Raw genomic sequence first — 115343 nt, 5'->3', positions numbered from 1 at the left:
CACTGGTGACCGTGACAGGACAACTCATCGTGTCCATCTCGGGGATCAGGACGGAAACGTTGCCGGCGGTCTCGGTCTTCACCGAGAGGCTCGCCGCGCGGGATGTACCGGTCTCGCTGCTGGTCGCCCCGCGCCTGGCGGACGGGTACCGGCTGGCCGATGACGCCGCGACCTGCGACTGGCTGCGCGGCCGGCGATCCGGCGATGATGCGATCGTGCTCCACGGCTACGACCAGGCGCCGGGTCGCCGGCGCCGTGCCGAGTTCGCGGTGCTCGGGGCGCATGAGGCCGACCTGCGGTTACTTGCCGCGGACCGGGTTCTCGAGCGAATGGGACTGCGCACGCGGATCTTTGCCGCACCTCGATGGAACTCATCGCCGGGCGCCCGCCAAGCCCTGCCCGGCCGCGGCTTTCGGACGGATCTGGGCCTGTCCTCGATGGACAATCTGGTCACCGGCCACCGCATTCGGGCTCGGGTACTCGGTATCGGTGACGGATTCGCGGCGGATGCCTGGTGGTGCCGGTTGCTCGTCGCCAACACCGCGAGGGTGGCCCGGCGCGGCGGGATCGTCAGGCTGTCCGTCGCGGCCGGGCATCTTCAGGCGTCGATGGCGGTGGGCGCTCTGATCAACTGTGTGGATCTCGCGCTGCTGCACGGAGCCCGGCCGACGACATATCGGAACCTGGAGCCGCCTGCCGCCCGGAACGCTGCCTGATCGGAGGTCCTCCGCCGGGAAGCCTGCGATCAGCCGGTAGAGTTACGTCCAGCAAACCGCAGCTGAAGAGGAGTTCCGAAGTGGCTCGAGTCGTAGTGGACGTCATGCCCAAAGCCGAGATCCTGGACCCGCAGGGGCAGGCCATCAGTGGCGCCCTGGGTCGACTCGGGTTCGCCGGGGTCGCCGATGTCCGACAGGGCAAGCGATTTGAGTTGGAGGTCGACGAAACGGTCGATGACGAGGCCCTTGACCGGATCGCCTCCGAACTCCTGGCGAACACCGTCATCGAGGACTACTCGGTGACCCGGGTACAGGGCGCATCGTCGTGACCGGAGCGCGGATCGGGGTCATCACGTTTCCCGGAACACTCGACGACATCGACGCCGCCCGGGCTGTCCGCATCGCCGGTGGCGAAGCGGTCGAGTTGTGGCACGGCGACGGCGACCTCAAGGGTGTCGACGCAGTGATCGTGCCCGGCGGATTCTCCTACGGTGACTACCTGCGGGCCGGCGCCATCGCCCGATTCGCGCCCGTGATGGGTTCGCTCGTCGAGGCAGCCGGTAAAGGTATGCCGGTTCTGGGTATCTGCAACGGTTTCCAGGTGCTGTGCGAGGCCGGGCTTCTGCCGGGTGCGCTCACCCGTAACCAGGGACTGCACTTCATGTGCCGTGACCAGTGGCTGCGCGTCGAGTCCAACACCTCGGCCTGGAGTTCCCGGTTCGAGCAGGGAGCCGAGATCCTGGTCCCGCTGAAGTCGGGCGAGGGACGTTATGTTGCCTCCGAGGCAGTACTCGACGAACTGGAGGGTGAAGGACGGGTGGTCTTCCGCTACGCCGGTGACAACCCCAACGGCTCGATGCGGTCCATCGCCGGTATCTCCAGCGCCGACGGCAAGGTTGTCGGTCTGATGCCTCACCCGGAACACGCAACCGAAGCCCTGACCGGTCCCAGCGACGACGGTCTGGGCCTGTTCTACTCGGCTCTCGACGCAGTTCTCGCCAACGCCTGAGGCACACATGGTGACAACGTCCGCCGATGCTGTCGGCCTCTGCAGTTTCATCGATGACTCCCCGTCGCCCTTCCATGTCTGTGAATCGGTGGCGAAAGTGCTGGAGGCCAACGGCTTCCGGCAACTGAAAGAGGAGCATCAGTGGCCGTCGCAGCCGGGTCGGCACTATGTGATCCGCGGCGGATCGATCGTCGCGTGGGACAGCACTGCCCGCGGTCGCAGCTTCCGGATCGTGGGTGGTCACACCGACAGCCCCAACCTGCGCGTCAAGCAGAACCCCGACCTGCGGTCTGCCGGACTGCGGATGGTCGGGTTGGAGAAGTACGGCGGCGCCTGGCTCAACAGCTGGCTCGATCGCGACCTCGGGATCTCGGGGCGGCTTGCCATCCGCGAGCCCGACGGTCTGCGTGAACATCTGATCCGTATCGACGAACCGGTCCTGCGGGTGCCGCAGTTGGCGATCCACCTCTCGGAGGACCGCGGCGGGGTGTCGCTGGATCCGCAGCGTCACGTCAACGCCGTCTGGGGTGTCGGCGCCGACGGTCCGGGATTCATGGAATGGATTGCCGCGCAAGCCGATGTGGCACTGGATCAGGTGCTCGGCTGGGAACTGATGACCCATGATCTGGCCCCCAGCCGGGTTGTCGGGGTCGATGGTGACCTCGTCAGCGCACCCCGTCTGGACAACCAGGGCACCTGTTACGCCGGTACCCGGGCGCTCATCGACGCGATCGCCGCCGAGTCGTCGGCGGCCATCCCGGTACTGGCACTGTTCGACCACGAAGAGGTCGGCAGCGGGTCGGACCGCGGTGCGTCGTCGGATCTGCTCGGTACCGTGCTCGAGCGAATTGTGCTGGCCGGTGGGGGATCTCGGGAAGACTATCTGCGGTCGATGGCGTTGAGCGCCTGCGCGTCCGGCGACATGGCCCATGCGACGCATCCGAACTATCCCGAGCGCCACGAACCGTCACATCAGATCGCCATCAACGGTGGTCCGGTGCTGAAGGTGAACCAGAATCTGCGGTATGCCAGCGATGCGGCCGGTGAAGCGTTGTTCGCGGTCGCGGCCGACAAGGCCGGGGTTCCGCTGCAGCGTTATGTCCATCGCGCCGATCTGCCGTGTGGTTCGACGATCGGTCCGCTGACCGCGACCCGCACCGGCCTCAACACCGTTGATGTCGGGGCGCCGCAGTTGGCGATGCACAGTGCCCGTGAGGTCATGGGCAGCGCCGATGTCGGTATGTACTCCGCGGCCCTCGCCGCATTCCTCGCTCCCTGACCCCCGCTCCCTGAACCCGATGATGTGCCCTTTTGGCGGCGCCCACCTGGGCTTTTGTTCGCCAAAAGGGCACATCATCGGAGTGCGGGGGAGCTCAGTACTGGCCGAGGTAGAAGCGCGCGCCCTGATCGTCGAGGCATTCGGCGGAGATGGCGTACGACTGCTGTGACGGACCATCCAGGACGGTGCCGCCGCCCTCACGCACCCGCGCGACCGCGACGTCGATGTCGTCGACGACCCACATCGGGACCGCCACCGAACGCTCCTGGCCGCCGGCGATACCGGTCATCGGGTGCATACCGTCGACCTCCCAGCCGTCATCGATGCGCCCGGGATTGAACGTCCAGCCCAGCACTCGGCCGTAGAAGTCCCGAAGCCGCTCACTGTCCGGCGTGTACAGGGTCATATACGTGAGTTCGCCGTGGCCGGTCGCGTTGAGGGGTGGACGCGGTTCCTGGCCTCTCGGCCGGTAGATCGAAAAGTCCACACCCTGGTCGTCGACGGCATCGAGTAGCTCGCCGAAGCCGAACCGCTGCACCTGATTCGGGGTGCCACCGGCCTCGATGATGGCGGACCGGGCGGCGTCGATGTCGTCGACGGCGTACACGCACTGCATGGTCGGATCGCCAGGAACCTCGTAGATCCCGAGGCGGTGGGAGAGATTGGTGACCTGGCTGGTGGCTGCGTTGAACTCCCAGCCCAGGACCGACCCGTAGAAGGTGGCGGCGCGGTCGACGTCGGTGGTCCACAGCGAGCAGTAACCGATGTCCCCACGGTGGATCTGTTCCACCTTCGCACCGGTCGTCGGCCCGGTGATCATCCATCGATGTCCGAACGGATCGACGATCACACCGGTTCGGGCACCGTGATCTTCGTAGGGTTCACGCTGGACCGTCGCGCCACCGTCGCGGGCGCGGGTGAACACCGCGTCGGTGTCGGAGACCGGCAGCATCAGTGATACCGAGACTGATTGTGGTGCAGGGGCTTTGAGGCCCAGGTCACCGAACTCGCCGGCCAGGTAGATCACGCCACCGCCGATCAGGAGTTCGGCGTGCCCGATGGTGCCGTCGTCCATCACGATCGGTTCGCCGCGCAGTCGGGCACCGAGGTTGGCGACGTACCAGTCGATGGCGGCGGCCGGATCGGCGACGGTGAGATAGGGCAGTGCCCCTGGACGTTCCACGGAGGTGAGGATCTGCGACGAAAGGTTCTCGGCCGACGGCGCAGAGCCGATGTCGGTGCTCATGGTGATTCCTTCGGGTAGTTCGAGTCCACGCTCGAGGCGGGTACGCAGGCGACGTGCGAAGTCGGCGTCGGGGGACACCGGCACGTCGGCTGTGGCCAGCACGGTGAACGGGTCGAATGAGTTCGGAGCGTTCATGACTGGCCTCCCTTCGCGATGGGCATCGTGTTGTCGGGGTAGGCCGCGCGGAAAGCCCGCTTGGCCCGGGTGAGTAGCGCTTCGGTGGCCATGACCGTGCGCCCGAGCAGTTCGGCACACTGCGGCACGGTGCAGTCGTCGACGTACCGCAGCGTCAGCACCGCGCGGTGGGTGGTCGAGAGCCGCGCGAGGGTGAACTCGGCCAGTATCCGGTCGAGGTGCACATCCCACTCGTCGCCGGCCGGCTGATCCGGAACCTCGTCCACCGGCGTCGGGGTGCGTTGCATCTTGCGCCAGTGGTCGGCCAGTTTGTGTCTGGCGATGCCGATGAGCCACGGGACCGACGGCTCGACCGAATCGTCGACTCGTGCCCGGTCCATGGCGGCCAGAAACGTGTCCGAGGTGATGTCCTCGGCGATGTTCTTGTCACCGGCCCGCCGGATCAGGTAGCCGTATACCGCGGGCAAGGCCTCGTCGTACAGAGCGAGCAGCGCAGTACCGGCCGGCGCCGGGCCGGACGGAGTGTGGGAGTTTCCACCCGCTGAGCTGCTCACATACTCATAGTCGTCGGCGGCGGGGGTTTTCCGACGCCCAACGGGGAACTTTTTACGACGGAGCGAGCAGGGAGAGGGTGGTGCCCTCCTCGAGCACGATGTATCCGTCGACCACGGCAGGCCGCCCGCCGACCACCGATCGCTGCCACGCGACGGTGCCCGTGGTGAAGTCGTAGGCGGTCAGCTGGGAGTTGGCACCGAACACGATGATGTTGCCGCCCTGCCCGATGCAGCCGAGGATGTCGATGTTGGCGGAGGGCTCCATCGGATCGCTGCGGGGGAGCTCACCCAGTTTGTCCGCCGAGACGATGTCGAGAACCGAACGCGTGCCGTCCTTGCGGGCAAAGGAGACCGTGGAACCGCAGGGCCGGGCGCCGACCTTCGACAACTCCGGGTCGGTGACCTGCCATAGCCGGGTCTTCTGTTGTGGGTCGAACGCGGCGTAGGTGCCCTGGGTCTGGAAGACCTGCTCGCTGCCGGCCCCCGTCGTGATGGGCAGGGTGGACCGGCCCGGTACCAATTGCTGCTTGTCGTTGTCCGATGTCCGGGTGCCGTCCGGTCGGAGGAACTCGACGCGCTGGGCTCCCCGCTCCGAGAACTGCGCCGCGATGCCGGTCGGGTAGACCACCAGATCGCAGGCGCATCCGAACAGGTCGTCGCCGGTGTCCGGGTCGATGAGATGCTGTGTGCCGTCGGACGCCCGGACGATGGCGACGGTGCCGTTCACCTCGACCGTGGCGGCGCCGGCGAAGGTGCGGGCCCAGATCTCGGTGCCGTTCGGCGAGTTGCGGCTCACCTGGTACCCGGAGCTGTTGACGCGTAGGAAGTCGGGCCCGTATCCGGTGACGGTCTCAGTGTTGTCGAGGGCGGAGAGAGAGCCGAGTTCTCCGGTGTCCAGGTCGGCGATATAGAAACCGTCCGGACGATCTGCCAGGCGCACCGCGCAGCCGACCTGACCCTTGCCGTTGATCGCGCAGGTGCCCAGCCCGGCGTCGATCGGCTGGGCCCAGAGTCGTCGGCCGTCGCGGCGATCGATGGCGAGATAGGTGGTGCCGTCTCCGGACGGATAGGAGATCAGCCAGGTGTCGTGATGGGTGCCCGCGACCAGGGGTGTGGCGCCGGAACCGTACGTGCGCATGTCGCTGAGGTCGAGGCTCCATCGCTCCGCGGGTTCGCTCCGATACGACCGGAGCGTGCCGCCGTCGTATTCGGACGTGTCTTCGGGCGGCGTATCCATCGCGAACACCGCTCCGACCGTGACCGCCATGACGATCGACAGCAGAAAGACGACGAATCCGATTCCGGGGGTGGACCGGCCGTTGAGCATGACGCCCATCCAATCACGCCGGTTCAGCTCGCCAGGGACCTGCGGTGGTCGCGGGGGCTGATGCCCCGAACCCGCTTGAAGGCGGCGCTCAACGCGTAGGCGCCGCTGTAGCCGACCTGCGCCGCAACGGCATCGAGCGTGAGGCCTCCGTCGGCCAGGAGGTCGGCTGCGAGCGACAGGCGCCATTCGGTGAGATACGCCATCGGCGGTTCGCCGACGAGTTCGGTGAACCGCTTGGCCAGCACGGCCCGCGACACCGAACACCGGGCGGCCAGGGCGGCCACGGTCCACGACTGCTCAGGATTGTTGTGGATCAGGCTCAGTGCTCGACCCACCGCCGGATCCGACTCGGCGGCAATCCAATTCGATCCCGCCGACTCGGTGGTGGAGAACCAGGTGCGCAACGAGTCGATCAGGACGAGGTCGAGAAGCCGGTCGAGCATCACCTCTTGTCCCGGGGCGTCCCGCAACATCTCGGCCGCGAGAAGCTCGATCAGCGGAGAGTTGTTGTCACGCAAAATGATCAGTCGGGGGAGCGCGTTCAGCAGCCTGGTCGACACCTCGCCGGCCACACCGTAGGCGCCGACCAGCGAGACCGATTCACCATTGACGCTGTTGCCCCAACTGCGGATGCCGAGGCGCATCTCGTCGGCCAGTTCGGCACCGTCGTCGCCGACGCAATGCTGGCCTTCTTCGATGATGGCGGTGGTCGCAGAGGTGCCGTCGCCATAGGTGTACGGGTCGGGTCCGCGGATGATCGCGACATCGCCGCGATGTACGTCCGCGTGCTCTCCGTCGTCGAAGTCGATGGCGGCGGTCCCGGACACGGTCACCACCACCGTCAGTGGGGCCTTGTCCTCGATTCGGACGGACCAGGGCGGCGACATCACCACCCGCAACAAGAACGCGTCTTTCGCGCGGGGTCCGTTGAGCACACTGCCAAGCGCATCCACAAGACGATTGAACATGAAAGCGAGCGGATAAACCATGGAAACGCTCGTATTCATCGCCTGTACTGGTTCACATGACAAATACAACGGAAACCCGAGAACAACGTCCCGTCCTGGTGGTCGGTGCCACCGGCAAAACCGGTGCGCGAGTGACAGATCGACTCGACCGCGCCGGAGTGCCGGTCCGGCGGGCCAGTCGTACCTCGGCCACGCATTTCGATTGGACCGACCGCGGTACCTGGAAACCCGCGCTCGAAGGTGCCGGCGCTGTGTACATCACCTATCAACCCGACCTGATCGTGCCGGACTCCGTCGATGACATCACCGCCTTTGTCGCTGCGGCCGACGACGCCGGTGTCGACCGGCTCGTCTTGTTGTCCGGGCGTGGCGAGCCCGAGGCGAAGGCGTGTGAAGAGGTGGTCCTCGGGGCCGGAACACCCGCAACCGTGTTGCGGTGCAGCTGGTTTGCCCAGAACTTCAGTGAGGCCTTCTTGGTCGACGATATTCGCGGCGGCGAGGTGGTGCTGCCGGTCGGACCGGTCGGTGAGCCGTTCCTCGACGCCGACGACATCGCCGACGCCGCGCTCGAAGCGCTGACCGGGACCGGCCACACCGGACGGGTCTACGAGCTGACCGGCCCGCGGTTGCTCACCTTTGCCGACGCCACCGCCGAGATCGCCGGCGCACTCGGCCGCGACATCGCGTTCGTGTCGGTCTCCGACGTCGATTATCGCAGCGCGCTGCTGGCCGCCGGAATCGGTCAGGAGTACACGGACATGGTGATGGCGCTGTTCGGAACGCTGTTCGACGGGCGCAACGAATCGGTGACCGACGGTGTCCGCGAGATCCTCGGACGCGCACCCGGCGACTTCTCCGATGTGGTGAAGAGGGCGGCATCACAGGGAGCCTGGTCATGACCGTGGTTCGCGAATCGCTACTCGTCCTCGGAGTGGTGGCGGTCGGTCTGATGGCCGGTCTCTATGCCGCCTTTGCCATCGCCGTGATGCCTGCGCTCAGACGCGTCGACGATGCGTCCTTCGTGTCGGTGATGCAGCGGATCAACGTGGCCATCGTCAATCCGCTGTTTCTGCTGGTGTTCTTCGGCGGTCTGGGCTTCACGGTGGTCGCCGCGGTCCTCTACCGCGACCACGCGATGCTGTGGTGGATCGTGGCCGGCGCGGTCCTCTACGGACTGACGCTGATCACCACGATCGCCTTCAACATCCCGCTCAACAATCAGATCGCCGCCGTCGGCGACCCGGAGCGGATCAGCGATCTGCGCGCGGTCCGAGAAGCGTTCGAGGGGCCGTGGGTGCGCTGGAACATCGTCCGGGCGGTGCTCGACACCGGCGCGCTGACGGTGCTCATCACCGGTCTGGTGTCTCGTTAGCCGGGTGGGGGCGGGGTCGGAGAACCCGGAGCCGTCCATCGTTCACTCGGCGCGCGGGCGCAGCGCTCTGCGACCGGATTCCTGCTGGTGTGGCACTCCAAACCATCCGCGATCGGATAAAACTCATCGCGATCGAAGGACGGGTGTCCCGTTCGCTGACGGCGTATCGAACATCGATACCCCGCGTAAGCTGCGGTGTTGATGGGTTGGTAGGTCTGAAAACGGGCCTTCGGGTCGAACAGGGTGAGACATCTGCGGTGCCGGTGACCTGCGGCCATTAGAGTGGAGCCAAGGCTGCTGAGGCCGACGCATCGACGTCGCTCTCGGTATATGCCCACCCTGGGGAGATCGACGCCGGTGGACCAGTCAGACTGGGACATGAAGCTTAGGCCGAGCTCGACCCATTGAAACGTAAGGGAGAACAATGTTCGAACGGTTCACCGACCGCGCTCGTCGGGTTGTAGTCCTGGCTCAAGAAGAAGCGCGGATGCTCAATCACAACTACATCGGTACCGAGCACATCCTGCTGGGTCTGATCCACGAGGGCGAAGGCGTTGCCGCCAAGTCGCTCGAGTCGCTGGGAATCTCGCTCGAAGGCGTACGCAGCCAGGTCGAGGAGATCATCGGCCAGGGTCAGCAGGCGCCGTCCGGGCACATTCCTTTCACTCCCCGCGCGAAGAAGGTCCTCGAACTCTCGCTGCGTGAGGCGTTGCAGCTCGGCCACAACTACATCGGCACCGAGCACATCCTGCTCGGCCTCATCCGCGAGGGCGAGGGCGTGGCAGCTCAGGTGCTGGTCAAGCTCGGCGCCGATCTCAATCGGGTGCGTCAGCAGGTCATCCAGCTCCTCTCGGGTTACCAGGGCAAGGAGCCCCAGGAAGCCGGCACCGGCGGTCGCAGCACCGAGGCGGGCACGCCGTCGACCTCGCTGGTCCTCGATCAGTTCGGTCGCAACCTGACCGCAGCTGCCGCCGAGGGCAAGCTCGACCCGGTCATCGGGCGCGAGAAGGAAATCGAACGCGTCATGCAGGTGCTGAGCCGCCGCACCAAGAACAACCCGGTGCTCATCGGTGAGCCCGGCGTCGGCAAGACCGCCGTCGTCGAGGGCCTGGCCCAGGCGATCGTGAACGGCAACGTTCCCGAGACGCTCAAGGACAAGCAGCTCTACACCCTCGACCTCGGGTCGCTGGTTGCCGGCAGCCGCTACCGCGGTGACTTCGAAGAGCGCCTCAAGAAGGTTCTCAAGGAGATCAACACCCGCGGCGACATCATCCTGTTCATCGACGAGCTCCACACGCTCGTCGGCGCAGGTGCTGCCGAAGGTGCCATCGACGCGGCCAGCATCCTCAAGCCGAAGCTGGCCCGCGGTGAGCTGCAGACCATCGGTGCGACCACCCTCGACGAGTACCGCAAGTACATCGAGAAGGACGCCGCTCTCGAGCGTCGGTTCCAGCCGGTGCAGGTCGGCGAGCCGAGTGTCGAGCACACCATCCAGATCCTCAAGGGTCTGCGGGACCGCTACGAGTCGCATCACCGCGTGTCCATCACCGACGGCGCGCTGGCTGCTGCCGCGACCCTGGCAGACCGGTACATCAACGACCGGTTCTTGCCGGACAAGGCAATCGACCTGATCGACGAGGCGGGCGCCCGGATGCGTATCCGCCGGATGACCGCACCGCCAGACCTGCGTGAGTTCGACGACCGGATCGCCGATGCTCGCAAAGAGAAGGAATCGGCGATCGACGCCCAGGACTTCGAGAAGGCCGCGAACCTGCGCGACAAGGAAAAGCAGCTCGTCACCGAACGCGGCGAGCGTGAAAAGCAGTGGCGCAGTGGCGACATGGACATCGTCGCCGAGGTCGATGACAACGAGATCGCCGAGGTCCTCGGTAACTGGACCGGTATCCCCGTCTTCAAGCTCACCGAGGAGGAGACCACCCGTCTGCTCCGGATGGAGGATGAGCTCCACAAGCGGATCATCGGTCAGACCGAAGCGGTCAAGGCTGTCTCCAAGGCGATCCGCCGTACCCGCGCCGGTCTGAAGGACCCCAAGCGCCCGTCCGGTTCGTTCATCTTCGCCGGCCCGTCCGGTGTCGGTAAGACCGAGCTGTCCAAGGCCTTGGCGAACTTCCTGTTCGGCGAAGACGACGCGCTCATCCAGATCGACATGGGCGAGTTCCACGACCGGTTCACCGCGTCGCGGCTCTTCGGTGCCCCTCCCGGGTACGTCGGCTACGAAGAGGGCGGCCAGCTCACCGAGAAGGTGCGCCGCAAGCCGTTCTCCGTGGTGCTCTTCGACGAGATCGAGAAGGCACATCAGGAGATCTACAACACCCTCCTGCAGGTGCTCGAGGACGGCCGTCTCACCGACGGTCAGGGTCGTACGGTCGACTTCAAGAACACCGTGCTGATCTTCACCTCGAACCTCGGTACGAGTGACATCTCCAAGGCCGTGGGTCTGGGCTTCTCGCAGTCCAATGCGGAGGGCTCGAATTACGAGCGGATGAAGCAGAAGGTCAACGACGAACTCAAGAAGCACTTCCGTCCCGAGTTCCTCAACCGTATCGACGACATCGTCGTGTTCCATCAGCTCACCAAGGACGAGATCATCAAGATGGTCGACCTGATGATCGCCCGCGTCGAGAAGCAGTTGAAGAACAAGGACATGGATATCGAACTGACGGAGAAGGCCAAGAGCCTGCTCGCCAAGCGTGGTTTCGATCCCGTCCTGGGTGCCCGGCCGCTGCGTCGCACCATCCAGCGCGAGATCGAGGATCAGCTGTCGGAGAAGATCCTGTTCAACGAGATCGGTGCCGGCGAGATCATCGTCGTCGATGTCGAGAACTGGGATGGCGAAGGCGACGGCGACGAAGCCAAGTTCACCTTCAAGGGTTCGAAGAGGCCGATCGAGCTTCCCGACACCCCGGTGGAACTGGCTAAGACAGGCGACTCCGAGAAGTAGTCGATACAAAGTAAGGGGCGCAGCCACGAAAGTGGTTGCGCCCCTTCTTTGTTGTCGACCGAAGTGGTATTGAGCCGAGTCTTGCGGGTTACTTGTTTGCGGCGTCGTGGTCGCGGCCGGCGAGCAGAAGCGTGATGGTGAGCTCCAGGCGGTTGGTGACGTCGGTGGCCGAGGCCCGGCGGGTCAGCCACTGCACCAGGTTCGACATCCAGACGTCGGACACGACGCGGGCGATCTTCAGATCGAGATCGGCGGGTTCGCCTTCGACCATGGCATTGGCGAGCAGTCGGTCGATGATGTTCGCGACCTTGTCGACCTCGGCGGAGGCCGATGCGTCGGCGAACATGAATGCGCGGGTCATCGCCTCGGTCAGCAGCGGATCACGCTGCATCGCAAGGGTGATCATGTCCAGGACGTGGCGCAGACGCTCGAGTGGCGTGTCGCCGCGGAGTCGGGTCTTGTCGGCGCGGGCCTCGACGGCCTCGAACTCGCGGGCCAGGGCGGTGACGAGCAGATGCACCTTGGACGGGAAGTACCGGTACAGGGTTCCCACGGCAACGTCGGCGCGGTCGGCGACAGCGCGCATCTGTACCGCGTCGTAGCCGCCTTTGGAGGCGAGGGCGAGCGTCGCGTCGAGGATGCGGCGGCGACGTTCACGCTGGGCGTTGGAGCCGAGGTCGACCTCGGTACCGACGGCAGCGTCGCCGACCGAACCGCTGGTGGGATTCGGGCTTGCCATCAGTGGACTGACCTCTTTCGTCTTTTGCGCCTCGGGGGCCCGGGTTTTCTGTCGGATGACCGTTATTGCAAGTGGCCAACTACACGTTAATCGCTGCTGCCGAAAATGCGATTTGGGTGCCGCGTGCCCCGGCCCCTTCCATTCTGCCGTCTCGAACGTGCAATATTAGAACAGGTTCTACTACGCACCGACAACTCCGAGTAGTCAGGATGTTCAGGCCCATGACGATCGCTACCACTCAAGAACATACCGCTGTGGCCGATGCAATTGGTCAATGGTCCAAAAAGGTGTCGGCGATCACCTCGGTCCGGGCGGCCGAGCCGGGATCCGACGTCCAGGCCGATGCCTGGCCTGCGCTGTTCCCCGAACTCGCCGGTCTCGGGGTGTTCGCGGCGGCCGTGCCGGAGAGCCAGGGCGGAATGGACGCGATGTTCATCGACCTCGCCGTCATGCTCGAACAAACGGGTTACGGCCTCGTTCCCGGTCCGGTGGCAGGAACGGCTGTCGGCGCACTGTTGGCCGCGGTGGCAGGTGTCCCGAACGAGAACGCGTTACTCGGACAGTTGCTGGCGGGGGAGGTCGGGGTCGCCATCGCAACGGGTGTGCTCACGGGCGGTGACATGGCGTTGTCGACCGAAGCCGAACGCGGAGTCCTGTCGGCCGACGGTGACCTCGGACTGGTGACCGGATACGCCGACGGAGTGGCCCTGCTGGCGCCGGTGGACATCGCGGGAAGTCGGCGGTGGGTGCTGCTGGAACCGAAGACCCCGGGTGTGGTCGGCGAGCGGGTTGAGGCCCTCGACTTCTCGATGGACCTCGCGCGGGTCCGGTTCGAACAGGTTCGGATCCCGGCCCACGAGGTCTTGCATGTCTCGGACTCGTTTGTGCGGGCCACGATCATCGCCGGGATCGCCGCTCAGGCGGCCGGAGTCGCCCGCTGGTGCCTCGACACCGCCGTCGAGTACGCGAAGGTGCGCGAACAGTTCGGGTCGCCGATCGGGAGCTTTCAGGCCGTCAAACACATGTGCGCGGAAATGCTCTGTCGCAGCGAACTGGTTGGTGCCGCGGCCTGGGACCTCGCCGAGGCCATCGACGAATTGACCGAGGCCGAGGGCGCCAATCGCGAGGCTGCGACCGTGCAGCTGGAGATCAGCGCCGCGGCGGCCGCGGCGGTGGTCGCCGAACTGGCCGTGGCCAACGCCAAGGACTGCATCCAGGTGCTCGGCGGAATCGGGTTCACCTTTGAGCATGACGCGCATCTCTACCTGCGCCGAGCGTTGGCCTGGCAGGCCCAGCTGGGCGGTCCCGGCCGGTGGCGCATGCGGGTCGCCGAGCTGAACCGGGCGGGGATCCGGCGGACGTTCACGATCGACCTGGGGGACGCCGAGCGTGACCGTCCGCAGGTGCGGGAGCAGGTGGAGTCGATTGCGGCCGCACCGGACCGGCGCCGGGCGCTCGCGGCAGGCGGATATCTGACGCCGCACTGGCCGGCGCCGTACGGCCTCGGTGCCGACGCGTCTCACCAGGTACTCATCGATTCCGAGCTCGAACGCGCAGGAGTTCGACGGCCGGATCTGGTGATCGCCGGCTGGGCGATCCCGACGATCGTCGCGCACGGTACCGATGCGCAGCGCGAGCGGTTCGTGAAGGCGACCCTCGATGGCGAATTGCTGTGGTGCCAGCTGTTCTCCGAGCCGGGCGCGGGTTCGGACCTCGCCTCACTGCGGACCCGGGCCACCAAGGTCGACGGTGGCTGGCGGTTGCAGGGGCAGAAGGTCTGGTCGTCGCACGCACACGAGGCCGATTGGGCCATCTGCCTGGCCCGGACGAACCCTGATGTCCCCAAGCACAAGGGCATCACCTACTTCCTGGTCGACATGAAGTCGGACGGGATCCAGACGCGGCCGCTCCGCGAGTTGACCGGTCGGTCCCTGTTCAACGAGGTCTTCCTCGACGACGTTTTCGTCCCCGACGACTGTGTGGTCGGGGAGGTCGACAACGGCTGGCGGCTGGCGCGCACCACGTTGGCCAATGAACGGGTGGCGATGGGTGGCTCGGCCCTGGGCAAAGAAATGGAAGCGCTACTCGAGCAGGTCGGTGACACGATCCTGACCGATGCTCAGGCCGAACAGCTAGGCGACCTCATCGTGCAGGCGCAACTGGGACAGGTACTGGATCTGCGGACGGTCCTCGGGTCGATCAACGGGACGGATCCGGGGGCGGTCGCCGGCGTCCGCAAGCTCATCGGGGTACGGCATCGGCAATCGGTACCCGAGTTCGCCCAGCAGCTCCGCGGTACCGAAGGTATGGCGTTGTCCCCGGCTGCCGACACATTCCTGCTGAACCGGTGCCTGTCGATCGCGGGCGGCACCACGCAGATCTTGCTCACGGCCACGGCCGAGCGCCTGCTGGGTCTGCCCCGGTAGCTCGTTCCGCGGCTTCGCCCAAGTCCGAAACGGACACCGTGTTCGTCTGATACAACTAGAACAAGTTCTAATTCTTCGGAGGGGTGTAGAACGTGGATTTCACGCTGGATTCCACCGCCCAAACTGTGAGCGATGTCATGGGCTCGGTGCTCGAACGGCACGAGACGGCCTGGGACGCAGATCTGACAGATCGCGGCGGGTTCGAGACCTCGTTGTGGTCGGCGCTCGGTGGCGGTGGCGTGCTCGCGCTGCCGTTGCCCGAGAGCCAGGGCGGTGATGATGTCGGTGTCGACGGGCTGATACCCGTCGCCACCTCCTTGGGTCGGTCCGCGGCCGTGACACCCGCCATCGGGACCCTGATCTCGGGCCTGGCGCCGTTGGCCACCCGGGCTCCCGATGCGGCGGCCGCGCTCGGTGCCGCGGTGCAGGCGGGCGGTTGGCTGGCCGCCGCGATCAACGAACCGGGCGCCGCCATGACGGCCACCCCGCACACCTCGGTGTCGGGCGGGAAGCTCACCGGAACCAAAACCGGTGTGCTGCATGCCGACGGCGCGAGCGCCTTGATCGTCGCCACCGACGCGGGTGTTGCCATCGTGTCCGCCGACGCCCCGGGAGTGACCGTTGTCCGGACGACCTCGTCGTCCGGATGGGGCGAGTACACAGTCCGATTCGACAATGTGCCCGTCGAGACCGTCGTCGAGGGCGATCCGGAGTGGTTGACAGCGCACCACGCGCTGGGCATCGCCGCCTACGCCGATGGACTGGTCGCCGGTGCGATGAACCTGACGGCCACCCACGTCACCGAGCGCATCCAGTTCGACAAACCACTCGGGACATTCCAGGCCGTGCAGCAGCAGCTCGCCGACATCTACGTGGTGGCCCGGTCGATGACATTGGCAACCACGGCCGCCGGCTGGCGGTTGTCCGAAGGTCTTGATGCGGGGACGGATCTGGCGGTGGCGACGTACTGGCTGGCGCAGGAGATCCCGGCGACGATGCGGACGATGGTCCACCTGCACGGTGGTATCGGCGTCGACCTCACGTACCCCCTGCACCGGTACTTCTCGATCGCCAAAGACCTGGCTCGTCTGGTCGGCGGACCCACCAGTCGTCTCGATGCACTGGCCGAGCAGGTAGAGGCAGGAGCGTAAACCTGATGTTCATCGATCTCACCCCGCAGCAGCGCGATCTGAAACAAGAGTTGCGCGAATACTTCTCGACGCTGATCTCCGACGAAGACGCGCAAGTCATGCTCACCGAGCGGCACGGTCCCACCTATCGCAAGGTGATCCGTCAGATGGGCAAGGACGGCTGGCTCGGCGTCGGATGGCCAAAAGAATACGGCGGCCGAGGTTTTGGCCAGATCGAACAGCAGATCTTCGTCAACGAGGCCGCGCGGGCGGACGTCCCGTTGCCGTCGGTGACATTGCAGACGGTCGGCCCGACGCTGCAGCTCTATGGGACCGACGAGCAGAAGCTACGGTTCCTGCCCGCGATCCTTGCCGGCGAGGTCCATTTCGCCATCGGCTACACCGAACCGGACGCCGGTACCGACCTCGCGTCACTCAAGACCACCGCGGTACGTCGCGGGGACGAGTTCATCGTCAACGGGCAGAAGATCTTCACCACCGGCGGGCATGATGCCGACTTCGTGTGGCTCGCCTGCCGCACCGACAAGGACGTGGCCAAGCACAAGGGCATCTCGATCCTGATCGTCGACACCACCGACCCCGGTTACAGCTGGACCCCGATCATCACCGCCGATCACGCCCATCACGTCAACGCCACCTACTACTCGGATGTGGTGGTGCCGGCGAACATGGTCGTCGGTGAGGTCAATGGCGGATGGCGCCTGATCACCACGCAGCTCAACCATGAGCGCGTCATGCTCGGACCCGCCGGACGACTCGACGGACTCCTCGCAAAAATCACGGAATGGGCGCAGCGGCCGGGGCCTGACGGCACCGTTCCGGCAAAGCATGCGGACGTGAAACGTGCTCTGGCAGAACTGCATGCCTATTACCGGATCAATGAACTGCTCAACTGGCAGGTGGCGGCGGGCGGTGACTCGATCTCGATGGCGGACGCCGCGGCAACCAAGGTCTTCGCCACCGAACGACTGCAGCACGTCCACCGGTTGATCGACGAGATCCTGGGCAGGCACGGGGATTTCTCCGACCCGCAGACCGCGGCCCTCGCCGACTGGTTCGACGTCCAGGCCAAACGAAATGTCGTGATCACCTTCGGCGGCGGTGTCAACGAGGTGATGCGGGAGATGATCGCGACCGCCGGGCTCGGCCTGCCCCGTGGAAAGCGCTGAGAGGAGTCCTTGCATGACAACTGTTGACGCGTCGGCGATCATCGCGGCCACCGACCGGGTCCGGGCCGCAGGAACCAGCGCTCCGGTCGCCGGACGTGACCCCATCAACACGGCCATGATCAACAACTGGACCGAGGCCATCGGGGATGCCAACCCGATCTATGTCGATGACGAGGCCGCGCGTGGGGCCGGTTACGACGGCATCGTGGCACCTCCGGCGATGGCTCAGGTCTGGACGATGCGGGGCTTGACCGGGTCGCGCGCCGACGACGACCCGCTCGGTCGGGTCACGCAGATTCTGGACGAGGCGGGGTACACGTCCGTCGTCGCGACCAATTGTGATTCGACCTATCACCGGTACACGAAGCCGGGTGAAGAGGTCACCATCGAGGCTGCGCTGACAGATGTGGTGGGGCCCAAACAGACCGGGCTCGGTGAGGGCTGGTTCTTCACCACCAGGAACACCTGGAAGGTCGGCGATGAAGTCGTCGCCGAGATGGACTTCCGGATCCTCAAGTTCCGGCCGCCTGCCAAAGACGCTGTGTCGGTCCGGGATCCTGGGCCCGCTGTCGCCGACAGTGCGGTGATCTCGTCGCTCAGTTCACCGACGTCCGGCTTTGATCCGGCAAAGATGATGCGCCCCACACCTTCTCTGGACACCCTGTTCTTCTGGGATGGTGTGCGCGAGCACGAGTTGCGCATCCAGAAACTCGAAGACGGGTCGCTGCGCCATCCGCCGGTGCCGGCGATCTGGAAGACCAAGGGTGAAGACACCGACTTCGTGGTCGCCGCCGGCCTGGGCTCCGTCTACAGCTATGTGGTGCACCATGCACCGAAGGTTCCGGGCCGGGAGTTGCCGTTTGTCGTCGCGTTGGTCGAACTCGAAGAAGGAGTACGGCTTCTGGGTGAGCTGCGCGGGGTCGATCCCGCGCAGGTCGAGATCGGACTTCCGGTACGTGTCGAGTTCCTCGACTTTCCGGCCGCTGATGGTGCAGATGCCTGGACGTTGTATGCGTGGCAGCCGGCTGGGACAGGAGTGAAGTCATGAGTGTTCCCGTCACCCCGCCCGCCGTTGCCGTCGGCCTGGAACTGCCCGGTCTCACGGTGAACGCGACGCCTACGTTCGTGGTCTCGACGGCCTTGGCCACCAGGGACTTTCAGGATGTCCATCACGATCGCGACCTGGCTCATCAGAAGGGTTCGAAGGACATCTTTGTCAACATCCTCACCGACACCGGACTGGTGCAGCGGTACATCACCGACTGGGCGGGGCAACGCGCACAGATCCGGTCGATCAAGCTGCGGCTGGGTGTTCCCTGGTACGCCTACGACACGTTGACGCTCGCCGGCACCGTGAGCGCGGTGGACGACGATCTGGTGACCGTCGACGTGGTGGGCAAAGACAGCCTGGGCAATCATGTGACGTCGGTGGTGACGCTGGTGATGGACCACACGAAAGTCCCTGCTCCGGCAGGGAAAAGCGAAGCGGAAGTGGGCCGATGAGCGGACTGTCCGGCAAGGCGGCGATCGTCGGTATCGGCGCCACCGACTTCTCCAAGAACTCGGGACGCAGCGAATTGCGACTCGCCGCCGAAGCGGTGACCGCCGCACTCGCCGACGCGGGCCTGACACCGGCGGACGTGGACGGGCTGGTGTCATTCACCATGGACACCAACACCGAGATCGCGGTCGCCCGCGCCTCGGGTATTGGTGAGCTGAAATACTTCTCCCGCATCCACTTCGGTGGGGGAGCGGCGTGTTCCACCGTGCAGCAGGCGGCGATGGCGGTGGCCACCGGGGTTGCGGATGTGGTGGTCGCCTACCGGGCCTTCAACGAACGGTCAGGGATGCGGTTCGGGCAGGTGAACACCTCGCTGGTCGCGCAGGACAACTCGTCGGGCACCGACAACGCCTTCAGCTACCCCCACGGACTGAGCACCCCGGCCGCGTTCGTGGCGATGGTTGCCCAGCGGTACATGTACGAATACGGCGCCACCAGTACGGACTTCGGGCAGATCGCGGTCGTCGATCGAAAGCATGCCGCCGTCAACCCGGAAGCCTTCTTCTACGGTAAGCCCATCACGCTCGACGACCATCAGAACTCGCGGTACATTGCCGAGCCCCTGCACCTTCTCGATTGCTGCCAGGAATCCGATGGTGGTGTGGCGATCGTGGTGGTGTCGGCCGAGCGGGCCAGGGATCTGCCGCACACCCCGGTTGTCGTTGCCGGTGCGGCGTCCGGCAGTGGTGAAAACCAATACATCATGACCAGCTACTACCGCGACGACATCGCCGGACTCCCCGAGATGGGCCTGGTGGGCAGGCAGTTGTGGGAGCAATCGGGTCTTCGCCCCGAAGACATGGACGTCGCGATCCTCTATGACCACTTCACCCCGTACACGCTGATGCAACTCGAGGAGCTCGGGTTCTGTGGTCGCGGTGAGGCGAAAGACCTTGTCCGCGAGCCCGGTGCGCTCGAGGTGGGTGGTCGGCTGCCGCTCAACACCCATGGTGGGCAGCTGGGGGAGGCGTACATCCACGGAATGAATGGCATCGCAGAAGCTGTCCGGCAGTTGCGGGGTCAATCGGTCAATCAGGTCGACGGGGCAGGTGCGGTGGTGGTCACAGCCGGAACCGGCGTCCCCACCAGCGGTCTCGTCCTCACCGCATAGTTCGTGCCCAGTTCTCGTCGCAAAGGAGATTTCTCAGATGGCTTTCAACCTCGCCGATGTATTCGAGACTGTCGCCGATTCGGTTCCCGACCGAATCGCGTTGACCTACGAGGGTGTCGACCACAGCTACCGCCTGCTCGAGCGTGAGTCGAATCAGGTCGCGCACATGCTGTCCGCCGCGGGAATCTGTGCCGGCGAGCATGTCTCGCTGTTCCTCAAGAACAGCCTGGAGCACGTCACCACGATCCTCGGTGTCATCAAGTTGCGCGCCGTCCCCATCAACATCAACTATCGATACACCCCGGCGGAGTTGCTCTACATCTTCGAGAATTCCGACTCGGTGGCGATCGTCGTCGAAGAGCTCGAACACCAGGAGAACCTGGCACAGATCGTCGGACAGATCCCGACGCTGCGTACGGTGCTGGTGATCGGTGAGGTGTCCCAGGCCTTGACCGATGCGGCGGCGCAGGCCGGAGTGACCATCGCTCCCTTTGCGCCGGAGGGATATTCGGATGAGCGCGACTTCGAACCCCGGACCGGCGATGAGCTGTGGGTTCTCTACACCGGCGGCACCACCGGCTACCCCAAAGGTGTGATGTGGCGGCACGACGATTTCTTCCACAAGCCGTTGTCGGGCGGTAACCCCTACGAGGACAACAACCCGCGTAAGAATCTCGGCGAAGTGGCCGCGGCGGCGAAGGAATTCCCGGAACTGGCGTTCCTGATCGCGGCGCCGTTGATGCACGGTGCGGCGCTGTACTCGCTGTTCACGTTCTTGACCCTGGGCGCCCGGCTGGTGTTGATGCGAGCATTCGACCCCGAAAAAGTGGTGCGCTCCATCGAGTCCGACAAGGTCAACGTGATCTTGATCGTCGGCGACGGCATGGGCTCCCCGCTGGCCGATGCAATGAACAAACTGAAGGACGAGGTCGACATGTCGGCCCTGTTCTCGATTACCTCCGGCGGTGCGGTCTGGTCGGTCGGTGTGCGGGATCGAATGGTCGCGGCAAAGCCGGAGTTGTTGCTGCGCGACAACTTCGGGGCCTCGGAATCCGGAAACGACGGTGCCTTCGAGGTTCGGGAGGACGGCACGCTGGCTATGCCGCCGTCGCCGAAGATGACCGTGCTCGACGAAAAACTGGAGCCGATCGAACCGGGCTCCGGCGAGGTGGGGATGATCGCGCGAATCGGTAACGTGCCGTTGGGTTACTACGGCGACGAGGAGAAGTCGGCGCGAACGTTCCCCACGTTGCCGGATGGCACCAGGGTGTCGGTGCTCGGCGACATGGCGCACGTCGAGGCCGACGGAACGATCGTCTTCCTCGGACGCGGCTCGCAGTGCATCAACACCGGTGGTGAGAAGGTTTTCGCCGAAGAGGTCGAGGCCTGCCTGCACGCGCACCCGGCAGTCGCCGACGCGTTGGTGGTCGGCGCCCCAGACGAGCGGATGGGTCAAAAGGTGTCGGCGGTCGTGGCGGTCCGCCCGGAGCAGACTGCGCCGACCCTCGACGAAATCCAGGAACATTGCCGGACGATGCTGGCAGGCTACAAGATTCCCCGTCAGCTGGTGTTGGTCGATGAGATCAAACGGACGCCGGCCGGCAAGGCCGACTACCGGTGGGCCAAAGACGCCGCACTCGGCGCGTCGGTGTCGGATGCGGTGAGTAGCTAGTCACGCAATACCGCCATTCGCGTACAGGGTCTGTCCGTTCACCCACCGCCCCGGTCCCGCCAGGAAGGCGACGACCTCTGCGATGTCGTCCGGCTCTCCCAATCGCTCGAGTGGTGCAGCACTGGCCAGCCGGTCGATCAGCTCGCTCGGTTTGCCGTCGAGGAACAGTGGTGTGGCGGTCGGACCGGGCGCGACCACATTGACGGTGACGTCGCGCCCTCGTAGTTCGCGCGCGAGTATCAGTGTCAACGCTTCGACAGCGCCTTTGGTCGCGGCATACGCAGCGTAATTCTGTTGTTGCAGACGGGTTATCGAGGTGGAGAAGTTGATCAGCGCGCCGCCCGGCCGCAGGTTCTTGGCCGCGAGCTGGGAGACGACGAACGTCCCTCGGACATTGGTCCGGTGCATGCGGTCGAAGTCGTCGAGGTTCATGTCGACTACAGGCGCAAGCAGCATGATGCCCGCGGTGTTGACAACGACGTCGACGCCACCGAACTGCTCGGCGGTTTGATCGAAGACATGCGCCATCTGCACCTCGTCCGCAACGTCACCACGGGCCGTGATCGCAGTGCCGCCCTGTTCGGTGATGCCGTTGGCCACCGTATCGGCTGCCGCGGCGCGTCCGGCGTAGTGGACCACCACGTTGTTGCCGTCGGCGGCAAGGCGTTCGGCGACTGCTTTTCCAATTCCGCCGGAGCCACCGAAGACGATGGCGGTGCGGGCGTTGTGCTTCGTGTCGTCCATGACGCACTCCGTTCATATGTGTACGAGTTGTACATAACTAAAAATGTAGACTACTTGTACATATGAGGCAAGGGATGAGGCCATGACGACGGACGGGTTGCCCGCCGACAAGGAGATCAAGCTGCGCGCCGGACGTGGGCGGCGCGCAGCCGCAGAAGTGCACGAGGCTGTTCTGGCTGCGACAGCGGACCTGTTGTTCGCGGGCGGGATCAAGGCCGTGACCTTCGACAAGGTCGCAACTCATGCCGGCGTCAGCAAGATGACCCTGTACAAATGGTGGCCGTCACCGGGGGCGCTCGCGCTCGAAGCGTATTTCGCGGCGGTGCAGGTGGAGCTGGGTTTCGAGGACTCCGGCGATCTCGGTCGCGATCTCAAAGGGCAACTGCATTCGTTCATCCACTTGCTCGTCGATACCCCTCGCGGTCGGGTGATCGCAGAGTTGGTAGGGATTTCTCAATCGGATCCTGCGCTCGCCGCAACGATCGAGTCGACCTATACGCGGCCGCGCCGTCAACTGGCGGTCGACCGTCTTCGATCGGCGCAGGAGGCGGGCGAGGTTGGTGCTGACATCGACCTCGAAGTCGTCGTCGACCAGTTGTGGGGCGCGGCCTATCACCGCCTGTTGCTCCCGGCGCAACCCTTGACCATCGCCTTCGCCGACGCGCTGGTCGACAACCTTCTCCGCGGCATCGGCACGCCCTCCGACTGAATCGGTTCTGGCTTCGGGTGCCTTTTGTCTCTGTCAAGACGCGACAGCGCTCGAACTTTGCCGAGAGGGCGATGGGGGGTCATCGCGCGCCTATGGCGACTTCTACCTGTGTGTTGGCGATCTTGAAATGACACCCGAGCGCTATTGCAGGGTCGGTGTGGAACACGCGGCCGGCCCAGATGTCGTGCACCGCTGGCTTGGTTGGTTCGATCTCAGATCTCGCGCCGGTTGCATGGTGAGTGGCGTCCATCGGTTTGGCGGCTTCACTTCCGAACTGAAAGCCGGGTCGGGGATCCACACTGTTCGTTTGGCTGACTATCGAAATGTATTGCGGTCGAGTCATATTCGACCGCTTAATCCCTTGCGAACATCTGTTCGAGTCGGTAGATTGGAAGCAGTTGGCCGCCGAGACTACGACACAGCCGAGTTAATCACCTCCCTTAGAGGATTGGCCACTTTCCCTGCTGCATTCGTGCTCTGGAGGTGTTTGTGATGCGGCTTCTCGATACGGTTGATTTTTTGGTTGACCTGGTATTGCCGGACGATCCCGGCGAGGTGCTCGGCATGACACGAGAATTGATCACTCTGCGTAACACCACCGAACATCAACTGGCGGTGTGTGCGGCGTTGATCGACGAGTCGGGTATCGCCCGGCAGGCCGGGTCGACGACGTCAAAGTTGTTGCAGGCCAACGGAGCAGCACCGGCATCGGCGTACCGATGGCTGCGGATCGGGCCTGTTTTGGCGGGTCTGGATCGTACCGCCGGATATTCACGCGACGGATTCCTGTCCTCCGAGCACGTCGATGCGGTGGTCAAAGGTGTCGCCCATGTTGTCGGGCGGTCCGAGGATCCGGTCACCGCCGAGCAGCAGGTCCGGTTCGAGCGGAAACTGTTGAACCACGCCATCTCCGGAGCGCCACCTGCAGAGATCAGCGCCGCAGCCCGAGCGCTGGGCAACGAGATCGCCAAAGACACCGGTGGTCCGCCGCCGGCAGAAGACCGGTCGCTGAACAGCCTCGAATACAAAGTTCGTGAGGGCCGTTGTGTCGGCACGTTCGATGTGGATGCGGTGATCGGAGAGAAGTTGCACTCGGCGTTGGATCGCTGGTCCCGGGCACGTCCGGAACCCGATGGTTCGGATGATCCGCGGTCCCCGACCCAACGCCGCGCTGATGCGCTGCATCAATTGTTGGACTGCGGCGGTGGTGGACAGACGTTGGTGTCGGCGCCGCGGACCGAGGTGATGGTGACCGTTCCTGCTGATCATCCCGAGGCTGCCACCCTGCCGTGGATGGGTCCGGTGACCGAGGCGACCGCTGCGATGTTGGCGTGCGATTCGGCGATCACCTCGATCACCCTCGATGGGCAGGACGTCCCGATCGATCTGAGTCCACCCAAACGGCTGTTCACTGGGTTGGTTCGCAAAGCGATCATCATCCGCGACGCCTGCTGCGTGAAATGCGGCGGCCATGCCAGCTGGTCGGACTGCCACCACATCGTGCACTTCGTGGACGGCGGCGCGACCACACTCGAGAACGGATGCCTGTTGTGCCGCACCTGCCATATGGCCGTCCACAACACCGGCTGGGATGTGATCATGGGCTCCGACGGACATCCTTGGCTGATCCCGCCGGCCGATATCGATCCGCAGCGAAGACCCCTACCGGCCTACAACCGCCGCACCCTGACCCTGGCAGCCTGACCCGCCGCCTGACCTGAACTACTGACTTCCCTTGGCGCGCCCGTCTTCTCGTCGGGACCGCGCGGGTGTCTTTGACAACTCCACAGTGTGAAGTGCCGCTCGGTGCTGTCGCCCGGCCGAAACCCGGCCGGGCGACAGCACCGAGCGGGAACGTCAATCGCTGATGTCTGCTTCGGCTTTGGCGGTGGCACGTTCCGCCGCGCCGTCGTCGACCTGTTTGGGTGTGATGAACACGAGGCCGATGGCCGTCGCCAGGCATACGCCGCCCAGGGCGAGGCACGAGGTACCCATCGGTCCTTCGAATGCCTCGATGGCGCCACTGCTGATCCGCGCGGCGAGTTCGGGCTGGACGGGGGACAGTTGGCCCGCCACCTGGAGCGCCTCTGCAAGAGTGTTGGTGATGTGCTCGGCGATGCTGTCGGCGGCGGTCGCGGCTTCTTGGGCCTGCGCGGTCTGGCCGGCAGCGTCGAGCTGAGTGGACAGCTGTTGCATCGAGGCCTCGGCGTCCGCGGCGACCGGTTCGATGTTTCGGGTGTAGCCGGCCGCCAGCAGACTTCCGCCGACGGCGATTCCGATGGCCGAACCGAGTTCGCGAGCGGTGTCGTTGACCGCCGAGCCGACGCCCTGGTTGTCGGTCGGTGTGTTGACCATGATCGCGGTTGTCGAAGGCGCAGTGGCGATACCCAGGCCGACGGCCAAGATGACCATGGCCACGACGATGGTCTTGTAGTCGTCGGGTTGAACCGCACCGAGATAGATGGCTCCGACGCCCATCGCGGTCATTCCGAACACCAGGATGATTCGCAGACTGGTTCGGGTGACGAGCCAGTTGCCGATCAGTGAGAACACCATCACCAGACCGACCATCGGCATCAGGGCGACAGCCGCCTTCAGTGGTGAGTATCCGAAAACCAGCTGCAACTGTTGCAGCAACACCAGGAAGATCCCGAAAACGACAAGGAACTGCACCGTGATGCTCAGTGTGCCGGCCGAGAAGGCGCGGTTGTTGAAGAACCGCACGTCGAGCAACGGATCTGTGCGCTTGAGCTGCCACCACCAGAACACCCCGATGAGCGCCAGACCACCGATGAGCGCGAGCAACGACAGCGGATCGAGCCAACCGCGATGGGGCGCTTCGATCAGGCCGAAGACAAGCGCGCCGATGCCCACTGCCGAGGTGATCGACCCGATCCAGTCGAACCTGCGCGCGGTCGAGTCCTTGGAGGTCGGGATAGTGCAGGCCAGCACGGCGGTGACGGCGGAAGAGACGCCGAAGGTGACGAATATCGAGTGCCAGCTGAAGAACTCGAGAAGCACGCCGGTCACGAAGAACCCGGCAATGCCGCCGGATCCACCAACACCTGCCCAGATACTCACGGCGAGATGGCGTTTGGATTCGGGTACACCGGCAGTGATCACCGACAGCGTCGCGGGCATGACAAACGCTGCGCCCACACCGGTCAGTGCGCGGGCGGCGATGAACTGATCGGGGTTGGACACCCAGATCGGTAGCAGTGAGCCGATGGTGAAGACGACGAGCCCGCCGATCAGTACCTCGCGCCGACCGTATCGATCACCGATGGCCCCGGCCGGAAGCAACAGTGCCGCGATGGTGAGGGTGTAACCGTCGATCAACCAGGTGACCTGGTTGGAGTTGGCGCCGACGGCCGGGGCGATGTCGGGTATCGCGGTGTTGAGGGACGCCATCGCGGCGATGACCAGGCTCAGCGCGGCGCAGGCGACAACTATGAGCCAAATTGCGCGGAAGCCGAGTCTGTCACGCGTCGGAGTGCCCCCGGAAGAGTCCATTTATCTAACTTAGGCGAGTGAAACCTGTTCCTGGCAACTGTTCGTGTTGTGTAATCGTTATCACTATCGCCGGTGTCGCTGGCCTGTATCACCTGTCACGTGTGTCACATTTGTCACGCTGGTAACACACCATCTCGATGTTGCTGGTGACGACCGACCCAGCCGGGCTGGCCATGTTCATTAGAGAGGGAATCCAATGGCCTCAACGCATGTCAAGAACACACCCGTCATCAAACTACGTATCTGGCGCGTCCTCACTCTGCTGGGCTCCTTGACGGCGATCTTCGTCGGCCTGGTTGCCATCTTCATGAGTGCCGCCTGACCCGAATCCGGGCAGGCTTCGTCAATCCTTGGGACGGATAGTTGTCAGCACGACATCGCCCAGCGCGGGCGCGTCGTCGCGGTCGGCCACCGTCGCCTTGATGAGGAGACGGGATCCGTCTTCCCACACCCTGATTCGTAACGTCTCCCCGGGAAAGACAACTCCGGTGAACTTGGCGCCGAACCGTTCGACCCGATTCACATCACCGTCGAGCAGGGTGTCCACAACAGCGCGGCACACCGTTCCGTAGGTGCACAGACCGTGCAGGATCGGCCTGGGGAAGCCTGATTTCTCCGCGAATTCCGGATCTGAATGCAGCGGATTGCGGTCACCGCACAGTCGATAGAGCAGCGCCTGCTGCGGGAGTGTCGTCGTCTCGATGACGTGATCCGGTTCGCGGTCGGGATAGACCACTTTGTCGGAGTTGCCCCGCTCTCCACCGAAACCACCGGCGCCTTTGGCGAAAATCGACGACCGTGCGGTCCACAATGGCTCGCCGGCATCATCGACGGTGGTGAACTCTTCGATGATCACCGCAGCCGAACCCTTGTCCTGCAATTCGATGATCTTGACCGTGGTGGTTGCCGATCCCGAAGCCGGAATCGGCTTGTGCAGCAGTACTTCCTGTGAACCATGAACCACGTCTCCGAGATCGATCTCGATGCCGGGCTTGGAGACCTTCGGTGGTTCCGTGTCATGGAAATGGGCTGCCACTGTCGCGAAGGTGGGCAACACCTTCGGATCGTTGTCGTCGAAATAGCCAAGGGCGGCACGGTCCAGCGGATCCGCCCCGGCGCCCACTCCGAGGTTGTAGAGCGCAACATCGGAGGCGTTCCAGCTGTAGGTCTCCTTCGAGACCACCGCACCCAGCGCGATATCCGGGTCGATCGCCATCAGCCGGCCTTCTCTTCCTTCACTCGGTCCTGTTGGGCGTGCGCGGCAATATCGAGGGCGGCGAGGTAGCCGAAAACCATTGCCGGACCGATGGTTGCACCGGGTCCGGCGTAGGTGTGGCCCATCACCGGCGCGCTGGTGTTGCCCGCTGCGTAGAGGCCGTCGATGGCAGAACCGTCGGCGCGAAGGGCGCGTCCCGACGCGTCGGTGTTGATGCCGCCCTTGGTGCCGAGGTCGCCGGGCACCATCTTCACCGCGTAGAACGGGCCCTTCGTCAGGGGGCCGAGACTCGGATTCGGCTTGTTGGTGATGTCGCCGTAGTAGTGGTCGTACTTGCTGACCCCGCGGCCGTAGTCCTCATCGACACCTTTCGCGGCAAACTCGTTGAACCGCTGCGTGGTCTGGGTGAGACCATCGGCCGGCACGCCGATCTTCTCCGCGAGTGCTTCGAGACTGTCGGCCTTGGCGATCACACCCGACTTGAACCAACTGCCCGGCAACGGCTGCCGCCCGGACACCGAGGCGAACATGTATCGGTTGCGGTAGGTCTGGTCGAAGACCAGCCAGCAGGGAAGGTTTTCGCCAGGACCCTCGCCCTGCCCGAACCTGCCGCCGTACATCTGATGAACGGCTTCGACATAGGGCAGGGATTCGTTCATGAATCGTCGGCCGCGGTCGTTGATCATGATGCTTCCCGGCAACGCGCGCTCCGACAACGCGAACCATGGTCCGCGGGGGAGCGGAATGGTCGGACCCCACCAGGCGTCTTCCATGAAGCTCACGCCGGCACCGATTTTGAGACCGGCGTTGATGCCGTCACCGGTGTTGGATTCCGCCCCGGTGGTCCACTGGGATCCGATGGGCTGGCGCTGGTACTTGTGCCGCATCTCTGCGTTGTGCTCGAAACCGCCGCAGGCCAACACCACGCCGTGGCGGGCATGGAGTGTGCGTCTTGTTCCGCCGGAGTCGACCACGATGCCGACAACCCGGTTGTTCTCGGTGACCAGATCGACGAGACCGGTGTTCAGCTGCAACGGAATTCCGGCCTGCCGCACACCGAGGAGCAGTTCCGACATCAGCGCGGCGCCCATCGCGATCAGCTTCTTGCCGGTGAGTTTGGCCCAGGCGAACCGCATTCCGACCTTCATGAACCGGAGCGGGCCCTTCCAATGCCGCAGCCCGGTGCTCAGCCAGCGATAGTCCGACTGCATCACGACCACGTTCAACGGGGATTTCGTGTACGGCGGGTGGAGGGTTTTGAAGTCGTCACCGAGTTTGCGTGAATCGAAGGGGCGGGGTTCGCAGGATCGCCCACCGACCCGGCCTCCGGGCGCTTCCGGGTAATAGTCGGAGTAGTTCTTGACCCATTCGAGGTCGAGTGGCGAATGTTCTATCAGGAATTCGAGGGCTTCGGGACCGCGGTCGATGTAGGCGTCGATGCGGTCGGGTGAGACCACGTCTCCGACGATCGATCGGACGTAGGTGCGGGCGGCCTCACGGTCGTCCTTCACCCCGTCGCGCTGCAGGATCCGGTTGTCCGGAATCCATACTCCACCGCCCGAGCGTGATGTCGACCCGCCCCAGTAGGCGGACTTCTCGACGATGGTCGTGCTCAGACCGTGCGCCGCGGCGGTGATGGCAGCACTCATTCCGGCGCCCCCGGCACCGACAACGATCACGTCATACGTTTCGTCTCCCGGGATCGGCTGATTGCCGTCGCCCTGTCCGCTGTCCGGACCACTCATGATTCGCCCCTTCGCGCATCGCCGACTTCCACCCGCAAGGTAGAACACGTTATAAACTGACTCAAGAGGCAGGCTATACCAGCCAGGAATGGGTTGGCGAGGTCTCTGGAGGGTCCAAATCGAAACACGTTCTATTTTGCGAGAACCGAGCAGGGGGCACCTGATGACGATCTCCGACCGGCTGCGCCAACAGATCGCAGACGATCTCGCGGCCGCCGAACAGCATGCCGTCGCCATCGATCCACCCGCCGCGGCGTACCCGGATCTCGACGTGACCGATGCCTACGAGATCCAGCTGATCAACATCCGGAAGCGACTGGCCGCCGGCGCGACGATCGCCGGGCACAAGGTGGGCCTGGCCTCCGAGGCGATGCAGAAGATGATGGGTGTCGACGAACCCGACTACGGGCACCTGCTCGACGTGATGCAGTACCACGAGCACACGCCGATCGACGCGACGAAGTTCTGCTACCCCCGCGTCGAGGTGGAGGTGGGGTTCATCCTCGGTGAAGACCTGCCCGGTGCCGGATGCACCAATGAAGACGTGATCGCCGCGGTGGAATGGGTGGTCCCCTCCATCGAACTCATCGACAGCCGCATCCGGGACTGGAAGATCTCGCTACCCGACACCATCGCCGACAGTGCCTCCTCCTGCGGGTGGGTGCTGGGCGAGCAGCGGGTTCGGATCGCCGATATCGACACCGGGAACATCGACGCCACCCTGCACCGCAATGACGAACTGATCGCCGAGGGCAATTCCAGCGCGGTCCTCGGACATCCGCTCAACGCGGTGTCCTGGCTGGCCAGGAAGGTCGAGAGTTTCGGGGTCAAACTGCGCAAGGGCGATGTAATCTTGCCCGGAACCGCGACCCGGGCGATCGATATTCGTCCCGGCGATCACTTTGTTGCCAACTTTGTCGGGTTGGGAAGTGTGACTTTGGATTTCACCTAGATTTCGCCACTGACACAGTCCAACGTTAGGAGCACACGTGGCAGACAAGATCACCGCAGCAATCATCGGGTCCGGCAACATCGGCACCGATCTGATGTACAAACTCGCACGCTCGGAGGTCATCGCACCGCGGTGGATGGTGGGTATCGACGCCGAATCCGAAGGTATGAAAAGGGCGGCGGCTCGGGGGCTGATCACGATGTCGGGAGGTGCCGACGAACTATTGGCATCGGAAGAGAAGCCGGACATCATCTTCGAGGCCACCTCTGCCTACGTGCATCGCGAATATGCGCCCAAGTACCAGGCGGCCGGCATCACCGCCATCGATCTCACACCCGCGGCCGTGGGACCTGCGGTGGTGCCGCCGGCCAACCTGCGGGAGCACCTCGATGCACCGAACACCAACATGATCACCTGTGGCGGGCAGGCCACCATCCCGATGGTGCATGCCGTGTCGTCGGTGGTTCCGGTGATCTACGCGGAGATCGTCGCATCGGTGTCGTCGGAGTCGGCCGGTCCGGGGACCCGCGCCAACATCGACGAGTTCACCAAGACCACGTCTCGAGGCATCGAGACGATCGGTGGGGCCGAGCGAGGCAAGGCCATCATCATCCTCAATCCCGCCGACCCGCCGATGATCATGCGCGACACCATCTTCTGTGCCATCCCCGAAGACGCCGACCTCGATGCCATCGCCGAGTCGATTCACAAGAGGGAGAAGGAAATCCAGGAGTATGTGCCGGGATATCGGCTGCTGCAGGATCCCCAGTTCGACCCGCCGAGCGTCGGCAACGGCGGGATGGCCCGCGTGTCGATCTTCGTCGAGGTCGAAGGCGCCGGCGACTTCCTGCCCCCGTATGCCGGCAACCTCGACATCATGACGGCCGCCGCCACCAAGGTCGGCGAAGAGATCGCGAAACTGAAACTGGCCGCAGCGCACAAGAAGGTAGGGGTCTGAGTCATGTTCGGTATCAACGATCCTCGCAAGTACAGCGACACCCTCGACATCCGAATCACGGACTCGTCGTTGCGCGACGGCAGCCACCACAAGCGACACCAGTTCACCGAGCAGGAGGTCCGCGACATCGTAGGTGCCCTCGACGGTGCCGGGGTCCCGGTGATCGAGGTGACGCACGGGGACGGTCTGGGCGGCTCCTCCTTCAACTACGGATTCTCCAAAACGCCGGAGCAGCAGCTCATCAGGGCGGCCGTGGAAACGGCGCGCTCCGCCAAGATCGCATTCTTGATGCTGCCCGGTCTGGGCATCAAGGACGACATCCGGGCGGCCCAGGACAACGGTGCCCAGATCTGCCGGATCGCCACCCACTGCACCGAGGCCGACGTGTCGATCCAGCATTTCGGTCTGGCCCGTGAACTGGGTCTGGAGACCGTCGGGTTCTTGATGATGTCGCACAGTCAACCGCCGGAGGTGCTCGCCAAGCAGGCGCGGATCATGGCCGACGCCGGATGCCAGTGCGTCTACGTGGTCGATTCGGCCGGCGCATTGGTACTCGAGCAGGTGTCGGATCGGGTCTCGGCGCTGAGGGCCGAACTCGGAGATGACGCGCAGATCGGATTCCACGGGCACGAGAACCTCGACATCGCGGTGGCCAATTCCGTTGCCGCCGTGCGGGCCGGAGCCCAGCAGATCGACGGTTCGGTGCGCCGCTTCGGGGCCGGCGCGGGCAACACCCCGGTGGAGGCGTTTGTCGGGGTCTGCGACAAACTCGGGATCACCACCGGCATCGATTTCATGAAGATCGCGGACGCGGCGCAGGACGTCGTCCGGCCGGTGATGCCCACTGAATGCCTGGTCGATCGGCCCTCGATGATGATGGGCTACGCCGGTTGCTACAGCTCTTTCCTCAAGCACGCGGAAGGGCATGCCGAGAAGTACGGCGTCAGTGCCGCGGACATCCTGATCGAGGCGGGCAGCCGCAAGCTCGTCGGTGGTCAGGAAGACCAATTGATCGATATCGCACTGGAACTCAAGAAGAAGCAGGATGCCAACGCCGGAAGATGACAGAGCTCGGGTCGGAAGACAGGTCTGCCGGACAGTTGTCGCCAACTGCCCGGCAGACCTTGCCGGTTGATCACCGGCCGTGGTCGAAACTGTCAGCCGCCCACGCGTGCCGCCAGATCGTCAGCCGGTGCGGGACCCGCCGCCGTGGCGTCGGGAACGGACAACCGGGTGATCTGACGGGGTATGCACACAGCGCAGAAGAGACCGACAAGTGCCGTGCCGCCGCAGAGCACCAAAGCCCACTTCATCCCGGTGGCGGAGAAGAATCCGACGCCGTCGACGACCGGACCGATGTGTGCGTTCATGATGCTGAAGGCGATGACGGGGAGAATGGCAGACATCATGGCCTGGCTGGTCGCCACCATGCTCGCGGTCGAGGCCTGCAACTGCGGTGGGACCGCCTCGAATTGAAGGTTGGGAATCGAGCCGTAACCCAGACCGGTGCCGAGGCCGATACCGATCATCATCACCACAAGGAGTGCGCGGCTGTCCATACCCGCGATTACGCCGAAGCTGCTCAGTGCCAGCACCGCGGCCCCCGCGATGGCCAAGATCCTCGGCCGGACGCCGCGACCCACGAGGAGGCCGACGACGAGGCCGCCGATCACGGTTGCGGCTCCCAGCGGTGACTGGAACAACGCGTAACCCTCGGCGTCGACACCGAATCCGTAGCCGAGTCCGAGAGCTGTCGGTGTCATGCACATCAACGGCAGCAACGTCGAACTCAAGGCGGTCGACCCGTAGAAGGTGCCTGCGGTGATTGTGGTCAAGCCGATTGATCGACGAGTGAGCAGTCCGAGATCGATCAACGGCTCCGGCACGATCCGCGCCGAGACGATCCATAGTCCGAGAAGGGCTATACCGCCCACCAAGAACGTCACGGTCCTCGCCGAGGACCATCCCCAGTCGGCCCCGAAACTGACCGCGATCAAGATCCCGCCGATGCCTGCACCCAGCAGGACTGCGCCGATGGGGTCGATCCGTGAGCGCAGGCGGTATGACGTTTCGTCGGTGGTCATCGCTATCCCGACGCCGACGACGGCAAGGATGATCGTGAAGAACCAGAACAGGCTGCGCCAACCGAAGCCGTCGATCAGCCAGCCGGTGATGAACGGCATCGGGACACTGATCAGGCCCATTCCACTCGTCGCGATGGCAACCGCCAACGGCACGATCTTTGCGGGGTAGACGTCACGGATGAGGGAGTAGCTCAGGAACAGGCATGACACGACCAGCCCGGCGAGTGCACGACCTGCGATCAGAATTGCGTAGTTGGGTGCGACGGCCGAGATGGCAGACCCCGCGGCCGCCAGAAATACGCAGCACAGCAGCACCTTCCGCTTCCCGTAGGTGTCTGCGACCTTGCCCAGCGTCGGGCTGATCACTGCGGCCACGAGGAGAAAGATCGTCTGGATCCAGGCGCCCTGCGTGGTCTTGAAGTCGGCCATGATCAGCGGCAGGCCGGTGGCGACCATCGAGTAGTTCATCGTCAACGCTTCGAGTAGCGCAACGATCGAGACCAGGGACAGTATCAATCTGGGCGACCACCCCCTTACGTTGTCCGGAGGTGGGGGTGTCGTGGTCGGCGCCGCTTGTGCCATGAGTTGTCCTTTCGCGAACGTTGCGCGCCGGTGGTGCGCGAGGTACAGCTCACAGTTGGTGGCATGTGTGGTGCCAGACACTTTCCGGCCAATGGGACGCCGTGGGAATAGCGCGCGGAACCGCATTGTCAGCGGGTTCGGGGTTACGATCTGTCCGAATCGGCGACTCCGGCGTGGGTCGGCTGCAGTGCGAGCTGATCACGAGGGTGCAGATGACGTACGACCGGACACGTGCAGATATCGGGTTGTTCGCAGCAAGATCGGGTGAGCGGCGACTACGGCTGGCGGGTTGTGTGCTTGCCGTGGCCGGGCTGGTGATGGTGGTCTTCAGTTTCTTCACCTGGACGGCTGCCGGCGACGACGGTATGAGCATTTCGGTGACCGGTATGGGCTCGGTGACGCTCGAGATCTCCGAGGAACGAGCCGCAGCGCTGGGCGGGGCGGACGAGGCTGCCGCGGAACTGGACAAACGGAGCAATTCCCCTGGCGTCGTCACCGCCGCACTCGGCGCGTTGATCGTCGTCGCGGGAACGGTGGTGCTGATCAACCGGTATCCGGGTATCGGGGCTCTGGCCGGTGCGGTCCCGGCACTGATCGGATTGTTCATGTCCCTGGAATATCTGTTCGCCCCAGGCGCTGCGGTGCTCGAGGGCACCGGTGACGCCGGGATCGGGTTTGCCGCAATCGGGCTGTGGTTGGTTACCGCGAGTGCGGCCGTGGCGGTGCCGGTGTCGTTCTACGCCGTTGTCGTTGCGCTGCGCGCCACGCGACAACCGCTCGCGCACAGGAACTCCGGTGGGGGTCGACCGGCGCGGCGGGCTTCGGTGGAGTCGTCGGTACATGCGGGTCCCCGCACCACGGCACCTCGTTACCGCGACCAGGTATCTGTCGCTTCACGCCCGAACCGCACCCACGGCCCTCGGCCGGAGCCCGGGTATCGGGCGCGCCCGGCCAATGCGACCTCTCGAATGGGCCGGCGCCCGTCCGAAGACGTCCTGCCGCACCCACCGTCAAGCGCCGGGGCAGGCACCCGAAAGATCGCATCGTACCGGCCGTCGCCCGGCAGCCGTCCTCGGTCGAATCAACCTGTATCCCATGGTGATCCGGCTGTACTGCCCCCGGTTCGGCGGGCCACCCCCAACCCGGGTGCCGATCGTGGGTTGCCGCCGATGCCACGCAGTCGCCGGGCGTCGCCGCCTCCACCGGGACTGCCGACCGCCGACAATGGTGACCTGACACTTCGCCCAATTCCAGGAAATCCCAAGGGCCTTTAACGATCTGTCGTGGAGCGTTACGATCAATAATCGCGTAATTGCATTTTTTTGTGCCCGCACACCGGCGGGCGGACGACAGATCAGGGGCTCACCATGACGTACGGACCGCCACCGGGAAACAGCGGTGGATATCCACCCGACGAGTCCGGCCGTCAGCCGACGACTGCGTTGCTGGCACCGTCGTCCAGTAACCGCACACTGAAGATCGCCGGAATCGCACTGGTCGTCGCGGGAGTGGCGATGGTGGTGTTCAGCTTCTTCAACTGGGCATCCCAGGACCTGGGCCTGGGCGGGATCTCCATCACCGGAACCGGTTCCGTCTCAATCGATGCCGGCGGCAGCAACGCGCGCCCGGACCAGGTCGCCGTGGCCGAAGCCAGGGCAGAGGAAGACACGAGCGCTCCCGGCCTCTACACGATGGTTGTCGGCGTGCTCGTCGTCGGCGCGGGTGCTGCATTGATCGTCAACATATTCCCCGCGATTGCGGCCCTCGTCGGCGCTGTGCTGGGGGTGATCGCGGTGGTCATGGTGTTGATCTTCATATCTGATCCGGGAAGCGCAGTGGTCAGCGGAGATGCCGGCGACACATCCGAAGTCAGTGCGGGCTGGGGCTTGTGGCTCGTCACCGTGGGCGCGTTTGCCGCGCTGGTTATCGCCTGCCTTGCCACCTACCTCGCGCTGACCGCCAAGCCCGGCATCCCGGCCGCCGGCCCCGGCCATGGTCAGCCGCTGCCGCAGGGTTACGGTGTGCCGCAACAAGATCACGGTGTTCCGCAACAGCAACCCGGTGGTTATGGCCAGGCTCCGCCGCAGGGGTACGGGCAGCCGCAGGGGTACGGACAGCCACCTGCCGGTGGTTACGGTCCGCCGCCGCAGGGTCCCGGCCCGGATCCTGCTCGGAATCCGGGGCCTGCACAGAATCCGAGCCCGGAGCCCGAAGGTGGGCAACCGGGAGCAGAGAAGGAGCAGTAGCCCTTTACGTTGCCGGCGGCGGGTCAGTAGTACCCGTCGGGGTCGACGTCCGGTGACTCCTTGGCGACGATGCCCTCGCTGACGCCATGATCGATACTTGCGGACAGTCGCGGGCAGGTCGGGTGCATCGCGGGGTTTCCGCCGGTGGCCCGGATGGCCTCGAGTTCAGGACACTGTTCGCGCGCCTGTGCGGTCCACTGCACGCTGGTGTGATGGGGGCTGTATTTCTTCACCAGCACATGAGCGTGGCAGGCCCGGCACTCGATCTCGGTCAGGCCACCACGGAGGTAGTGTTCCTTGTCCCGGAAGGTGGCAGCGCGGACTGCAGCCCGGTGCTCCGGATCGGTGAAATCCGGGGCCTTGGCCCAGTCCGAGGTCATGACCGATCGGACATCAGGTCGCCGATACCGTATCTGCGGCATCCTTATCCGCCGTCTCGCGCTCTGCCTTGAGCCGTAGATTCTCCTCGACCTCGAGATTCCAGTTCTCGAGCGCCTTGGTGGTGTCGATCTCGTACTCGTAGCGCTGGGTCATCTCTTCGGTGACATCGGCGACGTCGACATAGAACTGTTCGTACCAGCGGCGCAGTTGGTAGACCGGACCGTCTTCCTCGACGAGCAGGGGATTGTCGATGCGGCTCTTGTGCTTCCAGATCTCGACGTCCTGAAGGAAACCGACCTCGATGCCGGCGGTGATCTTGGTTGCCATCTTGTTGGCCTGCGCGGGGGTCAGCCCGTCCGGGATCTTGGCCATCACGCCGTACATCAGGACGAACGAGTTGTTGTCGATCGGGTAGTGGCAATTGGTCAGGATCGTCTCGATGGCGAATCCGTTGTAGTGCTGCACCATCGGGTTGAGCATGTAGGCGGGCCCGTAGTACGCGGCGATCGACTCGAGTCGGGTGTCGCCGTATGCGGTGCCGATCTCGATGTCGGGCCGGCCATGCGAGTTCATGTACTGCGCCGCGGTCTCGCCTTCGAAGACGTTCTTGAAGTAGTCCGGCAGCGAGTAGTGAACGTAGAAGAAGTGCGCCATGTCGACCACGTTGTCGATGATCTCGCGGCAGTTCGAGCCCTCGATGACGATCTTGTTCCAGGTCCATTCGGTCCACTGGTCACTGCCGAACTCTTCGAGTTCCGGGATGACGACGTTGTCCGGCGGCGGGGTGCCCTCCGGGTCGTTGTAGACGAAGATCTGGCCGTTGCGGATCATGCCCGGCCAGGAGCGGGTCTTGGCGAGCTTGGGGGCGCGTTTTGCATAGGGCACGCCGGCGCAACGACCGTTGCCCTTCCAGCGCCAGTCGTGGAATGGGCAGGCGACGTTGCCGTCCTTGATCGATCCCTGCGACAGGTCCCCGCCCATGTGCCGGCAGTAGGCGTCGAGGATCTTCAGTTCGCCCTCGGATACCCAGACCACCAGCTTGGTGCCGAAGACCTGGACCGAATGCGGATTCCCGTCGTCGTAATCGGACAGCAACCCCAGGCAGTGCCAACCCCGCGCGAAGCGGGTCGGTGGGGTTCCGGTGTCGATTTCGCGGATCGCGCCGCCATCGATGTCGGTCATCTGCTGCTCCCTCATACTTTGCTTGCCCGCCTTGTCGGCACATCCTGGTGCTTCTCGCTTGTTAAGCACAGACGCTTAGTAGAACATGTTACAAAAGAGTCGGGTTCGACGCCAGTGAAACGTGGTAAACGGTGCAGGAAAGCAAGGCAAACGCCCAGTACTCGACATAAATGAGAACGTGTTCTAGTCTCGTTTGGAGTAGACGTGGAACGACAACGAGGAGTTGCTCGATGAGTGACCGCAGCCAGGCAGGGGCGGAGGTACTGGAGAAGATCAGTGCCCTGCTGCCCGAGATCGCGCAACGCGCACAAGAAGCAGAGGATCTGCGGCAGATCCCCGATGAGACGATCGCGTCTCTGGTCGACATCGGCTTCTTCAAATTGTTGCAGCCGCAGCAGTGGGGTGGCTATCAGGCCGACCCGGTGACCTTCTACGAGGCTGTGCGCCGCCTCGGATCCGCGTGCGGATCCACCGGCTGGGTCTCGGGCATCATCGGAGTCCACAACTGGCATCTGGCGCTGTTCCCCCAGCAGGCGCAGGAAGACGTCTGGGGGCAGGACACCTCGGTCCGGATCTCGTCGTCGTATGCGCCGATGGGGATGGGTGAGGTGGTCGAGGGCGGTTACAAGGTCAACGGATCGTGGGCGTGGTCGTCCGGGTCCGGTCACGCCGACTGGGTGGTACTCGGCGGGCCGGTCATCAAGAACGGCAAGCCGGTCGACTTCGTCAGTTTTCTCATCCCGCGCCCTGACTACGAGATCCGGGATGTCTGGAACGTGGTGGGACTCAAGGGCACCGGCTCCAACACGATCGACGTCAAGGATGTCTTCGTGCCGAACCACCGGATGCTGAGCTTTCGGGCGATGAGCACCGGAGCGGCACCGGGCCTGGAACAGAACACCGCGCCGGTCTACAAGATGCCTTGGGGAACAATCCATCCCAGCACCATTTCCGCCCCGATCGTCGGCATGGCCTACGGCGCCTATGAAGCGCATGTCGAACATCAGGGCAAGCGGGTGCGGGCGGCATATGCGGGGGAGAAGGCCAAAGACGATCCGTTCGCCAAGGTCCGGATCGCCGAGGCGGCCAGCGACATCGATGCGGCATGGACGCAGCTGTCGGGCAACCTGCAGGCCGAATACGACCTGCTGTTGGCCGGCGAAGAGGTTCCGATGGAACTGCGGCTCAAGGCCCGCCGCGATCAGGTTCGGGCGACCGGCCGGTCCATCGCCTCGATCGACAGGCTCTTCGAGAACTCGGGCGCGCATGCACTCGACCTCGACACCCCGATTCAGCGGTTCTGGCGCGATGCCCATGCCGGACGGGTGCACGCCGCAAATGATGCCGAAAGAGCTTATGTCGCATACGGAAACGGCGAGTTCGGTATCCCGATCGGCGACACGATGGTCTGACACGTCGCCCCCCAATTCGAAAACCCTCGTACAAGGAGCAGATCGACGATGACGCAAGATTCTGGCCCCATCCGTTCGTTGGGGTACATGCGTATCGAGTCCACCGATGTGTCGGCTTGGCGTGATTACGGACTCAAGGTACTCGGCATGTCGGAGGGCAGTGGGCCCACCGAAGGTGCCCTGTACCTGCGGATGGACGACTTCCCGGCCAGGCTGGTGATCGTCCCGGGCGGTCACGACCGCCTGGCCAGTTCCGGTTGGGAGTGCGCCAATGCCGCTGCATTACAGGATGTCCGGGATCGGCTGTCCGCAGCGGGCGTGATCTTCCGGGAGGCCAAGGACTTCGAACTCGCCGACCGCCAGGTGGTCGAGATGATCGTCTTCTCCGATCCGTCGGGCAACGTACTCGAAGCGTTCCAGGGGGTGGCGCTGCAACACCGCCGGGTCGTGAGTCCGTACGGGCACAAGTTCGTCACCGGCGAACAGGGCCTGGGGCACGTGGTGCTCACCACCGACGACGACAACGCATCGCTCGAGTTCTATCGGGATGTTCTCGGTTTCCGGCTACGCGACTCGATGCGGCTTCCCCCGGAGATCGCCGGTCGTGAGCCGGGCAGCCCTCCGGTGTGGCTGCGCTTCTTCGGGTGCAACCCGCGTCATCACAGCCTGGCGTTCATGCCGTTCCCGAACGACACCGGGATCGTGCACCTGATGATCGAGGTGGAGAACTCCGACGATGTGGGCTTGGCGCATGATCGGGCCCTGCGCAAGAAGGTGCCGATGTCGGCCACGCTCGGCCGGCACGTCAACGATCTGATGTACTCGTTCTACATGAAGACCCCGGGAGGGTTTGACATCGAATTCGGTTGTGAGGGACGCCAGGTCGAAGATCACGATTGGATCGCCAGGGAGAGTACCGCGGTCAGTCTGTGGGGCCACGATTTCTCCATCGGATTCAAGAACGCCTGATGGTTTCAGACGCAGCTCGACCGGTGGTCGCAGAGGGCGCCGAGGGTGAGGCGATCACCCGGCATCCACGCGGTACCGACGATTTCGATGCGAGGCAGTTCCGGACCGCCATGGGGCAGTTCTGCACCGGGGTCACGGTGATCACCACGGTGACCGCCGACGGCACGCCGGTCGGGTTCGCGTGCCAGTCTTTCGCCGCACTGTCGCTTGATCCGCCCTTGGTGCTGTTCTGCCCGATGAAGACCTCGCGCAGCTGGAAGGTCATCGAACAGAGCAAGAAGTTCTGCGTCAATGTGCTCTCGAACAGTCAGCAGTCCGTCAGTGCCGCGTTCGGTGCGCCCGGTGAGGACAAGTTTGCCGGCATCGAGTGGGAGCGTTCCCCACTGGGGTTGCCGGTCATCAGACATTCGTTGTCCTGGGTGGATTGCACACTCGACCGTGTCGACGACGGCGGCGACCATTACATCGCGATCGGTCGGGTGCAGACTTTGGGAGAAGTGCTGCAGGACAAGCCCTTGTTGTTCTACCGTGGCGGATACCTGTCCACGGAGCACCCGCGGGTCACCCCCGCACAGGCCGAGCTGGAGAACTTCCTGACCTGGAACGGTGGCGACACCTGGTTGTAGGTCTCGCGGGTTTCTCAAAGGAGAGAGATGACACAACCATTCGCCCCTGATGTGACCGGGCCGTTCCGGGAGGCGATCGCCGAGGCCGAAAAGCTCATTGCGGGAGCCGAATTCATCCAGAACGAGCAGGATCTGGCCGAGGGTTTCGACTATCTGGCGGGCAGCATCAAGGCGAGTCTGCAGATGGCCTGGGCGCATGCGAAGAGTCATCCGTACCTGGTCACCTCCACTGGTCCCTACGCCAAGATGGGTCTGGACAACCCGGACACGCTGTACTACCACGCAAATGTCGTTCCCGATGCGGAGTACCTGATCACCGGAACGCGCGGTGACACAGTCGATCTGAGCTTCCAGGTCTTGCGAGGTGACTACACCTCGACCAATGTTCCCGGCGGGGACGACGCCTTCGATGACCGGCGCCTGCACATCGGGCCCGATGGCTCGTTCGAATTGCGCTTCGGGCCGAAGACGGCGAACCCCGGCCCCAACTACTTCGTTCTCGGTGAGGGATCATCGATGCTGGCGGTCCGAGAGGTGTTCAACGACTGGGGGCAACGTAGAGGTTCCATCCAGATCGAACGGGTCGATACCGTCGGTACCGCACCGGATGAGCCCGACTTGGCCCAGATGACGCGCCGCTATCAGATTGCCGGCAAGATGTTGTTGTCGAGGATCAACACCTGGTTCAACTTTCCCAAGTGGTTCTACCTCGACCTCCCCGTCAACACGCTCACCGAACCCCGACTCACCCCCGGTGGTCTGAGCACGCAGTTCTCCTCGGTGGGCCACTACCGACTCGCCGACGACCAGGCCATGCTCATCACCGTGCCGAGATCCGATGTGCCGTATCAGGGATTCCAGCTCGGCAGCATGTGGTACATATCGCTCGACTACGTCAATCACCAGACCAGCCTCAATGTCTCGCAGGCGCAGGTCGATCCCGACGGCATGATCCGGCTCGTGGTGAGTGCGAAGAGTCCGGGTGTGGCGAACTGGATCGAGACAACCGGACGGCAGCGGGGGATCGCACAGTTCCGGTGGCAGCGGGTCAGTCGTGCCCTGACGGCTGCCGATGGGCCATCGGTGGCGATCATCGATGTCGCAGATGTGCCTGCACATCTGCCGTACTACGAGTCGAATGTCGTGAACGACGAGCAGTGGCGAGCGCGGATCGCGGAGCGTCAACGAGGATTTGGACAAAGGATGCTCGGATGACAACTGTGGGAACAGCACCGTCGGGAACCGGATTGCTGGACGGCAAGGTTGTCGTCGTGGGTGGTGTCGGGCCGGGGCTGGGCCGATCGATCTGCCTGCAGGCAGCTGCGGCCGGGGCGAAGGTTGTGCTCGCGGCCCGCACCGCATCGCGTCTCGAAGAGATCGCGAAGGAGATCGCCGCGACCGGTGGGGTCACGTTGCAGGTGCCGACGGACATCACCGACGATGACGCGGTCACCGAGCTCGTCGACGCGACGGTCTCCGAGTTCGGCAAGGTCGATGTGCTCGTCAACAACGCATTCGCGTTGCCGTCGATGAAGCCGTTGGCGCGCACGGACTTCGATCACATCCGCGCCGGCCTGGACCTGACGATCCTGGGTGGGCTGCGAATGACCAAGGCGTTCACCGGCGAACTCGAGAAGACCGCGGGGTCGGTGGTGATGATCAATTCGATGGTGATCCGTCATTCCGAGCCAAGATACGGCAGCTACAAGCTGGCGAAATCAGCGTTGCTGGCGATGTCGCAGACGCTGGCCACCGAGCTCGGGGACAAGGGTGTTCGGGTCAACACCGTCGCACCGGGTTACATCTGGGACGACCAGCTGAAGTGGTACTTCGGTGAGGTCGCCAAGAAGTACGGGATCACCCCCGAGCAGGTCTATGAGCAGACTGCGTCGAAGTCTGATCTGAAGAGACTCCCGGAGCCCGACGAGATCGCCCGGGCCGCAGTATTTTTGGCGTCCGACTGGGCCAGTGCGATCACCGGCCAGACGCTGGATGTCAATTGCGGCGAGTACCACGTGTAGGGAGTTGTTGTGACCACGAGAACTGATGTCGGAACCGTCGAAGACCTCAAGGCGTCGGCGACCAAAGCCTGTGGTCTCGACGATTTCGGTGAGGACGACTACACCGAGGCGCTCGGGGTGCTGCTCGAATCGTATGTCCGTGACGCCGGGTTGACCGAGCTCGGGAGCAAGATGAATCGGTTCTTCCTGCGCGGTGCGCTGGTCGCCCGACTGCTCAGCGAAGCATCGTGGAAGGCGAACCCCCAGTACAGCTCGGTTGTTGTCGACCGGCCGATCTTCGTGACCGGACTACCGCGAACCGGTACCACCGCGCTGCATCGGATGCTGACCGCCGATCCCGGTCATCAGGGACTCGAGATGTGGCTCGCCGAGTTCCCCCAGCCGCGGCCCCCACGCGAGGACTGGGAGTCCAATCCGGTGTTCCAGCAGATCCAGTCGGGTCTCGAGCAACACCACGTCGAGAATCCCGAGTTCATGGGCTTGCACTACATGAGTGCGTCCGACGTGGAGGAATGCTGGCAGCTGCTCCGGCAGACCATGAAATCGATCTCGTATGAGTCGCTGGCATATCTGCCGACGTACTCGCAGTGGCTACAGCAACAGGACTGGGTCAACGCCTACGTCCGGCACAAGAAGAACCTGCAGCTGGTCGGTGTGAACGAGCCCGAGCATCGGTGGATTCTCAAGAACCCCAGCCACCTGTTCGCACTGGACGAATTGATGTCGGTCTACCCCGATGCGCTCATCATTCAGACCCACCGGCCGCCGGCGACGATCATCCCGTCGATGTGCAGTTTGGCCGAGGCGGCCGGGGACGGATGGTCGACCGTGTTCCAGGGTGAGCTGATCGGCAAGACCCAACTGGAATTGTGGTCCCGCGGGTTGCGCCAGTTCAACACCGCACGAGCCAAATACAACCCGGCCCAGTTCATCGACGTCGATTTTCGAGACTTCCGAACTGATCCGTTGGGAACGATGGAGAACATCTATCGGACGTTCGAACTCGAGTTCACCGATGAGGCGTCCGCCGCAATGCGTGCCCTGGACGAGGAGAGCCGATCGGGCGACCGTAAGCCGGTACACAAGTACTCGCTGGCGGACTACGGCCTCACCGAGGCAGAGGTCAACGCGGCCTTCGCCTGAGCAATTCTTCGCTTTTGGCTATACGGAGTGGTTCCTCCGCTTCGGGTGCTAGGTTGTTTTGAGTATCCGGAGTGATGTCTCCGCTTGTCTCAGGAGAATGAATGGAATCCGCACCCGCCCGGGCACACCATCGTGTGACTTTTGCAGTCCTCACCGTCGGGGTATCGGCCTTCGCCCTCCTGCAATCCCTTGTGATGCCGGTCCTCCCGACCGTCGAGGCTGCGTTGGGTACCAACCAGACCGACGTCACGTGGGTTCTGACGGCGTACCTGTTGTCGGCGTCGATCTTCACGCCGATCCTGGGCCGGCTCGGGGACATGCACGGCAAGAAGCGCATGTTCGTGATCGCGATGGTCGCGTTGGCGCTCGGTTCGCTGCTGGCCGCGCTGGCGACGTCGTTGCCGGTGATGATCGCCGCGCGGGCCATCCAAGGAATCGGCGGAGGTGTCCTACCTCTGGCCTTCGGCATCATCCGCGACGAGTTCCCCAAAGAGAAGGTACCCGGAGCAGTTGGTCTGATCGCTGCACTCATATCTGTCGGCGCCGGTATCGGCGTCGTGCTTGCCGGTCCGATCGTCGATGTTCTCGGTTACCACTGGCTCTTCTGGATCCCGTTGATCATCACCAGCCTCGCCGGTGTCGCAGCGTTCGTGTTGATACCCGAGTCGCCCATCCGGTCGGCGGGAAAAATCAACTGGCTCACCGCGTTCCTGCTGTCCGCATGGCTTGTCTCGTTACTGCTCGCGGTCAGTCAGGCGCCGACGTGGGGCTGGGGTTCGGCAAAGGTCATCGGCATGCTCGTGACCGCAGGCGTCGTGGTGGTGGTCTGGATCGTCGCCGAGTCCCGGTCGTCGAATCCGCTGATCGACATGAAGATGATGCGAATCCGCAGCGTGTGGGCTGCGAATCTGATCGCGCTGCTGATGGGTATCGGTATGTACGCCGGACTCGGCTTCCTGCCGCAGTTCCTGCAGACCTCGAGTTCGGCCGGTTATGGATTCGGTGCTTCCGTCACCGAGTCGGGACTGATGTTGCTGCCCAACGCGGTTGGGATGTTCTTTGTCGGGCTCTTCTCGGGCCGGCTGGCGGCGCGGTTCGGCTCCAAGAACCTCCTGATCGTCGGATCGCTGGTGAGCGCGTCGTCCTACTTCATGATCGCTTTACTTCATTCGTCCGAGATCGACATCTACCTGGCGATGGCGGTCAACGGGATCGGGTTCGGGCTGGCCTTCGCGGCGATGTCCAATGTTGTTGTCGCTGCGGTGCCGCCGGAACAAACCGGTGTCGCCAGCGGTATGAACGCGAACATCCGCACCATCGGCGGATCGCTGGGCGCGGCATTCATGGCCAGCGTCGTCGCGATCGGTGCGTCGTCGTCCGGACTTCCGACCGAGTCCGGTTACCGGAACGGATTTGTCATGCTGGGCATCGCCGGCGGACTGGCGGCTGTGGCTGCCCTGTTCATCCCGGCGGTGAAGCGGAACAAGACAACCCATCTCGAAGACATTGCGGAACTCTCACATCCCGAACTCGCCATGGTCGCCGGCGGTACGCTGGCGGGCGACAAGTCCGAGTGAGGTCTGATGTGAGTGTCCATGGGGGATCCGCTGGCACCAAGGTGCTGCGCCGTGATGCCGCGGAGAATCGGCAGCGGTTGCTCGATGCGGCGGCAACGGTCTTCAGTGAACGCGGTCTCGACGCGAGCGTCGACGAGATCGCGCGGGTCGCCGGCGTCGGAACCGGCACGCTGTACCGACGGTTTCCCACCAAGGACGCACTCATCAGCGAACTGGTTCGGCAGCTGTTGATCGATCTGGTCGCGATTGCCACCGAGGCTCTCGAGGTGACCGATGGCTCTGGTCTCGAGCAGGTCATGTACGGCACCGGCGAGGTCCAGGCCTCGCATCGAGGTTGTATCTCGCGGATGTGGAATGACGACGAGACCACCGCACTCAAGAACGAATACCGGCGGATCACCTCGGAACTTCTCGCGTCGGCAAAAGAGCACGGACGGATCCGTGAGGATGCCGCCGAGTCGGATCTGGATGTCATCTACTGGGCGGTGCGTGGAGTCATCGAATCCACCCGGGGTGTCAGCGAGACCGCGTGGCGGCGACATCTTGCGCTCGCCATCGCCGGATTGCGTCCCGGTGCCGAACAGATCATCGAACCGCCGATGGACGAGCAGCATGTCCAGCAGGCCAAGGTGCGTCTACAGTCCCGCTGACCGCACCGTCGAGCGTGCCGAACCGACCGTCGAGCGTGCCCTTATCGCCGATGTCGGGATGGCGCGCTGCATCATTGGCACGCTCGACGGTGATAAGGGCACGGTCGACGGTGGGGTAGGGGGGGTCAGAGACCGGCGGCAGTGGCCAGACGAGGCAGGGATTCGTGCGGCAGACCGAACAGCTGGGCGGTGCCGTGCGCTCGTTTGAAGTACAGATGGGCATCGTGTTCCCAGGTGATGCCGATCCCGCCGTGTAACTGGATGGTCTCGGCTGCGATGTGTGAGAACGCATCCGAGCAGTACACGCGCGCCGCTGCGGCGAGGTCGAGTGCCTCGTCGGATCCTGATACCAGCGCGTCGACCGCAGCATACGAGATCGAATGCGCGATCTCGGTGAGCGCATACATGTCGGCCATCCGGTGCTTGAGCGCCTGGAAGGACCCGATGACACGGCCGAACTGCTTGCGGGACTTGGTGTATTCCACCGTCAGGTCCAGCGCTGCGCGAGAAGCTCCGACCTGTTCGGCACTGATGGCGACGTAGGCGATCGCGCGCAGCTTGTCCACCAGATCAACCGGTGCGGGTATGGCGGTCGAGTCGACATCGTCGAAGGTGATGCTGGTCAACGGCCGGGTCGGGTCCATCGTCGGGCGCGGCGAACGGGTGATGCCGTCTGCGGTGGCTTCGACGACATGCAGGGTGACGACACCGCCGCTGCGGGCCAGGACAACCAGCACGTCGGCTGTTTCACCGTCGAGTACATAGTGGGCGGTGCCGGACAAGATCCCGGCGTTTGCCTCGACACCCGGGCGGTGCCACCCGTCGGCATCTGCCCAGCACAGTGCCGCGGTCTTCTCGCCGGAGGCCAGCGCAGGCAGTGTGGCGGAGCAGGCGTCGGTGTCACCACTGAGCAGCAGGGCCTGGGTGGCCAGCACCGCCGAGCCGAGCATCGGGACCGGGGACAGTGTGCGACCGAGCTCTTCGAGCACCACGTGGGTTTCGGTCAGGGACGCACCGATCCCGTCGAACTCTTCGGGAATCGACAGTGCGGCAACGCCGATCTGTCCACAGAGGGTCGACCACAGGGCGCGATCGGTTCGGCCCTCGGATTCCATCGCCGACCGTACCGCTGTGGAATCGCCGCTGCGGCGCAGCAGGCTCGCGACGGAATCGCGCAGTGCCGCCTGTTCTTCGGTGTCGATACCGGGGGAGTAGATGCTCATGCGGTGATCGCCTCCAGTACCCGCGCGCGATGGACAGCCGGGGTGCCCCAAGCCGTGACCAGGGCGCGCGTCTTGGTGAGATACAGCGACAGGTCATGTTCCTGGGTGTAACCGATCGCGCCGAGGACCTGCAATCCCACCCGTGAAGCAAGGTAGGCAGCCTGTCCGGCAGCAACTTTCGCCGCCGAGACGTCCCGGGACGCGAACTGGGGTTCGGGGACCTGGCCGTCGAGCGCCAGTGCGGCACCGTGGATCAGCGGGCGGGCCATCTCGACCGCGACCGCAACGTCGGCCACGTGGTGCTTGACCGCCTGGAACGAGCCGATCTCCCGGCCGAACTGCTTGCGGGTCTTGGCGTATTCGCTGGTGAGCGCGAGCATCGCGTCGGCCAACCCGATCAGCTGGGCGGCGGTTGCCAGGGCTCCGAAGTCGAAGGCACGAGCCGGATCCACTGAACCGACCGCGGCAACGGCATCCACGGAGGACAACGTGCGGGCCAGATCGACCGAGGGCCGTGGGTTGGTGGCGACACCGGTGCTCAGCGTGCCGTCGGCGACCAGGTAGACCTGCCCGGCCACCGCGGCATCGACGGCATAGGGGACCAGTGGGGCGTAGGCGAGGGTGGCGAGTTCACCTTCGGCCATCGCTGCCAGCCGATCACCGGCGCCGGCCTCGGCCAGCAGAATCGGCAATGCAGCAACGGTTTCGGCAACCGGACCCGGTACCGCGTGGCGGCCGAGTTGATGCGCCGCGACCACCATCTCGACGGCACCGGCACCCATTCCGCCGTGTTCGTCGTCGATCAGCAGGGCGTTGACGCCGGTCTCGGCCAGCTTCGACCAGACGAGCTCGCCGGACTTGGTGTCACCGTCGTTCCAGGAGCGGATGACGCCGGGTAGGTCGGCCTTCGCGAGCATCGAGTCGATGGACGCGGCCAGGTCGTGGTGCTCTTCTTCGAGCAGGAACCTCATGTCAGCGATCCCCTCGCGGTAGTCCCAGTAAGCGTTCGGCGATCACATTGCGCTGAATCTCGTTGGTGCCGGCATAGATCGGTCCCGACAGCGAGAACAGGTAGCCGTCCATCCAGGCGCCGGACGGTTGCCGCTGCGCGAGTTCGGCGTCGGCGCCGAGCAGATCGAGCGCGGTCTCGTGCGTGGCGATGTCCCACTGCGACCAGAACACCTTGTTGATCGACGATTCCATGCCGAGCTGGCCACCCTCGGCAAGCCGGCTCACGGTGGCATAGGTCGAGAGCTCGTAGGCTCGCGCGCCGATCCAGGCGTCGGCGACCTGACCGCCATGGCCTTCGCGGGCTTCGGCGTCGATGTCGTTCCACAGGGCCAGGAGTCGGTCGGTGGTGGCGAGGAACCGGCCCGGCGAACGCAGCGACAGGCCGCGTTCGTTGGCAGCCGTGCTCATCGCGACCTTCCAGCCGTTGTTCACCGTGCCGATCACACCGGACTCACCGGGTGCATCGGGATCGTCGGGAACAAAGACGTTCTCCAAGAAGAGCTCTGCGAAACCCGGCTCGCCATCGAGCTGGTTGATCGGGCGTACGGTCACACCGTCGGCCCGCAGGTCGAACATGAAGTACGTGATGCCCTTGTGTCGCGACGAGTCCGGATCGGACCGGAACAGCCCGAACCCCCAGTCGGCGAAACTCGAACGCGAGCTCCAGGTCTTCTGGCCGTTGAGAAGCCAGCCGCCTTCGGTGCGTGTCGCGGTCGACCGCAGCGATGCGAGGTCGCTGCCGGCCTCGGGTTCGCTCCAGGCCTGACCCCAGATGTCCTCGGACCGGGCCATCCGCGGCATGATCCGCGCCAACTGGTCGGGATGGGCATGCTCGAAAAGTGTTGGAGCAAGCAGGAAGATGCCGTTCTGGCTGACCCGTCCGGGCGCCCCGCTTCGGTAGTACTCCTCTTCGAAGATGATCCAGTGCAGCAGCGGTGCGTCGCGGCCACCGAACTCCACCGGCCAGCTCACCACCGACATCCGGGCATCGGCCATCTTGCGTTCCCACTGCCGGTGCTGCTCGAAACCTTCGGCGCTGTCCATCGACGCCAGTGGCTCGGTGGGCACGTTCTCGGCGAGCCAGCCACGGACCTCGGCGCGGAACTCGTCAGCTGCTGAATCGAAAAGTAGGTCCATCAGGAGCTCTTCTTCTCGGCGCTCGACTTCATCGACTTGGCATCCATTCCACCGAGCGAATCGCCGTCAGGTGCTTCGGCATTGGCGCTGTGTGCGAAGTGGTGCCAGCCGAAGACCGAATCCATCGCGTTGCGCAGACCCATCTGGTCTTCGCAGATGTTGACGGCCTTCTTGGTCAATGCGAGACCGAGCTGGGGCATCTCCGAGATGCGTCCGGCGATGTCGTCGACCTTGGCTTCGAGCTGGTCGCGGGGAACGACGTGGTTGACCATGCCCCACTCGAGTGCTTCGGCTGCGCCGAACCGCTCGCCGGTGAACAGGATCTCCTTGGCGCGGCGCGGGCCCAGGACGAAGGCATGCGCAAAGTACTCGACGCCGGGGATCCCCATCCGGGCCACCGGATCGGAGAAGAAGGCGTCGTCGGAGGCGACGATGAAGTCACAGATCCACGCGAGCATCAACCCGCCGGCGATGCAGGCGCCGTGGATCTGGGCGATCACCGGCTTGGGGATCTCCCGCCAGCGCCGGCACATCCCCATGTAGACCTCGGTCTCGCGGGCCAGGCGCTGGTCGCCACCGACCCGGTCGGTGTGGTCCCAGTACAGGGATGCGGTGTTGGGGTATTTGACGTGCACATCACGTTCGGGCGTGCCGATGTCGTGGCCGGCCGAGAAGTGCTTGCCGGCTCCGCGCAGGACGATGACCTTGACGCCTGCGTCGTCGACCGCGCGCCCGAAGGCGGCGTCGAGGGAGTATGTCATCACCGAGTTCTGGGAGTTGCGGAACTCGGGGCGGTTGAGGGTGATGTATGCCGTGGCGCCAACAACGTCGTAGGCCACCGGAGAGGTGTCGGGACCTAGTTCGGCGGCGCTCAGGGGGCTCGGGATCGTCACACCGGACACCATACCTAGCAAGTGCTTGGTTGGTAAACCCCGGTGGTGGTCATGGCCTGTTTTCAGGTACCCACCGGCGGTGATGGACGTATTGTTTGCCAACGTCTGAGCGGCTCGGGAGGGTGTCTGGTGGCGAGGTCTGATGCAGCCGATGTGCCGTGTGTTTGTGGCCATGTGAAGGCTGCCCACGAGCATCTTCGATCAGGTACCGACTGCGCGCTCTGCGAGCCAGGGGTCTGTCGGCGATTCCGGCGACAGGGTCGTCTACGGAAGCTGTTCGCGCGTCGCAGCTGACCTTCGGGATCCGCGTATGCCCGAGGACACGTGGTCGGCCGCCGCGATCACGGACTTCCCGACCTGATGCAATTCCTCGGAAGGCATCTCGCGGTCGGGGACGGCGACGATGGACGCGATCACCGCGCCCGATTCGTCGAAGATGGGTGCGCCGACGGTGACCACCGCGACCTTGCCGACCGCTTCGTCTGCCAGGTAGTCGATGGTTGTCAACTCGCTGAGCAGGCCGTCGACCCGGGATCGCAGCGAATCCGACACCGGTGAATCGCGCAGGGAGGCAAGGGTGTCGAGCATCTTGGCATGGTCCGGCGTCAGACGTTCGACTGCATAGCCGCGGTCGCGGATGGTCGCGAGGACGTCCCTGAGGCGATCACGGGCCTGCGCGGGTGCGGCGTCGAGCCAACTCCGGATCTCGTCCTCGGGTGACCATGCGACGAACTCGCGGCAGACGGTGGGACGCAGGGTGATGCGACGACCGGGGCGGATCCACTCCAAACCCGGTGAGCCGACGACGTCGGTCACGGTGATCGATTCGCCGGTGCGCTCGGCCACGAAGGCCGGCAGGTCGAGGCTCTCGGCCATGTCCCGGGCCGCCGACGCCGCGAGCCTGCGCACGGGGAATCCGCGTTCGGTGTGACGGACCAGCGCAACAAATCCGGCGCTGATGCTGAAGTACCCGTCGTGGCGGGTCACCCAGCCGTCGTTGGTGAGTTGCGAGAGGACTGCATGGGAGGTGGCCCTCGAGAATCCCGTGCGCCGGACGATTTCGGCCAGCGACAAGGGCGTGTCGATGTTGTCGGCCAGCAATTCGATGGTCCGGACCACGCGTTGGGTCGGTGGAGAGGGTTGACCCGTGCCAGTGCTGTCGCTTACCGTCGATGTCACATTGTCGGACGTTAGTGTCGAATATTCGACATGTCAACCTCTCGAGACACCTCGACGAAGGGTCATCATGGTGGTGAACACGAGGTACGAACTCTCACACCTGGCCGCGCTGGAAGCCGAATCGGTCCACATCTTCCGCGAGGTCGCCGCCACCGCACAGCGACCGGTGTTGCTGTTCTCCGCGGGCAAGGACTCGGTCGTGATGTTCCACCTGGCCCGCAAGGCCTTCTGGCCGGCGCCCGTTCCCTTTCCGCTGATGCATGTCGACACCGGTCACAACTTCGACGAGGTGATCGACTACCGGGATCGAGTGGTCGCCGAAACCGGTGTCCGGCTGATCGTTTCGCGGGTGCAGGACGACATCGATTCCGGTCGGGTCGTCGAACCGATGGGCCCGGGTGCCAGCCGCAACCGCTTGCAAACCGTCGCGCTGCTCCGGGCGATCGGGGAGAACGCGTTCGACACGGTCTTCGGCGGGGCTCGTCGCGATGAGGAGAAGGCCCGGGCCAAGGAACGGGTGTTCAGCTTTCGCGACGAGTTCGGCGCCTGGGATCCGCGCGCGCAGCGGCCGGAGTTGTGGAACCTCTACAACGGGCGGCACCACAAAGGCGAGCACATCCGGATCTTCCCGCTGAGCAACTGGACCGAACTCGACATCTGGCAGTACATCGCCGCAGAGGGGATCGAGCTGCCGACCATCTACTACTCGCACCGGCGCGAGGTGGTGCCGCGCGACGGAATGCTCTTGGCCAGAACGCAATTCCTGGAATTGGGCCCGGACGAAAGAGTTCATACCGAACAGGTGCGATTCCGGACCGTCGGCGATGCCACATGTACCGGTTGCGTGCTCAGTGATGCGGCCACGGTCCATCAGGTCATCGACGAGATCGCCGCGACCAGGCTGACCGAGCGCGGTGCCACCCGGGCCGACGACCGCATCTCCGAGTCCGGCATGGAAGACCGTAAAAGGGAGGGCTATTTCTGATGACCGTCGACCATGAGGCGCTCGCCGCCGGAACAGCGATCGGTGGCCGAAAAGCATTGCTGCGCCTGGCCACCGCCGGCAGCGTCGACGACGGCAAATCGACACTGATCGGACGGTTGCTCTACGACTCCAAGAGCATCTTTGCCGATCAGCTGGAATCCATCGAGCGGACCAGCGCTGCGCGTGGAGACGAATACGCGGACCTGGCGCTCCTGACCGACGGGCTGCGTGCCGAGCGTGAGCAGGGCATCACGATCGACGTCGCCTACCGGTACTTCGCCACGCCCAAGCGGAAGTTCATCATCGCCGACACCCCGGGACACGTGCAGTACACCCGGAACATGGTGACCGGGGCCTCCAACGCCGACGTGGCCCTGATCCTCATCGACGCCCGTAAGGGAGTTCTCGAACAGACCCGGCGCCATGCCTTCTTGTCGTCGTTGCTGGGTGTCGCACATGTGGTGCTGTGCGTGAACAAGATGGATCTGGTTGATTGGTCGGAGGACCGGTTCAACACGATCCGCGACGAGTTCGCCGCGTTCGCCACCAAACTCGAGGTCAGCGACCTCAGCTTCATTCCGGTCTCGGCTCTGCGCGGTGACAACGTGGTGGATGCGTCCGCGAATATGCCTTGGTATCAGGGTGGTTCATTGCTCACGCACCTCGAGGACGTGCACGTCGCCTCCGATCACAACCTCATCGATGCGCGGTTTCCGGTGCAATATGTCATCCGGCCCCAGCTCGGCGACGGTACCGATCACCGTAGCTATGCCGGCACGATCGCCAGCGGCACCTTCAAACCCGGCGACGAGGTCGTGGCGTTGCCCGGCGGGTTCACCACCACGGTGTCGGAGATCTGGGGTCCGGGTGGAGCGAAGATCGACGAGGCTTTTGCGCCAATGGCGGTGTCGATCTCGCTGGCCGACGACATCGACATCGGCCGGGGGGAGATGTTGGCCCGTCCGGGCAACCGGCCACACGTCGGCCGCGACATCGACGCGATGGTCTGCTGGTTCTCCGAGGACACCACGCTCCAGCCCGGTAACCGGTACACGCTGCAGAGCGCCACCCGTGAGACGAAAGCGGTCATCGGCGATCTCACATACCGCCTCGACGTGAACTCGCTGCATCGAGACGGAAACGCCCAAGGGCTGCAGCTCAACGAGATCGGGCGGGTCACGGTGCGCACCGCGCAACCGATGATGTTCGACGCCTATCGTCAGCATCGCGACACCGGTAGCTTCATCCTGGTGGATGAGGCGACGAACAAGACGGTCGGCGCCGGAATGATCAACGGTCCGGTGAGCCGTGATTCCCACGTGGTCTGGCACAGTTCGTCGGTCACGCGGCAGCAGCGGGCCCATCAGGGCGCCACGATCTGGTTGACCGGCCTCTCTGGTGCCGGCAAATCGTCCATAGCAGTGGAATTGGAGCGGTCGATGGTCGCCGAGGGCCGACCTGCCTACCTGGTGGACGGCGACAACCTGCGCCACGGCCTCAACTCCGACCTCGGGTTCGGTGACGACGATCGGCGGGAGAACATCCGCCGGACCGCGGAGGTCGCTGCGCTGTTCGCCGACTCCGGCGCGGTGGCCATCGTGTCGTTGATCAGTCCCTTCGCGGCGGAACGGCAGCGGGCCAAAGAGATTCACGCGCAGCGAGGGATCCCGTTCTACGAGGTGTTCATCGATACACCCCTCGATCTGTGTGAGCAACGAGATCCCAAGGGTTTGTACGCCAAGGCGCGGCGCGGTGAGGTGCCGCATTTCACCGGGATCAGCTCACCGTACGAACCACCGACCGACCCGGATGTTGTCATCACCCCTACCGACGGTGCGCCCAGGGACGTTGCCGAGTCGATTCGCCGTAGCCTGGGCGTGTGACTGCGAACCCGAAGGATCTCGAGCTGGCAGGTCGGTTGGCCACTGCCGCCGGCGAGTTGTTGCTCGACCTGCGTGCCACGTCCGGGTTGACCGGCAAAGATCTCGGTAACGCCGGCGATTTCCGGGCGAATGTTCTCCTGCTCAAAGAGTTGGCGCAGGAGCGCCCCGGTGACGCGGTGTTGTCCGAGGAATCGTTCGATGACCTTGCCCGCCTCGACGCCGACCGGGTGTGGATCGTCGATCCGGTCGACGGCACCCGTGAGTACGGCACCGAGGGCCGTGGCGATTGGGCGGTGCATGTTGCACTCTGGGAAAAGCATCTGGGCCTGACCGTGGGTGCGGTGGCGTTGCCGGCGCTGGGGGTGACGTACCTCAGCGACGGTGAGCCCGTCGCGCCTGCGGTGGGCCTGGCCGCGACATCGCGGGGGGACGTGCCGCGAGTGGTGGTCAGTGGGTCGCGTCCGCCGGCGTTCTCGGCGGATGTCGCTGCGGCGGTGGGTGGTGAGCTTCTGTCGATGGGTTCGGCGGGTGCCAAGGCGATGGCGGTGGTCCGGGGTGAGGCCGACGCGTACGTTCACGCCGGTGGCCAGTACGAGTGGGATTCGGCGGCACCGGTGGCGGTGGCGAAGTCGCAGGGGCTGTGGTGCAGCCGGGCCGATGGGCTTGCGCTGCAGTACAACCAGCGCGACGTCTACCTGCCGGACCTGGTGATCTGCCGCCCGGAGCTGGCCGAGACGATCCTCGAGGTCACCCGCCGGGGCTGAGCGCTCAGGCCGGCCGGCGCTGCAGGGATCGCAGCACGTTCTCCAGAGCGGCCTGGATGTCGGCGACCTCGATGCGCATGAGGGCGTCGTCGTCGAGGTCGGCCAGGTCGATGTCGCCACTGGTGAGCCGGTGTTCGCGTTCTTCCTCGGCACTTTCGACCACGTTGCGCACGAACCGCCCGTTGCCGGCCAGGTCGATGGAACGGCGATCTCCACCGGACGGGTCCGTCTGGATCTGGTGATAGAGCGGTCCGCAGGCGAATTCGAGCTCTTGGAGTGCCTCCGGACTCAGGAGTGAATCACGTTTGCGGGCAATCAGTTCGGCAATCCCGGCGAGCTCGCTCGGGCGGTAGGAGTCGAATCGGATCCGCTTGGCGAAGCGGGACGACATGCCCTCGTTGACCGACAACAGCCGGTCGATCTCGGCGTCGTAGCCGGCGATGATGACAACGAGCCGGTCGCGGTCGTCCTCCATCCTGGCGAGCAGGGTGTCGACGGCTTCACGTCCGAACGCGTCGCCGCCGGAGAGCCCGCTCTGGATCAAGGTGTAGGCCTCGTCGATGAACAGGACGCCGTCCATCGCCCGGTCGATCACCTCCGAGGTCTTGATCGCGGTGCTGCCGAGATGCTCGCCGACCAGATCGCGACGTGAAACCTGCACCACTGCATCGGTTTTGATCAATCCGAGTCCGCAGTAGATCTTCGCCACGATGCGCGCGATGGTGGTCTTGCCGGTTCCGGGGGGACCGGTGAATGCCAGATGCAGACTCCGAGGCCCGGTCGCCAGACCCTTGTCGGACCGGATCTTGGCGAGCTTGGCGGCGGACTCGAGTTTGGCCACCTGGGTTTTGACGGACTCCAGTCCGATCTGTTCGTCGAGTTCGGCCTGGGCGGTCGCCAGCAATCCGGGGTCGCCGCCGACGTTGCCGGGGACCGGCGCGTCGGGCACAGACGTCGGATCCCACCTGTCGGTGCGCGCGTCGATCTCTTCGGCTGTGTTGATCACCAACCGGAATCGTGGATCGGACAGCGCCTTGGCGTTGGCCGCGAACGATGGGTCGCGGGAATAGACAGCCTCGAATCGTTCGCGCGCCGCTGTTTCGGAACCCTGCTCGCGCAGTGCCAGGCCGTGGGTGAACATGGCCGCGGTGGCCGCCGCCGGGATCGGGCCTTCCTGGGCGGCCTCGAGCCGCCGGACACCTTCGGCGAACAACCCCATCTGCACGCACGCCGAACCGGCCATGAGATCGGCGCCGGCGTTCATGTAGGCGTCCGACCACGAGCCGGACTCGGCCAACGAGGTGAGCACGTCGGGCCATCGCTGGGTTTTGAAGTGCAGGCTGGCCCGCAGGTAGTCGATGATGGGCGCGCGGCCGGCCACGGTGGCGGCGGCTTCGTCGAGCGCCGCTTCGGCACCCTGGTGGTCGCCGCCGGCGATGAGGGTGGCGGCGTAGGCGGTGATGGCCTCGGTCCGGTCGGCGAGTGGGTAGTCGATGTACAAGCCGGTCGAGAATCGCCCCGAAAGAGTGCGGGCGGGCAGGCCGAGTCGTCGCTGTTCGGCGCCAATGTTGGCCCGGGTCCGGTACAGCTGCAGGATCACGGCAGGGGAGTTGTCGCCACAGGCGAGTCGTCCGAGCCAGGCGTCGGCAAGTGTGGGGTCCCATTCGGTGGCCCGGGTGAAGGCGAGTGTGGCCTTGTCCCGGTCGGGCGGGTACTGCTCGGTGTCGACCGGGATGCCGAGGCTGAGCACCGCGAAGTCGAACAGCCGGCGTGCTTTGGCCACCGCTGAGCGAGAGCCCGGTGTAGCTGCCCTGTCATTCATGACGTCCCCCGTGTCCCCCCGGGCGCGCCACCCCCGGCACGCGAGGCACAGACTACCCGGCGCCTGGCCGGTTCGGGACCCGGAGACAGTCGGGAACGGTGCCGTTGGCGGGTCCTCGGAGGCGGCGTGGTCAGCGGGCGGTGCGGCACCACCTAGACTGTTCTCGTGAGTGCAGACCTAGATACCGTTTCTGTCGCCGCCGATACCCCCGATCAGTCGCAGCCCTACCGTGAGCTGGGCTTGAAGGATGATGAGTATCAGCGGATCCGCGAGATCCTCGGTCGCCGCCCGACCGCCGCCGAATTGGCGATGTACTCGGTGATGTGGTCCGAGCATTGCTCGTACAAGTCATCCAAGGTGCATCTGCGCTACTTCGGCGAGACCACGACCGACGAGATGCGGTCGTCGATGCTCGCCGGAATCGGCGAGAACGCCGGCGTCGTCGACATCGGTGATGGCTGGGCGGTCACGTTCAAGGTCGAATCGCACAACCACCCGTCCTACGTCGAGCCGTACCAGGGTGCCGCCACCGGTGTCGGCGGGATCGTCCGCGACATCATGGCGATGGGTGCCCGTCCGATCGCGGTCATGGATCAGCTTCGCTTCGGTGCGGCCGATGCCCCCGACACCCGCCGGGTGGTCGACGGTGTGGTCCGCGGTGTCGGCGGTTACGGCAACTCTCTCGGCCTGCCGAACATCGGTGGCGAGACCGTCTTCGATGCGTCGTACGCGGGCAACCCGCTGGTCAACGCGCTGTGTGCCGGTGTCATGCGGGTCGAAGACCTGCATCTGGCGTTCGCCTCGGGTGCCGGCAACCGGATCATCCTGTTCGGCGCCCGAACCGGACTCGACGGCATCGGCGGTGTGTCCGTCCTGGCGTCGGAGACGTTCGACGACAGCGCCGGCGGTCGACCGAAGAAGCTGCCTGCGGTCCAGGTGGGCGACCCGTTCACCGAGAAGGTGCTCATCGAGTGCTGCCTCGACCTGTACAAGGCCGGCATCGTCATCGGTATCCAGGATCTCGGTGGTGCCGGATTGTCCTGCGCCACCTCGGAATTGGCCGCGGCGGGCGACGGTGGCATGCACATCGAACTCGAAAAGGTGCCCATGCGGGCCACCGGCATGACCCCGGCCGAGGTTCTCTCCAGCGAGTCGCAGGAGCGGATGTGCGCGGTGGTCGCCCCCGAGAACGTCGAGGCGTTCATGGAGGTCTGCCGCAGGTGGGACGTGCTGGCCACCGACATCGGTCAGGTCACCGACGGTGAGCATCTCGAGATCACGTGGCACGGCGAAACCGTGGTCGACGTACCGCCGCGCACCGTGGCCCACGACGGTCCGGTCTACGAGCGCCCGGTTGCCCGCCCCGAGTGGCAGGACGATGTGATCGCTTCGAGCACAAAAGATCTCAAGCGGCCGGAATCGCCGGAAGAGCTGCGGGCCACCCTGCTGGAGATGATCTCGTCACCGGCTCTGTGCAGTCGCCGGTTCATCACCGAACAGTACGACCGCTACGTCCGCGGCAACACCGTCCTGGCCGAGCACGCCGACTCCGGCATGATCCGCATCGACGAATCGTCCGGTCGCGGAATCGCTTTGTCGACCGATGCCTCCGGTCGGTACACCTACCTCGACCCGTACCGCGGTGCGCAGCTGGCACTGGCCGAGGCCTACCGCAACGTTGCGGTCAGTGGTGCCACGCCCAAGGCCGTCACCAACTGCCTGAACTTCGGTTCGCCCGAGGATCCGGGCGTGATGTGGCAGTTCCAGCAGGCCGTCCGCGGATTGGCCGATGGCTGTGCGCAACTGGGCATCCCGGTGACCGGTGGCAACGTGAGCTTCTACAACCAGACCGGTGCGACGGCAATCCTGCCGACCCCGGTGGTCGGTGTCCTGGGTGTGATCGACGATGTGCGTCGACGCATCCCGACCGGCTTCGGGACCGAGCTCGGCGAGACGCTGATCCTGCTCGGTGACACCCACGACGAGTTCGACGGATCGATCTGGTCGCAGGTGGCCCACGATCACCTCGGTGGTACACCGCCGGCGGTCGACCTCGAGCGCGAACGTCTGCTTGGCGAAATCCTCACTGCCGCATCGCGCGACGGTCTGGTCTCGGCTGCGCACGACCTGTCCGAGGGCGGGCTCGCGCAGACCGTCGTCGAGGCCGCGCTGGCGGGCGAGACCGGTTGCCGGATCGTGTTGCCCGAGGGTGCCGACCCGTTTGTCTGGCTGTTCTCCGAGTCGTCCGGCCGGGTGCTGGTCGCGGTGCCGCGCTCCGAGGAGGTCCGTTTCTGCGGCATGCTCGATGCGCGGCAGATGCCGTGGACCCGCATCGGTGTCGTCGATCAGGGCAGCGACTCGGTCGAGGTCCAGGATGCGTTCACCGTGCCGCTCACCGAGCTGCGTGAGGCTTTCGAGGGAACCCTCCCCAAACTCTTCTCCTGAACCCGATAGTGTGCCCTTTTGGCGGTCCCCACCTGGGGTTTTGTTCGCCAAAAGGGCACATCATCGGGGGTTGGCAGGCTAGGGTGAACGCGTTCTAGTTCCTGCGTTCGGAGGTCTGTGGTGTCGTTGCGTGTTGTGGTGTGGTCCACCGGAACCATCGGAAAGCTGGCGATAGCGGGGGTGTTGGCCCGCCCCGAACTCGAACTGGTCGGGGTGTGGGTGTCGAACCCGGACAAGGTCGGCAAAGACGTCGGCCATTTGGCGGGGCTGGGCCGCGACATCGGCATCGCAGCCACCGACGACACCGAAGCGCTGCTGGCGCTGCGGCCTGACTGCATCGTGCACGGCGCGATGACCGACGACCGCATCATGGAGGCGGTCGACGACCTGATCGGGTTCCTCGACGCGGGGATCAACGTGGTCTCGTCCGGTCCGGTCGCGCTGGTATACCCCGACGGTGTGCTGCCGGCAGAGCTCAATGAACGCATCCGCAGTGCGGCCCGCGGGGGCAATGCCACCCTGCACGTCAACGGTATCGATCCGGGTTTCGCCAATGACGTTCTGCCACTGGCGATGACATCGCTCTCCAAGCGGATCGACGAGCTGCGCGTTGCCGAGATCGCCGACTATGCGACGTACTACCAGCCGATGACCATGACCGAGCTGTTCGGTTTCGGCAAACCGATGGACACCCAGTCGATGCTGTGGATGCCAGGAGTTCTGTCGCTGGCCTGGGGGCCGGTGGTGCGACAACTCGCGGCGGGTCTCGATGTGACATTGGACGAACCGCTGGTGGAGAAGATCGACCGTCGTCCGGCCGAGAGCGACTACGACATCGCCTCCTGCCACATCGCGAAAGGCACCATGGCCGCAGTGCGTTTCGAGGTGATCGGGACCGTGAACGGGGTGCCGCGGATCGTCCTCGAACACGTCACCCGTACCCAGCGCGACGCTCAGCCGGAGTGGCCCATCCCGAGCCACGGCGACGGCTGCTACCGCATCGAGATCAAGGGCGACCCGGTGATGACCGTCGACTTCGTCCACCATGGCGAGAACGGCGACCACAACGATTCCGGAATGCTGGTCACCGCAATGCGGTTGGTGAACGCGGTGGAGGCCGTGGTGGACGCTCCACCCGGGCTGCTCACCGCCCTTGACCTCCCGCAGATCACCGGTCGCGGACTGGTGACCAAGGACTGAGCGGCGTCACATCGACTCTCGCCCACCCGAAGCGGGCGCAACCCCTTCGCAGCTTCGGCGCTAGAACGTGTTCTACCTTGAGAGTAGAACACGTTCTTGATCTCGGAAAGGTGGCGTCAACCGATGGCGATGTATGGCCGGGATCGGATGCTTGCACTCGGTGAACGTTCGCCTGCCGCCGCAAGTGCCCACGACCGTGACGAGTGGGCCGGATTGTTCGTAGACGACGGCATCGTCAACGATCCCGTCGGATCACGGCCTCACGTCGGCGGAGCCGAGATCAGGCGTTTCTACGACACGTTCATCGGTCCACGGAACATCACCTTTCATCGCGGTACCGACTTCGTAGGGGAGCGCACCGTCATCCGGGACCTCGAACTGGAAGTCGAGATGTCGCCGAAGGTGACGCTGCGCGTGCCCGTCTTCATCCGATACGACCTGTGCGACGCCGGCGACGATCTGCGCATCGCCCGACTCGCCGCCTACTGGGAACTGCCGCAGATGATCACGCAGTTCGCGCGCTGCGGCGTGGCCGCGGTGCCGGTCGGGCGAAACTGTCCGGCGCACTGTTACGGAACCAGGGGATCGGCGGCACGATCGGGTTTGCCAAAGGGTTTCGGCGGGTCGGTGCGGATGCAAAAGCAACCGTCGCACGTTTCCTCGAGGCCGCTTCGCAGGGGGACGTCTCGGGCGCTCGCGATCACCTGGACCCCAATGCGCAGGTTGTTGTCCTCGGTGGTGCGGCCACCGGCGTCGAACACGTCGTCGGGCAGCTCGCCGGGGTGCGGTCGCACAAACATCTGGCGTCCGGCAACACGGTTGCCGTCGCCTTGGTCATCGGTGATCGGAAGGGTGTCGGTCTCTTTGTGTTTGGGGCAGATCGCGCGCGGATATCGGCCGTCGAGATGATGTTCGATGAGTGATCGAGGGCACTTGCGCTGACGGATTGCCGTTGCGCGCCTAAAGTCTGGTCCATGGCTGCACCGCTTTCCACACCCGGCGTCTTCGGTCCCGACGATCTCGAGGGCCTGGTCTGGTTCTATGACATGTATGGATATGCCACCCTGCGGGGTGCGCTGAGTGCGGCCGACGTCGACGCCATCGAATCGGAATGTGTTGCCGCGCAACATGGTGTGATCGCCGGGGAATTGGATGCCCGATACGGGTCGACCATTTTCCTCGACGAGGCCGCCAAGGCCGAGAAGTTCGCCAACTATGTCGAATACGTCAGCGAGGTGTCGCCCGCTGTCGATTCTGCGATCTCCGGCCCGGTGATGCGCGAGGTCATGAACCGAATCCTCGGCCCTGATTCCTGGTTACGTGATCACGAGCAGTATGGGGTTGTCTATCAGGACGCCCGTCCCGGGAAGGAGTCCGGATACACCCGAATCGGGTGGCATTCGGATTGGCAGTCCAGCCCCAGTCTGGATGTGTGGCCCGGTACGGCATTCACCCTGCACGTCGATGGAACCAGTCCGGCCAACGGGTTTCTGCGGGTGGTTCCGGGCAGTCACCTCTGGGACACCCCGGCCCCGTACCGCAACGTCAACGGCGTATCCGTTCCCGACACCGCTCGGCCATCCGGTGGACGGACCAGTCGTAAGCCACCTTTCGAGATGCCGTTGGGTTTTGAAAAGATCCGCGGTGAGGTCGGGATCTACGCCGAACGCGGCGACATCATCCTGCACGACGCCTACCTCTGGCACTCCGCGGCCCGGGCCACCGACGACAACACCCAGCGGCGCCATGTTCGCGGCGGCTACTTCGGCGGCACCAAACCTGCTGCGGGAGTAGAAGAATTCATCAAGAACGCGGCCCGGTGAACAGCCGCGTCGGGGATCAGGTCGGCACGATGTTCTGGTTGATCCGAAAGAGGTTGTGCGGATCATAGGTTCGCTTGATGTCCGCGAGCCGATCGTAGTTGCCCCGATAGGCGGCCTGCACGCGCTCGCGGCCTTCGTCCATCATCATGTTCACATAGCCGCCGCCGGCAGAAGTCGGGTGCAGATCCTCCCAGTAGTTCTTGGCCCACTCTGTGATCCGTCCCAGATTGGCGGGATCGGGATCGATCCCGGCGATGACTCCGTTCCATCCGCCGTTGCGGTAGGGGAATGCGGTTGCGTCCTCCGCGACACGTTCGGCAGCGCCGCTGATCGGATACAGGTGCATTGTCGACAGGGACGACGGGAGGGCTTCGCCGTACCGACGGTGAAGTGGGATCGCGGTACCGGTGATCTCCTCGAAGATGTCGGCCTTCCAATACCACTGCAAGCCCGTGGGCAGCAGACCGTCGAACGCGCTCTGAAGCACGGGAAACGGCATCGGTGCCAGGCCGAACAGAAGAGGTGAGCCGAAGTCCCGAACGGGTGCCAAGACCTGGTCGGCCTGCTGGTGCGGCCCCGAATAGCACCACACGATCCCGCAGACCTTTCGGCCCCACAGCTCCTCGGGGAAGGGTGGCCCGCCGGGGACCTCCAGGACACCGATCCAGCCGTTCAGCTCGTCGGGCAGCGTCGGGATCAGGTCGCGGTACCACCTGAAGACCTCCTCGGCATCGGCAATGTCGTAGAGGACCGGCCCGCCGATGACGTCACCGGCGTCACCCACCGGGTGAGATCGAAATGTGAACGAGGTGACCACGCCGAAGTTTCCGCCACCGCCGCGTAGCGCCCAGAACAGATCGGGCTGGCTGTCGGCGCTTGCGGTCACAAAAGACCCATCGGCCAACACCACGTCGGCGGATAACAGATTGTCGATGGTCAGGCCGAAATGCCTTGTGAGATAACCAGTACCACCACCTAGTGTCAGTCCTGCAACCCCGGTTGTGGAGACGAAGCCGGACGGTGTGGCCCTCCCGAATGCCGCGTTGGCATGATCCACATCGCCCCAGGTGCAGCCGGCGTCCACGCGTATGGTGCCTGCCTGCGGGTCGACGGTGGTAGAGCGTTGTGTGCGGAAGTCGATCACCAGGGCGTCATCCCACACGCTGAACCCGGCACCGTGGTGACCGCCGCCGCGGACCGCGATGGGGATCTGATGGCGGCGCGCAAAGTTGACGCAGGCGATCACGTCGGCGACATCCGCGACGCAGGCGACAGCCGCCGGATGACGGTCGATGGCCGCGTTGTAGACCTTCCGTACCTCGTCGTAGTCGGGGTCTTCGGGACCGATCAGCGGACCGCGGATGGTCTGACGCAACTCGGAGATGACGGCATCCGGGGTGGCTTCGATAGCGGACATTTGGTGTGCTCCTTCTGTACGGACTCACATGGTGGGAGACTGGGTAGTTGAACGGTACGAAGCAGCGGTGACGTGCGGGAATGCCCATTACCCCGAAGGACTTGCCCGTACGTCCACGTTGCGGCTCGGTCTTTGCCGCACGTCCGGGAGAGTTGTCCGATCGTCCGGGAGTCACACCATGGACGTCCTATCCGACGTTTTGCTCGCTGTGCGGTTGACCGGTGCGGTGTACTTCGACATCGATGCCCGCTCGCCCTTCGTTCTCGAGAGTCCACCCACCGATGTGATCGCTGCCAAGATCGCCACGGACGCCGAACACCTGATCGCCTTCCACGTCCTGACTCTTGGTTCTTGTTGGGTCGAGACGGTCGATGCGCCCGAACCCGCGCAGTTGCTGCGGGCCGGTGAGATGGTGATCGTCTCCAGCGGCGAGGCACACCTGCTCGCATCGGCTCAAGGCCTCCGCGGGCAGCCGGATCTGTCCCGGTACTACCGGCCGTTGACTGAAGCCCTGCCGTTCGTCATCGACATCAACAGCGACACGAACGCCGATCGCTGCCGGATCGTGTGTGGATACTTCGCCTGTGACCGGCATCCGTTCAACCCGTTGCTCGAATCGTTGCCGCGCATGGTCCACGCCCCCGTGTCGAGTCGTAGCTGGGGTTGGATGTCGCGGCTGCTCGACGCGGCCCTCGAGGCGAGTGACGGTCGCAACGCCGGGCAGGAGGCGATGCTCGCGAAACTGTCGGAACTGATGTTTGTCGAAGCGCTCCGTGCCCACATCGACGGGTTGTCCCCAGACGCTCGCAGCTGGGCGGCCGGCATTCGCGACCCCGACGTCGGTTCGGCACTGCGGCTCATCCACGGTCGGTTCGCCGAGCCGTGGACGCTTGAAGGACTGGCCCACGAGGTGGCCATGTCCCGCTCCTCGTTTGCCGATCGGTTCACCGCCTACGTGGGGGTACCGCCGATGACCTACCTTTCCCGATGGCGGTTCCAGCTTGCTGCCCGACTGTTGCAGAACGGTTCACTCAGTGTTGCGCAGGCCGCGAGTGCTGTTGGATATCAATCCGAATCGGCCTTCAACCGAGCCTTCAAGCGCTCTGTCGGGGAAGCTCCGGGCGCTTGGCGACGAAAGGGCGCTGCAGATGTGGGTGCTGCCCACGGATGACTGGCCGGTCCGCAGGTCGTGAGTCTCTGCTGAGCGGTCATCGGCGGCGAGTTTCTTATCCGGAGCGGTAACGAATTTGATGATGTTCAATTGGTGAGCATCGGCGGCTGCGAGATTTCCGATTTTCCTGTTGAATGTCCGGTTTTCAGTTGTCTACGTGCTGCGATAAAGGGATCAAATTGAAATGTTCGGGTTACGCGGTGTGTGGCGTTGGGGCGATTAGAAGTAACGCAAAAGAAACCACCGGACGGCAGATTGTATGCAAGACTCACTATCATCAACTTGTCCAAGCATCGTTGGAGCCCCACAGGTTGGGTGTATGGGGAACTCCGGAGAGGATTCGGCATGTACGTACGAACGCTGTGCATGCAACGCGTGGACCTGGATTCGGGTCCACGCCTTTTGTCACCGAATGATGCTGGGGCGGACCAGTGGTGCACTGGAGTGCCAGGTTCATTCTTTTCTGGCCTTCAAGATTCCGCCTATTTCTAACTGAAGACACTCAACGGCCCATTTGCAATTCTTCGGTTTCTTGAGGATGCGGAGTGGCTGATGCATGTCTTGGACCGATTTATCCGGGTGGTATTCCGCCACCCATCTGACATCCGCTACTGGTTGAGGAACGGAAATGGCAAACAAGCAGCAGGTTGGAGTGAAGGTCGGGGGACAGGCCGCCGACGAACTCGATGTACTCGGCGAACGTGTGATGCGAAAAGTGTCACGCCGGTTGATCCCGTTCATCGCGGTTCTGTTCTTCATCAATTACGTCGACCGGACGAATATTGCGTTCGCGAAGCTGGAGATGAGTGCGGACCTGGGACTGAGCGAAGCTGCCTACGGCCTCGCCGCAGGCTTGTTCTTCGTCGGGTACTTCCTGTTCGAGATCCCGAGCAACTTGGCATTGCACAAGTTCGGTGCGCGTATGTGGGTCGCCCGAATCATGGTGACCTGGGGCATCATTGCCATGGCGATGGCCTTTGTGAACAGTGCCGGCGTGTTGTACGTCGTGCGAATCCTTCTCGGCATTGCGGAGGCAGGTTTCTACCCGGGTGTCATCTTGTACCTGACGTTCTGGTTCCCGCGACGCCAGCGGGCCAAGGCCATCGGATTGTTTGCGCTTGCGGTTCCGGTGTCCGCAGTGGTCGGGGCCCCGGTGTCAACGGCAATCATGCAATACAGCCATGACTTCATGGGATTCTCGGGCTGGCGGATCATGTTCCTGGTCGAGGGGCTACCCGCGGTGATCCTGGGAATCGTGTGCTGGTTCTATCTGACCGACCGGCCTGCGGACGCCAAGTGGCTCGACCCGGAAGAACGTGCCTGGCTGACGGCGACAATGGACGCGGATACGAAGGAAACCGAAGCGGGCGATCCGTGGACTCTCCGACGTGTCCTGACCAGTCCACTGGTACTCGGACTCGCGCTCGTGGAATTCGGTGTGGGCTACGGGATCTACGCACTGAGCTTCTTTTTGCCGTCGATCATCGCCGGATTCTCGGAGACCTTCGGTACCGATTTCAACCTGTTCCAGACAGGCCTGATCACGGCCGTCCCGTTCTTCTTCGGAGCACTGGCGATGGTGTACTGGACGCGACATTCGGATCGCAAGTACGAGAGGGCGTGGCACGTCGCGGCACCGGTATTCCTTGCCGGACTGACTGTTCCCATCGCGCTCTATCTGGGATCGCCGATCGCTGTCATGGTCGTGATCTCCCTGACCGCAATCGGAGTGTTTGCGGCCTACCCGGTCTTTTGGGCGATCCCTGGAGAGTTCCTGACCGGGGTCGGAGCGGCCGCCGGGATCGCCTTGATCAATTCACTGGCTAATCTGTCCGGTTTCGCTGCGCCCTACATAACCGGAGGACTCACCGATGCCACCGGTTCGGAGAACAGCGGAATGTGGGTCGCCGGAGGCGTGCTGATCTTTGCCGGCTTGACGATGGTCGGGCTCAAGGTCAGCGGGTTGCTGGATCCGAACAAGCATGCGCAATCGTTCGAGCCGGAACCGGTGGTCACCCGGTAGTAGGTTCGATGGGTGCGGCCGGACACATCAAGGGATGTCACAGATCCCAGGTGTGCACGGCCGCACCGTCGTGCATGCGATCGATGTACTCACCGAGCATGCCCGACAGTGCGACCTCACGGCTGTCGCCGGCCGCCTCCCGGGCCGCCACCCGTGCGCGTTGCCACACGGAACCGGTTTGCCCGTTGATCGCCCGGCCCTCGATGATGGTCAGGTATCGATCCCGAACGTCGGCCGCGACTCCGAATGCCCGCAAACCGTCTTCGGCGAGTGGCAGCAACCGGCGCAACACCAACTCGTCGGGTTGTACCCATCCGACTGTCGGCCAATACAGTTGGCAATCCATACCGTCTCGGGCCGCGGTGTGGAGATTCTCTGCTGCTGCATTGAACGTCATCTGTGACCAGATCGGACGTTCGGCGTCGACGAGTCCGCGCAGGGTCCCGTAGTAGAACGCTGTGTTCGCCATGATGTCGAGTACGGTCGGTCCGGCAGGCAGGACACGGTTTTCGATGCGCAGATGCGCCTGCCCGTCGACGACGTCGTAGACCGGTCGATTCCACCGGTACACGGTCCCGTTGTGCATTCGGAGTTCGGTCAGCTCAGGTATCTCACCGGCTTCCAACTGCGCCAGTGGGTCGTCCTCCGACACCACCGGTAGCAAGGCGGGAAAGTATCGGGTGTTCTCCTCGAAAAGGTCGAATATGGTTGTGATCCAACGTTCCCCGAACCACACCCTCGGCCGCACGCCCTGGTTGATGAGCTCCTGTGGGCGGGTGTCGGTGGCCTGTTCGAAAACCGGGATGCGGCTCTCGTGCCACAGGGCCTTGCCTGCCAGGAACGGCGAGTTGCCTGCGAGTGCCACCTGCACCCCGGACAATGCCTGAGCAGCATTCCAATGATCGGCGAAGCGCTCGGGGGCAACACGCAGATGCAATTGCAGCGACGTGCACGCGGCCTCGGGCAGGATCGAATCAATCGATGTCTGCAGATGGTCGGGACGGTCGCCGGGCACCAGAGGCACACCCGTGATGTCGAGTTCGATGTCCTCGCCGCGGGCAGCAAAGATTTGCTGGTTCAACAGGTCATAGCGTGGGTTTGCTGAAATCCATTGATGCGCAAAGTGCTCTTGCCGCAGGGTCGGCAGCATGCCGATCATGACGAGGTGGTTGTCCGTGGTCGCGGCCCTCGCCTCGGCCCGGTTCAGTGAATCGCGCAGGCTCGACTCGAGCGATACGGTGTCGGCGCCGACAAAGGGACGGGGGGCCACGTTGATCTCGATGTTGAACTGGCCCAGTTCGGTCTGGTAGTCGGGATCGGCGATCACGTCGAGCACGGCTGCGTTTGCCATCGCCGGATTCATCGCACGGTCAACAAGATTGAGTTCGACTTCCATGCCCAGCAGGGGTTCCGGCGGGTTTCCCTGGTCGGTGAACAGCCCGTCGGCCAGCATGCGCGCGACCGCTTCCGTGCAACGTCCCACCTGCTGACGAAAACGCCGCCTGTCCTCCCGGCTGAATTCCCGGTTGCCGACCTCCGTGCCCATCGTCCCATCGTGCCACGGAATGCCGGGTGCACGTGGATGTCCGGTGGCCGGTAGACGTCAGCCGCCACCGAGTACGATCTCGAGGCGCTGGGCACAGATGTCGGCGAGATCGATACCGTCGAGTTCGAGTTTCGTGTTGAGCCTGATCAGGGGAACGGCCAGCAGTAGCGCAGCGGTGACATCGTTGAACAGCATGTTGGTCGGCCGCGTTCCGGTCAGCCGCTCGTACCGTTCGAGTGTCTCCTGACGTGATGGCGTTCCGCCGGCCGGACTGTGGTCCTGCAGTGGACTGCTGACCCAATCGGTCAGGAACATCCAGGCGAGGTCGGCGCCCGGGTCCCCGAGGTAGGCGATCTCCCAGTCGAGTGCTGCGACCGGATGGTGGTCGGCGTCGGCGTAGAGAACGTTGGACATCCGGGAATCGCCCCAGCACAACGCGACCCGAGCCGGTTCGTACAGGTGGCGGTCCGCCCAGTCGAGTGCATTCGCCAGGCCCGGATGCAGGGGACTGCCGTTGCCCGCCCAGTTGAGCGCGTATCGCAGAAAGTTGACCAGACGCTGCGGTGGCTTCGTGCCGAACCCGCCGAGATCCAGGAAACCCAGGCGCCTTTCGGCGGTATCGATCTGGTGGACCCGGGCGATGAGGTCGACACATCCGTTCCACAGCCGCGCCCGGCCCGCGTCATCGGCGTCGGCGTAGATGCCCTGCTGGTGGTATGCGGGGACATCGCTGACGGTGACGACGTCATCGATGCGGTCCATGACGAAGTACGGCGTTCCCAGGTCGGTTCCGTCGGCGTCGATCCACCGCATCTTCGGCACGGGGACCGCCGAGCCGGCCAGACGCTGCATCACGAGGTATTGCCGCCGGAGATCGAAGTCCGGCAGGACCGCGAAGTCCGGTGGTCGCCGGAACACCAGACCCTGCGCCTCGGCGCGGGCATCGGCCGTCGGCCCGACATCGACCAGGTCGAAGAGGTATGTCTCGGTGGAGAATCCCTGCTGCGCGGCTCTCCAATCGAGGATGGTGGCGCCGGCGGCGTTCGGAACCCTCTGTCGTAGTACGGCTTCGAGCGCGGCAGGTAGTTCGTCGACCGACAGTCGGGACGGCGGGGTCGGTGTCATGGCCTCACCAGCCCTGGTATCCGTAGCGCGGGTAGGCGCCCATGAAGACCATCTCGACCAATCCGTGCCCGACCTTGCCGTCCATGCGGACCTCACACAGGGTCTCGCTGAGCATCCGAACCGGGGCCAGTGCCTCGGCATCGTTCGTGTTCACCGTGAAACCGTCGCGGAAGTCGTCACCGCGGTAATACCCGCTGGCGTAACCGTTGTAGTGGTCGTAACCGGCCAGTCCGGGCCAGAAGTCGGTCATCGGATGCACCTCGATGGTGCTCCTCGACCGGTCGCCACGGATGACCGTGAAGGTCCCCCCGGACACGACTCGGGCATCATCGCGAAAATTTAGGTCGTGCTCCACATCGATGATCTCCTCGTGTGGCCGGTCGGAGCCGAGAGGGTAGAGCACTTCACCCTCGAACTGCCATCTCGACCCGTCGCTGTTCTCCCGTTGCGCGAAATGCACCAGCTCGTCGTCGAATTGGAAGATCCCCATGTAGTAGAGGACTCCCGCGGGCAGATCGGTCGGCTGGAGTTCGGTTCCGTCGGGAAGGCTGCCGCCGCCACCTCCCCGTCGGATGCCCCACGAATGGTCCCGACCGAACCACCAACGCTGCGGATCGATCTCGATGCGCTCACCGTCGATGTCGATCCAGCCTTCGACCATGCCGTTCTGATAGAACCGGCGCGCGTCTTCCGAGACGCGCCCGCGGACCCGGTGAAACGCGGCGGTCTGCTCGTAGGCGTCGAACTGGCCGGTCAGGCGTAGATCCAGGCTCAGTCCCTGGTTGTTGGGTGCGACCTGAGTTCGTACCCGGCGCAAAGGTTCTTCGATCGTGTACGTGTACGGGCCGATCGTGTATTCACCGAGACCACCGGTCTGCGGGTTGAGTGTGGTGGACATCCGGACCACCTTGGCCTGGCCATTGCGACTGGTGACCATTGCGTAGGCGTCGGTCACGTTGCGGTTGGGGTAGCGGGCCATCCCGGTCATCACGTTGAGGTCGCCGGATTTGTCGAACCCGTACATCACAACGCGTTCCACCCAGCGCAGATCGCTCTGCGATACGTGGTCGAACGTGGTCGGCAATTGGTGAGCCAGGATCTCGTCGTTGGGTGTCAACACGGGCATGGTCTCCTTCATCGGGGGAGCCTGAGGCAACAAGCAATACGTTAGGGCATGGAACGTAATTGAATGTGGGTTTTGCGGTACTTTCATCGGGTGACCACCTCAGCCCAACCGCCCCCCGGTCGACCACGTGATCCCCAGAAGGACATCGACGTCCTGCGGGCGGCTCGGGAACTGCTGGTCGAGGGCGGTTTTCAGGCGGCGACGATCGCCGCGGTGGCCCGGCGCTCGGGCGTGGGGGTGCCGACCATCTACCGCCGTTGGGCGCGTCGGGAAGCGTTGATCGAGGACGCCGCATTCGGCACCGTCGAGCCGGGTGTGGTCCCGGAGGCCACCGGTGACCTGTGGGCCGACCTGCGGACGTGGGCGCAGCTCTTCCTGCGGCATTTCGCAAACCCTGTTGCGCGGGCGGCGATTCCGGGCCTCATGCTCGCGTACCAGCACGAGGGTGATCTCTACGAGCGCCTCGTCAATCGGTCGGAGCACGATGTCCGGGTCCTGCTGCGGAATCTGCTTCGCGGCGACCTGCCCGGGTGGCCGCCGAAATCACTAGAGAAGCGGGCGGACTCGATCTTCGACCTTCTTGTTGCGACAACGGCCATCCGGGCGTTGACGGTCGGGCTCGCCGACCATGAGTCGTTCTGCGACGAGACCGCGGATGCGCTGACCGCATTGGCCTACTCGACCTGGAAGCCGCGGGTCCGTCGGCGGCGATCGTAGATCGAGTTCGTGACGGGGTTCGGCTCAGGCCAAGGTCTCGGTCAGCTGACCGCCGGCCAGTTGCCAACGCCGCGTTGCCCGGACCGTGGCCAGCATTCTGCGGTCGTGCGTCACCAACAACACTGTGCCGGAGAATGATTCGACCGCCTGCTCGAGTTGCTCGATGGCGGGCAGATCCAGGTGGTTGGTGGGTTCGTCGAGCACCAGCAGGTTCACGCCGCGAGCCTGAAGCAGGGCCAGGGCGGCGCGCGTGCGTTCCCCGGGTGACAGGGAGTCGGCCGAGCGGGTGACGTGATGCCCCTTCAGGCCGAACTTGGCCAGCAGAGTTCGGACGTCCGCGTCGGTCTGATCGGGGACCTGCGCGGCGAACGCATCGGCCAGAGCGGTGTCACCGGTGAACAATCCGCGGGCCTGGTCGACCTCGCCGATCTGCACACCCGACCCCAGCGACGCCGAACCCGAGTCGGGTACCTGCGCGCCGAGTAGTAGTGAGAGCAGTGTCGACTTGCCGGACCCATTGGCGCCGGTGATGACGATCCGATCACCGGCGTCGACTTGGGTGCTGATCGGGCCGAGTGTGAACTCGCCGCGGGTCAGCGTTGCCTCGTTGAGGGTGGCGACCACGGTGCCCGAACGAGGCGCGGCCGCGATCTCCATGCGGAGCTCCCACTCCTTGCGCGGTTCCGCGACCTCTTCGAGCCGCTCGATTCGGCGTTGGGTCTGCCGGGCCTTCGAGGCCTGTTTCTCGGTGGACTCCAGTCGCAGGCCCTTGCCGACTTTGTCGTTGTCCTTGGACTTGCGTCGCGCGTTGCGGACCCCGTGTTCCATCCAATTGCGTTGCATCTGAGCGCGATCGGTCAGCGCATCCTTGGTGTCGGAATACTGGTCGTATGCCTCACGGGCGTGTCGTCGGGCGACCTCACGTTCGACCAGGAATGCCTCGTAGCCGCCGGAATACACCGACACCTGCTGTTGGGCGAGGTCGAGTTCGACGATTCCGGTGACGGTGCGCGCCAGGAACTCACGATCGTGACTGACAACGACCATCGGGGTCCGCGAGCTCGACACGAACTCCTCGAGTTGCGCCAGGCCGTCGAGGTCGAGGTCGTTGGTCGGTTCATCGAGCAGGAGAATGTCGTAGCGCGACAACAGAAGTGCGGCCAGCCCGGCTCGTGCCACCTGCCCGCCGGACAGCGCCGACATCGGTAGATCTAGGTCGACGGTCAGGCCGAGATCTGCTGCGACCTGCTCGGCGCGTTCGTCGAAGTCGGCTCCACCCAGGTGCAGCCAGCGGTCGAGAGCGGGGGAGTAGAGATCGTCGCCGCCCTCACCGAGTGCTTCGGCCGCGGCGTCCATCGCCGACTGTGCCTCTGCCACGCCCGTGCGGCGGGCGAGGAACTCGCGGACGGTCTCACCCGGGGTCGGCTCGGCTTCCTGCGCGAGGTAGCCGACCTCGGCGTCAGGCGGGCTCAGCGTGATGGTGCCGTCGAAGTCCGCGGATCCGACCCCGGCGAGCAGCGTCAGGAGCGTTGATTTGCCGGCGCCGTTTGGGCCGACCAGGCCGAAGACGTCACCGTCGGCCACCGCGAGGTCGAGATCAGAGAACAGGGTGCGTTCGCCGTGACCGGCGCTGAGTCCGGTGGTGTGCAGGGTGGCGCTGATGGTGGTGACGCTCCTTCGAAGTGCAGGTTCTCTTCAAGACGATAGTCGGTGCGCCGATGAGGGCCGGCAACGCCGTGGACGGTTGGTCGTATCGGCGTAGCTGATGCCGGGGTGTGGGTTCCTTCGATGGTGTTCGGTAGACAATCTGGCTTCGCTCTTCAGTGTGCTGGTCAACGGACGGGACGATGGCTGATGCCGGTGGTTCGGATGCTTTCGATGTTTTCGGGGTTGTAGGTGAGTGGGTTGAGATGGACGTAGTACTGAAAAACCTGGACACCATTTTTGATGCTGGCGTTTTATCGATGATGAGTCCGGTAGGCCCGACACCCGAGCCCAGGCTCCATTTTTCCGTGCCGTCGTCGGCTTTGTTCGTGATGCGTGTCCACGTGTCGACGTTCTCGGGGAGTATTCCCCAGCGTGCGGTGGCCTGCGCGAGTTCTTGCTGCGCGCCTTCCGTGGTGTCAAACGAGCGCCAGAAGATGAGGTCTTCGAACCGGCCTCTTCCAAAGACTCTCGAAGCCAATAGTTCTGAAGAAAAGGGCCATAGGAGGTCTTCGGTACCAGCCCGGCATCAAATGCCGCGTCCAAGACCGGTTTCGCGGCGTCCGGATGGTTCTTCACCCATTCCTGGAATCGTGGATCCTCCAGAACGGTCTTGGCCTGCTCGGGCGTCAGGCCCACCAGTGACGGCGGAGCGTAGTCCCGGCCCGCAGCCACCTCGCCCTTCGTGGCGTCCACTTCGTCGTTGGCACCGTCGAGTGCAAAAGCCACCGCATCGTCCTCATCGGCGAGTTGTTGCACGGCTCACCTTGTCTGTTGCGTCGGCTACACGGATACCCAGCCGATGGTCTTTTCGGCTTTCTGCCACGCTGCTTCGGCAGTGTGCCCATCCGACGACTGGTATTGGTTCAGAAGCCACCGAACGGGCGGTGTTCAGTTTGGTCTCGAAGTCGATGTGGCTGTCTCAAGGCTTGTTGCCGCGAGGCTCAACAGCGAGGGCTGCCATTTCCTGACGCCGCTGACGGTGTAGGTCACTGCAGCCGTAGCACTTTGAACGTGGTTGACGAGTCCACTTCAGTGTTGCCGAAGGTGTCAGCGGCCGCGACCGAGGCGTCGGCATACGCGCTCAATCGGGTTGCCACCGCGGTGTACGCGGTTCCACCGCAGATCCGCTGCGGGTTGCGTGGATACCCGCTTTCGAACCGGGCAACGAGTCCGAGATGTCTGTGGTGGAGGTGGTGGCGTCGATGGTGTTGATCTCCGCGCCGAGTGCGCGATGGCGGACGGCATCAGCGCGTCGCTGCAGTATCTGATTCGAACAATGGCATCGGATGTCCCCCTCCAAACGAGCACCCCCCGGTGACCGCGTCCGCTCACCGTATATCCCGATTCGGACGGCTCGGGCGAGACCGTGGTTCCGGGTGACGGCGAGTGGGTGCCACGATGGGGTTGTGGCACCTCAGAAGTCGGTCGACCCGGCCGCAATGCGAACAGCCGTCGAAACCGTGGCGCCGTGGCTGCGTGATCCCGAAGCCGCCGAGCCGACCAGGAAAGAGATCGCCGACGCCGTGCGGATGACCGCGCGAACCCTGGGCCAATTGGCGCCGGGCGGTTCGGTTGAGGTGCGGGTGCCGCCGTTCGTGGCGGTCCAGTGCATCGAAGGACTCCGGCACACGCGGGGCACGCCGCCGAACGTCGTCGAGACCGATCCCCGCACCTGGCTGCTGCTGGCCACCGGACAACTGGATCTCGCGGGTGCACTCGCGAACGGCAGCGTTTCCGCATCCGGAAGCCGGGCCACCGAGATCGTTCATTGGCTGCCGCTTTTGCGCGTGTGACGAACCGACACTCGATCCGTGCGAGCGCCGACACGCCGCGGCGATTCGCAATGGAGAATCCCGGCCCCGTAGACTCTTTCGTAGGCCCTCCACCAGCCCACCAATGGGAGTGCAAGTGACCGAGCTGTCGATCAACAGCAAGAATCTGCTCGATGCCGACCAGCCAGAGAACGAACCGCGGGAAGAATGCGGTGTTTTCGGCGTTTGGGCTCCAGGTGAGGATGTGGCAAAACTCACTTATTACGGACTATATGCCTTGCAGCACAGGGGACAAGAGGCCGCCGGCATCGCGACCGGCGACGGATCCCAAGTGCTCGTCTTCAAGGATCTCGGCCTGGTCTCCCAGGTCTTCGACGAGCAGACGCTCGGCGCCATGCAGGGCCACGTCGCCATCGGCCACTGCCGGTACAGCACCACCGGTTCCACCACGTGGGAGAACTCGCAGCCGATTTTCCGGACCACCGCCGCCGGCACCGGTGTTGCGTTGGGGCACAACGGAAATCTTGTCAACACCGCCGACCTGGCCAGCGAGGCACGCGAACTCGGCGTGATGGATTCCCGTCGGGCCGGCGGCGCCACCTCGGACTCCGACGTGGTGGGCGCGTTGCTCGCACACGGCGCCGCGGACTCAACCCTCGAGCAGGCCGCGATGGAATTGCTGCCGAAGCTGCGCGGAGCCTTCTGCCTGACCTTCATGGATGAGCACACGCTGTACGCCGCGCGGGATCCACACGGCGTACGCCCGCTGTGTCTGGGACGCCTTGATCGTGGCTGGGTGGTGGCCTCTGAGACCGCCGCGCTCGACATCGTCGGCGCGTCCTACGTCCGCGAGATCGAACCCGGAGAACTCCTGGCCATCGACGCCGACGGAGTCCGAAGCAGTCGTTTCGCCGAGGCCACGCCCAAGGGCTGTGTCTTCGAGTTCGTGTACCTGGCCCGTCCCGACAGTGTGATCAGCGGGCGGTCGGTGCACACCACCCGTGTCGAGATCGGTCGCCGCCTGGCCCGTGAGTTCCCGGCCGATGGCGATCTGGTGATCCCGGTTCCGGAATCAGGTACCCCCGCAGCGGTCGGATACGCCCAGGAATCGGGTATCCCGTACGGCCAGGGACTGATGAAGAACGCCTATGTCGGGCGAACGTTCATCCAGCCCTCGCAGACCATTCGTCAACTGGGTATCCGGCTCAAGCTCAACCCGCTCAAAGAGGTCATCCGGGGCAAGCGCCTGGTGGTGGTGGACGATTCGATCGTCCGAGGCAACACCCAGCGTGCGCTCGTCCGGATGCTCCGGGAAGCAGGCGCGGCCGAGGTGCACGTGCGGATCGCGTCGAGCCCGGTGCGCTGGCCTTGCTTCTACGGCATCGACTTCGCCTCGCCGGCCGAATTGATCGCCAATGGTGCCGACTCCGAAGAGCACCTGGTCGAGGGTGTTCGCCAGGCGATCGGCGCGGACTCGCTGGCGTACATCAGCACCGAAGAGATGATCGCCGCGACCGAGCAACCCGCCTCGAACCTGTGTGCGGCCTGTTTCGATGGCAAGTACCCCATCGAATTGCCGCGCGAGACGTCGATGGGCAAGGCGGTCCTCGAGACCATGCTCAAGAAGACGGCAACCGATCAGGACGTCATCACAGACAACGACAACGCCAGCGCTGTCCGTCGACCCTGAGTGCTGGTGAAACAGCGCCAAATCGTGCTGTTTCACCGGTTCGGCACCTGGTGCCCGCAAGATCGGCGAAGATCGGCTCCGGGTTCATGCATGTCCGTACCCGCAGATTTCGAACCGCCCATCAGTAATGGCCAGACCACGCTCCGGTAGCGTGAAGCCGGATTATTCACCGCCCCGGCAGGATTTCCTGCCAACCTTTCGAGAACGGGAACCTGACGCGAGATGACCGACAACGAGCCCGGCGGCGCCTCTTACGCTGCGGCGGGAGTGGACATCGATGCCGGCGACCGGGCGGTACAGCTGTTCGCCCCGCACGCCAAGCGCACCCTGCGTCCCGAAGTCATGGGTGGCCTCGGCGGATTCGCCGGACTGTTCAAACTCAAGGGTGGCTACCGCGAGCCGGTGCTGGCATCGTCCACCGACGGCGTGGGCACCAAGATCGCCGTCGCGCAGGCGATGGGCAAGCATGACACCGTCGGACGCGACCTGGTCGCCATGGTCGTCGACGATCTGGTGGTCTGTGGCGCCGAACCACTGTTCCTGCAGGACTACATCGCGGTCGGCAAAGTCGTGCCCGAAGTGGTCGCTGAGCTGGTGAAGGGCATCGCCGACGGCTGTGTCGAAGCCGGATGCACCCTGCTCGGCGGCGAGACGGCCGAACATCCGGGTTTGATGGGCGAGTCCGATTATGACTTGTCGGCCACCGGCGTCGGCATCGTCGAGGCCGACTCGGTGCTCTCCCCGGACCGGGTCCGGCCCGGTGACGTCGTCATCGCGATGGGTAGCTCGGGTCTGCACTCCAACGGCTACTCGCTGGCCCGCAAGGTCCTGCTCGAGTGGGGCCACATGGATCTCGGCGGTCATGTCGAGGAGTTCGAACGGACCCTCGGTGAGGAACTGCTCGAGCCGACGCGCATCTACGCCAAGGATTGCCTCGCACTCGCCGCAGAAACCGACGTACGCACGTTCTCACACGTCACCGGTGGCGGCCTGGCCGACAACCTCGCGCGCGTCATCCCCGGCGGCCTGGTGGCCGAACTGGACCGTGGCACCTGGTCACCGGCACCGATCTTCCAGATGATCGCGCAGCGCGGCCGCGTCGAACGCGCAGAGATGGAACGCACCTTCAACATGGGCGTCGGAATGGTCGCGGTCGTCGCGCCGGAAGACACTGATCGCGCCCTGGCGGTACTGACCGCACGGCACCTCGATTGCTGGGTGCTCGGCTCGATCAAGAAGTCGCACTCGACCAAGGCCGAGCCGGTCAAGGGCGCAAAGAACGGGATTGCAGAACTGATGGGCGAGCACCCACGGTTCTGATTTCCCCCAGATGCAAAAAGGTTCGGCCGACGATCTCGTCGGCCGAACCTTTTGTATCGGAGCCCTGATTCGTCTCGGGCCTGATCGAATTGCCATGGGCGAGTGAGCAATTGCGGCTCAAACGTCGCCGTGATGGGGGTATGACAACAGCCCGCCTGAGGTCTAGCACTTCAGGGGGCTGTTGAATGAAGGGGTGACCGAGTCCGTGTGTCGCGGACCCGCGACGGCCATCAGGCCCGTCGCCACCCATCTTCATCGGACCATCGATCGTCAGTGATCCCATCGTTCGGGTCAACTGATGATTCGCTGGCTGACAGCTCTCGTTGCAAGCGGTCGAAGTCAGTGTTCGGAGCACTGTACTTCAGTTCACGAGCAACTTTCGTTTGCTTCGCCTTCGCCCGGCCGCGGCCCATTGGGGACCCCCTCGCGCAATGAAGGGGCGGCCAAACATGTGGCGGCCCCATTCTGTGGTTACAAATATGGTCGTGAAAGACAGTCTACCGTGCCCGGAGGGGTGATGCGGACCAGCTCGTGCGCCGGTGGCGAAATTTTACATACCGGGGTCAGGATGGCGCTATGTAAATCAACTGGCAGATCGCGTCGCGATCACCGATTCGCCAGACGGTGCCAGCGGTTCGCGTCCCGGATCACCTTCGGCGGGAGGTCGGTGATCGCCAACAATTTGTTCAGCGAATCGGTGTCCGGCCCGGTGATCAGATGCCGCACCAGCACGCCGTGATCCGGCCGTGAGATCACCGTGACCCGATCCCCGGCCCGCACCTGGCCGCCCTCGACGACGCGGAGATAACAACCCACGTCCGACCGCGCGTAGAAGCGCTTGATCCAGTGGTCTTCCTGGGCCCAATCAGCGAATGTGCGGCACGGCGTCCGGGCAATGGTCACCTCGAGCAAGACGTTGTCGCCGACCTGCCACCGCTCGCCGATGGTGGCGTCGGTGGTCGCGATGCCGGCGATGCGAAGGTTCTCACCGAACCAGCCGTAGGGGAGCTCGCGCCCGAGTTCCGCGGCCCAGCGTCGGGCCTCGTCGTCACCGTAGGCGTACACCGCCTGATCGATTCCGCCGTGGTGTTTGGTGTCGCAGACGTGGTCGATGGTGAGGCCGAACTCGTCGACGTCGACGGGCCCGTCGACGGCCCGCTTGTCGATCGCACTGTGTCCGACTTCACCGGCGAGCGCATGTTCTTCGTGCACGGCGCAAACAGCAAGCACCGTGCCCGTCGCCAGACTCAACGGCCCTTCAACTTGTCTGCCCGGGGCCTGGCCAAGGTGCTGCGCACGCCGACTACCGGCCCTTCAACTTGTCGATGGCAGCACGCCCGGCCTGTACGCGATCATCGGCCGGTACCGAGGACGGGTCGATCGCGGCGCTGGCCCCGTTGATGTCGAGTTGGGTGTCCGCCGGGATGCCCCGTTTGACGAGTGCCAGGGCGATCGGGCCGTATTCGAAGTGGTCGACGACGGAGCCGACACGACCGACGGCGCGCCCTCCGACGGTGACCGGGTCGCCGGGGGCCGGTCGGTGCTCAGCGCTCCCGTCGAGATGCAGCAGGACCATCTGGCGTGGCGGCTTTCCGAGGTTGTGGACCCGGGCGACCGTCTCCTGGCCCCGATAGCAGCCCTTGTTCAGGTGGACCGCACCCTGCTCGTCGGGTGAGCCGATCCAGTTGACCTCGTGCGGAATCGTGCGCTCATCGGTGTCGAGGCCCAACCGCGGGCGCAGCGCCGGCACCCGCAACGCCTCGTAGGTCCACATCCCGGCGGGAACCGCTCCGACCGCGGTCAAGGACTTCCACCAGGCGACGACCTGATCGGTCGGGACGATCAGATCGATCGATTCGACCGATCCGTGTTCGCCCAGGGCGGGCATGACCCGCCAGAATCCGCCGTCGGGCAGCTTTCCGGCGTCATAAACCGTTGCTGCACCTGGGATCTGCAGCAGGTCGGCAATCGCGCCGGTGCGGGTGGCGGGCCCGAGTATCGTCAGCACCGCCATATCGGGGCGGGGTGCGACCTCGACCTTCGCCCAGAAGACCATCTTCTGCAAGAAACCGGCCAGCGCCTCGGATCGCGACGCCTCGGTGTCGATCCAGGTCGTGCCATCGAGTTCGGTGAGCACGAAGTGGTCCTCGACCCGGCCGTTGCCGTCGAGGCTCAGGTCTTCGGCACTGCGCCCGTCCGCGAGATCGGTGACGTATTGGCTCGAGATCGTGTTGAGCCAGCTCAGCCTTTCCTCTCCGGTCAGGGCGATCACACCGCGATGCGAACGGTCGATGACGGCTGCCGAGGTGGCCGCGGCGCGTTGCTCACCGAACGGGTCCCCGAAATGCCAGGCCACGGCTTCGTCCGGCGTATTTTCCAGGCCGCCGACGGCTCCTGACGGGCGCAATGATTCCAACAGTTCAGTCACCCTCTCAATGGTACGAGCAGGGTCGCTACCCTTGCCGCTATGGCTCAACCAATTCTGGTGACTGTTGACGGTGCTGTTCTCGATCCGGACGTGCCGATTCTGCACGCCGACGACCTCGCTGCCGTGCGCGGCGACGGTGTTTTCGAGACGCTGCTGGTCCGTGACGGCACCGCCCGCTGTGTCGATCTGCACCTGCAGCGCTTCGCGCGCAGTGCCAAGGCACTCGATCTGCCGGCCCCTGACGAAGAGCAGTGGGCCGAGGCGGTCGCCACCGGCGCCCGTGTCTGGGCCAAGGAGAACGGCGCGATCGAAGGGCTGATGCGGCTGGTCTACTCCCGTGGACGGGAATCGGCACCAGTGGATGCGGTGGCGGCGAAAGAAGGCGGCAAGAAGGGTTTGACGCGGGATGGCGGCGGCGCGACCGAGTATCTGACCGTGGGGCCGGTGCCCGAACGGGCCGCGACCGTGCGGGAACACGGTGTCAAGGTGATCACCGCCTCCCGTGGGTACTCCGTCGATCTAGCTGCCGCGGCACCGTGGCAGTTGCTGGGCGCCAAGACGTTGAGTTATGCCACCAACATGGCGGCCCTGCGCTACGCCAAAGAGCAGGGCTGTGATGACGTCATCTACACCAGCAGCGAGGGACTCGTGCTGGAAAGTCCCCGCTCGACCGTGATCGTGGTGAACGGCAAGACGTTGACGACCCCGCCGGCGGAATCCGGCATCCTGGAAGGCACCACCCAGCAGGCCTTGTTCGCGCAGGCGGAAAAGGAGGGGTGGGAGACCAAGATCGAGCCGTTGAGTCCGGCGGACCTGGTCTGCGCCGAAGCCGTCTGGCTGGTATCGAGCATCACGCTCGCCACGCGGGTGACCGAATTGAACGGTTACACAATGGTTCCCCCGGATCATCCGGACGAGTTCTCCGCGTTGGTCGATCGCGCCGTCGAGTAAAAGTCGCAAACCGGTCGCGGCGTCGCCTGTTCTGGCGGCGCCGCTTTCTTGTTACCCCATTGACGCCGCGCAACAGCGTTCGGTGATCTATTTTTTAGTTATGCATACCGTCGCCGAGAACAGGCGAGCGAGGTATCGCGGCGTAGAGCAGCACGGTCTGGGTACAAGGTCCCGGCCCGGAGCGGACCATGTGTCCCATTCTGTCGAAAGTGGCCATCAGCACAGCGAAAAGGTCCTGATCGCCTTGTTCGGCTTCAGTAGCGAGGCGTAACCTGCAGCTACTACCGACCGTAGTAGACCTCCGGCGATTGAGAAAAAATGGACGCACTCGACGTCTCCCGATGGCAGTTCGGCATCACCACCGTTTATCACTTCATCCTGGTCCCCTTGACGATCGGGCTGGCGCCGATGGTGGCGATCATGCAGACCGTCTGGGTGGTGACCGGCAAGGAGCAATGGCTTCGGGCCACAAAGTTTTTCGGCAAGCTGTTCCTGATCAACTTCGCGCTGGGGGTCGCCACCGGCATCGTGCAAGAGTTCCAGTTCGGGATGAACTGGAGCGAGTACAGCCGATTTGTCGGAGATGTCTTCGGCGGGCCACTGGCGCTGGAGGGCCTGGTGGCGTTCTTCCTGGAGTCAACCTTCCTGGGCCTGTGGATCTTCGGCTGGGACCGATTGCCGAAGAAGGTGCACCTGATGACGATCTGGATGGTCGCCATCGGTGTCAACGCCTCGGCCTGGTTCATCATCGCGGCCAACTCGTGGATGCAACACCCGGTGGGTGCGCAGTGGAACGAGGACAGAGGCCGCCCAGAACTCAAGAGCCTGTGGGCTGTGATGACCAACAACACCACGCTGGCGGCATTCCCGCACACGATCGCCGGTGCCTTCCTGACCGCGGGGACCTTTGTCGCCGGGATCGGGATCTGGTGGATGGTCCGAAACACACGGCGGGCCAAGAAGCTCCGGGAAACCGTACCGGTCGGGGTCGGCGCCGGGGTGGGATCGTCGACGGTGGCGGTCGCGGACGATCCGGAACCCGCCATGTACGGCAAGACCGCCGAGCAACTCGAGCACGATGCGCGGACGTTGTATCGGCCGGTCACCCGGTTTGCGCTCTGGGTGATGATCGCCAGCGGCATCGCCTTGGCCTTCACCGGTGATTGGCAGGCCAAGCTCATGTTCGAGCAACAACCGATGAAGATGGCATCCGCGGAGTCGTTGTGTAACACCGAGACCGGAGCCAGTTTCTCCATCCTGGCAGTCGGTACCCATAACAACTGTGAATCGGTGACGCACCTGATCGAGGTGCCAAACATGCTGTCTTTCCTGGCAGACAACAGCTTTGATTCCACACTGCAGGGGGTGGAGGAGTTGCAGGCCGAGCATGTCGCCAATTTCGGTCCGGGCAATTACAAACCCAACCTGTTCGTCACCTACTGGGCATTTCGGGCGATGATCGGCTGGGCGCTGGGGTCGGCCGCACTGGCGGTGTTGGGCCTGTGGTTGACGCGCCGCGGCCGGATCCCGGGTTCGAAGAAGTTCGGAACATTCGCGATCTGGATGATCCCGACACCGTTCCTGGCCAACAGTTCCGGGTGGATCTTCACGGAAATGGGCAGACAGCCATGGATGGTGGCCCCCAATCCGGCGAACGTGGCCGACGCGGGCGGGCTCAAGAACATCCACCTGACGGTTCAGGAAGGGGTGAGCCAACATTCGGGCTATCAGGTGCTGGTCACCCTGCTCATCTTCACCCTGTTGTACGGCGCGCTGGGTGTCATCTGGTTCGCCTTGATCCGCAAATACACCCGAGAAGGGCCGACGCCGGCAGATTCCGGGCCGCCGATCAACGGGCCGGGTGGCGGGGATGGTCCCGAGAAACCGGAATCCGACGATGAACGGCCGTCGCCGGATGAACCCAAGCAACTGTCGTTCGCGTACTGAGGACTGGGGAAACTGATGAGTCTCGCGGAGTTCTGGTTTTGCCTGGTGGGCTTTCTGTTCCTCGGCTATTTCGTACTCGAGGGCTTCGACTTCGGTGTCGGCATGCTGTTGCCCGTCCTCGGCCGTCCGAAGAACGGCGTACCCGGCGACACCCGTCGCCGGGCGATGATCAACACGATCGGGCCGGTGTGGGATGGCAATGAGGTCTGGCTGATCACCGGTGGCGGTGCACTGTTCGCGGCGTTTCCGAACTGGTACGCAACGATGTTCACCACCTTTTACATACCCCTGTTCCTGATCTTGGTCGGCCTGATCGTCCGGATCGTGTCCATCGAATGGCGCGGAAAGATCGACGATCCGCGCTGGCGCTGGTGGGCCGACTTCGGCATCGGCCTGGGGTCGTGGTTGCCGGCGGTCCTCTGGGGCGTGGCATTCGCAAACCTGGTGCGCGGGTTGCCGATCGACGGCGACGAACAGTTCACCGGGAACTTCTTCGACCTGCTCTCCCCGTACGCTCTGCTCGGTGGTGTGGCCACGGCGATGTTGTTCGCCACCCATGGTGCGGTGTTCTTGGCACTAAAGACGGCCGGCGACCTGCAGGGCGAATCCATGAAGACGGCGTTCGCGCTTGCGGTCCCCACCACGGCTGTCGCCGCGGTCTGGGGTCTGTGGACGCAGGTCTCCTACGGCAAGGGGTGGACGTGGATCGCGCTCGGGGTGGCGGCTGTGGCGATCATCGCTGCCACCGCGTTGGCGTATCGGCGACGTGAGGGGTGGGCATTTGTCGCCACGTGCTTTGCGATCGCCGGTGTCGTCGTACTGATCCTCGGGTCGATGTTCCCCAACGTGATCCCGTCGACGCTCGATCCGGCCTTCGACATGACGGTCGAGAGCAGTTCGTCGAGTCACCACACCCTGGTGGTGATGACCTGGGCTGCGGTCATCTTCACCCCGATCGTCCTGTGTTATCAGGGCTGGACGTATTGGGTGTTCCGCCAGCGCATCTCCACCAGTCAGATCCCGCCGTCGATCGGCTTGCCCTTGCGCCGACCGAAGGTGGTCGGGCAGTCCAAGTGACCGCAGCGACACCGGCGGCATCCGGCCCGCCGATCGATCCACGGCTGTGGCGCTATTCGCGGACCTCGCGCCGGTACCTGATCCTGACGGTGCTGATGACTCTCACGCAGGTGATCTGCGTGATCGTCACCGCCGCAATGGTTGCGTCGATCCTGTCCGAGCTCATCGTCTCTCCGGATCGCCGCAGCCTCGACGCTCAGGCCTGGCACCTGTGGGCGTTGGGCGGGGCCATCGCGGTGCGGGTGGCGGCGGTGTACATCCATGACCGGTACGCGCATCGGGCCAGTGCCGGGGTGATCGCGGACCTGCGCGGAGAAGCACTGGCCGCGGTCTCGGATCCGGCCCGCACCCCGCCTCGGGAACTCCTGATCCGACGCACCCGGCTGGCCACGATTCTCACGCAGGGCCTCGAAGCGCTCGGTCCATATCTGACGGGCTACGTTCCGGCGCTGCTGCTTTCCGCGGTGGCGATCCCGGTGCTGGTGGTCGTGATGGCCATGGCCGATCTCACCTCGGCCGTGATCGTCGTCTTCACACTGCCGCTCATCCCGGTGTTCATGATCCTGATCGGTCGCCTGACGCGCGATCGAACCGCCGAGCGTCTGACTGCGATGAGCCGCTTGTCATCTGCGCTCCTCGACCTGATCGCGGGGATACCGACATTGCGTACACTCGGCCGTGAACGGGAACCGGCAGCCCGCGTCGGTGAACTCGGGCAGGCGCACCGGCGCAGCACGATGCAGGCGTTACGGGTTGCGTTCCTGTCGGGCGCGGTGCTGGAGTTTCTCGCGACGTTGTCGGTCGCGTTGGTGGCCGTCAGCATCGGCCTGCGTCTGGTGCATGGCGAAATGGGCCTCTACGGCGGCGTTCTGGCGTTGATCCTGGCACCCGAGGTGTATCTGCCGCTGCGGAACGCCGGTGCGCAGTTCCACAACTCGGAGGCCGGAACCGCCAGTGCCCGAGAGATTTTCGAAATCATCGAAGGCGGTGCCACCCCGCGTCCGGTCGGAAGCCGGTCGGTGGCGGTCGCCGGAGCCAAGATCGTGGCGGCCGGACTCGGCGTACACGGCCGTGACGGCTGGGCTCCACACGATCTGTCCGCAACGATCAGGCCCGGTCGACTGACGGTGCTCACCGGGCCGAACGGGGCCGGGAAGTCGACAGTGCTGTCCACCATCCTGGGTCTGCAGTCACCGCAGGAGGGGTCGGTCCTCATCGGAGACGTCCCGGTCACCGAACTCGATCAGCAGGCGCTGTGGGAACAGGTCGCCTGGCTGCCCCAACATCCGGTCCTGGTACCGGGGACGGTGGCCGAGAACTTCGAGATGACCGGACCGATCGGTGGGAGCGAACGCGATTTCGGTTGTCGCGCGAGCGGTTTCGACGTTGTGCTGGCCGGACTCCCGGATGGCTGGCACACGGTCCTGGGCAGTGGGGGCGTGGGGTTGTCCGCCGGACAACGACAGCGCCTGGCGTTGGCCCGGGTACTCGCCTCACCGGCACCCCTGTTACTGCTCGACGAACCCACCACGCATCTCGATGGCGATGCCGAACTCGCGGTGGCGCGCGCCCTGCAGTCTCGGGCGATGGCAGGCGATACCGTCGTAGTGGTAGCCCATCGCCCGGCGATGCTCGCGGTGGCCGACGACATCATCGAAGTCACCGGGGTGACGTATGCCGAACACTGACAACACATCTGCCCGCCGAGGTCTCCGCGGTGACCCGCTCTGGCGGGCGTTGGGCCTGCTGGGCCTGCGTGGCAAACCGGTGGTCCGGTCGTTGGCGCTCGGAATCATGGGCGCCGGAAGTGCACTGGCGCTGGCGGCGCTGTCGGCGTGGCTGATCACTCGGGCATGGCAGATGCCGCCGGTTCTCTACCTGTCGGTGGCCGTGACGTCCGTTCGGGCACTGGGCATCTCCCGCGGGCTGTTTCGATACCTCGAACGGCTCGCCACGCACGACCTGGCCTTCGACGCGATGTCGACCGCACGCAGTCGGCTCTACCTGGCGCTCGCCGGGGGGCCGGCCGGATACTCGGTGGGGCTGCGCCGCGGAGAGTTGTTGTCGCGGACCGGGACCGACGTCGACGAGATCGGCAATGCGCTGATCCGCGCGATCATCCCGATCGGTGTGTCGGTCGTCGTGTCCGGCGCGGCGGTGGCGATCATGGCCATCGTGTCGCTGTGGGCGGCACTGGTACTGGCGATCGCGTTGCTGGTCAGCGGTGTGCTCGCGCCCTGGCTGGCGGCCGGGGGCGCGCGGAGTGCGAGCCGGGCCGAGGCTGCCGCCCGGACCCGGAACGCGGGCGCGATCATGACCGTGCTCGACCATGCCGCGGAGCTGGCGGTCGCCGGCCGGCGTCAGACGCTGCTCGACGAGGCCCGATCCGCCGAAGCCGATGCCGTGGACGCCGGCGACCGCGGTGCCCGACAAGGTGCCTGGGCCGGCGCCGCAGTTCCGTTGGCGGTCGGGGTATCGGTGCTGGCGGCCGCGCTGATCGGGATCGGACTGGCGGACGGGGCGTCCCCGATGGCTCTGGGTGTGCTGATCCTGCTGCCGCTGAGCGCATTCGAATCCACCGGGCCGATGACCGAGGCTGCCCTGCAGCTTCAGAAGAGCCGGGACTCTGCGCGGCGCATCATGGCAATGATCGACCGCGCCGGCGATTTTTCACAGCCGGCACCGACGTTGACAACGGGCGCCGACCCGAATGCCCTGATCGCGCGGGGTCTGCGCTGGGGTTGGCCCGGCGGTGAGATGTTCGGTGGCGACGACGGGCTCGACCTCCGCATCGAACGCGGGTCACGGATCGCGATCGTCGGACCGAGCGGATGTGGGAAATCGTCGTTGCTGCTGACCTTGGCAGGACTGCTGGCACCGGTGGCCGGTACGGTCGCCCGGCCTGCCGACAACCCGGTCCGCTACTTCGCCGAGGACGGCCACATCTTCACCACCAGCGTCCGCGAGAACCTGCTGGTCTCGCGGGGGGATGCCACCGACGCCCAGATCATCGACGCGATCAACCGGGTCGGGCTCGGAGATTGGGTCGCCGGACTCCCACAAGGTGTCGACACGCCGCTCGACGCAGGTGCGGACTCGGTCAGCGGAGGTCAGCGCCGGCGTCTGCTGCTGGCGCGCGCGTTGATCAACGAAGCGCCGATACTCCTGCTCGACGAGCCGGGGGAGAACCTCGACCGCGCCGATTCCGATCGGTTGCAGTCCGAACTACTCGACGCCTCCACGGCGGCGTTGGTCGATCCGGACCGCGCAGTTGTCGTGGTGACGCACCGTCTCCCGGCTCGTCACCACGCTGATCTGGTCCTGACCCTGCCCGCGGTTTCGCCGACAGAAAATACTGTTGCCGAGTCGCGATAGGAGGGAGTAGTTTCGTCGGTACACGAGGAAGGAGGTGGTCTGAAATTGATTTCTAGGACACGTGAGGTGACCATCAGCTAACCGGCCGATTGGTGGATTGCCTTGTACCCCAATTGGTATGGAGCTGAATCCACATTGGTCACCGGCCCCCGCACCCCCGGCCTCGTCCTGGTCGGATGCCCGCTTTCCAGTGGGTGGTGTGGGGGTCTACCTCGTTCTAGCCGACGTAGCGGGTGAGCTTTGCGGATGCGCGGGGAACCAGGTCGCCGTCGCTGTCGACGCGCTCCTCGACGTACGCCAGGCCGCCGTCTTCCACCAGGCCGTAGAGACGCTTGGCACCGCCGGCCTGATAGCCGGAGGCGGATTTGATCACCACGTCGGTGGCCAACTCCCAGCTCGTCTGGTTCAGAGGGTGGCCGTAGAAGAGTTCGATCCATCCCTCGGCGTGGGTCAGGAGCAGCTCGATGACGTCGTCGTCACCGATGCGCCAGAAGCCCGATTCGCGGAAGTCGGGCGTGACCTCATCGCTGTCCTCCGCGATGACCCATGAGCGGGATTCCCAGTTGAGGTAGTTCTGGCCGTCGTGGCTGACGATGATCTGCTGGCCGAACCGGTAGTCACCGGTTTCGGGGTGATTGCCTTCGCCTTCACCGCGCCAGACACCGACCAACGGCAACAACGCCAGCAAGCCCGGATGAAGATCCGGGCCCTGGCGGAGGTTGGCGGTGTCGGCGGGCAGCGGCAGATCGGGCAGCGCCGGAATGTTCCGGGTCCCGGTCTCCTGAGCCTTGATGGCGGCCTGATTGACCGCCTCGTTGCCGGAACGGGTCACGATTCGTCTGTGACCAGCCGGTAGAGCACATAAAGGCCGAACCAGACGATCAGGAGGCTCGCCAGTACCAACAACGCTTCGAAGAAGATGACCACCTGAGTATTCTAGCGCCCGCCGAAACGCTGTGCGTGTGGGGATTGCCTCACTTTTGCGACGGTGCTCATCCAGCGGAGACGTGACCTTCTCCGCGGGCGTACGCGGCCAAGGCATTCACGTGGCCGGGGCGTCGGAAAGCACGACGGCCCGGTCCACCTCGAAAGGTGAACCGGGCCTTCGCCAGAGCCGAGGCTCTTACTTGCTGACGGTCACGTTCTGCTCGTGCACGCCGGCACCTTCGGGCTTCACGATGACGTCGCCGTTGCCGGTGGACGACAGCGCACGCAGCGTCCAGGTGCCGGGGGCGGCGAAGAATCGGAAGTCGCCGGTACCGCTGGCAACAACTTCGGCGGTGAACTCGCCGGTTCCGTCGAGCAGACGCACGAAGGCGCCGGCCACCGGGTTGCCGTCGGTGTCGAGCACCTGTCCGGTCAACACGGTCTCTTTTTCGGTATCGACACCGGCGGGCAGATTCTGTCCTTGTTTAGGCGCAGCACACATGATTACTTGTTCTCTCCCAGCTCGATCGGGGCGCCGACAAGTGAGCCGTATTCGACCCAGCTGCCGTCGTAGTTCTTGACATTCTTCTTACCGAGGATCTGATCGAGCACAAACCAGGTGTGGCTTGAGCGCTCGCCGATACGGCAGTAAGCGATGGTTTCCTTGGACTCGTCGAATCCCTTGTCGGCGTAAAGCTTTGCCAGATCTTCGTCGGACTTGAAGGTGCCGTCCTCGTTGGCGGTGGAGCTCCACGGGATGTTGATGGCTCCGGGGATGTGACCCCGCTGCTGAGCCTGCTCCTGCGGGAGGTGGGCCGGCGCGAGGATCTTGCCGGAGAACTCATCCGGGCTACGCACGTCGACGAGGTTCTTGTTGCCGATGGCGTTGATGACCTCGTCGCGGAAGGCGCGGATGCTGGTGTCGGGCTCTTCGGCCTTGTAGGTCGTGGCCGAACGGGTGACCTCGTCCTTCGACAGCTCGCGGCCGTCGAGTTCCCACTTCTTGCGGCCGCCGTCGATCAGCTTGACGTCCTTGTGGCCATACAGCTTGAAGTACCAGTAGGCGTATGCGGCGAACCAGTTGTTGTTGCCGCCGTAGAGCACAACGGTGTCGTCGTTGGAAACGCCTTTGGCCGAGAGGAGTTCGGAGAACTGCTCCCGGTTCAGGAAGTCGCGACGAACGCCGTCCTGCAGGTCCTTGCGCCAATCCAGGCGGATGGCGCCTTCGATGTGGCCGCCTTCGTAGGCCGAGGTGTCTTCGTCGACCTCGATGAAGACGGTCTTGTCGGCCTTCAGGTTCTGCTCAGCCCAATCAGCGCTGACCAGGACATCGGAGCGAGCCATGGTTTTCCTTTCGTAGAGGGGTATTGCGTCCAGGTTTGAATCGGTGATCGATAGAGATCTGGCATAGCTGGTGACGTGAGGTGATCGCCTGGGAACAGCACAGATGGCTGACCAGGGGGCACCGGCATACGGGGCACAGAAGAATGCTGTGAAAAGCCCGTCGACTACCGGCTCAGACAGCAACAGTTGGCGATACGACAGAAGTCGATCGCCCGGCGACGTGTGAGCATCAACTCACGGCCCAGTTGCATGAGCGCCAGACTACCGCAGTCATGCAACCCACTTCGGTCCAGCTCCGCTTCGCTCCGTGTCCGGGGTTGGTCCAGCTCCGCTTCGCTCCGTGTCCGGGGTTGGTTCAGCTCCGCTTCGCTCCGTGTCCGGGGTTTCAGGACCCTTGCCAAAACTCGGCCGCGGTCACCACCAGCGGTTTCGGATCGGCGGAGAGAACTACGTCACTGCCCTGTGTCGCCACCGACGCTGCAGGCAGCGACCAGGGGAGCGGGAGGACGGGAAGTGTCCGGGAGAACTGGGCCAGGACGGCCGGCAGCTGCTCGGGCGAGACATCGGAGTCGACGTGCTCGGCGGAGCCGGAGTAGAGGCCGGTCGCATCGATGCGCAAGGCGCCGCGATGGATCGACAGATCGACGGCAACGCTGACTCTTTCGCGGTCGGCATCTCGAATGTGACCGAGATTACCCGGATTTGGCAAATTGACCGTCGCGGTCAGAATTACGCCTGAGCTGGCAGAAAGGATGCCGTCACCGGGTCCGCCACCCCCGGCCTTGTCGTCGGGTGCCGGAGTGTTGACGGTCAGGTCGTCGAAACCAAGGAATCGGCCCAGGTTCACCGAGTCGATCTTCAACGACCCGCTCACCTTGTCGACCCGCAACTGCGTCATCGCCCCGATCAGCCACGCGCCACCGATCCGGTTGACGCCGGACAGGTTGGAGCGGAGGTCCCCGCGACGGCCATTGCCCAGGTCAGTGCCCCTGGCGGTGATACCGATGCGCTCATACTCGTCGCGCGTTGCGGCGGCGATGAAGGGGAAACCGGTGATCGTCACCTCGGGGTCGAACTCCAGGTCCGAGGCGGATCGGAGGGCCAGCGAATAGTGGCGTTCCGCGTAGGCGGCGGCGGCGAAGTCGATACCGACCGCGGCGAGGACGACGATCAGTACGCCGGCCAGCAGTTTGCGCACCGAAACCCTTCGTTAGGTGGACTTTGACCCCGGGTCCACCGTGGCCGCCGGTCGCCGCTCATTTGTTTAGAGGGGACTTGTTAACGGGCAGGGACCGATATGGCGCTATTCTGACATCTGTCTCGCACACGTTGGTAAGGCAGCGTACATAAATACGTACCTTCGAGATCGGAGTGGTTTGTGGATCTCTTGTTACTGACAGCCGATCCCACCCCTGAGTCCGTACTGCCGTCGTTGTCACTGCTGGCTCACACCGTCCGCGTAGCACCCACCGAGGTGTCCTCGTTGATGGAAGCAGGCAATGCAGATGTAGCCATCGTGGATGCGCGTTCTGATCTGGCGGCCGCACGCGGTCTGTGCCGGCTGCTGGGGAGTACGGGTTCATCGGTGCCCGTCGTTGCTGTGTTGACCGAGGGCGGCCTGGTGGCCGTGAACTCGGAGTGGGGTCTTGACGATTTCCTGTTGCCGGCAACAGGTCCGGCCGAACTGGACGCGCGACTTCGCCTGCTGGTGGTTCGCAGTCGCGGCGTCACCGCCGAAGAAGCCAGTGGCAAGGTCACCCTCGGTGACCTGGTCATCGACGAAGGGACGTACACCGCACGGTTGCGTGGTCGTCCCCTGGATCTGACCTACAAAGAGTTCGAGTTGCTGAAGTACCTCGCGCAGAACGCCGGCCGGGTCTTCACCCGTGCGCAGCTGCTGCAAGAGGTATGGGGCTACGACTTCTTCGGCGGCACCCGAACCGTCGACGTCCACGTCCGACGGCTCCGCGCAAAGCTCGGTGCCGAGCACGAGGCGCTGATCGGTACGGTGCGCAACGTCGGTTACAAGGCCGTGCGGCCCAGCCGTGGCGGACGTACCCCGGACGCGAACGGAAGTGCCACGGACGGAAGCGAATTGGAAGATCTAGTCGATTCCGACGAGGTCGACTTCCCAGACGCGGAGTACAGTTCCAGCACCAATGGGAGCTGAACCGGGCAGCCCGGAGTTCATCGGGCGAATCACAGAAATTCTCGACGCCGCGACCGCCGTCGACGGAGTCGCGCCGTTGGGTGAGCAGGCCGTCAAAGGTGTCGGTCGTCCCGGTGTCGTCGAGGTCACCGTCGAGGACGACGATCAAATCGTCGGCTACGCAAATGTGACACCGGCCCGCGACGACGAACCCGCAGTCATCGAATTGGTGGTCGACCCGGACCACCGTCGCCGGGGACACGGCAGGGCGTTGCTCGATGAGACGCGAAACCGGATCACCGGTGACGTCCGGGTCTGGGCCCACGGCGATCTGCCTGCGGCCCGGGCACTGGCCGCGGCTTCCGGGCTGACTGCGCGGCGACAGCTGCTGCAGTTGCGCCGGCCACTGCCGAATCCGGCCTTGCCGGAACTGGTCGTCCCCGACGATGTGGTGCTCCGGACATACGCCGGACCATCCGATGACGCCGAGATCATTCGCGTCAACAATGTGGCCTTCGCCTGGCATCCGGAACAGGGTGGTTGGGGCTCGCAGCAGATCGATGAACGTACGGGCGCGGCATGGTTCGATCCGGCCGGGTTGTTCCTGGCATTCGATGCCGCAGACCCGCACCGGCTGCTCGGATTCCACTGGACCAAGATTCACTCGCCATCGCTGGGCGAGGTCTACATCGTCGGAGTCGACGCCGCCGCGCAAGGCCGTGGGCTCGGCCGCCTGCTCACCCTGGCGGGTCTGCACTACCTCGCCGACCAGGGCGTCGACGAGGTAGAACTCTACGTCGAGGGCGACAACACGGCTGCGCTGAACACCTACGGCAAGCTCGGATTCGGGCAATACGCGAGCGATGTGGCCTACGGCTGATCCGACCATCGGGTGTCCGGTGGACATCTGTTCGCCACCGCAGGTGGCACGAAGGTGAACAGTGGGTGGACACCTCGAATTTCCCCTGCGTGAGCCATTGCGAAGGCCGATGTTGTATTCATCTGCGGTTCACCACACGTAGGCGATCCAGACATGACGGACCTCTAGCTTTCAACAGGGACGCTTTAGGCGTCGGATGGCGGCTCGAATCGCGAGATGTCACGGAAAGTCCATGGAGGAGTCTTCGTTGAGAATGAAGTCAAGTGCTGCGCTCGTCAGCGCGGCCGCGGTCACTGCTCTGGTGTTGTCCGCGTGTGGCAGCGAGGGGGACGGTGGCACCGTCAGCGGTGAGGGATCGACCGCGCAGCAGAAGGCGATGGAGCATTTCCAGGTCGTCGTCGCCGACAACGGTGGCATCGTGCTGAACTACACCGGTTCGGGTTCAGGCGACGGGGTTTCCAAGTTCTTGAGCAGCGACGTCGACTTCGCCGGCTCGGACTCCCCACTGAAGGGCGAGGAGATCGCCGAGGCGAAGACGCGCTGCGGCGGAAACGACGCCTGGCACATCCCGATGGTGGCCGGACCGGTCGCCATCGGCTACAACCTGCCCGGCGTCGAGGGGCTCGTTCTCGACCCGACTGTGCTCGCCGGCATCTTCGACTCGAAGATCACCACGTGGAACGCGCCGGAGATCGCGGCCCTGAACCCGGGCGTCGAACTGCCCGCCACCCCCATCGTTCCGGTGCACCGCAGCGACAGTTCGGGCACCACCGACAACTTCCAGCGCTTCCTGCAGAGTGCGGCGCCGCAGGCCTGGCCGTACGAGCACGACAAGACCTTCCTGGGACAGGGCGGCTCGGGCGCCGCCAAATCGACCGGGGTCGGTGACACGGTCAAGAAGACCCCCGGCTCGGTGACGTACGTCGAGTGGGGATTCGCCGAGGAGAACGGTCTGGGTATCGCGCAGATCGACTTCGGTGTCGGTGCCACCGAGCTCAACGGTGACACGTCCGCCAAGGCACTCGACGCGGTCGAGTTCAAGGACCCCACGTCCAAGGACCTGATCGTCGACACCGACGCGCTGTACTCACTGAAGGAGCCGGGTGCGTACCCGCTGCTGCTGACGCCGTACTCGATCGTCTGCTCCGCAGGCTACGAAGGTGACATCTCGACGACCCTCAAGGATGCGTTCACCACCATCCTCGACGACGGTCAGGACGGACTGGCAGAGCTCGGCTACACACCTCTGCCCGATGAGTACAAAGCTAAACTGCAGTCGACCATCGACGCACTGGCCTGATCGCCTAGCGAGGGAGACCGTATACAAGAAGCGGTAGAGGGTCGATGACAGAGACTGACGACACGACGAGGGCGAAAGGGCTTATGAGCTCCTCGACGACTCAACCCGGTACCACCACCGGTGGCGGTGGGCCGACAGAACCCGACGGGTCCGAGTTCAAGACCGGCGGTTCGGCGATTCGATTGGGCGACCGGATCTTCCGGACCCTGTCGGTGGGATCCGGCATCTTCATCTCGGTGATCATCGGACTGATCGCGCTCTTCCTGGTGGTCCAGGCGGTCCCCTCCATGCTCGACAACGAAGAGAACTTCTTCACCTACTCGGGTCCGTGGACCACAGAGCCCGGGGACATGCGGTTCGGCATCCTGGGTCTGCTCTACTCGACGTTGGTGGTCTCGATCATCGCGTTGGTGCTGGCCATGCCGATCGCGCTGGGAATCTCGATCTTCCTCACCGAGTACGCACCCAAACGGCTGGTCAGCCCGATTGCTTACGTGATCGATCTGCTCGCGGCGGTGCCGTCGATCGTCTACGGCCTGTGGGGCATCCTGGTCCTGGGGCCGGCCCTGGTGCCGGTCAACGAATGGCTCGTGGGCAACCTCGGCTTCATGCCGTTCTTCCAGGAGCCGTCACAGGTCACCAACATGTCGACCGGTGGAACGATGCTCACCGCAGGCATCGTCCTGGCGGTGATGATTCTGCCGATCATCACCTCGGTGACCCGTGAGGTGTTCGTTCAGACGCCGGTCGGCCACCGTGAAGCCGCGCTGGCACTGGGCGCGACCAAGTTCGAGGTCGTCCGGGTGGCGGTGATCCCGTTCGGATTCTCCGGTTACATCAGCGGATCGATGCTCGGTCTGGGACGCGCCCTCGGCGAGACGATGGCGTTGCTGCTCATCATCTCGACCGCGGGACCGATCGACTTCAACCTCATGGAGAGCGGCGAGACCTTCGCCACCAAGATCGCCAACAACGCGGCCGAGTTCGATTCACCGTCCAAGACCGGTGCCTACATCGCCGCCGGCCTCGCGCTGTTCGTTCTGACCTTCGTCGTGAACTCTGCAGCACGGGCTGTCATCAGCGGAAAGAAGGCGAAGTGACATGACCACACTCGACGCGAGCACTGCACCGGTCAAACGCACACCCTCGGGCTTCACGCCGGTCAAGAGAAGCCGCAAGATCGGCGACAAGGGTGCCGCGGTGCTGGTCACCGCAGCGGTTGTCATCGCCATGATCCCGTTGGCCTGGTTGGTCTGGACCCTGCTCTCCCGTGGGCTGTCGACCATCCTCGACGCGCAGTGGTGGCAGAAGTCGGAACTGCGGGGTGGCGCGCTCAATGCGATCGTCGGAACGCTCCAGCAGACCGCGCTGGCCGCCGTCATCGCGATCCCGATCGGCATCTTCGTGGCGATCTACCTGGTCGAGTACGGCAACAATTCGCTGCTCGCGCGGATCACCACCTTCATGGTCGACATCCTCTCGGGTGTGCCCTCCATCGTGGCCGCGCTGTTCGTCTACGCGGTGTGGCGCACCACGTTCGGGCTGCCACGTTCGGGTTTCGTGGTCGCCCTGGCGCTGGTGCTGCTGATGGCACCGATCGTGGTCAGAGCGACAGAGGAAATGCTCAAGGTCGTCCCGCAAGATCTGAGGGAGGCGTCCTACGCCCTCGGCGTGCCCAAGTGGAAGACGATCGCCCTGATCGTTCTGCCCACCGCACTGTCGGGGATCGTCACCGGCGTGATGCTGGCGATAGCCCGGGTGATGGGCGAGTCGGCGCCGGTCCTGATCCTGGTCGGGTCGACAAAGGTGCTCAACACCAACCCATTCGACGGTAATCAACAGTCGCTGCCCCTGATGATGGTGCAGCAGTACAACAACGGTCCCGGCGCGTTCGACACGGTGTGGGGCGCAGCGTTGACGCTGGTGATCCTGGTGGCGATCGTGTACTTCGGCGCCAAGCTCGTCTCCAAGGTGTTCTCGCCCAAGAAGTTCTGACGCGAACCCCACTCCCGACGCCCCGGCCCGGTAGCGAACGAAAGAAACTCAATCCATGGCAAAGCGCCTCGATATCAAAGACCTGAACATCTACTACAGCGCCTTCCACGCGGTCAAGGACGTGAGCCTGGAGGTGCCGCCGCGCTGCATCACCGCATTCATCGGTCCGTCCGGTTGTGGCAAGTCGACGGTGCTGCGCACGCTCAACCGGATGCATGAGGTCACCCCCGGTGCCCGCGTCGAGGGCAAGGTGTTGCTCGACGGCGAGGACATCTACAGCAAGAGCATCGACCCGGTGTCGGTGCGTTCGACCATCGGCATGGTGTTCCAGCGGCCCAATCCGTTCCCGACGATGTCCATCAAGGACAACGTGGTGGCCGGTCTGCGACTGCAGGGCCTGCGGGACAAGAAGAAGCTCGACGAGGTCGCCGAGCGCAGCCTGCGTGGCGCGAACCTCTGGGAAGAGGTCAAAGACCGTCTCGACAAGCCCGGTGGCAGCCTGTCCGGCGGTCAGCAGCAGCGTCTGTGCATCGCGCGCGCCATTGCGGTGTCGCCCGAGGTGCTGTTGATGGACGAGCCCTGCTCGGCCCTCGACCCGATTTCGACGCTGGCCATCGAAGAGCTGATCAACGAGCTCAAGAAGGACTTCACCATCGTCATCGTCACCCACAACATGCAGCAGGCTGCACGGGTCAGTGATCAGACGGCATTCTTCAATCTGGCCGGTGTCGGTCAGCCCGGTCAGCTGATCGAGGTCAGCGATACGGAGACGATGTTCTCCAATCCAGGGCAACGGGCCACAGAGGATTACATCTCCGGTCGTTTCGGCTAGTCCGATCGACTGTCGCCGGGGCCTCGAACGGCCGGAATTCCGGCGGCATGGGTGATGATGGGAAAGTGACGGTCAAACATCCGGTCAGCGTGCTGCCTGGCCGTGGCATCGCCCTCCGGCGCGGGCCCTCATTGCTTCTCATCGACGCCGATCCGACCAAAACCAGTGCGACACTGACCGATCTTGCGCGCATTGCCACCGAGCCGTCGTCCGAATCGGGTGCCCGGGAAGGTTCTCGGCTGCGGGCACTGACGAAATGGCTGCTGGCCAACGAGGACAGCAGCCCCGACTTCGCGGTGATCTCGACCGATTCCCGCGGTGGGCTCGAGGTATTCGTCTACGGCGCTGCGACCGCGCGGATGTACCTCACCGAACTCGCGTCCCCCGAGGTTGTTCGCGGGGTGGACTCCGGATTCCTGGTTCAGCGCAGTTATCCCCGCAGCCTCCATGCGGTGGCGATCACGATCGACGAGACCGACCCGCTCTCCGGTGGTCCCATCGGAGCCTCCGGGATCGCGCCGTCCCACATCTTCTCCCTCGAGAAGGGCGCCGCCCCGGGCGCCGGGATGATCCTGTGGCCGTCGGCGTCACCGTCGACCGACAGCGCGGTATACCTGACCCCGCAGACCGCAGCGATCGCCGATGCGCCGGAGTCGACTCCGCTGATGGTCGGGGCCACCGGGAGCGACGCCGAAACACCTCTGTTCCCACCGATGTTGGCCGTTCGGCTCGACGATGTCGAAGGGGCGACGCACAGCGCCCGCAGTCCGCTCCCCATCGTCGGCGGTCCCCGCCGGCCCGCCGGATCCCGGCGCGGGGTGGCCGAACCGACGTTGGTCCCACCCCAGGACGTGTTGGATTCCGTGTTGTCCTCGGCGCCGACCGACGTCGCCAACCGTCCCGTCAAGGTCGACAACTCGCGTGTGTCGGCACGTGAGCAGAAGCTGCAGATCCACGGGTTGCTCTGTGCGAACGGGCATATCAACGATCCGCGGCTTCCGGTGTGCACCCGCTGCGGTATCCGGATCGACCGGCACACCGGGGCGTTGGTGCAGGGTCCCCGACCGCCGTTGGGGCTGTTGGTGATCGACGACGGGTCCACCTACATCGTGGCCGGGGATCTGTTGATCGGCCGTGATCCGGAACCGATGGTCGCCGGGCGTGGCGGTGTGGCAGCCGGTGGGATCGGGCCGTTGGACCCGATCCGGATCAATGACACCTCCGGATCGATGTCGCGCGCGCATTGTGAACTGCGCCTCGTTGATTGGGAGGTGCGGGTGATCGATGCCGGTTCGGTCAACGGCACCTATGTGCGGCACCCGCGAGCGCCGGGTTGGATCACGTTGCGACGTGGCCAGGAGGCAGTGCTCTACCCGGGTTCGCAATTGCGGGTGGGTAGCCGATCGTTGCTGTTCGAGTCGCCGCACGGGAGGGTGAGCGATGTACGTTGATCCGCGGTCGGGATCCGATGCGCGCAGATCGCCTGTGGCGATCGCGGACTATCGGATCGTTCGTGCGCTCGGTGCGGGCAGTCACGGTGTCTGTTACCTCGCGCAGGCCCCGGACCGCCTCGCGCTCGACGTCGAACACGTTGCGCTGAAAGTCTTTTCGAACCCGGTGGGTGAGGACGCGTTCCATCGTGGCGTCCGTGAACTCCGAACATTCTCAGACGTGCGCTCGTCGCACCTGCTCCGGGTGTACGAGGCGGCATTGGGTGATCAGTTCATGTACTCGATGGCCTATCTGGCGGGCGGTTCGATGACGGCGCCGGCCATGCCGCTGCGGCGTGAACAGGCGCTGGCGATACTCGAAGGCGCCGCACGTGGCGCACACGACATGCACGAGGCGGGCCTGGTCCACGGTGACATCAAGCCCGGCAACGTCCTGATCGGCGGCGACGAGGACGGGCCGGTGGGTGTACTCAGTGCGCTGGGTCTGGCCCGGGTGATCACCGCCGCGACGGCAGTCAGCGGGGTCGGATCGTCGGCGACGTTGGAGTTCGCCGATCCCGATATGCTGGTCGGTCAGACACCTTCGCGGGCAACGGATCTGTGGGCGCTGGGAGCGACTATCCATCGGACGCTGACCGGGGAGGGGCTTTACGGAGAGCTCCCGGACATGCAACCGTTGGTGGCCATCCGGACAGTGCAGTCGACCAAGCCCGTGCTCAGCGCTGCGCTCTCGGCGGCCGAGCGGGACCTGGTGTCGGAATGCCTTGCACCGCATGGCGACAGATTCCGTACCGCGGCCGAACTCGCCGATCGTATCGCCGAGATCGCCGGCCGCTGACGGTTGTTGAGTGTCAGACCTCGGAGAACTGCTCCGGGGTCTGGCCGGTCGCCTGGAAGACCACCCGGCGGCCGATGAGGACCGCGTGGTCGGAGAAGCGCTCGTAATAGCGGCCGAGCAGCGTGACGTCGACGGCAGCGGCAACGCCGTATTGCCAGTCGCGATCCATCAGCACGGTGAACAGATGCCGGTGCAGATCATCCATCGCATCGTCGTCGTCCTGCAGTTTCAATGCGTCTTCGGGGTTCTGGTTGTTGAGGACCTCACGCGCGCTGGACGCCATGGCCACGGCCAGCCGTCCCATTTCGGCGAAGTAGCCGTTGACCTCGTCCGGGAGAGCCTTGGCCGGGTGACGCCGGCGCGCAACCTTCGCGACGTGCAGCGCCAACGCACCCATCCGCTCGATGTCGGCGACGATCTGGAAGCCGCTGACGATCGCCCGCAGGTCGCCGGCCACCGGTGCCTGTAGGGCCAGGATGGCGAAAGCGCGTTCCTCGGCCGTGGTCGACAGGGTCGTCAGCTGTTCGTGGGCACCGATGACCTCTTCGGCGACGGCCAGGTCACCTTGTAGCAAGGCCTCGGTGGACCGCTCCATCGCGATCCCGGCCAACTCACACATCTGTCCCAGAACTCCGTTGAGTTCTGCCATCTGCTCAATGTACGCACTCCGCATATGCCCACCGTACTGCCACAAACAGGGCAAATGGTTGTCAGGTGGTGAACTGCAAATGAACGGCTGCCGTGTACTCCGGACCCGGAGGCGCTCATCACGTGCAGGTGGCGTCGCCCGCGTTGGTCACCGTGAGGTCGTTGGGGAGTTCGTCGGGACTGGAGTCCCGGGCCAGTTCCCGGACGCTGACCTGCGCACCTTCGGCCGGTGCGTCGTCCAGGGCGCCCGAGAAATCGCTGCCCAGGATGACCTCGATGCCTGAGCTGACCGTGGAATCCGCCTGGATCGAGGCACCGGGGAACATCTGGGCGACCGTCGCCGCGGATTCCCTTTCGCCGGTGGCGTACCGCACGACCGTGTCGGTGCGGTTTTCGGAGGCATCGGCGACGCCGTAGATCTGGAAGCCGAAATTGGCCAGATCGTTGGCGGTTTCGGCGGCGATTCCACTGGTGCCGGTCCCGTTGAGGACGCGTAGCGAAACGGAGTACGGCGAGAGCGCGGTGACCGTCAACTCGGCGGGCTTGGGCGTGGTGGTCGCCGGGGCGGGAGCCGGGGTGCCCGATTCCGGTGTCTCGGACTTTTCACCGGGGAGCGGCAAGTCGTTGATGATCGCGTTGAAGATGGCGTCGATGTCGTCGAGCCGGGGGATCTCGTTGCCCGACCCGTCCTCGGCGGTCCCCGAGGTGGGCACCGTCAGGAAGGTCACCCGGCCCGCGTCGAGGCCCTGCATCGATTGCCCCAGTTCGACGAGGTTGTCGGTGTTGACCTGATCGACATAGCTGTATTTGATGAAGGTGTCGATGATTCCGTTGAGCGTGCTCGGGTTGGTCAGGACCTGGCTCGACAGCGCTCCGCGCAGCAGCGACGACATGAACAGTTGCTGCCGTTTGATGCGTCCGTAGTCACCGTTGCCCTCGGTTTCGATGTTGCGGGCCCGCACGTAGTCCAGCGCTTTGGCGCCCTTCAGCGTCTTCTTGCCGGGTTTGGCGAGGATGGTGCCGAGCTCGTAGTCCTTCAGCGGCGTTGTCGAGCAGACCTCGACGCCGCCGATCTTGTTGACCACCTGCTCGAAGCCGTAGAAATCCATGGCGATGAAGTGGTTGATGTTCAGGCCGGTCATGGAGGTGAGGGTGTCGACCAGACACTTCGGACCACCGTCGCCGTACACGCTGTTGAGCTTCATGCCGGTCGCCGCGGGGATCTCGTCGGAGGTGTATTCGCCGTCCTCGTTGTTCCAGGCGGCGCATTCGGGCCGGTCGACCTGCAGATCACGCGGAAATGACACGGCGACGACGCGGCTACGGTCGGCCGGGATGTTCACCATGATGACGGTGTCCGAGCGGGCGATGCCCCCGAAATCAGCGCTGTCGCCGGCGCCGACGGTGCCGTTCTGTCCGGCGCGGGTGTCGGTACCGACGATCAGGTAGGTCTCGTCGCCGGTCTGCAGCTGTTTGTCGCGGATCTGCTCGTTGTCGGGGTTCACCGCGTCGACGGTGTTCCAGTTGCCGTCCTTGACCTTCTGATATCCCCACACCGCGCCCGTGCCGAGCAACGCCATCACGCAGGCGAGAGCGATGAGGATCCGGCCACCCACGGTGGCGCGATGTATCAGGTGCCTGTGGTCGCGGGGCTCGGCAGGTGTGTCGCGCCGGCGGGAGGCGGTACCGGTATCGGAACTGACCGCTCGCGGCACCCTGGGCGCGGGCTCGTCGGCAGCCGGATCCGGGACCCGGGCCGAAGCGCTGATCGGCGCGATGTACTCGGTGACCGCGGCGTCGGACGCGGCGGGGATGACCTCGGTGTTCGCCTCGGCCTCGGCGTACGGGGGCTCCCCGGGGCCGACGATCTGCTCGGTCGGTGCCTCGGCCGGGCCCACCCGGCGGGGACGCCGGGGGGTGGATGTGGTCGACGGGGGTGGATTCGCCGGGGGAGCGGGATGGTCGGTGTTCTGCGGTGGCGGTGGGGCGCTCTCAGGGGTGTCACCGGGTTCCGCGGCGTCGGACGCGGCCGCGGCATTCATCCGGTTGAGCAGCTCGCGGACGGTCAGCCGATTGCGGGCACCCTCGGTCAACCCGCGGCTGGTCGGCTCCCGCAACACCTCGTCAGAGGGCGCGCCGAGCTGGCGGCGAATCTCATTGCGGCGTTCCTCGGACGCACGTGCCCGGAGTTCGTCGTCGCTCACCCATGTTCCTTCAGCCATCTGGGCGCCGGGCTGTATCTCAGGCCCGGCTGATCGCTCAGCGGGCACGGCGCCGACTCGATAATACTGATCAAAACGGTCGCATCCCTATGTGAGGGATGAGAATGTGCCGTGCGGCATGCCGATATGCGACAGCATGGATCTCGAGTTCGTGAACGGGATCGTCGGGATGGGGCGGGTTCAGCCGCCCGAATGCATGACCTCGGCCCCGGCCGGGACCGCCTCGTCGTCGGGGTCGTCGAGCCAGCCGTCGGGCAGTGCCACCGCCGAGGGTGAACCCTGGCGGCCGCGTGGACCGTGTGCATCGTCGGGGAACGGCACGTCAGCGGGCAATTGCCCCACCAGATCGGCCAGTTGGGTCACGGTCTCGACCAACGCCATCTGGCGCCGCAGCTCCGAACCCACGGGGAAGCCGCGGAGGTACCAGGCGACGTGCTTGCGGATCTCCCGCATGCCTTTGAACTCGCCGTGATGATCGGCGAGCAGTTGTCCGTGCCGGACAATGATCTGCGCCACTTCACCGAGATTTGGGGCCACCGGGGCAGGAGTGCCGTTCAATTCGGCACTGAGTTCGGCGAACAGCCACGGGCGGCCGAGGCAGCCGCGACCGATCACCACGCCGTCGCAACCGGTCTCGTACATCATCCGGGTGGCATCGGCGGGTTCGAAGATGTCGCCGTTGCCGAGCACCGGAACATCGGTGACGTGTTCCTTGAGGCGCGAGATCTGGTTCCAGTCGGCATTGCCCGAGTACCGCTGCGATGCGGTACGTGCATGCAACGCAACAGCTTTCGCGCCCTCGGCGGCGGCGATACGGCCGGCGTCGAGGTGTGTGTGGTGGTCTTCGTCGATGCCGACCCGGAACTTGACCGTGACCGGGACATCGGTGCCCTCGGTGGCGCGGACCGCAGCGGCGACGATGTTCGCGAACAGGCGGCGTTTGTACGGAATCGCCGAACCGCCACCCTTACGGGTGACCTTGGGGACCGGGCAGCCGAAGTTCATGTCGATGTGGTCGGCGAGGTTCTCGTCGACGATCATCTTCGCCGCGGCGTAGGTGTACTCCGGATCGACCGTGTACAGCTGCATCGACCTGGGGTTTTCCTCCGGGCCGAACGTGGTCATGTGCATCGTGACGGGGTGCCGCTCGACCAGGGCGCGCGCGGTGACCATTTCGCAGACGTAAAGTCCGGCGACGGTGCCCGTGCGGGCGAGTTCGAGTTCGCGGCACAACGTGCGGAAGGCAACATTGGTCACCCCGGCCATCGGGGCCAGGACCACCGGGCTGGACAGCTCGATGGACCCGATCCGCAGGGCCGGGGTGTTCGTCTCAGTCAGTAGAGCGGTCAGCGCAGTGTTTTCTGTTTAGGAGGCGGCAGCGGCTTTTTCGCGCTTGGCGGCTTCACGCGCCAGCGAACGATCACGCATCTCTTCGAACTTGAGGGTGTCGGCTTCGAGCTTCTGCAGGAAGGCGGCGAGATCTTCGCGGATCTTCTCGCCCTCCGGGCCGAAGTCGTCGCGCTCGAAGATGTTCCACTTGCGCAGCACGGGCTGGACGACCTCTTCGAGATGCTGACGCAGGTCGTAGATGCCGTGCTTGGCCATCAGGACACCGTTGCGGCGGAAGTTGGGCATACCGGCGCCGGGCATCTGGAAGTTGGACACGATCTCGTAGATCGCCTTCATCGTCTGATCGGGGACCAGATCGAGGGCAGCGCCGCAGATGTTGCGGTAGAAGACCATGTGCAGGTTCTCGTCGGCGGCGATGCGCTGCAGCATCCGGTCGGCGATCGGATCGTTGCAGGCCTTGCCGGTGTTGCGGTGCGAGACGCGGGTCGCGAGTTCCTGGAACGTCACGTACGCGACCGATCGCAGGATGCCGGCAGCCTCTTCGCCCAGCTCGTCGGCGCGGTCGCCGGCGGCCTGCAGCGGGGAGTAGCCGTTGGTCATGTGGATCATGCGGGCCTCTTCGAGGGCCACGGGATCGACACCGCGGGTGACCACGAGGTAGTCGCGCATCACGATGCCGTGCCGGTTCTCTTCCGCGGTCCAACGGCCGACCCAGTGGCCCCACGCGTCGTCCATCGAGAAGTTCTCGGCGATCTCGCGGTGGTAGGACGGCAGGTTGTCCTCGGTCAGCAGGTTGGTGACCATCGCGGCCTTGGCGACCTCGTCGAGTCGTGACTGCTCGGGATCCCAGTCGACGCCACCGAGAGCGGCGAAGTTCTGGCCTTCATCCCACGGCACATAGTCGTGGGGATGCCAATCCCTCGTCGTACGCAGGTGGCGGTTGACGTTTTCTTCGGCCGCCGGTGACAGTTCCTTCAGTAGCTCAAGTTGGGTCAACTCGCGTGCCATCAGATATTCCTCCAGGAAGGGCTCGGCTGTAAGGCTTCAGGGTACGGGATCGTGATGCCGTCACCCAAGTTGTTGCGCGGCGCGCTCGGCCGGTGAAAAGCGGCGCCACACCAGTTGTTTTCGGTACCTCTGGGCGTCGTGCCCGCGCGGGCCGCTGTTACCGGCATTGTCGAAATGTGGTGCAGCTAACGCGGGGTTTCTCAGAGATATTTACCGAACTTGATGAGCCATTCAGAAGCCTCTTCGGTGAGGTTTCCCAGCTCCTGCGCCCTATTGCACCAGGCTTTGGCCGCCTGGGCAAACTCTGCGGGGTTGTAGATGTCCTCTTCTTTTGCCCAGAGTCCCTCGCCGCCGTAGGTCAGGATCGTGATGTTGGTGGCCGTGAAGACGCTGCCGTCTCCCGGGTCGCACATCGGGTTGTCGATCTCACAGATCACGCGAGCAGTGTCCGGGTCGACCACGTGCCACAGCGAGATGTATCCGACCATGTGGTTGCCGGGGAAGCGTCCCATGGTCTTGTTCACCCACGCCCGGATCTCCTCACGCCCCTTGAACGTGCCCAGGGCGTGTTCGACGTAGTCGGCGTCCTCGGTGAACTGATCGGCCCAGCGATTCCAGTCCGAGGTGATCGCCACCTCATCATTGACCGCCTTGAACTTGCTGAACTCCGATTCGAGTTCGGCTCTGGTGAACTGCCCCATCTACTCCTCTATCTCTTGTGTCGGACCGACCGGCCGCGTCAGGCCGGGCGGACGGCGATGGTGGCGTCGATACGACGGATCTGACAGTGGTCATCGAAGGCGAATGTCTCGTCGACGGTGGCGACCGCGAGGTTGCGTCCGGCGAAACCGTAGTCGAGGGCGTACACCGTCCGGACCAGATTGCCGTGCTGGGTCCAGATCGCATCCCCGATCCCGGTGATACCGCCGTACTGCAGGTGGGCGGCGAGCTCCGCCTTCATGAATTCGCCGGAGAAACCGGTCTGCAGTCCGTTCTCGAAGCGGATGACGTCCTCGGCCAGCGGCACGTCGTAGGCGAGTGCCGGATCGATGAGTGCGGCGATGTACGCCTGGGCCCCGGCGCGCTGCGCGTCGGCCGTGCAGGTGGTGTTCGCCTGGGTCTCGGCCAGAGCGGCCGCCGGTGTGGTCAGCAGCGACGCCCCGGCCACTGCGGCGCCGACGAGCAACCGGGACCCGACAAATTTCATGGAGTGAGCGTATGTGCTCAATCGGCCGGGCGGGGAAATTATCCGGTGATCGATCAGACGGATTAATAGCTGCTCGAGTCCTGGTGTGCCGTCGGCGGTGCTCGATACCATCAACCGCATCTCGCCGCCGGCGGGTGACGAGAAAGGTCGAGTGGCTATGAGTGTGGCGATCGGGTCTCACATCGGTGGCTATCAGATTCTCGAGCTGATCGGCCGCGGCGGAATGGGCGAGGTGTACAAGGCCCAGCACCCGCGACTCCCGCGCGCCGACGCGATCAAATTGCTCAACAACACCTATGGCAGCGATCCCGACACCCGGGCGCGGTTCGAGCGGGAAGCCGACCTGGTCGCTCCGCTGAGCCACCCCAACCTGGTGAACGTGCTCGATCGCGGCACGCACGATGGCCAGTTGTGGATCGCGATGGAGTTCGTCCCGGGCACTGATGCAGCCCAGATGCTGGCGGGCGGTCCGCTGCACCCCCGTCTGGCGGTGACGATCGTCGCGAAGGTCGCCGAGGGTCTGGACTACGCGCATCGCAAAGGGCTACTCCATCGAGACGTCAAGCCGGGCAACATCCTGATCACACCCGGCACCGATCCGATGAACCCGGATGCGGTGAAACTCACCGATTTCGGGATCGCGCGGATGGCGCAGGAAACCGACAGCAGTCTGACCTCGGTCGGGATGACGGTGGGAACGCTGCGGTACAGCGCCCCCGAACAGGTGGGCGGCGAGGAGATCGACCACCACGCCGACATCTACGCCCTGGGTTGCAGCCTCTACGAACTCCTCACGGCCACAGCGCCGTTCGACGCCCCGACGAGTCAGGGGCTGATGGCTGCCCACATGTTCACCCCGCCGCCGAATCCGGCGGTTGCCAATCCTGCGGTCCCGGCGGCCATGGCTGCGGTGATCGCCCGCGCCATGGCCAAGAAGCCCGCCGACCGATTCGACTCCGGGCGTGAACTCGCCGAGGCCGCGCAAACGGCGTTGCAGGGTGGCGGGGCACAGCAGAGCACACGGACCCAGCACGCCTTTGCGCCGATCCCGGGGACGGTGGCGCCGCCGCCACCGGGTCCGTCCCACGCGAGCCGTCACGGCGCGGTCCCGGCGACAGCCGCAATCACGTATCCGCCGTCGGTCAATCCGGCTCGGCCCCAGTCGAATCCCTACCAGTCGAGTCCCTACCAGTCGTATCCGGGCAATTCCGGTGGGGGCCCGGGATATCAGGGTGGGCCACCGGTCGGTACCCCTTCGTCGCCATTTCACCACCAGGGCACGCCACCGCCGGGAGGGCCTCCGGGTTCGGGTTTCGTCCCGTTTGCCGCCGGACCCGGCGGTCCGGCACGAAGGCCACCATGGTTCCGGCGGGCTGCAGTGATGGCCGGCCCGATCGTGGCCCTGGCCGCTGTTGTCGGAGTTGTGTTGGGACTGTTGGTGTTCGGGGGTGGTGATGCACTTGCCACGCCGGGACGGCCCACCGCCGAAGTCGGTGAGAGCACGGTGGACATCAGCTGGCCCGCCGTCGACAACGCCTCCGAATACATATTGCGCCAAGGGGAAACGATCATCTACGTCGGCAGCGAACCCCGGTATGCGCAGCCGGTACCACTACCCGGCACCTACACGTATTCGGTCTCGGCCCGTTCCGGTGACCGCGACGCCTCACCTTATGGTCCGGCCAGTGGTGACGTCGTGGTGACACAGCGCTGGCACGGAGTCGAGGAGCTGGCGGGCGCGTTTCCGGACATCGTCGGTCCGAGCCCGCTGTCGACCGACACGTTCACCGAGGAGGCGTGCTGGGGTGGCGTCGGCTCGGTCGACACCGATGTCCCCAAAGTCGGCACCATCCTGTGCGGTTCGACGGAGGGTGAATATTCGGTGCGCCTGCGGGAGTTCGAGTCCCAACAGGCCCGGGATGAGTATCTCGACAGCCTCAACCTGCAGACGGCGACGGTCACCACCGAACAGGGCTCCACCGGGTTGCTCTACCAGGGCGATGAGCCCACCAGCGAATGGGCGGGCACGTTGATCTTTGCTTTCGACAACCCCGACCTCGGCGCCTACGACGTGTCGGTCACCGTGGACAGCGGCAAGAACGCCGACGCCGCGGCCGTACTCGACGAGCTCCCGCTGTGAAGCGCTGGGCGTGGCCACTGTTGGTGGTCGGTGCGGTGGTGGCGCTGGTTCTCGCTCTGGCGCTCACCTATTTTGTCCGGGGTGCCGGGGACGTCGCCGAGCCGTCCGGTCTTGCGGCCGCCCAGGAGGGTGGCGTGGTGAAGGTGTCGTGGTCGGCGGATTCCGATGCCGAGTCGTTCTTGCTGAGCCGCGGCGCCGAGGTTGTGTACTCGGGTTCGGATCGCGAGTTCGTCGACGTCTCCGCTCTGGCGCCGGATGGTTCGACGTCGGTCGAGTACTCGGTCCGTGCGGTCGACGACAATGGCCGGGTATCGAAGCCCAGTGCCCCGGCCACCGTCGAGGTCGGCGCAGGGTGGGGTCTGCTCGCACAGCCGGCGGCCGAACTCGTCGAACTGCTTCCTGCTGCTCCGTCGGAGCCGGGCTGGAACGCGATGATGTGTGAGACCAGGTTCGATGCCCTTCCTCCCGAGGAAGGGCCCGACCGTGACGGTTCGGGTGAACCGTTCATCAAGGGCGGCTTCCGGTGTGCGCTCGAGGTCGACGGCACCGAGTACGACCTCTGGACGGATTTCTATGTGAGCCCGGAACAACTCGAGTCGCGGATGACTGAGATCCGAGGGTGGACCGATGTCCGCAGTACCACCTGGCAGGGCGGTCGGGCGGTGGTGGGCGATCCGGTCGGCGACACGAAGTGGATCGGATTGACCGTCGATTCCCACCCCGGCGTCTACATCGAACTCGGGGCGGTGGACACCGGGACCACGGTGGACGAACTCATGGCGTTGGCCAACAGCCTGCCCGTCATCGACTGACGCCGGAATCGGCAAACCCCGCCTTCGGTGGGCCGTCGGGCGGTACTGTCCGCGACAGCACAATGTGGTGCGTCCGGAGGGGGACACTGTGTCGGCGAAATTGGTTCGCGCAGTCAGTCGTGTCGTGGTGACGGTGTCGGTGGTGTTGGCAAGCATGGCTGTGGCCGGTCCGGCGGTGGCCACCGCGCCGCCGGGGTACAACGACCTCACCGATGTCTGGCCGACGGCTGTCGCGCCGGCCTCATGTCGCGAGGGTGACCGGATCGAGACCGGGATTCAGGGCGAAGTCCCGCTCGCCGACCGAAAATCCGGGCGCAGCAGCGAGGGCTACAACTGCAACGTCGACCTGATCGGGCAATATCAGGGTCAGGGCGCCGGCATCGTCAGTGCCACCTATGAGCACTGCTCGTACACCGGATCGACCTTTCCGACGAACTACCTCGGCCCGAACGCGGGCGTGCAGGTCATCGATGCCTCAGATCCCGCTGCACCGGTCCGCAGTGAGGTCCTGACCGAACCGGCGATGGTCGGGGGCACGTGGGAATCGTTGAAGGTCAACAAAGAACGCGGACTCCTCGTCGGTACCGGCGTCGCGATACTCGAAGGCGCGGGCTACATCTCGGTCTATGACATCTCGCAGGACTGTGCTCATCCACGTCTGCTCAACACCGGTACCGGGTCACAGCTGCCGATGCCGATGCCGATCACCACGCACGAGGGAGATTTCTCGCCGGACGGCAACACCTACTGGGCATCCGGTATCGCTCCGGGATACCTCAGTGCCGTCGACCTCACCGATCCGCGGAATCCGATGGTCGTCTGGTCGGGGATAACGGGTATCGAGGCGCACGGCATGGGCTTCTCCCCGGACGGCAACACGCTCTATCTGTCGAATCTGTTGGGTATCACGGTGATCGACGTGTCGGCGGTGCAGAACCGAAAGCCCAGAACGATCGTCGCGCAGCTGATGCCCCACATCGGCGAGAAGCTGTGGGCGGACGGTCAGATCACCCAGCACTCCATCTATGCCAGCTACGACGGTCGCCCCCATGTGTTCAGCGTCGACGAGGGTGGATCCGGTGGGGTGAAACTGTTCGATGCGCGCAACTCGTCAAATCTCAAGCAGCGTAACGCGATCAAGCTCGCGATCAACCTGCCGGAAAACGCGGATCGCTGGGCGCAGAGCACCACGTCGAACGGGGCGTTCGGTTACGACGCGCACTACTGTTCCATCGACCGTCCGGTGGATCCGACCGCGATGGCCTGCGGCTGGATCCAGTCGGGAATCCGGGTGTTCGACATCAGCGACCCCGACCACTTCTCCGAGATCGCCTACTTCAATCCGCCGGCCCAGGTGGGCAAGCATTGGCAGTTGACCAATTCGATGCATGCGTTGCTGGGATCGATTGCCGCTCCGCCCATCATCGGCACGCTCGCCGTTGCCCGGGCGGTGCTGCAGGGGCAGGCGCCGATCGGCGGGATCATCAACGATCAGAGCCGACTGGTCGGCGGAGACCTCTCGGCTGATTGGTGTCTGTCGCCCCCGGAGTTCCACGGTGACCAACTGTGGGTGACGTGCATGGACAATGGGTTCATGACCTTGCAGCTGGATCCCTCGGTGTATCCGCCGCGGTGACCGAGTCCACACTTCGCCACTGGTGGTGGCCCGCGTCGGCCCTGGTGATCACGTTGATCATCGGGCTGGGGATCGGACTGGCCATCAGCCCCGGCGACGACACCGCTGCGGACCAGGCGGCGGCAACCGCCGTCGACATCGGCTTCGCCCAGGACATGTCGGCGCATCACCAGCAGGCCCTCATGATGGCCGACATGCTGTCGGTGGACAGTTCACCCGACGTCCGCGGGCTGGTGAATCAGATCAGGGCCGCCCAATGGCGGGAGATCGGGCAGATGACCGGTTGGCTACAGATCCTCGACGCGCCGTTGCAGAGTGATCAGACGATGAGCTGGATGAATCCGGAAGGCCACGGCCACAGCGGGACTGCGCCGGCGGCGATGCCCGGGACGGCCACCGGCGACGAGCTCACCGCCTTGCACGACGCAACGGGTGTCGAGGCGGAGATCCTGTTCTTGCAGTTGATGATCCGTCATCACCAGGGCGGCGTCGACATGGCGGCCCACGCCGGCCAGGAGGCGGGCGATCCCGCGATCCGGCGGGCCGCAACGGCCATGGTCAAAGAGCAGTCCGAGGAGATCGGTGTGATGACGGTGATGCTCGACCAGCGCGGCGGACAAACCCTGCCGTACCCGACCTAACCGCCGAGCGTGCCGAAATCACCGTCGAGCGTGCCGAAAATCACCACTCATCGCGAGGTCAGGCCGACTCTTTCGGGTTGTCCTCGTCTGCATCGTCGTGGACGGGGTCGAGCGGATCGACTCCGTCGACACCTTCGAGCACGGTCAGTTCCTGCTCTGCGGACGCGATGAACTCCTTGGCTTCTTCCTTGATCTTGCGCACCCAGTCGGACATCGTGTTGCCTCCCTGATCGGTCGAGGTATCTGATCGAGACCCGACAACAGCGTACGTCCCGCAGATCCACGGCGAGTGGCGTCAGGGAATGAGGATCCCGGCCTGCTGATCCCACACGCTCATCAGTTCGGCGAGGATGTCGACGGCCATGCCGAGGCCGCCGAGGTGACTCTCACCGGCCATGGTGACGAGCTTGGCGTCGGGCAGCAAAGCCACCATGTGCTCGCCGTGTGCGTGCGGGATGATGTGGTCGTGATCGCCGTGCCACCACCGCACCGGCCCGGTGATGTCTTTGACGTTGAAGCCCCAATCGCGGGAGAACACAACAACATCGGCGAACGGTGCTTCCATCTGTTTGCGACCGCCGTTGAGGAGGTCGTCGAGGAACATCGCTTTGAACTCGGGACGTTGCAGCAGCTCACGGTCGGCCGCGGGGGAGAGCCGACCGTAGAGTCCGATGGCGGGTTCGGCCACCGGGCGGGCCACGCGGAAAAACGAACTCAGGAGCCGGCCGATCGGCATCCCGAGCGTCGGAAGCAACGGCGCGAGCAGCTTGCCGAACTCCATCGCGCCGCCGCCGATCGCCTCCGGTCCCCGGGTCGGCGCGACCCCGCCGAGGATGCCGGTGACCACCACACGCTCGGGAACGGCTTCGGCGACGCCCAACGCGTACGGGCCACCACCGGACAGCCCGATCACGGCAAAGCGGTCGATGCCCAGGGTGTCGGCGATCGTCGACAAGTCGTCGGCGAACGCATGCACGGACTCATAGCGGTGCGGGGTGGACGATCCGACGCCGGGACGGTCGACACCGATGATCCGGATGTTCTCCCGCTCGGCATATCGCCGGGCTTCGATCGGGATCTGGCGCCGGGCACCTGGGGTGCCGTGCAACCAGAAGACGGCTCGGCCGGTGGCAGATCCGAACTCGGCGATCCCGATGCGTCGATGCGCGCCGACCGCGACGTTGCCCTCGAGTTTGGGCCGTTCGACATCGATCATCCGCCAAGGATGGCACCAGACCCGCGCCGGTGGGAGGCGAATGCCGGCCTGGATGTCCGGCCGTGGTTCAGCTGACGGATTCGGTGGTGGACAGAGTCAGTTTTCCGCGCTGGATCGTGGGGCGCTGATGGGTGACCTTCAGAAGGACGATGGCGCAGACGATGGCCGAGATCGCGCTGATGATGCCGCCGAGGATCAGTGGCATACGTGGGTCGGTGATCTCTGCCAGCCAGCCGAGCAGTGGACTCCCGATGGGTGTTCCGCCGAGGAAGCAGAGCATGTAGATACCCATCACGCGACCGCGCATCTCCGAGTCGACCGACAGTTGCATGATGTTCATGGCGGCCGTGCTGAAGGCGATGTTCGCCACGCCGACCGGTATCAGCATCAAGGCCACCAGGGTGAAGGTGGGCATCAGCCCGACCACCACCTCGAGGATTCCGAAGGCGATCGCGCCGGCAAAGAACTGGCGCAGGCGCGCGGGTTTGGTGCGTCTGGCCGCGACCAGTGCGCCGGCCAGGGTGCCGACCGCCAGCATGGTCGCCAACAGACCGTAACCGCCGGCTGTGCCCTCGAAGGTGTTGGCTGTGAGCAACGACAGCGACAGCGGGAAGTTCAGGCCGAACGTCGAGACCATGAAGATGGTCGCCAGGATCACCATGAGGTGCCGATGTCGGCGGACGTAGCGCACACCGCTGCGGATCGAGCGGTCGGTGACCGCGCGTGCGCCGCGCACGAGTTCGCTGCTGCGCATCGCCATGAGTGCGGCCAGAACAGCCGCTGAACTGGCGGCGTTGATCAGGAACACCGGTCCGGTGTCGATGAGCATGATCAGCAGGCCGGCCAGCGCGGGGCCGATGATGCGGGCGGTGTTGAACGTCAGCGAGTTCAGTGCGACCGCGTTGGGCAGCTGTTCGGGGCCGACCATCTCGATCGTGAACGATTGCCGGATCGGGGCGTCCATCGCGGAGATGCACCCCAGTGCGAACGACAGCAGGTAGACGATGGGCAGAGTCGCGGCACCGCTGACGTCGATCACGCCGAGGATCAGCGCGCACAGCGCCATCGCGACCTGGGTTCCGATGAGAAGCCTGCGCTTGTCGAACCGGTCGGCGAGTGCACCGGCGGGCAGCGACAGAACGGCGGTGGGGCCGAACTGCAGCGCCATCACGATGCCGACGGCCACCCCGCTGCCACCGGAGAGTTCGAGGACCAGCCAGTCCTGGGCGATGCGCTGCATCCAGGTGCCGGTCAGGGAAACGACCTGCCCGCCGGCCCAGAGCCGATAATTCCGGACGCCGAGCGAGGAGAACATCACCGGGAGCGTTCGCGAACGCCCCGGCTTCATCTCTCGTCTCTCATCCACCACACCACATTAGTTGCACACAGCCAACTAAATAAAAACCTCGTTGATCGCAAGCCGGTCGCCCGGCAGACGGCTCAGCCGATCAGGTTCTCGATCGGCTCTTTCGCAAAGTAGAGGACGAAGATCGCGGCCACGAACCAGAGCAGCGGATGGATCGTGCGGACCTTGCCGCGAGCGGTGGCCAGCACCACCCAGGAGATGAAACCGACGCCGATGCCATTGGCGATCGAGTAGGTGAACGGCATGACCACAATCGTCAGGAAGCAGGGGAGTGCGTACTCGAATCGGGTCAGGTCGATGTCGCGCACCTGCGAGATCATCATCGCGCCGACCACCACCAGGGCGGGGGCGGCGGCTTCGAGCGGGACCATCGAGTACAGCGGCGTGAAGAACATGGCGACCAGGAACAGCACACCGGTGACCACGTTGGCCAATCCGGTGCGGGCACCCTCGGCGATACCGGAGGCGGATTCGACGAACACCGTGTTGGACGAGGCCGACCCCACACCGCCGGCGATGGCGCCGGTGCCCTCGACGACCAGCGCCTTGCCGATGTCGGGCAGGTTGCCGTCCTTGTCGGCCAGGTCGGCCTCCTTGCCGAGGCCGGTCATCGTCCCCATGGCGTCGAAGAAGTTCGACAGGACCAACGCGAACACCAGGACGGAGGCGGACAGCACGCCGATACGGGTGAAGGCACCGAACAGATCGACGTCGCCGACGAGGCTCAGGTTGGGCACGTCACCGATGGAACTGGGGATCTCCGGGATGTTGAGACTCCAACCCTTGGGGTCTGTCGCCGTCGAGTCGAGATCGGCGATCTGCTCGACGATCATCGCCAGAATGGTGGTGACGACGATCCCGATGAGCAGGCCACCGCGGACCTTGCGGACCACCAGGACCCCCATCAGCAGGATGCCGAAGACGAACAGCAGGGCCGGCCAGGTCGCGACCGAGTTGTTGATACCCAGGCTGACCGGGACCGTGGTGCCGGCAGCGTCGGGGATGCGCTGCACGAATCCGGCGTCGACGAACCCGATGAAGGCGATGAACGCGCCGATGCCGGCTGCGATGGCTGCCTTGAGTTCGCCGGGGATCGCCCGGAACACCGCACTGCGGAAACCGGACACCGCCAGCAGGACGATGATGATGCCGTCGACGACCACCAGACCCATGGCCTCGGGCCAGGTGACCTGCGGGGCGATGGACACGGCGAGCAGGCTGTTGATGCCCAGGCCGGCCGCGATCGCGAACGGATAATTGGCGACGAGTCCGAAGACGATCGACATGATGCCGGCAACCAGAGCTGTGACAGCGGCCACCTGCGCCAGCGGGAGCACGTTGCCCAAGACGTCCGCATTTCGCGAATTGCCCGGCACGCCGCCGATGATGATCGGGTTCAGCACCACGATGTATGCCATCGTGAAGAAGGTCACCAGGCCGCCACGGATCTCGCGGGAGAGGGTCGAATTGCGTTGGCTGATCTTGAAATACCGGTCGATCGCCGACACCGGTTCTTT

Annotated in this window: 100 protein-coding genes (1 of these 100 cut by a window edge); 60 read left to right on the top strand and 40 right to left on the bottom strand. The window is 64.6% G+C overall.

Translation table 11 applies throughout. The features are described from left to right. The first annotated feature begins 11 nt into the window (after positions 1 to 11). From AC51GR_RS12550 to AC51GR_RS12535, 4 genes are all read left to right on the top strand, one after another. Entirely contained in the window at positions 12 to 716 is a 705-nt protein-coding gene (locus tag AC51GR_RS12550) for a DUF2334 domain-containing protein (protein WP_496324963.1), read from the top strand. 80 nt (positions 717 to 796) lie between these two features. Next, on the top strand, positions 797 to 1045 hold the full coding sequence (gene purS, locus AC51GR_RS12545; protein ID WP_496324962.1) for a phosphoribosylformylglycinamidine synthase subunit PurS: 249 nt from the start codon (positions 797 to 799) through the stop codon (positions 1043 to 1045). Further along, complete coding sequence (gene purQ, locus AC51GR_RS12540; protein WP_496324961.1) at positions 1042 to 1725, top strand: phosphoribosylformylglycinamidine synthase subunit PurQ; 684 nt, start codon at positions 1042 to 1044, stop codon at positions 1723 to 1725. Before purS ends, purQ begins: the two co-directional genes overlap by 4 nt. Positions 1726 to 1732: 7 nt before the next feature. Continuing rightward, on the top strand, positions 1733 to 3004 hold the full coding sequence (locus tag AC51GR_RS12535) for a M18 family aminopeptidase (RefSeq protein WP_496324960.1): 1272 nt from the start codon (positions 1733 to 1735) through the stop codon (positions 3002 to 3004). Positions 3005 to 3098: 94 nt separating this feature from the next. On the opposite strand, the gene AC51GR_RS12530 is transcribed toward AC51GR_RS12535, so the two are convergent. The 4 genes from AC51GR_RS12530 to AC51GR_RS12515 all read right to left on the bottom strand — a co-directional run bounded on the left by AC51GR_RS12530 (position 3099) and on the right by AC51GR_RS12515 (position 7219). Next, positions 3099 to 4385: a VOC family protein gene (locus tag AC51GR_RS12530; protein WP_496324959.1), complete on the bottom strand. Its 1287-nt coding sequence runs from the start codon at positions 4383 to 4385 to the stop codon at positions 3099 to 3101. Continuing rightward, positions 4382 to 4876, bottom strand: a complete 495-nt coding sequence (locus tag AC51GR_RS12525) for an RNA polymerase sigma factor (RefSeq protein WP_496325066.1) — start codon at positions 4874 to 4876, stop codon at positions 4382 to 4384. Before AC51GR_RS12525 ends, AC51GR_RS12530 begins: the two co-directional genes overlap by 4 nt. Before the next feature lie 115 nt (positions 4877 to 4991). Beyond that, positions 4992 to 6266: a hypothetical protein gene (locus AC51GR_RS12520; protein ID WP_496324958.1), complete on the bottom strand. Its 1275-nt coding sequence runs from the start codon at positions 6264 to 6266 to the stop codon at positions 4992 to 4994. Between the two features lie 23 nt (positions 6267 to 6289). Continuing rightward, on the bottom strand, positions 6290 to 7219 hold the full coding sequence (locus tag AC51GR_RS12515; protein WP_496325065.1) for an AraC family transcriptional regulator: 930 nt from the start codon (positions 7217 to 7219) through the stop codon (positions 6290 to 6292). A 71-nt stretch (positions 7220 to 7290) separates the two neighbouring features. Here AC51GR_RS12515 and AC51GR_RS12510 point away from each other — a divergent pair, with 71 nt between their 5' ends. The 3 genes from AC51GR_RS12510 to AC51GR_RS12500 all read left to right on the top strand — a co-directional run bounded on the left by AC51GR_RS12510 (position 7291) and on the right by AC51GR_RS12500 (position 11568). Then, complete coding sequence (locus AC51GR_RS12510; protein ID WP_496324957.1) at positions 7291 to 8133, top strand: Rossmann-fold NAD(P)-binding domain-containing protein; 843 nt, start codon at positions 7291 to 7293, stop codon at positions 8131 to 8133. Further along, the gene (locus AC51GR_RS12505) at positions 8130 to 8606 is read left to right on the top strand and encodes an anthrone oxygenase family protein (RefSeq protein WP_496324956.1); all 477 of its coding nucleotides are present in this window, start codon (positions 8130 to 8132) and stop codon (positions 8604 to 8606) included. The genes AC51GR_RS12510 and AC51GR_RS12505 overlap by 4 nt, the downstream gene beginning before the upstream one ends. A gap of 424 nt (positions 8607 to 9030) precedes the next feature. Further along, complete coding sequence (locus AC51GR_RS12500; protein WP_496324955.1) at positions 9031 to 11568, top strand: ATP-dependent Clp protease ATP-binding subunit; 2538 nt, start codon at positions 9031 to 9033, stop codon at positions 11566 to 11568. Positions 11569 to 11656: 88 nt separating this feature from the next. On the opposite strand, the gene kstR is transcribed toward AC51GR_RS12500, so the two are convergent. Continuing rightward, positions 11657 to 12307 carry a cholesterol catabolism transcriptional regulator KstR gene (gene kstR / locus AC51GR_RS12495; RefSeq protein ID WP_496324954.1) on the bottom strand — a complete coding sequence of 217 codons (651 nt, stop codon included), beginning with the start codon at positions 12305 to 12307 and terminating at the stop codon, positions 11657 to 11659. 221 nt (positions 12308 to 12528) lie between these two features. On the opposite strand from kstR, the gene AC51GR_RS12490 reads away from it, so the two are divergent. The 7 genes from AC51GR_RS12490 (at position 12529) to AC51GR_RS12460 (ending at position 21397) form a co-directional block, all read left to right on the top strand. After that, the gene (locus tag AC51GR_RS12490) at positions 12529 to 14733 is read left to right on the top strand and encodes an acyl-CoA dehydrogenase family protein (RefSeq protein ID WP_496324953.1); all 2205 of its coding nucleotides are present in this window, start codon (positions 12529 to 12531) and stop codon (positions 14731 to 14733) included. 92 nt (positions 14734 to 14825) lie between these two features. Further along, positions 14826 to 15884 (top strand): acyl-CoA dehydrogenase family protein, encoded by a 1059-nt coding sequence (locus AC51GR_RS12485; RefSeq protein ID WP_496324952.1) that lies wholly within the window; start codon positions 14826 to 14828, stop codon positions 15882 to 15884. A 5-nt stretch (positions 15885 to 15889) separates the two neighbouring features. Continuing rightward, the gene (locus AC51GR_RS12480; RefSeq protein WP_496324951.1) at positions 15890 to 17053 is read left to right on the top strand and encodes an acyl-CoA dehydrogenase family protein; all 1164 of its coding nucleotides are present in this window, start codon (positions 15890 to 15892) and stop codon (positions 17051 to 17053) included. Between the two features lie 13 nt (positions 17054 to 17066). Further along, positions 17067 to 18101: a bifunctional MaoC family dehydratase N-terminal/OB-fold nucleic acid binding domain-containing protein gene (locus AC51GR_RS12475; protein ID WP_496324950.1), complete on the top strand. Its 1035-nt coding sequence runs from the start codon at positions 17067 to 17069 to the stop codon at positions 18099 to 18101. Then, complete coding sequence (locus tag AC51GR_RS12470) at positions 18098 to 18556, top strand: hotdog family protein (RefSeq protein ID WP_496324949.1); 459 nt, start codon at positions 18098 to 18100, stop codon at positions 18554 to 18556. Before AC51GR_RS12475 ends, AC51GR_RS12470 begins: the two co-directional genes overlap by 4 nt. Further along, entirely contained in the window at positions 18553 to 19725 is a 1173-nt protein-coding gene (locus tag AC51GR_RS12465) for a lipid-transfer protein (RefSeq protein ID WP_496324948.1), read from the top strand. The genes AC51GR_RS12470 and AC51GR_RS12465 overlap by 4 nt, the downstream gene beginning before the upstream one ends. 37 nt (positions 19726 to 19762) lie before the next feature. After that, on the top strand, positions 19763 to 21397 hold the full coding sequence (locus tag AC51GR_RS12460; RefSeq protein WP_496324947.1) for an AMP-binding protein: 1635 nt from the start codon (positions 19763 to 19765) through the stop codon (positions 21395 to 21397). Here AC51GR_RS12460 and AC51GR_RS12455 read toward each other — a convergent pair whose 3' ends face one another. Next, positions 21398 to 22141 carry an SDR family oxidoreductase gene (locus tag AC51GR_RS12455; RefSeq protein WP_496324946.1) on the bottom strand — a complete coding sequence of 248 codons (744 nt, stop codon included), beginning with the start codon at positions 22139 to 22141 and terminating at the stop codon, positions 21398 to 21400. Between the two features lie 157 nt (positions 22142 to 22298). Between AC51GR_RS12455 and AC51GR_RS12450 the strand changes: the two genes are divergently transcribed. Both AC51GR_RS12450 and AC51GR_RS12445 read left to right on the top strand, forming a co-directional pair. Next, positions 22299 to 22850 carry a TetR/AcrR family transcriptional regulator gene (locus AC51GR_RS12450; RefSeq protein ID WP_496325064.1) on the top strand — a complete coding sequence of 184 codons (552 nt, stop codon included), beginning with the start codon at positions 22299 to 22301 and terminating at the stop codon, positions 22848 to 22850. 519 nt (positions 22851 to 23369) lie between these two features. Continuing rightward, the gene (locus AC51GR_RS12445; protein WP_496324945.1) at positions 23370 to 24554 is read left to right on the top strand and encodes an HNH endonuclease; all 1185 of its coding nucleotides are present in this window, start codon (positions 23370 to 23372) and stop codon (positions 24552 to 24554) included. Between the two features lie 153 nt (positions 24555 to 24707). Here the strand turns inward: AC51GR_RS12445 and AC51GR_RS12440 are convergent, their stop codons facing one another. Then, the gene (locus tag AC51GR_RS12440; protein WP_496324944.1) at positions 24708 to 26363 is read right to left on the bottom strand and encodes an MFS transporter; all 1656 of its coding nucleotides are present in this window, start codon (positions 26361 to 26363) and stop codon (positions 24708 to 24710) included. A gap of 196 nt (positions 26364 to 26559) precedes the next feature. On the opposite strand from AC51GR_RS12440, the gene AC51GR_RS12435 reads away from it, so the two are divergent. Next, complete coding sequence (locus AC51GR_RS12435; RefSeq protein ID WP_496324943.1) at positions 26560 to 26685, top strand: hypothetical protein; 126 nt, start codon at positions 26560 to 26562, stop codon at positions 26683 to 26685. 21 nt (positions 26686 to 26706) lie between these two features. Here AC51GR_RS12435 and chsH3 read toward each other — a convergent pair whose 3' ends face one another. Together chsH3 and kstD are read right to left on the bottom strand one after the other, a co-directional pair. Beyond that, a complete protein-coding gene (gene chsH3, locus AC51GR_RS12430; protein ID WP_496324942.1) occupies positions 26707 to 27579 on the bottom strand; it encodes an enoyl-CoA hydratase ChsH3 in 873 nt (290 codons plus the stop codon). Next, entirely contained in the window at positions 27579 to 29324 is a 1746-nt protein-coding gene (gene kstD / locus AC51GR_RS12425) for a 3-oxosteroid 1-dehydrogenase (protein ID WP_496324941.1), read from the bottom strand. The genes chsH3 and kstD overlap by 1 nt, the downstream gene beginning before the upstream one ends. A gap of 163 nt (positions 29325 to 29487) precedes the next feature. On the opposite strand from kstD, the gene AC51GR_RS12420 reads away from it, so the two are divergent. Genes AC51GR_RS12420 through dmpG form a run of 3 tightly spaced genes read left to right on the top strand, consistent with a single transcriptional unit; the run spans position 29488 to position 32299 of the window. Further along, positions 29488 to 30276: a 2-keto-4-pentenoate hydratase gene (locus AC51GR_RS12420; protein WP_496324940.1), complete on the top strand. Its 789-nt coding sequence runs from the start codon at positions 29488 to 29490 to the stop codon at positions 30274 to 30276. 37 nt (positions 30277 to 30313) lie between these two features. After that, entirely contained in the window at positions 30314 to 31234 is a 921-nt protein-coding gene (locus AC51GR_RS12415) for an acetaldehyde dehydrogenase (acetylating) (RefSeq protein WP_496324939.1), read from the top strand. A 3-nt stretch (positions 31235 to 31237) separates the two neighbouring features. Beyond that, the gene (dmpG, locus tag AC51GR_RS12410; RefSeq protein ID WP_496324938.1) at positions 31238 to 32299 is read left to right on the top strand and encodes a 4-hydroxy-2-oxovalerate aldolase; all 1062 of its coding nucleotides are present in this window, start codon (positions 31238 to 31240) and stop codon (positions 32297 to 32299) included. 92 nt (positions 32300 to 32391) lie between these two features. On the opposite strand, the gene AC51GR_RS12405 is transcribed toward dmpG, so the two are convergent. Further along, positions 32392 to 33900 carry an MFS transporter gene (locus tag AC51GR_RS12405; protein WP_496324937.1) on the bottom strand — a complete coding sequence of 503 codons (1509 nt, stop codon included), beginning with the start codon at positions 33898 to 33900 and terminating at the stop codon, positions 32392 to 32394. A gap of 212 nt (positions 33901 to 34112) precedes the next feature. Here AC51GR_RS12405 and AC51GR_RS12400 point away from each other — a divergent pair, with 212 nt between their 5' ends. After that, positions 34113 to 35174: a hypothetical protein gene (locus AC51GR_RS12400; RefSeq protein ID WP_496324936.1), complete on the top strand. Its 1062-nt coding sequence runs from the start codon at positions 34113 to 34115 to the stop codon at positions 35172 to 35174. Between the two features lie 93 nt (positions 35175 to 35267). After that, positions 35268 to 36146 (top strand): hypothetical protein, encoded by an 879-nt coding sequence (locus AC51GR_RS12395; RefSeq protein ID WP_496324935.1) that lies wholly within the window; start codon positions 35268 to 35270, stop codon positions 36144 to 36146. A 23-nt stretch (positions 36147 to 36169) separates the two neighbouring features. Here AC51GR_RS12395 and AC51GR_RS12390 read toward each other — a convergent pair whose 3' ends face one another. Continuing rightward, positions 36170 to 36526: a hypothetical protein gene (locus AC51GR_RS12390; RefSeq protein ID WP_496324934.1), complete on the bottom strand. Its 357-nt coding sequence runs from the start codon at positions 36524 to 36526 to the stop codon at positions 36170 to 36172. A 13-nt stretch (positions 36527 to 36539) separates the two neighbouring features. Beyond that, the gene (locus AC51GR_RS12385; RefSeq protein ID WP_496324933.1) at positions 36540 to 37709 is read right to left on the bottom strand and encodes a 3-ketosteroid-9-alpha-monooxygenase, oxygenase component; all 1170 of its coding nucleotides are present in this window, start codon (positions 37707 to 37709) and stop codon (positions 36540 to 36542) included. 230 nt (positions 37710 to 37939) lie between these two features. Between AC51GR_RS12385 and hsaA the strand changes: the two genes are divergently transcribed. From hsaA to AC51GR_RS12345, 8 genes are all read left to right on the top strand, one after another. Then, positions 37940 to 39121: a 3-hydroxy-9,10-secoandrosta-1,3,5(10)-triene-9,17-dione monooxygenase oxygenase subunit gene (gene hsaA / locus AC51GR_RS12380; RefSeq protein WP_496324932.1), complete on the top strand. Its 1182-nt coding sequence runs from the start codon at positions 37940 to 37942 to the stop codon at positions 39119 to 39121. A 48-nt stretch (positions 39122 to 39169) separates the two neighbouring features. Continuing rightward, complete coding sequence (gene hsaC, locus AC51GR_RS12375) at positions 39170 to 40090, top strand: iron-dependent extradiol dioxygenase HsaC (RefSeq protein ID WP_496324931.1); 921 nt, start codon at positions 39170 to 39172, stop codon at positions 40088 to 40090. 53 nt (positions 40091 to 40143) lie between these two features. Further along, positions 40144 to 40716: a 3-hydroxy-9,10-secoandrosta-1,3,5(10)-triene-9,17-dione monooxygenase reductase subunit gene (gene hsaB, locus AC51GR_RS12370; protein ID WP_496325063.1), complete on the top strand. Its 573-nt coding sequence runs from the start codon at positions 40144 to 40146 to the stop codon at positions 40714 to 40716. Positions 40717 to 40743: 27 nt separating this feature from the next. Continuing rightward, positions 40744 to 41931: a hypothetical protein gene (locus AC51GR_RS12365; RefSeq protein WP_496324930.1), complete on the top strand. Its 1188-nt coding sequence runs from the start codon at positions 40744 to 40746 to the stop codon at positions 41929 to 41931. Then, on the top strand, positions 41928 to 42737 hold the full coding sequence (locus AC51GR_RS12360; RefSeq protein ID WP_496324929.1) for an SDR family oxidoreductase: 810 nt from the start codon (positions 41928 to 41930) through the stop codon (positions 42735 to 42737). The genes AC51GR_RS12365 and AC51GR_RS12360 overlap by 4 nt, the downstream gene beginning before the upstream one ends. 9 nt (positions 42738 to 42746) lie before the next feature. Then, positions 42747 to 43880, top strand: a complete 1134-nt coding sequence (locus AC51GR_RS12355; protein WP_496324928.1) for a sulfotransferase family protein — start codon at positions 42747 to 42749, stop codon at positions 43878 to 43880. Positions 43881 to 43981: 101 nt separating this feature from the next. Then, the gene (locus AC51GR_RS12350) at positions 43982 to 45457 is read left to right on the top strand and encodes an MFS transporter (RefSeq protein ID WP_496324927.1); all 1476 of its coding nucleotides are present in this window, start codon (positions 43982 to 43984) and stop codon (positions 45455 to 45457) included. An 8-nt stretch (positions 45458 to 45465) separates the two neighbouring features. Beyond that, positions 45466 to 46107 carry a TetR/AcrR family transcriptional regulator gene (locus AC51GR_RS12345; protein ID WP_496324926.1) on the top strand — a complete coding sequence of 214 codons (642 nt, stop codon included), beginning with the start codon at positions 45466 to 45468 and terminating at the stop codon, positions 46105 to 46107. Positions 46108 to 46232: 125 nt separating this feature from the next. Here AC51GR_RS12345 and AC51GR_RS12340 read toward each other — a convergent pair whose 3' ends face one another. The 5 genes from AC51GR_RS12340 to AC51GR_RS12320 form a co-directional block, all read right to left on the bottom strand. Next, positions 46233 to 47330 carry an acyl-CoA dehydrogenase family protein gene (locus tag AC51GR_RS12340; protein ID WP_496324925.1) on the bottom strand — a complete coding sequence of 366 codons (1098 nt, stop codon included), beginning with the start codon at positions 47328 to 47330 and terminating at the stop codon, positions 46233 to 46235. Continuing rightward, entirely contained in the window at positions 47327 to 48301 is a 975-nt protein-coding gene (locus AC51GR_RS12335; protein ID WP_496324924.1) for an acyl-CoA dehydrogenase family protein, read from the bottom strand. The genes AC51GR_RS12340 and AC51GR_RS12335 overlap by 4 nt, the downstream gene beginning before the upstream one ends. A 1-nt stretch (position 48302) precedes the next feature. Beyond that, positions 48303 to 49478, bottom strand: a complete 1176-nt coding sequence (locus AC51GR_RS12330) for an acyl-CoA dehydrogenase family protein (protein ID WP_496324923.1) — start codon at positions 49476 to 49478, stop codon at positions 48303 to 48305. Further along, positions 49478 to 50380, bottom strand: coding sequence for an enoyl-CoA hydratase (locus AC51GR_RS12325; protein ID WP_496325062.1), 903 nt, complete (start codon positions 50378 to 50380; stop codon positions 49478 to 49480). Before AC51GR_RS12325 ends, AC51GR_RS12330 begins: the two co-directional genes overlap by 1 nt. Positions 50381 to 50635: 255 nt before the next feature. Next, complete coding sequence (locus AC51GR_RS12320; protein WP_496324922.1) at positions 50636 to 51550, bottom strand: IclR family transcriptional regulator; 915 nt, start codon at positions 51548 to 51550, stop codon at positions 50636 to 50638. 70 nt (positions 51551 to 51620) lie between these two features. On the opposite strand from AC51GR_RS12320, the gene cysD reads away from it, so the two are divergent. From cysD to AC51GR_RS12305, 3 genes are read left to right on the top strand one after another with little or no spacing between them, the layout of a single operon-like run. Continuing rightward, positions 51621 to 52535, top strand: coding sequence for a sulfate adenylyltransferase subunit CysD (gene cysD / locus AC51GR_RS12315; protein ID WP_496324921.1), 915 nt, complete (start codon positions 51621 to 51623; stop codon positions 52533 to 52535). After that, positions 52535 to 54418, top strand: a complete 1884-nt coding sequence (gene cysC / locus AC51GR_RS12310) for an adenylyl-sulfate kinase (protein ID WP_496324920.1) — start codon at positions 52535 to 52537, stop codon at positions 54416 to 54418. Before cysD ends, cysC begins: the two co-directional genes overlap by 1 nt. Then, positions 54415 to 55182, top strand: coding sequence for a 3'(2'),5'-bisphosphate nucleotidase CysQ (locus tag AC51GR_RS12305; RefSeq protein ID WP_496324919.1), 768 nt, complete (start codon positions 54415 to 54417; stop codon positions 55180 to 55182). Before cysC ends, AC51GR_RS12305 begins: the two co-directional genes overlap by 4 nt. A 4-nt stretch (positions 55183 to 55186) precedes the next feature. On the opposite strand, the gene eccA is transcribed toward AC51GR_RS12305, so the two are convergent. Further along, the gene (gene eccA / locus AC51GR_RS12300) at positions 55187 to 57004 is read right to left on the bottom strand and encodes a type VII secretion AAA-ATPase EccA (RefSeq protein ID WP_496324918.1); all 1818 of its coding nucleotides are present in this window, start codon (positions 57002 to 57004) and stop codon (positions 55187 to 55189) included. A gap of 165 nt (positions 57005 to 57169) precedes the next feature. On the opposite strand from eccA, the gene purL reads away from it, so the two are divergent. From purL to AC51GR_RS12280, 4 genes are all read left to right on the top strand, one after another. After that, positions 57170 to 59449 (top strand): phosphoribosylformylglycinamidine synthase subunit PurL, encoded by a 2280-nt coding sequence (gene purL, locus AC51GR_RS12295; RefSeq protein ID WP_496324917.1) that lies wholly within the window; start codon positions 57170 to 57172, stop codon positions 59447 to 59449. 120 nt (positions 59450 to 59569) lie between these two features. Beyond that, positions 59570 to 60649, top strand: coding sequence for an NAD(P)H-dependent amine dehydrogenase family protein (locus AC51GR_RS12290; RefSeq protein ID WP_496324916.1), 1080 nt, complete (start codon positions 59570 to 59572; stop codon positions 60647 to 60649). Positions 60650 to 60772: 123 nt separating this feature from the next. After that, the gene (locus tag AC51GR_RS12285; RefSeq protein ID WP_496324915.1) at positions 60773 to 61558 is read left to right on the top strand and encodes a ketosteroid isomerase family protein; all 786 of its coding nucleotides are present in this window, start codon (positions 60773 to 60775) and stop codon (positions 61556 to 61558) included. Positions 61559 to 61623: 65 nt separating this feature from the next. Next, positions 61624 to 62472: a phytanoyl-CoA dioxygenase family protein gene (locus tag AC51GR_RS12280; protein ID WP_496324914.1), complete on the top strand. Its 849-nt coding sequence runs from the start codon at positions 61624 to 61626 to the stop codon at positions 62470 to 62472. 16 nt (positions 62473 to 62488) lie between these two features. On the opposite strand, the gene AC51GR_RS12275 is transcribed toward AC51GR_RS12280, so the two are convergent. Further along, positions 62489 to 63889 (bottom strand): FAD-binding oxidoreductase, encoded by a 1401-nt coding sequence (locus AC51GR_RS12275; protein ID WP_496324913.1) that lies wholly within the window; start codon positions 63887 to 63889, stop codon positions 62489 to 62491. Positions 63890 to 64067: 178 nt separating this feature from the next. Between AC51GR_RS12275 and AC51GR_RS12270 the strand changes: the two genes are divergently transcribed. Together AC51GR_RS12270 and AC51GR_RS12265 are read left to right on the top strand one after the other, a co-directional pair. Then, the gene (locus tag AC51GR_RS12270; protein WP_496324912.1) at positions 64068 to 65060 is read left to right on the top strand and encodes an AraC family transcriptional regulator; all 993 of its coding nucleotides are present in this window, start codon (positions 64068 to 64070) and stop codon (positions 65058 to 65060) included. A 628-nt stretch (positions 65061 to 65688) separates the two neighbouring features. Beyond that, positions 65689 to 67083, top strand: a complete 1395-nt coding sequence (locus AC51GR_RS12265) for an MFS transporter (RefSeq protein ID WP_496324911.1) — start codon at positions 65689 to 65691, stop codon at positions 67081 to 67083. Between the two features lie 37 nt (positions 67084 to 67120). Here the strand turns inward: AC51GR_RS12265 and AC51GR_RS12260 are convergent, their stop codons facing one another. From AC51GR_RS12260 to AC51GR_RS12250, 3 genes are read right to left on the bottom strand one after another with little or no spacing between them, the layout of a single operon-like run. Then, a complete protein-coding gene (locus AC51GR_RS12260) occupies positions 67121 to 68629 on the bottom strand; it encodes a glutamate-cysteine ligase family protein (RefSeq protein WP_496324910.1) in 1509 nt (502 codons plus the stop codon). Positions 68630 to 68686: 57 nt separating this feature from the next. Beyond that, on the bottom strand, positions 68687 to 69754 hold the full coding sequence (locus AC51GR_RS12255) for a phosphotransferase family protein (protein ID WP_496324909.1): 1068 nt from the start codon (positions 69752 to 69754) through the stop codon (positions 68687 to 68689). A gap of 4 nt (positions 69755 to 69758) precedes the next feature. Beyond that, entirely contained in the window at positions 69759 to 70874 is a 1116-nt protein-coding gene (locus tag AC51GR_RS12250; protein WP_496325061.1) for an Rv3169 family protein, read from the bottom strand. Positions 70875 to 70970: 96 nt separating this feature from the next. Between AC51GR_RS12250 and AC51GR_RS12245 the strand changes: the two genes are divergently transcribed. Continuing rightward, on the top strand, positions 70971 to 71597 hold the full coding sequence (locus AC51GR_RS12245; protein ID WP_496324908.1) for a TetR/AcrR family transcriptional regulator: 627 nt from the start codon (positions 70971 to 70973) through the stop codon (positions 71595 to 71597). A 24-nt stretch (positions 71598 to 71621) separates the two neighbouring features. Here the strand turns inward: AC51GR_RS12245 and AC51GR_RS12240 are convergent, their stop codons facing one another. Beyond that, positions 71622 to 73259, bottom strand: coding sequence for an ABC-F family ATP-binding cassette domain-containing protein (locus AC51GR_RS12240; RefSeq protein WP_496325060.1), 1638 nt, complete (start codon positions 73257 to 73259; stop codon positions 71622 to 71624). 1451 nt (positions 73260 to 74710) lie between these two features. Here AC51GR_RS12240 and AC51GR_RS12235 point away from each other — a divergent pair. The 3 genes from AC51GR_RS12235 to purM all read left to right on the top strand — a co-directional run bounded on the left by AC51GR_RS12235 (position 74711) and on the right by purM (position 78086). Then, positions 74711 to 75097, top strand: a complete 387-nt coding sequence (locus AC51GR_RS12235) for a sterol carrier family protein (RefSeq protein WP_496324907.1) — start codon at positions 74711 to 74713, stop codon at positions 75095 to 75097. Positions 75098 to 75212: 115 nt separating this feature from the next. Beyond that, entirely contained in the window at positions 75213 to 76766 is a 1554-nt protein-coding gene (purF, locus tag AC51GR_RS12230) for an amidophosphoribosyltransferase (protein ID WP_496324906.1), read from the top strand. A 222-nt stretch (positions 76767 to 76988) separates the two neighbouring features. Further along, complete coding sequence (purM, locus tag AC51GR_RS12225; protein WP_496324905.1) at positions 76989 to 78086, top strand: phosphoribosylformylglycinamidine cyclo-ligase; 1098 nt, start codon at positions 76989 to 76991, stop codon at positions 78084 to 78086. Positions 78087 to 78316: 230 nt separating this feature from the next. Here purM and AC51GR_RS12220 read toward each other — a convergent pair whose 3' ends face one another. The 3 genes from AC51GR_RS12220 to ygfZ form a co-directional block, all read right to left on the bottom strand. Continuing rightward, a complete protein-coding gene (locus AC51GR_RS12220; protein WP_020105045.1) occupies positions 78317 to 78499 on the bottom strand; it encodes a DUF3073 domain-containing protein in 183 nt (60 codons plus the stop codon). A gap of 193 nt (positions 78500 to 78692) precedes the next feature. Then, positions 78693 to 79331, bottom strand: a complete 639-nt coding sequence (locus AC51GR_RS12215) for an MOSC domain-containing protein (protein ID WP_496325059.1) — start codon at positions 79329 to 79331, stop codon at positions 78693 to 78695. A gap of 58 nt (positions 79332 to 79389) precedes the next feature. After that, complete coding sequence (gene ygfZ / locus AC51GR_RS12210; RefSeq protein ID WP_496325058.1) at positions 79390 to 80523, bottom strand: CAF17-like 4Fe-4S cluster assembly/insertion protein YgfZ; 1134 nt, start codon at positions 80521 to 80523, stop codon at positions 79390 to 79392. Positions 80524 to 80553: 30 nt separating this feature from the next. On the opposite strand from ygfZ, the gene AC51GR_RS12205 reads away from it, so the two are divergent. The 5 genes from AC51GR_RS12205 (at position 80554) to cydC (ending at position 87864) form a co-directional block, all read left to right on the top strand. Then, positions 80554 to 81465, top strand: a complete 912-nt coding sequence (locus AC51GR_RS12205) for an aminodeoxychorismate lyase (RefSeq protein WP_496324904.1) — start codon at positions 80554 to 80556, stop codon at positions 81463 to 81465. Positions 81466 to 81783: 318 nt separating this feature from the next. After that, on the top strand, positions 81784 to 83412 hold the full coding sequence (locus AC51GR_RS12200) for a cytochrome ubiquinol oxidase subunit I (RefSeq protein ID WP_496324903.1): 1629 nt from the start codon (positions 81784 to 81786) through the stop codon (positions 83410 to 83412). 15 nt (positions 83413 to 83427) lie between these two features. Beyond that, a complete protein-coding gene (gene cydB / locus AC51GR_RS12195) occupies positions 83428 to 84489 on the top strand; it encodes a cytochrome d ubiquinol oxidase subunit II (protein WP_496324902.1) in 1062 nt (353 codons plus the stop codon). Beyond that, positions 84486 to 86177, top strand: coding sequence for a thiol reductant ABC exporter subunit CydD (gene cydD, locus AC51GR_RS12190; protein WP_496324901.1), 1692 nt, complete (start codon positions 84486 to 84488; stop codon positions 86175 to 86177). The genes cydB and cydD overlap by 4 nt, the downstream gene beginning before the upstream one ends. Then, positions 86164 to 87864, top strand: a complete 1701-nt coding sequence (cydC, locus tag AC51GR_RS12185) for a thiol reductant ABC exporter subunit CydC (RefSeq protein ID WP_496324900.1) — start codon at positions 86164 to 86166, stop codon at positions 87862 to 87864. The genes cydD and cydC overlap by 14 nt, the downstream gene beginning before the upstream one ends. Positions 87865 to 88081: 217 nt before the next feature. Here the strand turns inward: cydC and AC51GR_RS12180 are convergent, their stop codons facing one another. From AC51GR_RS12180 to AC51GR_RS12165, 4 genes are all read right to left on the bottom strand, one after another. Then, the gene (locus AC51GR_RS12180) at positions 88082 to 88696 is read right to left on the bottom strand and encodes a heme-binding beta-barrel domain-containing protein (protein WP_496324899.1); all 615 of its coding nucleotides are present in this window, start codon (positions 88694 to 88696) and stop codon (positions 88082 to 88084) included. A gap of 291 nt (positions 88697 to 88987) precedes the next feature. Continuing rightward, positions 88988 to 89293 (bottom strand): DUF1416 domain-containing protein, encoded by a 306-nt coding sequence (locus AC51GR_RS12175; protein WP_482140700.1) that lies wholly within the window; start codon positions 89291 to 89293, stop codon positions 88988 to 88990. 2 nt (positions 89294 to 89295) lie between these two features. After that, positions 89296 to 90135 carry a sulfurtransferase gene (locus AC51GR_RS12170; RefSeq protein WP_496324898.1) on the bottom strand — a complete coding sequence of 280 codons (840 nt, stop codon included), beginning with the start codon at positions 90133 to 90135 and terminating at the stop codon, positions 89296 to 89298. 385 nt (positions 90136 to 90520) lie between these two features. Then, entirely contained in the window at positions 90521 to 91333 is an 813-nt protein-coding gene (locus tag AC51GR_RS12165) for an LmeA family phospholipid-binding protein (protein WP_496324897.1), read from the bottom strand. 180 nt (positions 91334 to 91513) lie between these two features. Here AC51GR_RS12165 and AC51GR_RS12160 point away from each other — a divergent pair, with 180 nt between their 5' ends. The 8 genes from AC51GR_RS12160 (at position 91514) to AC51GR_RS12125 (ending at position 99580) form a co-directional block, all read left to right on the top strand. Further along, complete coding sequence (locus AC51GR_RS12160) at positions 91514 to 92305, top strand: winged helix-turn-helix transcriptional regulator (RefSeq protein WP_496324896.1); 792 nt, start codon at positions 91514 to 91516, stop codon at positions 92303 to 92305. Beyond that, on the top strand, positions 92295 to 93164 hold the full coding sequence (gene mshD, locus AC51GR_RS12155; RefSeq protein ID WP_496324895.1) for a mycothiol synthase: 870 nt from the start codon (positions 92295 to 92297) through the stop codon (positions 93162 to 93164). Before AC51GR_RS12160 ends, mshD begins: the two co-directional genes overlap by 11 nt. Before the next feature lie 247 nt (positions 93165 to 93411). Continuing rightward, positions 93412 to 94464, top strand: coding sequence for a phosphate ABC transporter substrate-binding protein PstS (gene pstS / locus AC51GR_RS12150; protein ID WP_496324894.1), 1053 nt, complete (start codon positions 93412 to 93414; stop codon positions 94462 to 94464). 83 nt (positions 94465 to 94547) lie between these two features. Then, positions 94548 to 95564 carry a phosphate ABC transporter permease subunit PstC gene (pstC, locus tag AC51GR_RS12145; RefSeq protein ID WP_496324893.1) on the top strand — a complete coding sequence of 339 codons (1017 nt, stop codon included), beginning with the start codon at positions 94548 to 94550 and terminating at the stop codon, positions 95562 to 95564. 1 nt (position 95565) lies between these two features. Continuing rightward, entirely contained in the window at positions 95566 to 96459 is an 894-nt protein-coding gene (gene pstA / locus AC51GR_RS12140) for a phosphate ABC transporter permease PstA (RefSeq protein ID WP_496324892.1), read from the top strand. 55 nt (positions 96460 to 96514) lie between these two features. Then, a complete protein-coding gene (gene pstB, locus AC51GR_RS12135; protein ID WP_496324891.1) occupies positions 96515 to 97291 on the top strand; it encodes a phosphate ABC transporter ATP-binding protein PstB in 777 nt (258 codons plus the stop codon). Positions 97292 to 97356: 65 nt separating this feature from the next. After that, the gene (locus tag AC51GR_RS12130) at positions 97357 to 98742 is read left to right on the top strand and encodes an FHA domain-containing protein (RefSeq protein WP_496324890.1); all 1386 of its coding nucleotides are present in this window, start codon (positions 97357 to 97359) and stop codon (positions 98740 to 98742) included. Further along, positions 98732 to 99580, top strand: a complete 849-nt coding sequence (locus AC51GR_RS12125; protein ID WP_496324889.1) for a protein kinase domain-containing protein — start codon at positions 98732 to 98734, stop codon at positions 99578 to 99580. The genes AC51GR_RS12130 and AC51GR_RS12125 overlap by 11 nt, the downstream gene beginning before the upstream one ends. A 13-nt stretch (positions 99581 to 99593) precedes the next feature. On the opposite strand, the gene phoU is transcribed toward AC51GR_RS12125, so the two are convergent. The 6 genes from phoU to AC51GR_RS12095 form a co-directional block, all read right to left on the bottom strand. Then, positions 99594 to 100253, bottom strand: coding sequence for a phosphate signaling complex protein PhoU (gene phoU, locus AC51GR_RS12120; RefSeq protein ID WP_496324888.1), 660 nt, complete (start codon positions 100251 to 100253; stop codon positions 99594 to 99596). A gap of 94 nt (positions 100254 to 100347) precedes the next feature. Beyond that, positions 100348 to 102432: an LCP family protein gene (locus tag AC51GR_RS12115; RefSeq protein WP_496324887.1), complete on the bottom strand. Its 2085-nt coding sequence runs from the start codon at positions 102430 to 102432 to the stop codon at positions 100348 to 100350. 198 nt (positions 102433 to 102630) lie between these two features. Then, positions 102631 to 103788, bottom strand: a complete 1158-nt coding sequence (gene dusB, locus AC51GR_RS12110) for a tRNA dihydrouridine synthase DusB (RefSeq protein WP_496325057.1) — start codon at positions 103786 to 103788, stop codon at positions 102631 to 102633. 27 nt (positions 103789 to 103815) lie between these two features. After that, positions 103816 to 104808, bottom strand: coding sequence for an acyl-ACP desaturase (locus tag AC51GR_RS12105; RefSeq protein WP_496324886.1), 993 nt, complete (start codon positions 104806 to 104808; stop codon positions 103816 to 103818). A 200-nt stretch (positions 104809 to 105008) separates the two neighbouring features. After that, entirely contained in the window at positions 105009 to 105509 is a 501-nt protein-coding gene (locus AC51GR_RS12100; protein ID WP_496324885.1) for a nuclear transport factor 2 family protein, read from the bottom strand. A gap of 38 nt (positions 105510 to 105547) precedes the next feature. Further along, the gene (locus AC51GR_RS12095) at positions 105548 to 106015 is read right to left on the bottom strand and encodes a DUF8021 domain-containing protein (RefSeq protein WP_496324884.1); all 468 of its coding nucleotides are present in this window, start codon (positions 106013 to 106015) and stop codon (positions 105548 to 105550) included. A 157-nt stretch (positions 106016 to 106172) separates the two neighbouring features. Between AC51GR_RS12095 and AC51GR_RS12090 the strand changes: the two genes are divergently transcribed. The 4 genes from AC51GR_RS12090 (at position 106173) to AC51GR_RS12075 (ending at position 111244) form a co-directional block, all read left to right on the top strand. Continuing rightward, positions 106173 to 108155, top strand: a complete 1983-nt coding sequence (locus AC51GR_RS12090) for a serine/threonine-protein kinase (protein ID WP_496324883.1) — start codon at positions 106173 to 106175, stop codon at positions 108153 to 108155. Continuing rightward, positions 108152 to 108967 carry a hypothetical protein gene (locus tag AC51GR_RS12085; RefSeq protein WP_496324882.1) on the top strand — a complete coding sequence of 272 codons (816 nt, stop codon included), beginning with the start codon at positions 108152 to 108154 and terminating at the stop codon, positions 108965 to 108967. The genes AC51GR_RS12090 and AC51GR_RS12085 overlap by 4 nt, the downstream gene beginning before the upstream one ends. 154 nt (positions 108968 to 109121) lie before the next feature. Next, complete coding sequence (locus AC51GR_RS12080; RefSeq protein ID WP_496325056.1) at positions 109122 to 110603, top strand: LVIVD repeat-containing protein; 1482 nt, start codon at positions 109122 to 109124, stop codon at positions 110601 to 110603. Continuing rightward, positions 110600 to 111244 (top strand): DUF305 domain-containing protein, encoded by a 645-nt coding sequence (locus AC51GR_RS12075; protein WP_496324881.1) that lies wholly within the window; start codon positions 110600 to 110602, stop codon positions 111242 to 111244. The genes AC51GR_RS12080 and AC51GR_RS12075 overlap by 4 nt, the downstream gene beginning before the upstream one ends. Before the next feature lie 58 nt (positions 111245 to 111302). On the opposite strand, the gene AC51GR_RS12070 is transcribed toward AC51GR_RS12075, so the two are convergent. The 4 genes from AC51GR_RS12070 to AC51GR_RS12055 form a co-directional block, all read right to left on the bottom strand. Continuing rightward, a complete protein-coding gene (locus AC51GR_RS12070) occupies positions 111303 to 111458 on the bottom strand; it encodes a hypothetical protein (protein WP_496324880.1) in 156 nt (51 codons plus the stop codon). Positions 111459 to 111539: 81 nt separating this feature from the next. After that, the gene (locus tag AC51GR_RS12065; protein ID WP_496324879.1) at positions 111540 to 112460 is read right to left on the bottom strand and encodes an alpha/beta fold hydrolase; all 921 of its coding nucleotides are present in this window, start codon (positions 112458 to 112460) and stop codon (positions 111540 to 111542) included. Positions 112461 to 112527: 67 nt separating this feature from the next. Beyond that, entirely contained in the window at positions 112528 to 113775 is a 1248-nt protein-coding gene (locus AC51GR_RS12060) for an MFS transporter (RefSeq protein WP_496325055.1), read from the bottom strand. A 125-nt stretch (positions 113776 to 113900) separates the two neighbouring features. Next, positions 113901 to 115343, bottom strand: partial view of an NCS2 family permease gene (locus AC51GR_RS12055; RefSeq protein WP_496324878.1) — the 3' portion only. Its footprint extends 30 nt past the window's final position; only the last 1443 of its 1473 coding nucleotides appear in the window; the start codon falls outside the window, past its right edge; it ends in the stop codon at positions 113901 to 113903.

Source organism: Williamsia sp. z71, assembly GCF_059553375.1.
The sequence above is the reverse complement of the archived record's forward strand: the minus strand, read 5'-3'. Positions and strand labels throughout refer to the sequence as shown.

Coding starts and splice junctions, on each gene's coding strand:
- AC51GR_RS12535 (WP_496324960.1), top strand. CDS start 1,733: ATGGTGACAACGTCCGCCGATGCTGTCGGCCTCTGCAGTTTCATCGAT.
- AC51GR_RS12530 (WP_496324959.1), bottom strand. CDS start 4,385: ATGAACGCTCCGAACTCATTCGACCCGTTCACCGTGCTGGCCACAGCC.
- AC51GR_RS12520 (WP_496324958.1), bottom strand. CDS start 6,266: ATGCTCAACGGCCGGTCCACCCCCGGAATCGGATTCGTCGTCTTTCTG.
- AC51GR_RS12510 (WP_496324957.1), top strand. CDS start 7,291: ATGACAAATACAACGGAAACCCGAGAACAACGTCCCGTCCTGGTGGTC.
- AC51GR_RS12505 (WP_496324956.1), top strand. CDS start 8,130: ATGACCGTGGTTCGCGAATCGCTACTCGTCCTCGGAGTGGTGGCGGTC.
- AC51GR_RS12500 (WP_496324955.1), top strand. CDS start 9,031: ATGTTCGAACGGTTCACCGACCGCGCTCGTCGGGTTGTAGTCCTGGCT.
- kstR (WP_496324954.1), bottom strand. CDS start 12,307: ATGGCAAGCCCGAATCCCACCAGCGGTTCGGTCGGCGACGCTGCCGTC.
- AC51GR_RS12490 (WP_496324953.1), top strand. CDS start 12,529: ATGACGATCGCTACCACTCAAGAACATACCGCTGTGGCCGATGCAATT.
- AC51GR_RS12480 (WP_496324951.1), top strand. CDS start 15,890: ATGTTCATCGATCTCACCCCGCAGCAGCGCGATCTGAAACAAGAGTTG.
- AC51GR_RS12475 (WP_496324950.1), top strand. CDS start 17,067: ATGACAACTGTTGACGCGTCGGCGATCATCGCGGCCACCGACCGGGTC.
- AC51GR_RS12470 (WP_496324949.1), top strand. CDS start 18,098: ATGAGTGTTCCCGTCACCCCGCCCGCCGTTGCCGTCGGCCTGGAACTG.
- AC51GR_RS12465 (WP_496324948.1), top strand. CDS start 18,553: ATGAGCGGACTGTCCGGCAAGGCGGCGATCGTCGGTATCGGCGCCACC.
- AC51GR_RS12460 (WP_496324947.1), top strand. CDS start 19,763: ATGGCTTTCAACCTCGCCGATGTATTCGAGACTGTCGCCGATTCGGTT.
- AC51GR_RS12455 (WP_496324946.1), bottom strand. CDS start 22,141: ATGGACGACACGAAGCACAACGCCCGCACCGCCATCGTCTTCGGTGGC.
- AC51GR_RS12440 (WP_496324944.1), bottom strand. CDS start 26,363: ATGGACTCTTCCGGGGGCACTCCGACGCGTGACAGACTCGGCTTCCGC.
- AC51GR_RS12435 (WP_496324943.1), top strand. CDS start 26,560: ATGGCCTCAACGCATGTCAAGAACACACCCGTCATCAAACTACGTATC.
- chsH3 (WP_496324942.1), bottom strand. CDS start 27,579: ATGGCGATCGACCCGGATATCGCGCTGGGTGCGGTGGTCTCGAAGGAG.
- kstD (WP_496324941.1), bottom strand. CDS start 29,324: ATGAGTGGTCCGGACAGCGGACAGGGCGACGGCAATCAGCCGATCCCG.
- AC51GR_RS12420 (WP_496324940.1), top strand. CDS start 29,488: ATGACGATCTCCGACCGGCTGCGCCAACAGATCGCAGACGATCTCGCG.
- dmpG (WP_496324938.1), top strand. CDS start 31,238: ATGTTCGGTATCAACGATCCTCGCAAGTACAGCGACACCCTCGACATC.
- AC51GR_RS12405 (WP_496324937.1), bottom strand. CDS start 33,900: ATGGCACAAGCGGCGCCGACCACGACACCCCCACCTCCGGACAACGTA.
- AC51GR_RS12400 (WP_496324936.1), top strand. CDS start 34,113: ATGACGTACGACCGGACACGTGCAGATATCGGGTTGTTCGCAGCAAGA.
- AC51GR_RS12395 (WP_496324935.1), top strand. CDS start 35,268: ATGACGTACGGACCGCCACCGGGAAACAGCGGTGGATATCCACCCGAC.
- AC51GR_RS12390 (WP_496324934.1), bottom strand. CDS start 36,526: ATGACCTCGGACTGGGCCAAGGCCCCGGATTTCACCGATCCGGAGCAC.
- AC51GR_RS12385 (WP_496324933.1), bottom strand. CDS start 37,709: ATGACCGACATCGATGGCGGCGCGATCCGCGAAATCGACACCGGAACC.
- hsaA (WP_496324932.1), top strand. CDS start 37,940: ATGAGTGACCGCAGCCAGGCAGGGGCGGAGGTACTGGAGAAGATCAGT.
- hsaC (WP_496324931.1), top strand. CDS start 39,170: ATGACGCAAGATTCTGGCCCCATCCGTTCGTTGGGGTACATGCGTATC.
- AC51GR_RS12365 (WP_496324930.1), top strand. CDS start 40,744: ATGACACAACCATTCGCCCCTGATGTGACCGGGCCGTTCCGGGAGGCG.
- AC51GR_RS12360 (WP_496324929.1), top strand. CDS start 41,928: ATGACAACTGTGGGAACAGCACCGTCGGGAACCGGATTGCTGGACGGC.
- AC51GR_RS12350 (WP_496324927.1), top strand. CDS start 43,982: ATGGAATCCGCACCCGCCCGGGCACACCATCGTGTGACTTTTGCAGTC.
- AC51GR_RS12340 (WP_496324925.1), bottom strand. CDS start 47,330: ATGAGCATCTACTCCCCCGGTATCGACACCGAAGAACAGGCGGCACTG.
- AC51GR_RS12335 (WP_496324924.1), bottom strand. CDS start 48,301: ATGAGGTTCCTGCTCGAAGAAGAGCACCACGACCTGGCCGCGTCCATC.
- AC51GR_RS12330 (WP_496324923.1), bottom strand. CDS start 49,478: ATGGACCTACTTTTCGATTCAGCAGCTGACGAGTTCCGCGCCGAGGTC.
- cysC (WP_496324920.1), top strand. CDS start 52,535: ATGACCGTCGACCATGAGGCGCTCGCCGCCGGAACAGCGATCGGTGGC.
- eccA (WP_496324918.1), bottom strand. CDS start 57,004: ATGAATGACAGGGCAGCTACACCGGGCTCTCGCTCAGCGGTGGCCAAA.
- AC51GR_RS12285 (WP_496324915.1), top strand. CDS start 60,773: ATGGCGATGTATGGCCGGGATCGGATGCTTGCACTCGGTGAACGTTCG.
- AC51GR_RS12280 (WP_496324914.1), top strand. CDS start 61,624: ATGGCTGCACCGCTTTCCACACCCGGCGTCTTCGGTCCCGACGATCTC.
- AC51GR_RS12275 (WP_496324913.1), bottom strand. CDS start 63,889: ATGTCCGCTATCGAAGCCACCCCGGATGCCGTCATCTCCGAGTTGCGT.
- AC51GR_RS12270 (WP_496324912.1), top strand. CDS start 64,068: ATGGACGTCCTATCCGACGTTTTGCTCGCTGTGCGGTTGACCGGTGCG.
- AC51GR_RS12265 (WP_496324911.1), top strand. CDS start 65,689: ATGGCAAACAAGCAGCAGGTTGGAGTGAAGGTCGGGGGACAGGCCGCC.
- AC51GR_RS12260 (WP_496324910.1), bottom strand. CDS start 68,629: ATGGGCACGGAGGTCGGCAACCGGGAATTCAGCCGGGAGGACAGGCGG.
- AC51GR_RS12255 (WP_496324909.1), bottom strand. CDS start 69,754: ATGACACCGACCCCGCCGTCCCGACTGTCGGTCGACGAACTACCTGCC.
- purM (WP_496324905.1), top strand. CDS start 76,989: ATGACCGACAACGAGCCCGGCGGCGCCTCTTACGCTGCGGCGGGAGTG.
- AC51GR_RS12220 (WP_020105045.1), bottom strand. CDS start 78,499: ATGGGCCGCGGCCGGGCGAAGGCGAAGCAAACGAAAGTTGCTCGTGAA.
- AC51GR_RS12205 (WP_496324904.1), top strand. CDS start 80,554: ATGGCTCAACCAATTCTGGTGACTGTTGACGGTGCTGTTCTCGATCCG.
- AC51GR_RS12200 (WP_496324903.1), top strand. CDS start 81,784: ATGGACGCACTCGACGTCTCCCGATGGCAGTTCGGCATCACCACCGTT.
- cydB (WP_496324902.1), top strand. CDS start 83,428: ATGAGTCTCGCGGAGTTCTGGTTTTGCCTGGTGGGCTTTCTGTTCCTC.
- cydC (WP_496324900.1), top strand. CDS start 86,164: ATGCCGAACACTGACAACACATCTGCCCGCCGAGGTCTCCGCGGTGAC.
- AC51GR_RS12175 (WP_482140700.1), bottom strand. CDS start 89,293: ATGTGTGCTGCGCCTAAACAAGGACAGAATCTGCCCGCCGGTGTCGAT.
- AC51GR_RS12170 (WP_496324898.1), bottom strand. CDS start 90,135: ATGGCTCGCTCCGATGTCCTGGTCAGCGCTGATTGGGCTGAGCAGAAC.
- mshD (WP_496324895.1), top strand. CDS start 92,295: ATGGGAGCTGAACCGGGCAGCCCGGAGTTCATCGGGCGAATCACAGAA.
- pstC (WP_496324893.1), top strand. CDS start 94,548: ATGAGCTCCTCGACGACTCAACCCGGTACCACCACCGGTGGCGGTGGG.
- pstA (WP_496324892.1), top strand. CDS start 95,566: ATGACCACACTCGACGCGAGCACTGCACCGGTCAAACGCACACCCTCG.
- pstB (WP_496324891.1), top strand. CDS start 96,515: ATGGCAAAGCGCCTCGATATCAAAGACCTGAACATCTACTACAGCGCC.
- AC51GR_RS12125 (WP_496324889.1), top strand. CDS start 98,732: ATGTACGTTGATCCGCGGTCGGGATCCGATGCGCGCAGATCGCCTGTG.
- phoU (WP_496324888.1), bottom strand. CDS start 100,253: ATGCGGAGTGCGTACATTGAGCAGATGGCAGAACTCAACGGAGTTCTG.
- AC51GR_RS12105 (WP_496324886.1), bottom strand. CDS start 104,808: ATGGCACGCGAGTTGACCCAACTTGAGCTACTGAAGGAACTGTCACCG.
- AC51GR_RS12100 (WP_496324885.1), bottom strand. CDS start 105,509: ATGGGGCAGTTCACCAGAGCCGAACTCGAATCGGAGTTCAGCAAGTTC.
- AC51GR_RS12095 (WP_496324884.1), bottom strand. CDS start 106,015: ATGAAATTTGTCGGGTCCCGGTTGCTCGTCGGCGCCGCAGTGGCCGGG.
- AC51GR_RS12090 (WP_496324883.1), top strand. CDS start 106,173: ATGAGTGTGGCGATCGGGTCTCACATCGGTGGCTATCAGATTCTCGAG.
- AC51GR_RS12080 (WP_496325056.1), top strand. CDS start 109,122: ATGGCTGTGGCCGGTCCGGCGGTGGCCACCGCGCCGCCGGGGTACAAC.
- AC51GR_RS12070 (WP_496324880.1), bottom strand. CDS start 111,458: ATGTCCGACTGGGTGCGCAAGATCAAGGAAGAAGCCAAGGAGTTCATC.
- AC51GR_RS12065 (WP_496324879.1), bottom strand. CDS start 112,460: ATGATCGATGTCGAACGGCCCAAACTCGAGGGCAACGTCGCGGTCGGC.
- AC51GR_RS12060 (WP_496325055.1), bottom strand. CDS start 113,775: ATGTTCTCCTCGCTCGGCGTCCGGAATTATCGGCTCTGGGCCGGCGGG.